This window comes from Halobacterium yunchengense (assembly GCF_037031165.1).
GTDB lineage: Archaea > Halobacteriota > Halobacteria > Halobacteriales > Halobacteriaceae > Halobacterium > Halobacterium yunchengense.
In genome coordinates this window covers 169,387-278,651 of sequence record NZ_JAYEZL010000004.1, presented here as the reverse complement: position 1 = coordinate 278,651, position 109,265 = coordinate 169,387, and the positions used below count along the sequence as shown (strand labels likewise).

General features: G+C 71.1%; 115 protein-coding genes and 1 tRNA gene (2 of these 116 only partly in view). 56 read left to right on the top strand and 60 right to left on the bottom strand.

Features of this window, described 5'->3' with window-relative positions:
• From U5911_RS13345 to U5911_RS13330, 4 genes are all read left to right on the top strand, one after another.
• Positions 1-521: the 3' portion of a glycosyltransferase family 2 protein gene (locus tag U5911_RS13345; protein ID WP_336037517.1), read on the top strand. It extends 361 nt beyond the left edge of the window; 521 of the gene's 882 nt are visible here — the last part of the coding sequence; the start codon falls outside the window, past its left edge; the stop codon is at positions 519-521.
• Positions 522-581: 60 nt separating this feature from the next.
• Positions 582-1,337: an FkbM family methyltransferase gene (locus U5911_RS13340; RefSeq protein WP_336037515.1), complete on the top strand. Its 756-nt coding sequence runs from the start codon at positions 582-584 to the stop codon at positions 1,335-1,337.
• Positions 1,338-1,552: 215 nt separating this feature from the next.
• On the top strand, positions 1,553-3,196 hold the full coding sequence (locus U5911_RS13335; protein WP_336037513.1) for an ArnT family glycosyltransferase: 1,644 nt from the start codon (positions 1,553-1,555) through the stop codon (positions 3,194-3,196).
• Positions 3,189-4,073 carry a glycosyltransferase family 2 protein gene (locus U5911_RS13330; protein ID WP_336037511.1) on the top strand — a complete coding sequence of 295 codons (885 nt, stop codon included), beginning with the start codon at positions 3,189-3,191 and terminating at the stop codon, positions 4,071-4,073. The genes U5911_RS13335 and U5911_RS13330 overlap by 8 nt, the downstream gene beginning before the upstream one ends.
• Here the strand turns inward: U5911_RS13330 and aglG are convergent.
• Positions 4,063-5,001: a glucosyl-dolichyl phosphate glucuronosyltransferase gene (aglG, locus tag U5911_RS13325; protein ID WP_336037509.1), complete on the bottom strand. Its 939-nt coding sequence runs from the start codon at positions 4,999-5,001 to the stop codon at positions 4,063-4,065. The genes U5911_RS13330 and aglG overlap by 11 nt on opposite strands.
• A 145-nt stretch (positions 5,002-5,146) precedes the next feature.
• On the opposite strand from aglG, the gene U5911_RS13320 reads away from it, so the two are divergent.
• From U5911_RS13320 to U5911_RS13310, 3 genes are read left to right on the top strand one after another with little or no spacing between them, the layout of a single operon-like run.
• On the top strand, positions 5,147-8,476 hold the full coding sequence (locus tag U5911_RS13320) for an oligosaccharyl transferase, archaeosortase A system-associated (protein WP_336037508.1): 3,330 nt from the start codon (positions 5,147-5,149) through the stop codon (positions 8,474-8,476).
• Positions 8,476-9,411, top strand: a complete 936-nt coding sequence (locus U5911_RS13315) for a DUF368 domain-containing protein (RefSeq protein WP_336037507.1) — start codon at positions 8,476-8,478, stop codon at positions 9,409-9,411. Before U5911_RS13320 ends, U5911_RS13315 begins: the two co-directional genes overlap by 1 nt.
• A 53-nt stretch (positions 9,412-9,464) precedes the next feature.
• Positions 9,465-9,821, top strand: a complete 357-nt coding sequence (locus U5911_RS13310) for a DUF8048 family protein (protein WP_336037505.1) — start codon at positions 9,465-9,467, stop codon at positions 9,819-9,821.
• A 36-nt stretch (positions 9,822-9,857) separates the two neighbouring features.
• Here U5911_RS13310 and cutA read toward each other — a convergent pair whose 3' ends face one another.
• From cutA to U5911_RS13270, 8 genes are all read right to left on the bottom strand, one after another.
• A complete protein-coding gene (gene cutA, locus U5911_RS13305) occupies positions 9,858-10,163 on the bottom strand; it encodes a divalent-cation tolerance protein CutA (protein WP_336037503.1) in 306 nt (101 codons plus the stop codon).
• 209 nt (positions 10,164-10,372) lie between these two features.
• Positions 10,373-10,732 carry a helix-turn-helix transcriptional regulator gene (locus U5911_RS13300; RefSeq protein WP_336037502.1) on the bottom strand — a complete coding sequence of 120 codons (360 nt, stop codon included), beginning with the start codon at positions 10,730-10,732 and terminating at the stop codon, positions 10,373-10,375.
• Between the two features lie 57 nt (positions 10,733-10,789).
• The gene (locus U5911_RS13295; RefSeq protein ID WP_336037499.1) at positions 10,790-11,479 is read right to left on the bottom strand and encodes an NRDE family protein; all 690 of its coding nucleotides are present in this window, start codon (positions 11,477-11,479) and stop codon (positions 10,790-10,792) included.
• A gap of 25 nt (positions 11,480-11,504) precedes the next feature.
• A complete protein-coding gene (menE, locus tag U5911_RS13290) occupies positions 11,505-12,977 on the bottom strand; it encodes an o-succinylbenzoate--CoA ligase (RefSeq protein ID WP_336037497.1) in 1,473 nt (490 codons plus the stop codon).
• Complete coding sequence (locus U5911_RS13285; RefSeq protein WP_336037496.1) at positions 12,970-13,986, bottom strand: mandelate racemase/muconate lactonizing enzyme family protein; 1,017 nt, start codon at positions 13,984-13,986, stop codon at positions 12,970-12,972. The genes menE and U5911_RS13285 overlap by 8 nt, the downstream gene beginning before the upstream one ends.
• The gene (locus U5911_RS13280) at positions 13,983-14,918 is read right to left on the bottom strand and encodes a 1,4-dihydroxy-2-naphthoate polyprenyltransferase (RefSeq protein ID WP_336037495.1); all 936 of its coding nucleotides are present in this window, start codon (positions 14,916-14,918) and stop codon (positions 13,983-13,985) included. The genes U5911_RS13285 and U5911_RS13280 overlap by 4 nt, the downstream gene beginning before the upstream one ends.
• Before the next feature lie 180 nt (positions 14,919-15,098).
• Positions 15,099-16,700, bottom strand: coding sequence for a BCCT family transporter (locus tag U5911_RS13275; protein WP_336037493.1), 1,602 nt, complete (start codon positions 16,698-16,700; stop codon positions 15,099-15,101).
• Positions 16,701-16,881: 181 nt separating this feature from the next.
• Entirely contained in the window at positions 16,882-17,796 is a 915-nt protein-coding gene (locus tag U5911_RS13270; RefSeq protein ID WP_336037492.1) for a 1,4-dihydroxy-2-naphthoyl-CoA synthase, read from the bottom strand.
• 117 nt (positions 17,797-17,913) lie between these two features.
• Between U5911_RS13270 and U5911_RS13265 the strand changes: the two genes are divergently transcribed.
• Positions 17,914-18,585: a DUF7978 family protein gene (locus U5911_RS13265; RefSeq protein WP_336037490.1), complete on the top strand. Its 672-nt coding sequence runs from the start codon at positions 17,914-17,916 to the stop codon at positions 18,583-18,585.
• Here U5911_RS13265 and menD read toward each other — a convergent pair.
• From menD to U5911_RS13250, 3 genes are all read right to left on the bottom strand, one after another.
• Positions 18,579-20,348: a 2-succinyl-5-enolpyruvyl-6-hydroxy-3-cyclohexene-1-carboxylic-acid synthase gene (menD, locus tag U5911_RS13260; protein ID WP_336037487.1), complete on the bottom strand. Its 1,770-nt coding sequence runs from the start codon at positions 20,346-20,348 to the stop codon at positions 18,579-18,581. The genes U5911_RS13265 and menD overlap by 7 nt on opposite strands.
• 46 nt (positions 20,349-20,394) lie before the next feature.
• Complete coding sequence (locus tag U5911_RS13255; RefSeq protein ID WP_336037485.1) at positions 20,395-21,720, bottom strand: isochorismate synthase; 1,326 nt, start codon at positions 21,718-21,720, stop codon at positions 20,395-20,397.
• Between the two features lie 93 nt (positions 21,721-21,813).
• Complete coding sequence (locus tag U5911_RS13250; protein WP_336037484.1) at positions 21,814-22,410, bottom strand: sulfite oxidase-like oxidoreductase; 597 nt, start codon at positions 22,408-22,410, stop codon at positions 21,814-21,816.
• 151 nt (positions 22,411-22,561) lie between these two features.
• Here U5911_RS13250 and U5911_RS13245 point away from each other — a divergent pair, with 151 nt between their 5' ends.
• The 3 genes from U5911_RS13245 (at position 22,562) to U5911_RS13235 (ending at position 25,677) form a co-directional block, all read left to right on the top strand.
• Positions 22,562-22,780, top strand: coding sequence for a DUF7120 family protein (locus U5911_RS13245; protein ID WP_336037482.1), 219 nt, complete (start codon positions 22,562-22,564; stop codon positions 22,778-22,780).
• A 347-nt stretch (positions 22,781-23,127) separates the two neighbouring features.
• On the top strand, positions 23,128-23,406 hold the full coding sequence (locus U5911_RS13240; protein WP_336037481.1) for a UPF0058 family protein: 279 nt from the start codon (positions 23,128-23,130) through the stop codon (positions 23,404-23,406).
• A 102-nt stretch (positions 23,407-23,508) separates the two neighbouring features.
• Positions 23,509-25,677 (top strand): DUF7527 domain-containing protein, encoded by a 2,169-nt coding sequence (locus U5911_RS13235; protein WP_336037479.1) that lies wholly within the window; start codon positions 23,509-23,511, stop codon positions 25,675-25,677.
• A gap of 185 nt (positions 25,678-25,862) precedes the next feature.
• On the opposite strand, the gene U5911_RS13230 is transcribed toward U5911_RS13235, so the two are convergent.
• Positions 25,863-26,165, bottom strand: coding sequence for a hypothetical protein (locus U5911_RS13230; protein WP_336037477.1), 303 nt, complete (start codon positions 26,163-26,165; stop codon positions 25,863-25,865).
• Between the two features lie 237 nt (positions 26,166-26,402).
• Here U5911_RS13230 and U5911_RS13225 point away from each other — a divergent pair, with 237 nt between their 5' ends.
• The 4 genes from U5911_RS13225 (at position 26,403) to U5911_RS13210 (ending at position 29,016) form a co-directional block, all read left to right on the top strand.
• Positions 26,403-27,728 carry an adenylosuccinate synthase gene (locus U5911_RS13225; RefSeq protein WP_336037476.1) on the top strand — a complete coding sequence of 442 codons (1,326 nt, stop codon included), beginning with the start codon at positions 26,403-26,405 and terminating at the stop codon, positions 27,726-27,728.
• 68 nt (positions 27,729-27,796) lie between these two features.
• Positions 27,797-27,991, top strand: coding sequence for a methytransferase partner Trm112 (locus U5911_RS13220; RefSeq protein WP_336037475.1), 195 nt, complete (start codon positions 27,797-27,799; stop codon positions 27,989-27,991).
• 57 nt (positions 27,992-28,048) lie between these two features.
• Positions 28,049-28,603: a DUF7524 family protein gene (locus U5911_RS13215; protein WP_336037474.1), complete on the top strand. Its 555-nt coding sequence runs from the start codon at positions 28,049-28,051 to the stop codon at positions 28,601-28,603.
• A gap of 38 nt (positions 28,604-28,641) precedes the next feature.
• The gene (locus U5911_RS13210) at positions 28,642-29,016 is read left to right on the top strand and encodes a CBS domain-containing protein (protein ID WP_336037473.1); all 375 of its coding nucleotides are present in this window, start codon (positions 28,642-28,644) and stop codon (positions 29,014-29,016) included.
• 38 nt (positions 29,017-29,054) lie between these two features.
• Here U5911_RS13210 and U5911_RS13205 read toward each other — a convergent pair whose 3' ends face one another.
• Positions 29,055-30,134 carry a DR2241 family protein gene (locus U5911_RS13205; protein WP_336037472.1) on the bottom strand — a complete coding sequence of 360 codons (1,080 nt, stop codon included), beginning with the start codon at positions 30,132-30,134 and terminating at the stop codon, positions 29,055-29,057.
• Positions 30,134-31,015, bottom strand: coding sequence for a CbiX/SirB N-terminal domain-containing protein (locus tag U5911_RS13200; RefSeq protein ID WP_336037470.1), 882 nt, complete (start codon positions 31,013-31,015; stop codon positions 30,134-30,136). The genes U5911_RS13205 and U5911_RS13200 overlap by 1 nt, the downstream gene beginning before the upstream one ends.
• Positions 31,016-31,127: 112 nt before the next feature.
• Between U5911_RS13200 and U5911_RS13195 the strand changes: the two genes are divergently transcribed.
• Entirely contained in the window at positions 31,128-32,291 is a 1,164-nt protein-coding gene (locus tag U5911_RS13195; protein ID WP_336037468.1) for a LolA family protein, read from the top strand.
• 7 nt (positions 32,292-32,298) lie between these two features.
• Here U5911_RS13195 and U5911_RS13190 read toward each other — a convergent pair whose 3' ends face one another.
• Positions 32,299-32,601, bottom strand: coding sequence for a DUF7521 family protein (locus U5911_RS13190; protein ID WP_336037467.1), 303 nt, complete (start codon positions 32,599-32,601; stop codon positions 32,299-32,301).
• Positions 32,601-32,945 (bottom strand): ArsR/SmtB family transcription factor, encoded by a 345-nt coding sequence (locus U5911_RS13185; RefSeq protein WP_336037465.1) that lies wholly within the window; start codon positions 32,943-32,945, stop codon positions 32,601-32,603. The genes U5911_RS13190 and U5911_RS13185 overlap by 1 nt, the downstream gene beginning before the upstream one ends.
• Before the next feature lie 88 nt (positions 32,946-33,033).
• On the opposite strand from U5911_RS13185, the gene U5911_RS13180 reads away from it, so the two are divergent.
• The 5 genes from U5911_RS13180 to U5911_RS13160 all read left to right on the top strand — a co-directional run bounded on the left by U5911_RS13180 (position 33,034) and on the right by U5911_RS13160 (position 37,964).
• Positions 33,034-33,510: a DUF7523 family protein gene (locus U5911_RS13180; RefSeq protein WP_336037463.1), complete on the top strand. Its 477-nt coding sequence runs from the start codon at positions 33,034-33,036 to the stop codon at positions 33,508-33,510.
• Positions 33,511-33,577: 67 nt separating this feature from the next.
• Positions 33,578-35,059, top strand: a complete 1,482-nt coding sequence (cysS, locus tag U5911_RS13175) for a cysteine--tRNA ligase (protein WP_336037461.1) — start codon at positions 33,578-33,580, stop codon at positions 35,057-35,059.
• A 169-nt stretch (positions 35,060-35,228) separates the two neighbouring features.
• Positions 35,229-35,858, top strand: coding sequence for a DUF6517 family protein (locus U5911_RS13170; protein ID WP_336037459.1), 630 nt, complete (start codon positions 35,229-35,231; stop codon positions 35,856-35,858).
• Between the two features lie 204 nt (positions 35,859-36,062).
• Positions 36,063-37,565: a YegP family protein gene (locus U5911_RS13165; RefSeq protein ID WP_336037458.1), complete on the top strand. Its 1,503-nt coding sequence runs from the start codon at positions 36,063-36,065 to the stop codon at positions 37,563-37,565.
• Between the two features lie 72 nt (positions 37,566-37,637).
• The gene (locus U5911_RS13160) at positions 37,638-37,964 is read left to right on the top strand and encodes a cupin domain-containing protein (protein ID WP_336037456.1); all 327 of its coding nucleotides are present in this window, start codon (positions 37,638-37,640) and stop codon (positions 37,962-37,964) included.
• On the opposite strand, the gene U5911_RS13155 is transcribed toward U5911_RS13160, so the two are convergent.
• From U5911_RS13155 to U5911_RS13140, 4 genes are all read right to left on the bottom strand, one after another.
• On the bottom strand, positions 37,961-39,193 hold the full coding sequence (locus U5911_RS13155; protein WP_336037454.1) for a tripartite tricarboxylate transporter permease: 1,233 nt from the start codon (positions 39,191-39,193) through the stop codon (positions 37,961-37,963). The genes U5911_RS13160 and U5911_RS13155 overlap by 4 nt on opposite strands.
• 307 nt (positions 39,194-39,500) lie before the next feature.
• Complete coding sequence (gene rpl12p, locus U5911_RS13150) at positions 39,501-39,836, bottom strand: 50S ribosomal protein P1 (protein ID WP_336037453.1); 336 nt, start codon at positions 39,834-39,836, stop codon at positions 39,501-39,503.
• A gap of 2 nt (positions 39,837-39,838) precedes the next feature.
• Positions 39,839-40,882: a 50S ribosomal protein L10 gene (locus U5911_RS13145; RefSeq protein WP_336037452.1), complete on the bottom strand. Its 1,044-nt coding sequence runs from the start codon at positions 40,880-40,882 to the stop codon at positions 39,839-39,841.
• Position 40,883: 1 nt separating this feature from the next.
• The gene (locus tag U5911_RS13140) at positions 40,884-41,522 is read right to left on the bottom strand and encodes a 50S ribosomal protein L1 (protein ID WP_336037451.1); all 639 of its coding nucleotides are present in this window, start codon (positions 41,520-41,522) and stop codon (positions 40,884-40,886) included.
• A gap of 243 nt (positions 41,523-41,765) precedes the next feature.
• Between U5911_RS13140 and U5911_RS13135 the strand changes: the two genes are divergently transcribed.
• Entirely contained in the window at positions 41,766-42,554 is a 789-nt protein-coding gene (locus U5911_RS13135; RefSeq protein WP_336037450.1) for a class I SAM-dependent methyltransferase, read from the top strand.
• A gap of 15 nt (positions 42,555-42,569) precedes the next feature.
• Here the strand turns inward: U5911_RS13135 and U5911_RS13130 are convergent, their stop codons facing one another.
• Positions 42,570-43,061: a 50S ribosomal protein L11 gene (locus U5911_RS13130; RefSeq protein WP_336037449.1), complete on the bottom strand. Its 492-nt coding sequence runs from the start codon at positions 43,059-43,061 to the stop codon at positions 42,570-42,572.
• A gap of 114 nt (positions 43,062-43,175) precedes the next feature.
• Positions 43,176-43,376, bottom strand: a complete 201-nt coding sequence (locus U5911_RS13125) for a VNG_1110C family protein (protein ID WP_336037448.1) — start codon at positions 43,374-43,376, stop codon at positions 43,176-43,178.
• 164 nt (positions 43,377-43,540) lie between these two features.
• Here U5911_RS13125 and U5911_RS13120 point away from each other — a divergent pair, with 164 nt between their 5' ends.
• From U5911_RS13120 to U5911_RS13105, 4 genes are all read left to right on the top strand, one after another.
• Entirely contained in the window at positions 43,541-44,653 is a 1,113-nt protein-coding gene (locus U5911_RS13120; protein ID WP_336037447.1) for an OBG GTPase family GTP-binding protein, read from the top strand.
• A gap of 2 nt (positions 44,654-44,655) precedes the next feature.
• Positions 44,656-45,114: a DUF8050 family protein gene (locus U5911_RS13115; protein ID WP_336037446.1), complete on the top strand. Its 459-nt coding sequence runs from the start codon at positions 44,656-44,658 to the stop codon at positions 45,112-45,114.
• Positions 45,115-45,195: 81 nt separating this feature from the next.
• Positions 45,196-45,978, top strand: a complete 783-nt coding sequence (locus tag U5911_RS13110) for a VOC family protein (RefSeq protein ID WP_336037444.1) — start codon at positions 45,196-45,198, stop codon at positions 45,976-45,978.
• A gap of 171 nt (positions 45,979-46,149) precedes the next feature.
• Complete coding sequence (locus U5911_RS13105; RefSeq protein WP_336037442.1) at positions 46,150-46,551, top strand: SAM-dependent methyltransferase; 402 nt, start codon at positions 46,150-46,152, stop codon at positions 46,549-46,551.
• 3 nt (positions 46,552-46,554) lie between these two features.
• On the opposite strand, the gene dph5 is transcribed toward U5911_RS13105, so the two are convergent.
• Positions 46,555-47,352, bottom strand: a complete 798-nt coding sequence (dph5, locus tag U5911_RS13100; RefSeq protein ID WP_336037441.1) for a diphthine synthase — start codon at positions 47,350-47,352, stop codon at positions 46,555-46,557.
• 117 nt (positions 47,353-47,469) lie between these two features.
• Here dph5 and U5911_RS13095 point away from each other — a divergent pair, with 117 nt between their 5' ends.
• Both U5911_RS13095 and U5911_RS13090 read left to right on the top strand, forming a co-directional pair.
• Positions 47,470-48,498, top strand: coding sequence for a class I SAM-dependent methyltransferase (locus U5911_RS13095; RefSeq protein WP_336037440.1), 1,029 nt, complete (start codon positions 47,470-47,472; stop codon positions 48,496-48,498).
• Positions 48,499-48,610: 112 nt separating this feature from the next.
• Positions 48,611-48,685, top strand: a tRNA-Thr gene (locus U5911_RS13090).
• A 169-nt stretch (positions 48,686-48,854) separates the two neighbouring features.
• Here U5911_RS13090 and U5911_RS13085 read toward each other — a convergent pair.
• The 3 genes from U5911_RS13085 to U5911_RS13075 all read right to left on the bottom strand — a co-directional run bounded on the left by U5911_RS13085 (position 48,855) and on the right by U5911_RS13075 (position 51,287).
• Positions 48,855-49,547, bottom strand: a complete 693-nt coding sequence (locus U5911_RS13085; protein WP_336037439.1) for a hypothetical protein — start codon at positions 49,545-49,547, stop codon at positions 48,855-48,857.
• A 24-nt stretch (positions 49,548-49,571) separates the two neighbouring features.
• Positions 49,572-50,576, bottom strand: a complete 1,005-nt coding sequence (locus U5911_RS13080) for a tyrosine-type recombinase/integrase (RefSeq protein ID WP_336037438.1) — start codon at positions 50,574-50,576, stop codon at positions 49,572-49,574.
• A gap of 150 nt (positions 50,577-50,726) precedes the next feature.
• Positions 50,727-51,287 (bottom strand): hypothetical protein, encoded by a 561-nt coding sequence (locus tag U5911_RS13075; protein ID WP_336037437.1) that lies wholly within the window; start codon positions 51,285-51,287, stop codon positions 50,727-50,729.
• 88 nt (positions 51,288-51,375) lie between these two features.
• Between U5911_RS13075 and U5911_RS13070 the strand changes: the two genes are divergently transcribed.
• On the top strand, positions 51,376-52,485 hold the full coding sequence (locus U5911_RS13070) for an NAD(P)/FAD-dependent oxidoreductase (RefSeq protein WP_336037436.1): 1,110 nt from the start codon (positions 51,376-51,378) through the stop codon (positions 52,483-52,485).
• A gap of 32 nt (positions 52,486-52,517) precedes the next feature.
• Here the strand turns inward: U5911_RS13070 and U5911_RS13065 are convergent, their stop codons facing one another.
• The 3 genes from U5911_RS13065 to U5911_RS13055 all read right to left on the bottom strand — a co-directional run bounded on the left by U5911_RS13065 (position 52,518) and on the right by U5911_RS13055 (position 56,129).
• Positions 52,518-53,954 (bottom strand): MATE family efflux transporter, encoded by a 1,437-nt coding sequence (locus U5911_RS13065; RefSeq protein WP_336037435.1) that lies wholly within the window; start codon positions 53,952-53,954, stop codon positions 52,518-52,520.
• 103 nt (positions 53,955-54,057) lie between these two features.
• Positions 54,058-54,831, bottom strand: a complete 774-nt coding sequence (locus tag U5911_RS13060) for an MOSC domain-containing protein (protein ID WP_336037434.1) — start codon at positions 54,829-54,831, stop codon at positions 54,058-54,060.
• A 62-nt stretch (positions 54,832-54,893) separates the two neighbouring features.
• On the bottom strand, positions 54,894-56,129 hold the full coding sequence (locus U5911_RS13055; RefSeq protein WP_336037433.1) for an MFS transporter: 1,236 nt from the start codon (positions 56,127-56,129) through the stop codon (positions 54,894-54,896).
• Between the two features lie 239 nt (positions 56,130-56,368).
• On the opposite strand from U5911_RS13055, the gene U5911_RS13050 reads away from it, so the two are divergent.
• Together U5911_RS13050 and U5911_RS13045 are read left to right on the top strand one after the other, a co-directional pair.
• Complete coding sequence (locus tag U5911_RS13050) at positions 56,369-57,778, top strand: short-chain fatty acid transporter (protein ID WP_336037432.1); 1,410 nt, start codon at positions 56,369-56,371, stop codon at positions 57,776-57,778.
• A 70-nt stretch (positions 57,779-57,848) separates the two neighbouring features.
• Positions 57,849-59,141: an amidase gene (locus U5911_RS13045; RefSeq protein WP_336037431.1), complete on the top strand. Its 1,293-nt coding sequence runs from the start codon at positions 57,849-57,851 to the stop codon at positions 59,139-59,141.
• A gap of 27 nt (positions 59,142-59,168) precedes the next feature.
• Here the strand turns inward: U5911_RS13045 and U5911_RS13040 are convergent, their stop codons facing one another.
• The 7 genes from U5911_RS13040 to btuC all read right to left on the bottom strand — a co-directional run bounded on the left by U5911_RS13040 (position 59,169) and on the right by btuC (position 67,922).
• Entirely contained in the window at positions 59,169-59,936 is a 768-nt protein-coding gene (locus U5911_RS13040) for an SDR family NAD(P)-dependent oxidoreductase (RefSeq protein ID WP_418771542.1), read from the bottom strand.
• A 22-nt stretch (positions 59,937-59,958) separates the two neighbouring features.
• Positions 59,959-61,233, bottom strand: a complete 1,275-nt coding sequence (gene hisD / locus U5911_RS13035) for a histidinol dehydrogenase (protein ID WP_336037429.1) — start codon at positions 61,231-61,233, stop codon at positions 59,959-59,961.
• A gap of 62 nt (positions 61,234-61,295) precedes the next feature.
• The gene (locus U5911_RS13030) at positions 61,296-62,789 is read right to left on the bottom strand and encodes an HTTM domain-containing protein (RefSeq protein ID WP_336037428.1); all 1,494 of its coding nucleotides are present in this window, start codon (positions 62,787-62,789) and stop codon (positions 61,296-61,298) included.
• Positions 62,790-62,871: 82 nt separating this feature from the next.
• On the bottom strand, positions 62,872-63,423 hold the full coding sequence (locus tag U5911_RS13025; RefSeq protein WP_336037427.1) for a thermonuclease family protein: 552 nt from the start codon (positions 63,421-63,423) through the stop codon (positions 62,872-62,874).
• 50 nt (positions 63,424-63,473) lie between these two features.
• Positions 63,474-65,513: a hypothetical protein gene (locus tag U5911_RS13020; protein WP_336037425.1), complete on the bottom strand. Its 2,040-nt coding sequence runs from the start codon at positions 65,511-65,513 to the stop codon at positions 63,474-63,476.
• Positions 65,514-65,610: 97 nt separating this feature from the next.
• Positions 65,611-66,822: a heme ABC transporter ATP-binding protein gene (locus U5911_RS13015; RefSeq protein WP_336037423.1), complete on the bottom strand. Its 1,212-nt coding sequence runs from the start codon at positions 66,820-66,822 to the stop codon at positions 65,611-65,613.
• Positions 66,819-67,922 carry a vitamin B12 ABC transporter permease BtuC gene (gene btuC, locus U5911_RS13010; protein ID WP_336037421.1) on the bottom strand — a complete coding sequence of 368 codons (1,104 nt, stop codon included), beginning with the start codon at positions 67,920-67,922 and terminating at the stop codon, positions 66,819-66,821. Before btuC ends, U5911_RS13015 begins: the two co-directional genes overlap by 4 nt.
• A gap of 63 nt (positions 67,923-67,985) precedes the next feature.
• On the opposite strand from btuC, the gene U5911_RS13005 reads away from it, so the two are divergent.
• The 4 genes from U5911_RS13005 (at position 67,986) to U5911_RS12990 (ending at position 70,899) form a co-directional block, all read left to right on the top strand.
• Positions 67,986-69,143, top strand: coding sequence for a PGF-CTERM-anchored ABC transporter substrate-binding protein (locus U5911_RS13005; RefSeq protein ID WP_336037420.1), 1,158 nt, complete (start codon positions 67,986-67,988; stop codon positions 69,141-69,143).
• A gap of 131 nt (positions 69,144-69,274) precedes the next feature.
• Positions 69,275-69,556 carry a signal recognition particle subunit SRP19 gene (gene srp19 / locus U5911_RS13000; protein WP_336037418.1) on the top strand — a complete coding sequence of 94 codons (282 nt, stop codon included), beginning with the start codon at positions 69,275-69,277 and terminating at the stop codon, positions 69,554-69,556.
• Positions 69,556-69,783 (top strand): H/ACA ribonucleoprotein complex subunit GAR1, encoded by a 228-nt coding sequence (locus U5911_RS12995; protein WP_336037416.1) that lies wholly within the window; start codon positions 69,556-69,558, stop codon positions 69,781-69,783. Before srp19 ends, U5911_RS12995 begins: the two co-directional genes overlap by 1 nt.
• A 57-nt stretch (positions 69,784-69,840) precedes the next feature.
• Positions 69,841-70,899: a presenilin family intramembrane aspartyl protease PSH gene (locus U5911_RS12990; protein WP_336037414.1), complete on the top strand. Its 1,059-nt coding sequence runs from the start codon at positions 69,841-69,843 to the stop codon at positions 70,897-70,899.
• A gap of 136 nt (positions 70,900-71,035) precedes the next feature.
• Here the strand turns inward: U5911_RS12990 and U5911_RS12985 are convergent, their stop codons facing one another.
• Together U5911_RS12985 and U5911_RS12980 are read right to left on the bottom strand one after the other, a co-directional pair.
• Complete coding sequence (locus U5911_RS12985) at positions 71,036-72,034, bottom strand: ornithine cyclodeaminase family protein (protein WP_336037412.1); 999 nt, start codon at positions 72,032-72,034, stop codon at positions 71,036-71,038.
• A 134-nt stretch (positions 72,035-72,168) separates the two neighbouring features.
• Positions 72,169-72,390: a DUF8015 family protein gene (locus U5911_RS12980; RefSeq protein ID WP_336037411.1), complete on the bottom strand. Its 222-nt coding sequence runs from the start codon at positions 72,388-72,390 to the stop codon at positions 72,169-72,171.
• A 140-nt stretch (positions 72,391-72,530) separates the two neighbouring features.
• On the opposite strand from U5911_RS12980, the gene U5911_RS12975 reads away from it, so the two are divergent.
• Positions 72,531-73,769, top strand: coding sequence for an MFS transporter (locus U5911_RS12975; protein ID WP_336037409.1), 1,239 nt, complete (start codon positions 72,531-72,533; stop codon positions 73,767-73,769).
• 7 nt (positions 73,770-73,776) lie between these two features.
• On the opposite strand, the gene U5911_RS12970 is transcribed toward U5911_RS12975, so the two are convergent.
• Both U5911_RS12970 and U5911_RS12965 read right to left on the bottom strand, forming a co-directional pair.
• Positions 73,777-74,175: a DUF3054 domain-containing protein gene (locus U5911_RS12970; protein WP_336037407.1), complete on the bottom strand. Its 399-nt coding sequence runs from the start codon at positions 74,173-74,175 to the stop codon at positions 73,777-73,779.
• Positions 74,176-74,220: 45 nt separating this feature from the next.
• The gene (locus tag U5911_RS12965; RefSeq protein ID WP_418771541.1) at positions 74,221-74,763 is read right to left on the bottom strand and encodes a class I SAM-dependent methyltransferase; all 543 of its coding nucleotides are present in this window, start codon (positions 74,761-74,763) and stop codon (positions 74,221-74,223) included.
• A gap of 110 nt (positions 74,764-74,873) precedes the next feature.
• On the opposite strand from U5911_RS12965, the gene U5911_RS12960 reads away from it, so the two are divergent.
• From U5911_RS12960 to fen, 4 genes are read left to right on the top strand one after another with little or no spacing between them, the layout of a single operon-like run.
• Complete coding sequence (locus U5911_RS12960; RefSeq protein ID WP_336037403.1) at positions 74,874-75,452, top strand: GNAT family N-acetyltransferase; 579 nt, start codon at positions 74,874-74,876, stop codon at positions 75,450-75,452.
• A 30-nt stretch (positions 75,453-75,482) separates the two neighbouring features.
• Entirely contained in the window at positions 75,483-75,680 is a 198-nt protein-coding gene (locus tag U5911_RS12955) for a hypothetical protein (RefSeq protein WP_336037402.1), read from the top strand.
• A gap of 7 nt (positions 75,681-75,687) precedes the next feature.
• Complete coding sequence (locus U5911_RS12950; RefSeq protein ID WP_336037401.1) at positions 75,688-75,897, top strand: hypothetical protein; 210 nt, start codon at positions 75,688-75,690, stop codon at positions 75,895-75,897.
• A gap of 38 nt (positions 75,898-75,935) precedes the next feature.
• A complete protein-coding gene (fen, locus tag U5911_RS12945; RefSeq protein WP_336037400.1) occupies positions 75,936-76,919 on the top strand; it encodes a flap endonuclease-1 in 984 nt (327 codons plus the stop codon).
• Positions 76,920-76,922: 3 nt separating this feature from the next.
• Here fen and U5911_RS12940 read toward each other — a convergent pair whose 3' ends face one another.
• Positions 76,923-77,897 carry a hypothetical protein gene (locus tag U5911_RS12940; RefSeq protein WP_336037398.1) on the bottom strand — a complete coding sequence of 325 codons (975 nt, stop codon included), beginning with the start codon at positions 77,895-77,897 and terminating at the stop codon, positions 76,923-76,925.
• 125 nt (positions 77,898-78,022) lie between these two features.
• Between U5911_RS12940 and U5911_RS12935 the strand changes: the two genes are divergently transcribed.
• Entirely contained in the window at positions 78,023-78,283 is a 261-nt protein-coding gene (locus tag U5911_RS12935) for a BolA family protein (protein ID WP_336037396.1), read from the top strand.
• Positions 78,284-78,356: 73 nt separating this feature from the next.
• Entirely contained in the window at positions 78,357-79,622 is a 1,266-nt protein-coding gene (locus U5911_RS12930; protein WP_336037395.1) for an AGE family epimerase/isomerase, read from the top strand.
• Positions 79,623-79,687: 65 nt separating this feature from the next.
• On the opposite strand, the gene U5911_RS12925 is transcribed toward U5911_RS12930, so the two are convergent.
• The 7 genes from U5911_RS12925 to U5911_RS12895 form a co-directional block, all read right to left on the bottom strand.
• Complete coding sequence (locus tag U5911_RS12925; RefSeq protein WP_336037394.1) at positions 79,688-80,092, bottom strand: hypothetical protein; 405 nt, start codon at positions 80,090-80,092, stop codon at positions 79,688-79,690.
• A 12-nt stretch (positions 80,093-80,104) separates the two neighbouring features.
• Positions 80,105-80,464, bottom strand: a complete 360-nt coding sequence (locus tag U5911_RS12920; RefSeq protein ID WP_336037392.1) for a hypothetical protein — start codon at positions 80,462-80,464, stop codon at positions 80,105-80,107.
• Between the two features lie 351 nt (positions 80,465-80,815).
• Positions 80,816-81,523 carry a DUF4013 domain-containing protein gene (locus tag U5911_RS12915; RefSeq protein ID WP_336037390.1) on the bottom strand — a complete coding sequence of 236 codons (708 nt, stop codon included), beginning with the start codon at positions 81,521-81,523 and terminating at the stop codon, positions 80,816-80,818.
• A gap of 115 nt (positions 81,524-81,638) precedes the next feature.
• A complete protein-coding gene (locus U5911_RS12910) occupies positions 81,639-82,778 on the bottom strand; it encodes an ABC transporter ATP-binding protein (protein ID WP_336037388.1) in 1,140 nt (379 codons plus the stop codon).
• A gap of 1 nt (position 82,779) precedes the next feature.
• Positions 82,780-83,652 (bottom strand): carbohydrate ABC transporter permease, encoded by an 873-nt coding sequence (locus U5911_RS12905; RefSeq protein WP_336037386.1) that lies wholly within the window; start codon positions 83,650-83,652, stop codon positions 82,780-82,782.
• A complete protein-coding gene (locus U5911_RS12900; RefSeq protein ID WP_336037384.1) occupies positions 83,652-84,668 on the bottom strand; it encodes a carbohydrate ABC transporter permease in 1,017 nt (338 codons plus the stop codon). The genes U5911_RS12905 and U5911_RS12900 overlap by 1 nt, the downstream gene beginning before the upstream one ends.
• Positions 84,669-84,815: 147 nt before the next feature.
• Positions 84,816-86,186 carry an ABC transporter substrate-binding protein gene (locus U5911_RS12895; RefSeq protein ID WP_336037382.1) on the bottom strand — a complete coding sequence of 457 codons (1,371 nt, stop codon included), beginning with the start codon at positions 86,184-86,186 and terminating at the stop codon, positions 84,816-84,818.
• 197 nt (positions 86,187-86,383) lie between these two features.
• On the opposite strand from U5911_RS12895, the gene U5911_RS12890 reads away from it, so the two are divergent.
• The 3 genes from U5911_RS12890 to U5911_RS12880 all read left to right on the top strand — a co-directional run bounded on the left by U5911_RS12890 (position 86,384) and on the right by U5911_RS12880 (position 89,861).
• Complete coding sequence (locus tag U5911_RS12890; protein ID WP_336037381.1) at positions 86,384-87,793, top strand: class II fumarate hydratase; 1,410 nt, start codon at positions 86,384-86,386, stop codon at positions 87,791-87,793.
• An 83-nt stretch (positions 87,794-87,876) separates the two neighbouring features.
• Positions 87,877-88,362 (top strand): PH domain-containing protein, encoded by a 486-nt coding sequence (locus tag U5911_RS12885; protein ID WP_336037379.1) that lies wholly within the window; start codon positions 87,877-87,879, stop codon positions 88,360-88,362.
• Complete coding sequence (locus U5911_RS12880) at positions 88,359-89,861, top strand: PH domain-containing protein (RefSeq protein ID WP_336037377.1); 1,503 nt, start codon at positions 88,359-88,361, stop codon at positions 89,859-89,861. Before U5911_RS12885 ends, U5911_RS12880 begins: the two co-directional genes overlap by 4 nt.
• A gap of 67 nt (positions 89,862-89,928) precedes the next feature.
• Here U5911_RS12880 and U5911_RS12875 read toward each other — a convergent pair whose 3' ends face one another.
• Both U5911_RS12875 and U5911_RS12870 read right to left on the bottom strand, forming a co-directional pair.
• Positions 89,929-90,888: a hypothetical protein gene (locus U5911_RS12875; RefSeq protein ID WP_336037376.1), complete on the bottom strand. Its 960-nt coding sequence runs from the start codon at positions 90,886-90,888 to the stop codon at positions 89,929-89,931.
• Positions 90,889-90,986: 98 nt separating this feature from the next.
• Complete coding sequence (locus U5911_RS12870) at positions 90,987-91,565, bottom strand: DUF7978 family protein (protein ID WP_336037374.1); 579 nt, start codon at positions 91,563-91,565, stop codon at positions 90,987-90,989.
• Between the two features lie 216 nt (positions 91,566-91,781).
• Between U5911_RS12870 and gatE the strand changes: the two genes are divergently transcribed.
• Positions 91,782-93,650 carry a Glu-tRNA(Gln) amidotransferase subunit GatE gene (gene gatE, locus U5911_RS12865; protein ID WP_336037372.1) on the top strand — a complete coding sequence of 623 codons (1,869 nt, stop codon included), beginning with the start codon at positions 91,782-91,784 and terminating at the stop codon, positions 93,648-93,650.
• Positions 93,651-93,683: 33 nt separating this feature from the next.
• Here the strand turns inward: gatE and U5911_RS12860 are convergent, their stop codons facing one another.
• The gene (locus tag U5911_RS12860) at positions 93,684-94,169 is read right to left on the bottom strand and encodes an Lrp/AsnC family transcriptional regulator (RefSeq protein ID WP_336037370.1); all 486 of its coding nucleotides are present in this window, start codon (positions 94,167-94,169) and stop codon (positions 93,684-93,686) included.
• A gap of 175 nt (positions 94,170-94,344) precedes the next feature.
• Between U5911_RS12860 and U5911_RS12855 the strand changes: the two genes are divergently transcribed.
• Both U5911_RS12855 and U5911_RS12850 read left to right on the top strand, forming a co-directional pair.
• The gene (locus U5911_RS12855; RefSeq protein WP_336037368.1) at positions 94,345-95,277 is read left to right on the top strand and encodes a DMT family transporter; all 933 of its coding nucleotides are present in this window, start codon (positions 94,345-94,347) and stop codon (positions 95,275-95,277) included.
• A gap of 44 nt (positions 95,278-95,321) precedes the next feature.
• The gene (locus tag U5911_RS12850) at positions 95,322-95,783 is read left to right on the top strand and encodes a MaoC family dehydratase (RefSeq protein ID WP_336037367.1); all 462 of its coding nucleotides are present in this window, start codon (positions 95,322-95,324) and stop codon (positions 95,781-95,783) included.
• 56 nt (positions 95,784-95,839) lie between these two features.
• Here the strand turns inward: U5911_RS12850 and U5911_RS12845 are convergent, their stop codons facing one another.
• The gene (locus U5911_RS12845) at positions 95,840-96,556 is read right to left on the bottom strand and encodes an RNA methyltransferase (RefSeq protein ID WP_336037365.1); all 717 of its coding nucleotides are present in this window, start codon (positions 96,554-96,556) and stop codon (positions 95,840-95,842) included.
• Positions 96,549-97,106 (bottom strand): DUF8114 family protein, encoded by a 558-nt coding sequence (locus tag U5911_RS12840; RefSeq protein ID WP_336037364.1) that lies wholly within the window; start codon positions 97,104-97,106, stop codon positions 96,549-96,551. The genes U5911_RS12845 and U5911_RS12840 overlap by 8 nt, the downstream gene beginning before the upstream one ends.
• Positions 97,107-97,213: 107 nt before the next feature.
• On the opposite strand from U5911_RS12840, the gene folP reads away from it, so the two are divergent.
• Together folP and U5911_RS12830 are read left to right on the top strand one after the other, a co-directional pair.
• Positions 97,214-98,353, top strand: a complete 1,140-nt coding sequence (folP, locus tag U5911_RS12835) for a dihydropteroate synthase (protein ID WP_336037362.1) — start codon at positions 97,214-97,216, stop codon at positions 98,351-98,353.
• Positions 98,354-98,483: 130 nt separating this feature from the next.
• Positions 98,484-99,176: a 6-hydroxymethylpterin diphosphokinase MptE-like protein gene (locus U5911_RS12830; RefSeq protein ID WP_336037361.1), complete on the top strand. Its 693-nt coding sequence runs from the start codon at positions 98,484-98,486 to the stop codon at positions 99,174-99,176.
• A 49-nt stretch (positions 99,177-99,225) separates the two neighbouring features.
• Here U5911_RS12830 and U5911_RS12825 read toward each other — a convergent pair whose 3' ends face one another.
• Together U5911_RS12825 and U5911_RS12820 are read right to left on the bottom strand one after the other, a co-directional pair.
• Positions 99,226-100,197 (bottom strand): quinone oxidoreductase family protein, encoded by a 972-nt coding sequence (locus tag U5911_RS12825; RefSeq protein ID WP_336037360.1) that lies wholly within the window; start codon positions 100,195-100,197, stop codon positions 99,226-99,228.
• Positions 100,198-100,290: 93 nt separating this feature from the next.
• The gene (locus U5911_RS12820; RefSeq protein WP_336037359.1) at positions 100,291-101,292 is read right to left on the bottom strand and encodes a TIGR04024 family LLM class F420-dependent oxidoreductase; all 1,002 of its coding nucleotides are present in this window, start codon (positions 101,290-101,292) and stop codon (positions 100,291-100,293) included.
• A 115-nt stretch (positions 101,293-101,407) separates the two neighbouring features.
• On the opposite strand from U5911_RS12820, the gene U5911_RS12815 reads away from it, so the two are divergent.
• From U5911_RS12815 to U5911_RS12805, 3 genes are all read left to right on the top strand, one after another.
• Positions 101,408-101,851: a PaaI family thioesterase gene (locus U5911_RS12815; protein ID WP_336037358.1), complete on the top strand. Its 444-nt coding sequence runs from the start codon at positions 101,408-101,410 to the stop codon at positions 101,849-101,851.
• 72 nt (positions 101,852-101,923) lie between these two features.
• A complete protein-coding gene (locus U5911_RS12810; protein WP_336037356.1) occupies positions 101,924-103,345 on the top strand; it encodes a cryptochrome/photolyase family protein in 1,422 nt (473 codons plus the stop codon).
• Positions 103,346-103,457: 112 nt separating this feature from the next.
• Positions 103,458-105,104, top strand: a complete 1,647-nt coding sequence (locus tag U5911_RS12805) for an alkaline phosphatase D family protein (RefSeq protein ID WP_336037355.1) — start codon at positions 103,458-103,460, stop codon at positions 105,102-105,104.
• Between the two features lie 21 nt (positions 105,105-105,125).
• Here the strand turns inward: U5911_RS12805 and U5911_RS12800 are convergent, their stop codons facing one another.
• Positions 105,126-106,301 (bottom strand): MFS transporter, encoded by a 1,176-nt coding sequence (locus U5911_RS12800; RefSeq protein ID WP_336037353.1) that lies wholly within the window; start codon positions 106,299-106,301, stop codon positions 105,126-105,128.
• Positions 106,302-106,438: 137 nt separating this feature from the next.
• Here U5911_RS12800 and sod point away from each other — a divergent pair, with 137 nt between their 5' ends.
• Positions 106,439-107,041: a superoxide dismutase gene (sod, locus tag U5911_RS12795; protein ID WP_336037351.1), complete on the top strand. Its 603-nt coding sequence runs from the start codon at positions 106,439-106,441 to the stop codon at positions 107,039-107,041.
• 28 nt (positions 107,042-107,069) lie between these two features.
• Here the strand turns inward: sod and U5911_RS12790 are convergent, their stop codons facing one another.
• Positions 107,070-107,513: a DUF7522 family protein gene (locus U5911_RS12790; RefSeq protein ID WP_336037349.1), complete on the bottom strand. Its 444-nt coding sequence runs from the start codon at positions 107,511-107,513 to the stop codon at positions 107,070-107,072.
• Between the two features lie 107 nt (positions 107,514-107,620).
• Here U5911_RS12790 and U5911_RS12785 point away from each other — a divergent pair, with 107 nt between their 5' ends.
• Positions 107,621-107,887: a DUF5827 family protein gene (locus U5911_RS12785; RefSeq protein ID WP_336037347.1), complete on the top strand. Its 267-nt coding sequence runs from the start codon at positions 107,621-107,623 to the stop codon at positions 107,885-107,887.
• A 28-nt stretch (positions 107,888-107,915) separates the two neighbouring features.
• On the opposite strand, the gene U5911_RS12780 is transcribed toward U5911_RS12785, so the two are convergent.
• The gene (locus tag U5911_RS12780) at positions 107,916-108,494 is read right to left on the bottom strand and encodes an MBL fold metallo-hydrolase (RefSeq protein WP_336037346.1); all 579 of its coding nucleotides are present in this window, start codon (positions 108,492-108,494) and stop codon (positions 107,916-107,918) included.
• Between the two features lie 90 nt (positions 108,495-108,584).
• The gene (locus U5911_RS12775; RefSeq protein ID WP_336037345.1) at positions 108,585-108,923 is read right to left on the bottom strand and encodes a cupin domain-containing protein; all 339 of its coding nucleotides are present in this window, start codon (positions 108,921-108,923) and stop codon (positions 108,585-108,587) included.
• 166 nt (positions 108,924-109,089) lie between these two features.
• Between U5911_RS12775 and thyX the strand changes: the two genes are divergently transcribed.
• On the top strand, positions 109,090-109,265 hold the start of the coding sequence (thyX, locus tag U5911_RS12770) for an FAD-dependent thymidylate synthase (RefSeq protein WP_336037344.1). The gene runs 568 nt beyond the window's last position; 176 of the gene's 744 nt are visible here — the first part of the coding sequence; the start codon lies at positions 109,090-109,092; its stop codon lies off the right edge, out of view.

The window sequence follows — 109,265 nt, the reverse complement described above, 5'->3', positions numbered from 1 at the left end:
GCTGCAACGTCGAAATGTATGTACCCGATGGAAAAGACACAATCTGGGCGCAATACGATGTTACGATGGGGCTTCCCGTCCAACACTATCTAAACGCGAAAAGGTTCGCCCCAACATGTGCTTTAGCGGTTCGTAGGAACGTAGTCGAACAAGTCGGTCTGTTCGACGAAACGCTTGTCTCTGGTGGTGACAAAGAATTTGGCAGACGAGTCCATAATCACAATTTCAAAATGGGGTATGTTCCGGATATTGTTGTAAAGCATCCTGCACGGACTTCACTCGATTCTCTCCTAAAGAAGGCTAGCCGAATTGGCCAAGGGCAAGCTCAACTTTGGAGCCGTCACGACCTTGCTACTCATCCACTCTCCCCGTTTCGACTACTCCCTCCTTCTCCTCAAAGAATTAGGAACCGGACAAACAGTAGCCAAGTTCCACTACCGGCCTACTTCCTAGCTTACTTCTTGAAGCTCGTCCAAACTGTACAGGCTGGAAAGCTCTATTTTCAGCAGATACGTAAATAACTGAACTCATTCTGGATGCGGAAAATTTAGAAGGTACTGAGCCATCCCTGTCAACGGAGAATGGTAGAATCAGCACTCGCCTCTATTTCGGAACATCTCGAATGGAGATATCTACGACTCCGATACCGCATTAATTCTGGCAAAATCAAGCGGTCGATTCGGGACGTAGAATCTTCATTTCAAGTGAATACGTTCCGTGAGTTTCTTCGTGTTGTTGACTATCAAAACGAAGATTTTGTAATAGAACGTCTATTAGATACGATAGATCCAGACGACATCTTCTGGGATATTGGCGCAAATATCGGCACCCACTCTTGCTATATTGGTCAGATATCCAATCAAACAATAGCAATTGAACCGTTTCCGGATAACGCTCAACAAGCCCGAAAAAATTGTAGAATGAACAATATCGATGCTACTATTTTGGAATACGCCTTGGGGGAGAGCAGCGGGCGATCCACTCTAACCGTCCCTGATACCGACGAGAGCGTTGTTGGTGTTGGTACGTTTTCTCTCCAGAACGACTCCCCAAACTCTGAATCAATTGACGTGGAGGTAATCGCTGGGGATAGGTTGATCCAGGAACAAGATCTTCCCCTACCAGATGTAATTAAGATTGATGTTGAAGGAGGGGAATTGGACGTACTTCGTGGGTTTCATCGCGGTCTCCAAAATGCAAGAGTAGTTCTTGTGGAGGTCCATCCACGTTACGTTGAACAAGAGAAAATAACGGATATATTGGAGTCCGAAGGGTTTTCTGTCAGCGTTCTTCGGCAGCGTAATGATGAGGTTCACGTTTTTGCTACAAGACACTAGTTCTGATCTCCGTTTCACTCTCGCCAAATCTGATATGTCTTGATCAATTTTTGGTAAAAAGAATCTGTAATACAACAAATCTTCTTTTTTGTCTTTAGATGAAACCCAGGAAGATCGCCTGGAATAAAGGGGTTGGACACAAGTATGTTCTCTCGTACTTAGCAGGGCACCCTTCAATAGATGCTTATACGTAGAAGGTTCTGTGAAGTGTTCATATGAACCGCGCTCAAACTAGGAAGGCAATATGGAAGCGATTGGAGCTGCTACTGTTTGCAGATTGGATTTTGATCGCTCTACTCTCCGCTATCAGTTTTTGGTACACGACATCTATTAGTGCGGGCGCTCTGTGGGGCGACGAAGTTCAATATGCGGTGGCTGGCACGTCGGTCCTCGCTGGGAACCCATTCGTGAATATTGTGCATATGTTCGCTCCGTTTGGGAAATATCTAATCGGACTTAGTCAGTTCATCTTCGGAGCGACATCATTTGGTGCTAGAGTCGGGATCGTTCTGACATCCCTCCTCACGCTCTGTGTAATATATTTCGTAGCGAGACAACTACAGGGACCGAAAACAGGGATACTAGCCGTAATTGCGCTTTCTTCCATCCCTCTATTCGCAACACACGCGACATCAGCGATGCTTGATCTCCCCCTTGCCGCCGGTGTAACCGTAATTTGTGGACTTACGCTACTGGAGACACAAGCGCCAGGAACGAAGTGGCGGGATATAATCGTGGGTATTTCAATTATTATAGCATCAGCCTCGAAAGCCTATGGGTTCATATATGTTCTCGGCCCGCTTCTGTCATACATTATTTTGAGAAAGGATAGTGGCAATCTGAAAGACTCGTTAATCAGAGTTGGAGGTTCCCTGGCTATCTCATTTATTATAGTTTATTTCCCACTGATGCTGGCAAGTCCGCCAGATTACTACAGCGGAGTTGATCTGCCGGCAAGTATCGCATTTATTTTCGACTTGCCAATCATTGGTGGAATAGCCTACGCGTTTGGCTCGTCGTTCTACTTCAATATTTTCGCAGGCCACGAGGGAAGTACTGCCCCCTCGATAGTTACGACGATCATGTGGATCGTCGATGGCGGGCCATTTGTTCTATTTGGAATGGTGGTCTCAGTAGGTACCTATCTTCTCCCTGAACGGTGGCGAATTGAACCGTGGTGGGTGCCTGCAGTCATGATTCTCCCGCCGTTGTTTATTTTCACTCTAATACTTCCAAAGGGGTTCGCTCGTTTCGCCCTTCCCATATTTCCGATTGCAGTTCTCGTCGTCAGCTTGGTCAGCAGTCGTATCATACAGGACCTGTCACTTGGCCGGGTCCCTCAGTTGGCGATCGCCGTAGTGATACTCATTACAGCAATATCTCCAGCTAGCGCATTCCTCTTCGCTGATCAGAATCTTTCTGCGGATTCGAAATACGATGAGGTGGCCGAATTTCTATCGTCGAAAGAGGGAGATACATCCGTGGTAGCGAGTGGTCGACACGAACTGATGTGGTATCTCGGAGATCGGCACACGGAGAAGTACTACCGGTATCTGAACGCATCAGCAGTACGAAATTACGAAACAGCAAACGGCAGGGTGAAATTGTCGGGCATATCGAAAAATATTGACCTACTCAATCGAGTCAAGGCGAGTGATATTGATTATGTTGTGTTAAGCGAGGAATCTGATTATTACGAAGTGGTCCAAAACTCCCCTAGAATGGAATTAGTGGAGACGTTCTCTGCGTATACAACCAACGAGAAGGGAACTCACCAAGTTTCAATCTGGAGAGTGGAGAACCAAAATAATAAAACATCTAACAAACGGGCGTGGGGTGTCGACTTCGGGTATGTTTGATGTAATAATCCCCGTGTACAACGACCCTGATGGAATCGAGACAACAGTTACAGATTTAATATATACTCTTGGTGGACTCGATGCAACAATCAATGTCGTCGACAATGGGTCTACTGATGAAACTCCAGATGTAATTCGAACACTGTCCGGAGATTTTGATAACATTCAGCCACTTGTCGAAGACGAAATTCAGGGCTCTTACGCCGCCCGTAACAAGGGAATCCGACACGCGGATGGCGACGTCTTGGCCTTCCTCGACGCGGACGAGACCGTCGACGACGACTGGCTTGAGACCGCCCTCCAAGCGATGAACGAACAGGACGCCGACTATCTCGGCTGCAACGTCAAGCTCACGCTCCCCGAGGACACGATCGTCGGGCGGTACAACGCCCGCACAGGGTTCCCCGTGGAGCAGTACCTCGAAACCGAACACTACGCACCCACGTGCGCGCTGCTCGTGCGCCGCGAAGTCTTCGAGGACGTCGGCCGCTTCGACGCCAGACTAATCTCGGGCGGTGACAGAGAGTTCGGCGAGCGCGTCTACGAGGCGGGCTACGACCAGGGGTACACCGCGGACGCGACAGTCTACCATCCGGCGCGCACGTCCTTCGAGTCGCTCGCGAAGAAGAACTTCCGCGTCGGACGCGGTTTCTGCCAGAAACAGCGCTACTATCCCGATCGGTACGGCGAGCCCGGAATACCACCGCGACCGAGTGGTCCGAGCGGCGACGAAGACAGCGAGGAACTGGATTCGGTGTTCACGCGACTCGCGTTCGCGCTCCTCTCGGTCGCGATGCTCGCGTGCCGCGGACTCGGCTACTACTACGAGTTCTTCTTCGGCGAGAAACGAGACGACATCCCGGCGCCTACGCGTTAGCCTTCTCGACGACGTTCGGCGTCACGATCGCGTACAGGTACCCTAGACCCACAGCGCCAGTGAACACGAAAATCGAGAGCAGTTGCTTCATCTCAGCAACCGAAGGCGACCGAACCAGACCCTTCACGCGCTTCGGGACGAAGTGCGTCAGGAGCTGCTTCAGGTACGCGCTCTTGTCGTCGGGCGCGTTCGGATACAGCAGGTCCATAACGCGCTTGGAGTACCCCTGCCAGAACGAACGCGAGACGAGCCACCGGAAGTCGCCGCGGTAGTCGAAGAGCTTGTGATGCACAACGGCGTCCTCCGTGAACACCATCCCCTTGCCGTACTCCTCTAACAGCCGAATCCCGGCCGGCGCCTCGTGCGCCTGGAGGTGCTTGTCTCCCTTCCGCCCGGTGTTCGGGTCGTAACCGCCGACCTCCAAGAACGCCTCTCGCTTGTACGAGATATTCGACCCGTACGTGTTCCGAACTTCCTCACCGTCCTCCGCGAATCCGGGCTCAACGCAGCCGACCAGCCAGTAGAACTCCTCGGGGAAGAAGTCGGGCTTCTTCGTCTGCCAATCGGGACGAACGTCTCCCCCCACCGCAATCGCGTCGGTCTCCTCGTACACCTCGACCAGCTTCTCGATCCAGTCCGGTTCCGCGGTCGCGTCGTCGTCGGTGAACGCGACGATCTCACCCGAGGCGATCTCCGCGCCCTTCGTGCGACTGTACGAGATGCCCCTGTTCTCGTCGTTGTTGTGCAGGACGACGCTCTCGTACTCCCCGAAGTCCTCGCGCACGCGCTCGAAGACCTCGTCGTTGCCGTCGACGACGAGCACGACCTCGAGGTCGTCGTAGTCCTGGGCGAGCACGCTCTCCACGCACTCGGAGAACGGCCCGTAGCGGTCCATCGAGTACGTGCAGACGACGACGGAGACCTTCATTGCCGGCGTTTGGCCGAAGCCGCGAATAAGAATTGTGCTTTGCGCGTCACGCTCGCGTCCACGCACGCGACCGGTCGCCCGCGAGGTTTCACGCGACTACGAGGTTTCACAAGGCTTATTCGCGCGCTGTCAGTCCCTACACGCAATGAGTGAGAAGCACGAGGAGTCGAGGACTCCCTCCGTCTCCGTCGATTCAGTCCTCGACGCGCTCGAGGACTGGTACCACGTCCCCGCGCTCGGCGCCGTCCTGGCGTTCATGTTCTGGGTTCGGGTGCAGTCGTGGGAGAACTTCACGAGAGACGGCAAGGTGTACTTCTCCGGGAACGACGCGTACTACCACTTCCGGCAGGTCTCGTACACCGTCGAGAACTGGCCGGCCACGATGCCGTTCGACCCCTGGACCGGCTTTCCTGAGGGCGTGCTCGCCGGCCAGTTCGGCACGCTGTTCGACCAGCTCGTCGCGACGGCCGCCCTCGTGGTCGGTCTCGGCTCCCCCTCCGAGAACACCGTCGCGATGACCCTCCTCTTCGCGCCCGCCGTCTTCGGCACGCTGCTGGCGATCCCCGTCTACTTCATCGGGAAGCGCCTCGGCGGCCGCCTCGGCGGCGTGTTCGCCGCGGTCGTCCTCGCGTTCCTCCCCGGGTACTTCCTCCAGCGCAGCGTCGTCGGCGCGGCCGACCACAACGGCGCCGAGCCGCTGTTCATGTCCCTCGCCGTGCTCGGCACGATGGTCGCGCTCGCGCTCGCTGAGCGCGAGAAGCCCGTCTACGAGCAGTTCGTGGACCGCGACACGGCCGGCCTCCGCGGCGTCGTCGGCTGGAGCGTGCTCGCCGGCGCGGCCACCGCGGTGTACATGTGGGTGTGGCCGCCGGGCGTCCTCCTCGTCGGCATCTTCGGCGCGTTCTACCTCGTGAAGCTCGTCAGCGACTACTACAGCGGGAACAGCCCCGAGCACGTCGCCGTCGTCGGCGCCATCAGCATGACCGTGACCGGCGTGTTGATGCTCGCGGTCGTCGAGGAGACCGGGTTCGGCGTCTCCGGGTTCTCGTACCTCCAGCCCTTCTTCTCGTTCGCGGTCGCGTTCGGCTGCGTGTTCCTCGCGGCGTTCGCGCGCGTCTGGGACGAACGCGAGTTCGGTGCGGCGGGCTACGTCGGCGCGACGTTCGTGATCCTCGCCGTCGGCATCGGCGCGGTCGGCCTCGTCCTCCCGGACCTCCTCTCGATGGTCCAGCACAACCTCCTGCGGTTCGTCGGGTTCAGTTCCGGCGCGGCGACGCGCACCATCGGCGAAGCGCAGCCGTTCCTCTCGCGGACGAGCCGGTACGGGCTCGGGATGGGCGGCGTCATCTTCCTCGAGTACGGGCTCGCGTTCTTCACCGCGCTGCTGGGCGCCGCGTGGATCCTGCTGCGCCCGCACCTCGCGAGCGGGAACCTGAAGCGGATGGCGGGCGCGGCGGTCGCGGTCGCCGTGGTCATGGTCGTGTTCGCGGCGCCCGGGCTCGGCGACTTCGTCGGCGGCGTCTTCGGCATCGACGGCCAGCTCGGGTCGCTGGGGATCGTCCTCGTGACGCTGACCGCGGTCACCGTCACGGGCGAGTACGAGGGCGAGGAGCTCCTCGTGGTCGTCTGGGGCGCGTTCGTCACGTCGGCGGCGTTCACGCAGGTGCGGTTCAACTACTACCTCGTGGTGCCCGTAGTCGTCCTGAACGCGTACTTCCTCGGCACGATCGTGGCCGCCGTCGACCTGGACCGGCCGGCGTCCCAGCTCGAGGACGTCGACTGGTACCAGGTCGGCACCGTGGTGATGGTCGCGCTGCTCGTGCTCGTGCCGGTCGCGGCGCCCGCGGTGGCTGGCGCGACGAACAACGACTCCGCGCGCGGCAGCGCGAGCCCCGTCTCGCTGGCGAACGACCAGAACCAGCGCGTGCCGCTCCAGGGCGTGACCACCATCGGCGCCTCGCAGGCGCCGGGCGCGGTCACCAGCTGGGACGACGCGATGTCGTGGTTCGACGAGAACGCGCCCGAGCAGGGCACCTACGGCGGCGCCGAGAACGCCGACGAGATGGAGTACTACGGGACGTACAGCCAGACCGACGACTTCGACTACCCCGAGGGCGCGTACGGCGTGATGTCCTGGTGGGACTACGGCCACTGGATGACCGTCCAGGGCGAGACCGTCCCGCACGCGAACCCGTTCCAGCAGCACGCGACCTCGGCGGCGAACTACCTGCTCGCGCAGAACGAGACCCAGGCTAACGACGTCCTCGCTGACAACGAGGAGGACGACGCGAAGATCCGGTACACGGCCGTCGACTGGAAGATGGTGATGCCGCCGCTGCCCTCGCTCGGGAGCGGCGACGCGAAGTTCTCGGCGCCCGTCACGTTCTACGACGGCCCCCGGGACTTCACGGCGACGGACTTCTACAAGCAGGCCATCACGGCGGACTTCGAGGACGGCCAGCCGACGAACGCGCGGTACTTCCAGCAGGCGCCGCTCGTCAAACAGCAGGCCTACTACGACTCGATGATGGTCCGGCTGTACCGCTACCACGGCAGCGCGAAGGCCCCCCAGCCGGTGGTCCTGGACTGGGAGCGCGACGTCGGTGAGAGCGCGATCGTCTTCGACTCCAACGACACGACGGTCCGGCAGTTCGACAACATGACCGCGGCCGAGGAGTTCGTCGAGGAGGACGGCACCGCCCAGATCGGCGGGTTCGGTGACTCGCCGTCCGAGTACGTGCCGGCCCTCGAGCACTACCGGATGGTGGGCGTCAGCGACGAGTCCGCCGCGCCGGCGAACCTCTGGCTGCAGCGCAACGAGCTGAACCCGCAGTACTACCCGACGTGGGTGAAGCTCTTCGAGCGCGTCGAGGGCGCGACCATCGAGGGCACCGGCCCGGCCAACGAGACCCTCGAAGTGACCGCGCAGTTCGAGATCACGGAGATGCGCAACGAGGAGGGCCGCGCGCCGACGTTCCCGTACACGCAGCGCGTCGAGACCGACGCGGACGGGAACTTCGAGCTGACGGTGCCGTACTCGACGACGGGCTACGACGAGTACGGCCCGGAGAACGGCCACACGAACGTCTCGGTGCGCGCCGACGGCCCGTACACGGTGACGACCGGGAACACGACGGCCGGCGACGACGTGACGACCGTGGAGTGGAACGCGACCACGCACGTCACCGAGGGCCAGGTCCTCGGCGAGAACGGCACGGCGTCGACCGTCGAGTTGGAGCGCCACGTCGTCGACGAGCCGGAGGGCGCGCAGAACGACACCGCGGACAACGCGTCCGCGATGGCGTCGCCGTCCACCGTCGAGTCCGTGGAGTCCACGGAGGGAGCGGCCGACGGTGACGCCGTCGGCTCCGGCATCGCGCCGCTGTCGGCGCAGTCGCCGTTCGGGCCGTCGGGCGCGGCGGCCGCGGTCGCGGCGGCCGCAGTGGGTGGCGCGCTCGCCCGCCGGCACACCTGATGACGACGCGCGACTACCTCGTCGTGTACGCGAAGGGCGCGGCGATGGGCGCCGCGGACGCCGTCCCGGGCGTCTCCGGCGGCACCATCGCGCTCATCGCGGGCATCTACGAGCGCCTCGTCGGCGCGCTCGCAGCGCTCGACCCCCAGGAGGCGGTCGCGTTGCTCGCGCTCGTGCCGCGGCTCGGGCGGTCGGACGCCCGCGAGGAGTTCTGGGTGTCGCTGGTCCGCATGGACGTGCCGTTCCTCGCCGTCCTCGGCGTGGGCGTGCTCTCGGCGGTCGTCACCGTCGCGAACGCCGTCCACGTCGCCATCGCGGACTACCCGGGCGTGACGTTCGCGTTCTTCTTCGGCCTGATCGCGGCGTCTGTCGTCGTGTTGCTCGGCGAGGTGACCCTCGACACGCCCGGCCGCGTCGGCGCGGCGGTCGCGGGGTTCGCGCTCGCGTTCGTGCTGAGCGGGCAGGCGCAGGCGGACGTCCTGCCGGGCGGGCTCCCCGTGCTGTTCGTCGTCGGCGCGGTCGCCATCTGCGCGATGGTGCTGCCGGGCGTCTCGGGGTCGCTCATCCTCATCACGCTCGGGAAGTACGAGACGATGACGTCCGCCGTGAGCGAGGCGACGGACGCCCTGCTCGGCGGCGACGGCGCGGCGGCCGTCGACCCGGTGTCGACGCTCGTCGTGTTCATGGTCGGCGCGCTCGCCGGCATCCTGACGTTCGCGCGCGTCGTCCAGTGGGCGCTCGAGCACTACCGCGCCGCGACGCTGACGTTCCTCGTCGCGCTGATGGCCGGCGCGCTCCGCGCGCCCGCCATCCAGATCGGGGCCGCGAACCCGACGTGGACCGCGGCGAGCGCGGCGGCCGTCGTCGCCGCCGGCGTCGTCGGCGGCGGTCTCGTCCTCCTGCTGGACGCCACCACCGACGACCTCGACTACTGACACGGCTCGCCGCGCGCGAGCGGTTTTTGGGGGTGTGCGCCCATTGGTCGCGTATGTCCGTTCCGTTCAGCGACGAGGCCGTCGCGGGCGTCGCCGGCGACTACGGCGTCCCCGAGCGCGACCTCCGGCGGGCCGCGGCGAAGGTGCAGTCGACGGTCGCCGACCAGCCCGGCCGGACCGTCGACGGCCTGATCTACGAGTGGCGGCAGGCGTTCGCCGACGACCCGCTCGTCGAGCGCCGGCCGACCGAGTGGGTGCTCTGCGTGCCCGAGCGCGTCTGGACGGACGTCAGGAGCCGCGCGAACGTCCGCGACGTCCTCGAGGCCGCGCTCCTGGAGCTTCACCGTCGCGGCGCGGGCGGTGGCGTCGACTGCGAGGACGGCGTCGTGCTCGTCGTCGGCCGGGTGTAAGGGTCCGGGACCCGACCGGACGGTGACCGCCGTGAGTCACTCGCCGACCGACTCGGCGACCCACTCGCCGAACGCGAGGGCGACCTCGGTCTCGTCGAAGCGCTCGACGCAGGGCACGTCGTGGGGGTGTTCGCGATGGACGAACGCGGCGAGGTCGCCGTAGGCGTCGTCGGTCGTCTTCGCGAGCAGGACGGCCTCGTCGTCGCGGACGACGTCGCCCTCCCAGCGGTAGACCGAGCGGCAGTCGAGGACGTTCACGCACGCGGCGAGGCGGCGGTCGACGAGTCGCTCGGCGAGGTCGGCGGCCGCGTCACGGGGCGCGGTGACGTAGGCGGTCGGCATGCGTGGACGGTCGCGCGGCGCGGAGAAAAGCGTTCAGGCGTCGGACCCGTCGGAGAGCGTTCGACCGTCGGACCCGTCGGAGAGCGTTCGACCGTCGGACCCGTCGGAGAGCGTTCGACCGTCGGACCCGTCGGAGAGCGTTCGACCGTCGGACCCGTCGGAGAGCGTTCAGGTCCCGGGCCCGCAGGAAGCGTTCGGGCGTCGGCCAATTACTCGTCCTCGTAGGCGAGGTTCATGATCCACTGGGAGAACGCGTCGCTCTGCGCGTCGACTTCCTCCTCGCCGACGAACGGGGAGAGCATGTCGCCGGCCATCAGCAGGGAGAAGTCGAGGTCGCGCTCGTCGATGACCGGCTCGATGAGGTACGTGGTGTTGCCCTCGTGGACGGTCTCCTCGCGCTGGACGAACCCCTTCTCCTCGAGCTTGGACGCGATGCGGCTGCCCTTCCGTGAGGAGACGTCGAGCTCCTTCCAGAACTCGCTCTGGTGGATGCCCCGCGTCTCCCGGACGAGCTCCAGGCCGCGGCGTTCGTCCTCGGAGAGGTCGTCCTCCGTGACTTCGGCGCTCATGTACGTGACAGTGAGTGCGACCGGTTTAAACTTGACCGTCTGCGCACCGGACCGCGGTCACAGGACCGCGTCCACGCGCTCGTAGGGCGTCTCGCAGGGCGGCCCGTCCGCGAACTCGTAGGTGACGGCGCCGTCGGCGGCGACGGTGACGAGCGACGACGACCGCGTCCCGTAGCCGTCGCCGTGCAGGCACGCGCCGACGTCGTGGTCGCGGAGCGCGCCGCGCGCCGCGTCCAGCCACGCCGCGGGCGAGTCGTGGCCGAGCAGGCGCGCGCGGACCGCGCGCGACTTCCCCGTGGCCCCGTCGAACCCCTCGTTGACGACGACGTGCGTCCCCGCCTCGAGGACGTGGGTGCGGAGGACGCCGTCCCACTCGAGGAGCACGCACTCGCCGTCGTCGGCGACGACGAGGTTGAAGCCCGCGTACGCGCGGTCGGCGACCTCGCGTTCCACCGACTCGACCGCCGCCTCGGCCGTCGCCGCGGCGAGCGCGTCGGTCACGAGGCGGCCGCGCGAGCGCTCGCCGACGACGTCGGCGTCCCGGTTCGTGACGCCGGCGAACACGCGGTGCTCGTTCACGCCGATCCACGTGCCGCCGGCGCGTTCGTCCCGCGGCATCAGCACCGCCGGGTCGTCGCCGCGGACCGACGGCGGCGAGGACGGGCGCCCGACCGACTCGTCGCGGTTCGCGGCGACCACGAGGGGCGCGGCCTCGAACGCTCGCCACGCGAATGCCAGCGTGCACACGCGTCGGGGTTGGCGCCGCCGCTACTTAGTTCTCGCCGGCGAGTTCGGCGCGCGCGGCCTCGCGGTCGACGGTGCCCGAGGCGGTCCGCGGCAGCGCCTCGGCGAACCGGAGCGTCCGCGGGCGCTTGTAGCCGGCGAGGCGGTCCTCGCAGTGCGCGCGCAACTCGGCCGCGGTCACTGGCGAGTCGCGCTCGCGGACGACGAGCGCGGCGACGCGCTCGCCCCACTCGTCGTCCGGCACGCCGACAACGGCGGCGTCGGCGACGCCGGGGTGCGACCGGAGGACGTCCGCGACCTCCGCCGGGTGGACGTTCTCGCCGCCCGTGATGATCCGGTCGGCCTGCCGGCCGCCGACGCGGAGGTAGCCGTCGGCGTCGACGCGGCCGCGGTCGCCCGTCCGGAGGCCGTACTCGCAGTACCGGTCGGGGGCCGAGGCACCCGAGACGTAGCCCGGCGCGACCGTCGGCCCGGAGACGACGATTTCGCCGGTCTCTCCGGGCCCGACAGGGTCGCCGTCGTCGCCGACGACCGTCACGTCCGTCCCCAGGAGGGGACGGCCGACGCTGTCCGGGCGGGCGGCGGCCTGGTCGGCTCGCAGCGTCGCGACCTGCGAGGTGGTCTCGGTCGTCCCGTACGTCGGACAGACCGGCACGCCGGCGTCGAGCGCGCGCTCGACGAGCTCGGGCGGCGTGGGCGCGCCGCCGACGAGCGCGAACCGCAGCGCGTCCGGCACCGCGCGGTCGGCGTCCAGCAGCCGTTGCAGCATCGTCGGCACAAGCGAGACGCCCGTGCAGTCGTAGTCCGCGAGCGCGTCGAGGACCGCGTCGGCGTCGAAGCCCCGGGTCAGCACGGCCGTCGTCCCGTAGAGCGCGCTCCGCAGCAGCACCGACAGCCCGCCCATGTGGTACGTCGAGAGCGGACAGAGCCAGCGGTCCCCGGGGAGCACGCCGAGGCGGAACGCGGACGCCACGGCGCTCGCCGCGAAGTTCCCGTACGTCAGCCGGACGGCCTTCGGGTCGCCGGTCGTCCCCGACGTGAACATCACGGCGCGCGTGTCCGTCCACGAGGGCTCGGCGCGCTCGAAGTCGAGGGGCTCGCGGTCGGCGAGGGCCACCGCGTCGCCCTCGGCGTCGACGCTCACCGCCGGCGCGCCGAACGCTGTCGCGGCCGCCTCGGTCTCGGCCTCGCAGACGCAGCAGACGGGCTCGACGGCCTCCACCTGCGCCTCGAGTTCCGGGACGGCGAGGCGCGCGTTCAGCGGCACGAGCACGGCGCCGAGGCGTGCGCACGCGAACGCGAGGCGCGCGAACGCCGGCCGGGTGTCCACGAGGACCGCGACGCGGTCGCCGGACGCGACGCCGAGCGCGGCGAGCCGACCGGCCGTCTCCTCGACGGCGTCGTCGAGGGCCGCGTAGGTCCACGACCGGTCGGTCGCCGCGTCCACGAGCGCGGTCGCGTCCGGGTCGCTTTCGGTCTGCAGGGCGAGTTCGTCACGCATCGGTGGTCCCTCCGGGGAGTCCGCCGCTCGCGACGTCGACGCCGTGGCCGGGGCCGTCGGGGACGCGAACGCGGCCGTCGGCGACCGGCGCCGGGTCGGCCGCGAGGTCGGTTTCGAGGAACCGGGCGGTCGCGAGCCCGCACGCGCCCACGTCGGGGACGCTCGCCGCGAGGTGGACGGCCGCGGTGCGCGCGACCGCCGCGTCCACGGTCGTCGTGACCACGGGCTCGACGCCGGCCTCGCGGGCGGCCAGCGCGGCGTCGCGCGCGCGGTCGACGCCCCCGAGGGCCATCGGCTTCAGCACCACGGCGTCCGCGGCCGTGAGCACGTCGGCGACGGGGTACTCCGTGAGGGACTCGTCGAGCGCGACGTCGACGCTGCCGCGGAGGTCGGCGTGACCCGCGAGGTCGTGGGCGGGCAGCGGCTGTTCGACGTACTCGACGCCGACGTGGCCGAGCGCGTAGCAGGCGTCGTGGGCCTGCTCGCGCGTCCACGCGCCGTTCGCGTCCGCGCGCACCGCGAGGTCCGTGGCGTCCCGGACGGCCTGCACGCGCTCGACGTCCGCCGACACCTCGCGCGCGCCGACCTTCAGCTTCACCGTCCCGAACCCCTCGTCCGCGGCGCGCTCGGCGGCCGCGACCGTCTCCTCGACGGACGCGTCGCCGACGGTGGCGTTGACCGGCACGGCGTCGGCCGGGTCGCCGTCCGCGAGCGCGTCGGCGAGCGACTCGTCGGCGTCCCGAGCGCTCGCGTCGAGTCCGGCGAGCGAGACGGCGTGGCGCGCCGCGGGCGCGTCCTCGCAGGCGTCGAGGGCGTCCGGCCAGTCGTCGGCGCGCTCGGCGTCCCCGAGCGCGCGCTCGCAGGCGCGCAGGGACTCCGTCCAGCCGGGCAGGGGCGTGGCTTCCCCGAGGCCGCCGTCCCGCTGGAAGAGGAACCCCTCGCGGCGGTCGACGGCGCCGCGCGCGGTGGCCAGCGGGTCGGCCAGCGGGAGCGCGAACGACCGGATCATAGCGCCAGCCCCAGGCCGAACAGCGCGGCGTACAGCGCCAGCAGCTGGCCGGTCCGCGACAGCGCCGGGTTCAGCGCGTCGCCGTCCGTCCGCCGGCACAGCGTCCGCGTCAGCGAGAGCGCGAGCGGCAGGGAGAGGTACGGCAGGAACACGAGCGGGTCGCCGGTCCGCGCGAAAAACCACGGCGGGACCGCGTACGCGAGCGCGAACAGCGCGGCGTACTGGAAACGCGAGAACGTGTACCCGAACCGGACCGCGAGCGTGCGCTTGCCCGTGGTGGCGTCCTCCTCGCGGTCCCGGACGTTGTTCACGACGAGGACGTTCGTCGCGACGGCCGCCACGGGGAGGCTCGCGGCGACCGACGCGACCGTGACGGTGCCCGCTGGCGGCCACACGGGGAACCCGGACGCGAGCACGGTGACCGCCTGCACGTAGTACGCGCCGGTGACGGCGACGACGCCGAAGAACACGAACACGAAGACGTCGCCGAGGCCGTGGTAGCCCAGGGGGTAGGGGCCGCCCGTGTACGCCAGGCCGGACGCCACGCTCACGAGGCCGACGACGAGGATGGGGACGCCGCCGACGGCGACGAGGTAGGTGCCGACGAGGACGGCGGCCGCGAACGTCACGTAGGTCGCGCGCTTGACCTCTGCCGGTTCGATGAGGCCGCCCGCCGTGACGCGCGTGAACCCCTCGCGGTCCTCGGTGTCCGCGCCCTGCACGGCGTCGTAGTAGTCGTTCGCGAAGTTCGTGCCCACCTGGATGAGCGCCGCGCCGACGAACGCCGCGAACGCGGGCAGCGGCGCGAACACGCCGTCTCGGACCGCGAGCCCGACCGCGACGAGGATGGGGGCGGCGGCGACCGGGAGCGTGTGCGGGCGCGCGGCGATGAGCCACGCCTCCCGCCGCGACACGTCAGCCGTCTCGGTCATCGCGTGGGTGTTCGGCCAGCGGTGCCATAGCGGTGGCGGTCCCGGCCCCGGGCGGTCGGCGTCCGGCCGGCCAACTCGACCCGGGTCGCCGCCCGGCCCGAGTCGCCGTCCTCCCAGGGTCGCCCCCGGTCCGTTCCGTGCCGCCGCCCGGCCCGAGTCGCCGCCCGGGTGCGTGCGCGCCTAGTCGTCGCTGGGCGCGCCGTCGGTGCTGCGGTCCTGCTCGGAGAGCAGCGACCCGGGTTCGACGTCCACGCGGTCGGCGCCGCTGGCGTAGTCCCGGGCCGCGCGGTAGCTGGCGTACACCACCGCCAGCAGGAAGACGGTGAACGGGAGCGCGAGCAGCGGCGACAGCGCCTCGATGGCGCGGAAGCTCGACAGCTCCAGGCTCATCATCCCGAACCCGGCGAGCAGCGCCCCCCACCACGCGCGGTTCCGCGCGTTCGGGTCCTCGTCGCCGAGCGTGATCGCCGAGATCATGAACACCGCCGAGTCCAGGGACGTGACGATGTAGCCGGCGATGACGAACACGAACAGCACGCCGAGCAGCGTCCCGTACGGCGTGGCGTTCAGCGCCGCGACGATGGCCGCCGGAATGCCGTCGGCCGAGAGCGCGTCGCCGACCGGGCCGACGTAGCCGGGCGCGAGCACCCACCCGCCGATGAGGAGGTGCTGGACCCACGTCAGGAGCGCCGGCGCGACGACGAGCACGGCGAACATCTCGCGGACCGTCCGGCCCTTCGAGACGCGCGCGACGAAGCTCCCGACGAAGATGCTCCAGGCCGCCCACCACGCCCACCAGAACCCCGTCCAGTTCGCCGCCCAGTTGCCGCCGGCGGTGGGGTCGGTGTACAGCATCAGGCGCGTGAGGTTGCCGAGCCAGACGCCGGTCGCGTCGAGGCCGAGCTCGAACATGAACAGCGTCGGGCCGACGACGACCAGCACGCCCATCGCGACGGCGATGAACACCATCGTGGCGCGCGCGGCGTTCCGGATGCCCTTCCGGAGGCCGAGCCAGACGTCCGTGAGGAAGACCGCGCCGATGAGCCCGAAGATGCCGTACGTGAGCGCGCGCGCCTCCAGCCCGAAGACGCCGCCGAGCAGCGCCGCCATCGTCTGCGCGCTGAACCCGAGCGTGGTCGCGATGCCGCCGATGCTCGCGACGATGGCCGCGAGGTCGACCGTCCAGTGGAACCCCGGGTAGGAGTCCTCGTCGACGACGCCGTGCAGCATCGCTGAGATCTTGTACTCGCCGACGCCCTGCGTGTAGACGACGACGCCGAACGCCAGCGCCACCGGGAGGTACCACATCGCCAGCCCCGGGAACACCTCGTGGACGAACATGAACGCCAGCGCCATCGACTTCAGGGACGCGCCCTCGACGGGGTAGGGCTCCGGCGGCGGGTTCTGGTAGATGGAGACGGGTTCGCCGACACCCCAGATGAGGATGGACGCCCCGAACCCGACGGTGAACACCATCGAGAGCCACGAGAACGTGTCGAACTCGGGTTCGGCGTCCGGGCCGCCGATGCGCAGGCGGCCGTACCGCGAGAACGTGACGCCGAGCACGAGGATCAGCAGGACGAACCCGAGGAGGATGAACCACCAGCCGAAGTACCGCAGCACCCAGTCGAACGCGCCGTTGAGCGCGCTGCTGAGCAGCGACGGCCGCAGGAAGCCGACCGCCGCGAGCGCCGCCATCGCGGCCATCGTCACGAAGAACAGCGCGCGCTCCGGCCACGTCGCGTCCTCGAGGCCGAGGACGTACCAGGGGCCCCGTGTCATGTCGGCCACTCGAACGCCGAGACGACAGTTCCGTTCTCGCCACCAGCGCGACGCCGAGCGCCGCCGCTCGGCTGTCGCTCGACCGGCGCGTACATGCTGCCTGTGGCCAGCGGGGGGTCACTGAAAAACCCGTTGTCTCGGGACGCCCGGAACGGGCCCACGTTGCCGGTTCCGCGGCGCCTCAGTAGTACCAGGGGTACTCGGAGAAGTCCGGGTCCCGGTCCTCCACGAACGCCTCGCGGCCCTCCCGCGCTTCGTCGGTCATGTAGCCGAGGCGCGTGGCCTCCCCGGCGAACACCTGCTGGTCGACGAGGCCGTCGTCGGCCATGTTGAACGCGTACTTCAGCATCCGCATGGCCGTCGGGGACTTCGAGGCCATCTCGTCGGCCCACTCCAGCGCGACGTCTTCGAGGTCCTCGTGGGGGACGGCCTCGTTGACCATCCCCATGTCGGCGGCCTCCTCGGCGGAGTAGGTCTTCCCGCGGAAGAACACCTCGCGGGCCTTCTTCTGGCCGACCTGCTTGGCGAGGTACGCCGACCCGAACCCGGCGTCGAAGGAGGCGACGTCGGGGTCGGTCTGGAGGAACTTCGCGTGCTCGCTGCTGGCGAGCGTGATGTCGCAGACGACGTGGAGGCTGTGCCCGCCCCCGACCGCCCACCCCGGGACGACCGCGACGACGGGCTTGGGCATGAACCGGATGGCGCGCTGGACCTCGAGGATGTGGAGGCGTCCCGCCTCCGCCTCGCGGACCGAGTCGTCCTCGTCGCCGCCGGCCTCGTCGTCGCCGCGGTACTCGTAGCCGGAGTCGCCGCGCACGGTCTGGTCGCCGCCCGAGCAGAACGCCCAGCCGCCGTCCTTCGGGCTCGGGCCGTTGCCCGTCAGGAGCACGCAGCCGACGTCCGTCTGGCGTTTCGCGTGCTCGAGGGCGTCGTACAGTTCGTCGACGGTGCCCGGGCGGAACGCGTTCCGCACCTCGGGGCGGTCGAACGCGATCCGGACGGCGTCGACGTCGACGCCGCGGTGGTAGGTGACGTCGTCGTAGTCGCGGTCCGCGACCGGCTCCCAGCGGTCCGCGTCGAAGAGCTCCGAGACCATACCGGGCGTCCGTCGCCGGCCGGCAAAAGGATTTACACCGGCGCTCGCGGCGGGGCCGTCGCCGTCGGCGGGACGGCGACCCCGCACGCTTATGCCCGCCGCCGGGAACCGACGCGTATGAGCCTCCCCGAGTCGCTGTGGGCGGACGCGCGCGCCACCGCGGAGGGCGCTGCGGTCGGCGCCGGCGCGTTCGCCGCCGGGCTCGCGGCGACGTTCCTCCTCCAGCGCGACGCGCTCGGGGACTCCCAGCGCGTCGCGGACGGCGTCTCGACGGCCGTCGGCCCGGCGCTCGCGGACGCGCTCGGGGACGTCGCGGACTGGCTGGAGCCGGACGTCCTCGAGGTGGTAGCGTGGTTCTACTACGCCGCCCACGGCGTCACCCTGGACGTGACGGCCGGGGCGCTCGGGCGGTCCGCGCACTGGACCGCCGACCTGCGGCAGACGCCGCTGTGGGACGGCCAGCTCGCGCTCGTTCCCCCGCTGGCGTTGCTCGCCGCTGGCGGCTTCCTCGCGTGGCGCCACCGCGACCGCGAGCCGGGCGCGGCCACCAGCGGTGTCCGCGTCGCGCTGGGGTACGCGGCCGCAGCGGCAGTCGTCGCGACCGCCGCGACGTACACGCGGGACGCCGGGTTCGCCACTGTGACGCTCCGGCCGCCACTGGTGGCGGCCGTCGCGTACTGCGCCGCGTACGCGCTCGCGTTCGGCGCGCTCGGCGCGTTCCTCGCGAGCGGCCTCGGCGACGGCGGCGGCGGCGAGTCGGCGACGGGCCCGGGCCGGCCGCGTCAGTAGTCCGCGGCGAGCTCGTCCCCGACGACGCGCTCGAGGCGCTCGCGCTCGCGGTGGCTGGCCTCGGCGTCGGTCCGCACCTCGAGGACCTGCGTCCCGTCGCTCGCGACGGACTCGCGGTAGGCCTCGCGGAAGCCCTCGAGGGTCTCGGTGCTGGCGAACTCGAGGTCGTAGGTGTCGCCGGTCGGCGCGAAGTCGAGGCCGTGGGGCGTCCTGAACTGGCCGGTGAACGGCGGGTCGAAGTCCTCGATGGGGAGCATGTGGAAGATGCCGCCGCCGTCGTTGTTCACGAGGACGACCGTCGCGTCCACGCCGCAGCGCTCGAGCGCGAGCAGGCCGTTGGAGTCGTGGTAGTACGCGAGGTCGCCCGTGACCAGGACGAGCGGGTCGTCGGTCGCGCTCCCGGCGCCGAGGGCCGCGGACGTGACGCCGTCGATGCCGGACGCGCCGCGGTTCCCGAGCACGGTGAGGTCGGCGGCGCGCGGCCGCCCGAACCGGTCGAGGTCCCGCACGGGCATGCTGTTCGAGACGAACACCGTCGCCGGGTCGGGGGCGTCCGCGGCGGCCGCGGCGACCACGTCGCCCTCGAGCAGCTCGTCGGCGTCGAAGCCCTCGACCGTCGCCCAGTACGCGGCCTCGAGGTCGAGGACCCGTTCGCGCCACGCCGCGTCGGCCCCGGCGTCGACGCGCGCAGCGAGCGCTCGCGCCGCCTCGGAGGGGTCGGCGACGACCAGGTCCGACGCCGCGAACGTCGCCTCCCGCCAGCCGCCGGCCGGGTCGACGACGAACTGCCGCGCGTCCGCGTCACGGAGGTAGTGCCGGAGCGCCTTCGACGTCGGCGACGCGCCGAACCGCAGCACGACCTCGGGGGCCGGGGCGTCCGCGAGCGCGTCCGCGGCGAGCAGGCCGTCGTAGCCGCCGACGACGGGCGCGTCGGCGACGTGGTCGCCGTACCGGACGCCCGAGAGCGGGTCCGCGAACAGCGGGAACCCGGTGGCGTCGGCGAGCGCCGCGGCCGCCTCCGCGGTCAGGCCGGACGCGTCGTCGGGGCCGGCGACGACCAGGCCGCACTCGGCGGTCTCGACGGCGTCGGCGAGCACCGCCAGCGTCGCGTCGTCGGGTCCGGCGGGGCTGTGGTGGACGTCGACGAACGGGCCGTCGCGCCCTCGCGCGGCGAGCGCGTGGTCGGCCGCGAAGCCCTCGGGGACGTCGCCCGGCACCTCGACGGGTTCGAGGGGCTTCCGGAACGGGAAATTCAGGTGGACCGGCCCCGGGTTCGCGCCCGTCGCCTCGCCGACCGCCCGGCAGACGGCGGTCCGCAGCGACCGGAGTCTCCGGTCGTCGGCCGCCGGTTCCGGGAGGTCGCGGTAGTGGCGGACCGCGCCGCCGTAGAGCTTCTCCTGGTCGACGGTCTGGTTCGCGCCCGAGTCCCGGAGCTCGGGCGGCCGGTCGGCGGTCAGGACGAGCAGCGGCACGCGCGCCCGGTCGGCCTCCATCACCGCCGGGTGGAAGTTCGCCGTCGCCGTGCCGGACGTCGAGACGACCGGCGTCGGCTCCCCCGTGCGCTTGCCGCGGCCGAGCGCGAAGTACGCGGCCGACCGCTCGTCGAGGTGCGAGCACACGCGGACGTCGTCGTGTTCGGCGAGCGCGACGGTGAGCGGGGTCGACCGGCTGCCCGGACAGACGCAGACGGCGTCCACCCCGGACTCCGCGAGTTCGTCGACGGCCGCGCGCGCCCACAGCGCGTTCCGGTTCGGCGCGGTCACGCGTCCCCCTCCGGCCGGCTCCCCGTGCGCGTCCTCCGGTGTGTCGTCATTCGAGTTCGTCCAGAATCGGGCGGTACTTCAACTGTACCTCCTCGTACTCCTCGGCGGGGTCGCTGTCCGCGACGATGCCGTTGCCCGCGAACATCGTGACCGTGCGGTCCGCGGCGAGCGCCGACCGCAGCCCCACCGCGAACGTCCCGTCGCCGTCCGCGTCGAACCAGCCCACGGGCGCGGCGTACCAGCCGCGGTCGAACGACTCCGTCTCGCGGATGACGTCCAGGGCCGCCGCCGGCGGCAGGCCGCCCACGGCGGGCGTCGGGTGCAGCGCCTCCGCGACGTCCAGGACGTGCGCGCCGTCCTCGACCGTCGCGGTGATGGGCGTGTTCAGGTGCTGGATGTTCGACAGCTTCCGGACCGACCGGTCGCCGACCGCGACGTCGCCGAACGCGGCCAGCCTGTCGGCGACGGCGTCGGTGACGAGCTGTTGCTCGCGGCGGAGCTTCCCGCTGTCGCGCAGCCGCTGGGCGAGCTCCGCGTCCGCCTCGGGGGTGTCGCCGCGGCCCACCGACCCGGCGAGCGCGGTCGTCTCCACCGCGTCGCCGTCCAGCGTCACCAGCAGTTCGGGCGTGGCGCCGAGGAACGCCGCCTCGCCGGTCGGCTCCACGAGGAACCGGAAACACGACGGGTAGGACTGCCGCAGGCGTTCGAGGAGGTCCCTGGGGTTCACGTCGCCCGCGAGGTCCGCGCGCAGCGCCGTCGCGAGCACGACCTTCCGGAGTTCGCCGGCGTCGATGCGGGCGAGCGCGCGCTCGACCTGCTCGCACCACGCCGCCTCGCCGGTCGTCGGCGTGGTCGACTCGACGCCCGGCCGCGGGCCGCTGGGCTGCATCGCCGGCAGCGCCTCCACCGTCTCCCGCGCCTCGGCGAGCGCGTCCGCCACGTCGCCGCCGTCGACGTCCTCGCCGGCCCGGGTCACCGTCAGCCACGTCTCGTCGCCCGCGCTCGACAGCTGGTACTCGGGGAGCACGAACTGCGCCGCTGGGAACCCCGTCCACGTGCCCGCCGGCTCGTGGTCGTCGTGGAACGCGAACCCGCCGAGCAGCCGCGGCCGCGCGACCGCCGGGCCGTCGTGGTCGGCGTCCGCGAACAGCGCCGTCGCCCACTCGCGGACGTCCGCGAAGCGGTCGGCGCCCGACGCCGTCACCGACGCCGCCGCGCCGCTCCCCGACAGCTCGAGGCCGTCGGGGTCCGCCCAGTGGATGCGGGGCGGGTCCCCCTCGGCGAGGAACGCCCGATAGGAGACGTCGGCCACCCGGCAGCTCCTGCTCACGACCGTCCCGTGGACGGCCGTCTCGCCGGACAGAGAACTCATTGGTCGACGTTCAGGACCCTCCGACTAATAGCCTGTTCCTTCTGGCGCGACCGACCGGGACCTCCCCCGGCGGTCGCGGTGGCGGCCACTCGCCTAGCTGTACCGGTCTTCGGCCCACGGGTCGGCGGTGTTCGAGTAGCCGCGCTTCTCCCAGTAGCCGCGCTCGGGCTCGGTGAGGAACTCCACGCCGTCGACCCACTTCGCGCCCTTGTACGCGTACCGGTGGGGGGTGACGACGCGCAGCGGGCCGCCGTGCTCGCGCGGCAGGTCGTCGCCGTCGTACTGCCAGGTGAACAGCACCTCCTCGCGCATGCAGTCCTCGAGGGGGAGGTTCGTCGTGTAGCCGTCCAGCGCGTGGAACATGACGTGGACGGCGTCGTCGCGGACGCCCGCCAGGTCCGCGAGGCGGGGGAACGGGACGCCCGCGAACTCGCAGTCGAGTTTCGACCAGCCGGTGACGCAGTGGAAGTCCTGGCGCTGGGTCACCGACTCGAGGGACGTGAACTCCTCGAAGGACAGCGACAGCTCGTCCTCGACGGCGCCCGTGACGGTGAACTCCCAGTCCTCGCGGTCCCAGGCCGGCGTGCCGCCCTTCGACAGCACGGGGAACTTCGACGTCTCCCGCTGGCCCGGCGGCAGCCGGTCGTCGCCGAACTCCTCGTAGAGGTCCGTGACGTCCTCGACGCTCATGGCCGTCGGTTGGGGGCGGACACTGGTATTCCTACCGACTCGACGCGGCGTCCGCGTTCGGCCCGCTGGACGCTCGCTCTCGGGCGAATCCCGGCGGGTCGGTCCCCCCGACAGGCTTAACAACGGTGGCGGCGAAGCCCCGCCCAGAGCGATGCCCCAGGTGGAAGTCAACATCCCGGACCAGATCGAGATGCAGATCGCACAGCTCGTCGAGCAGGGCGAGTTCGTCAGCCAGGAGGAGGCCATCGAACAGCTGCTGTCGGCGGGCATCCGCGCCTACAAGACCAGCGGCCCGAGCGACGCGGAGGAGGGCGCCGGCCTCGAGAGCGAGGGCGGCATGATGGGCCACGAGGACGAGTACGTCTTCTAGACCGTTCTCGCCACGCGCCCGCCCCGTCCCGGCCCGGATGCCCGAGTCAGGTCGCCCCGATGCCCGAGTCAGGTCGCCCCGTACCCCCAGCACGTCCGACCGCGCACCCACGAACCGCACGCGAACGAACGGTTCCGACCCGCACCGCGACTGACCGCCGCCGACCCGCACGCGACCGTTCACCGCCCCACCGTCAGTTCTCGACTGCCGCCGGCTCTCGGTCGCTCCCGCCAGTTCTCGACTGCCGCAGGGGGTGTCGCCCGTCCCGGACAGCCGCGGCGCCGGACTGCGTGTCACCGCGTCGCAGACAACGCTTAAACGGTCGAATTCCCTACCGTGGCCCAACGATGCACAAGGACGAGCTCCTCGACCTCCACGAACAGATGGTCCAGATCAAAGACCAGTTCCTCGAGTTCGACGGCGTCGACGACGACGCCTTCGCGGCCTACGAGGAACTCGACGTCGACCCCTCGCACGTCCACAAGTCCAAGAGCGAGCACAAGCACGCGGTGTTCCTGCTCGGGAACGCGCTCGCGGCGGCGATGAGCGAGGACGAGTTCTCCAGCGCCGGCCGGCTGAGCAAGCGCATGCAGGAGCTCGCCGACGACGCCTCGAACAAGCTGTAGGCCCGGCCCGGTCCGAGTTCTGTCGACGCTCCGAGATTGCCGTTCTGAGGGGTCTCGTCCGCCCCGGAAAGCCTTATACGGGGCCCCTGCCTTCGACTGCGTATGCAGGCACACACGGTCGAGCGGGTGGAGTCCTGGGACTCCCGGCCGTTCTCGGGTGGGTTCCGCGAACTCCACGAGCTCGCGGACCGCGAGTTCTCCGGGACGGTCGTCGCCGACGGCACGTGGCTGTTCATGTTGAACGGCCGCGTCATCGGGGTGTTCGAGGGTGACGTGGAGGACTTCGAGGACGCCTCCGGGACGGTGTACGAGGCGCCGGACCCGAGCCTCGCGCTCCTGTTCGCGATGCAGGAGCGCGGCGGGGAGACGCAGGCGAAGTACTACACGAACGACACGCCGCTGTCGGCGGCCGACGAGACGCTCGCCGACGCGAACTTCACGGGGTACGTCGAGCTCTCCGAGAACGTGCTCTCCGGGGACTACTACGTCGTCTACTACGGCGGTCGCTCGATGAGCGCGGCGTTCGTCGGCGCGAGCGAGGAACTGGTGACCGGCGAGGAGGCCTTCGAGCGCGCGGACGACGAGGTCGGCGTCTACGAGGTGCGGAAGACGCCCGTGAACGTCACGAGCATCCCGGAGGTCGACGACGGCTCGCCGGCCGACGACGCGGCGGGCGGAGCGGCGGCCGGCGGCGCCGCGGCTCCGGACCGGGGTTCGACCGACGACGCGTCTCCCGGCGCCGGCGCGAGCGAGGCGAGCGCCGGGGACTCGGCGCCGGAGGACGCGGCGGCGGGCGAGCCCTCGACCGACAGGGAGCGGGCGTCCGAGGCGTCACGGCCCGGAGAACGGACCGCGAGCAGCTCCGGCCCGGGCGGGCAGTCCTCGAGCGCGGACGCCGGCCGAGAGGCGGAGGGCGCAGACGCGGACGCGACAGCGACGGACGCGACAGCGGCGGACGCGGCGCGGCCCGACCGGGCCGAGTCGGACGGCGACGCGGCGGCGGCCGGGGGTGCCGGCGCCGCCGGCGGTGCCGCCGCGGAGGGCGGCGAGGGCGACGGCGACCCGGCGCCGAAGACGGGGGAAGCGCGGACGGGGAACACCGACCGCGTGTTCGACGAGGAAGAGCAGTGGCGGAACGCGACGTCCGTGCCGACGCTCGACCCCGAGCAGAGCGAGACGGACGGCGGCGCCGAGGCCGCGAACGCCGGCGGGCAGTCGCGCTCGACGCCGTCGAAGAAGCGGTCGCGCTCGAAGCGGTCGCCCGGGCAGTCCGCGCCGGACCGCGCGACGTCCGCCGAGCGGTCGCGGCAGTCGTCGGGGGCCAGCGGGAAGCCCCAGTCGACGGTCGAGAAGCTCAAGCGCGCGGTCAAGCAGCGCGACGCGAAACTCGAGGAGGCCGCCGGCCGCATCGAGGACCTGGAGGGCGAACGCGACGACCTCCGCGAGCGGGCGGAGACGCTGCGCGAGGAGCGCGACGAGCTGCAGGCGAGAGTCGAGGAGCTCGAGGCCGACCTGGCGGCGGCCGAGACCGCCGACGAGCGGCCGTCGGCCGGCGAGGACCTGTCGCCGGCCGCGGCGCTGTCCGGCACGAACCTCTTCGTGCGCTACGACTCGAAGGGGAAGCCGACGCTGGACGGCCTGGACGGGAACACGGACCCGTCGGCGGTCAACGACAACCTCCGCATCGACCACCACACGCAGTTCGACGCCGCCGAGGCCACGGTCGACGGCGAGGACTACGAGGCGTTCCTGCGGTCGTCGGCGCCGTACCGGTTCGTGTCGTGGGCGGTCCGCGAACTCCCCTACGAGGTGCGGGACGCCGGCCACGCGAACGGGCTCGCGGACCTCTACGACGCGATTCCCGAGGTCGACCGCGCGGAGCTCGACGGCACCGTCGAGGTCGAGACCGAGGACGGCTCCGTGACCGAGTCCTTCGACGTGGTGCTCCGCGACCGCATGGGCAACCCGCTGGTCGTCGCGGAGCTGAACGCCGAGCGCGACCCCGTGACGGGCGTCGAGATGGACGACCTCGTGGACGCCGCGACGGCGGTCCGCGAGGGCGCCGACGACCTCAGTGCCGCGGTGTACGTGACGGCGTCGTTCTTCGAGCCGGCGGCCCTCGAGACGGCCGCCGAGGAGACGGCCAGCGGCGGCTTCCTCAGCCGCTCGGACAAGCTCAGTTACGTGAGCACCGGCCGGAAGGCCGGCTACCACCTCTGCCTCGTCGAGGACCGCAACGACGCGTTCAACCTGACGGTCCCCGAACTGTAGGCGCGGCTCACTGTCTCCGAACTGTACGTCCACCTGCCGGTCCCCGGACGGCCGGCGGATTCGGCGTTCGCTGCGAGGAGGCGGGGAGTTCGGCCCGCGGCCGGAGGTTCGCTCGGAGAGAGCGACGCCGGGAGAGAACAGTCGCGACTAGCGGCCGGCGGCGCTGACGGAGGGCGCGCGCGGCGTCACTCCGCTTCCGCGGCGGCGTCGATCTTCATCGACTCCATCTTGTCGACGAGGTCGTCGACCTTCTCGTCGAGCTCGTCGACGAACTCGCTGGTGCGCTCGGTGGTGATGGCGCCCTGGGAGGACGGTTCGATGAGGTTCTCCTCTTCGAGAACGCGGAGGGAGTAGCGGACCTTGTGGTGGGGGTAGCCGGTCTCGTTGGACATCTTCACGATGCCGATGGGTTCGTTCTCGATGACCATGCGGAGAACCTGCAGATGGCGCTCCAGCATATCGACTTCCTTCTCAAGCCGGTCTATCATGGCACTTGTTAACTTGTCTTGGCGGGGTTTTAAAGGTTGTCGTAGACGGCGGTGAAAAGACGGACACTGCGGAGTTGGGAGTGCCAACAGTTAACGATTCCGCTCGGTCTCAGCGCCCGCCGGTACCGCTCGTTCGTCCAATAGACGGCGCTGGAGACCGTTCGAGTATCCACTCCCGTGCACATCTCGGGCGCCGAGACCGTAACGAGTATGTCCCCACTCCCGGAACCAACGACCATGACCGTCACCATCGTCGGGGCCCAGCTCGGCGACGAAGGCAAGGGCGGCGTCGTCGACCTCTTCGGCGACGACGCCGACGTCGTCGCCCGCTACCAGGGCGGCGACAACGCCGGCCACACCGTCGTCGTCGGCGGCGACGAGTACAAGCTCTCGCTGGTCCCCTCCGGGGCCGTCCGCGGGAAGACCGGCGTCCTCGGGAACGGCTGCGTCGTCAACCCGGAGACGCTGTTCGAGGAGATCGACGCCCTCCGCGACCGCGGCCTCGACCCGGACGTCCGGGTCGCCGAGCGCGCGCACGTCATCCTCCCCTACCACCGCGTGCTCGACGGCATCGAGGAGGAGGCCAAATCCGACTCCGACCTCGACGCGGGCACGACGGGCCGCGGCATCGGTCCGACGTACGAGGACAAGGCGGGCCGGCGCGGCGTCCGCGTCGGCGACCTCCTCGACCCCGACGTGCTCCGCGACCGCCTCGAGTACGTCGTCCCGCAGAAGCGCGCGCTCTACGAGGACGTCTACGGCGGGGACGCCGGCGAGGCGTTCGACGTCGACGCGCTCTTCGAGCAGTACCGCGAGTACGGCGACCGCATCGAGGAGGAGGGGATGGCCGTCGACGCCGGCGACTACCTCGCCGACCGAATCGACGGCGGCGACGACGTGATGCTCGAGGGCGCGCAGGGCACCAGCCTCGACATCGACCACGGCGTCTACCCCTACGTGACGTCCTCGAACCCGACGGCCGGCTACGCGGCAACGGGCTCCGGGCTCGGCCCGACCACCATCGGTCGGGGCGAGGTCGTCGGCGTCGTGAAGGCGTACCTCTCGCGGGTCGGGACCGGCCCGCTGCCCACGGAGCTCACCGGCGACGACGAGGAGCTCGCGGACTACATCCGCGAGGAGGGCGGCGAGTACGGCACCGTCACCGGCCGCCCGCGCCGCGTCGGCTGGCTGGACGTCCCGATGCTCCGGCACGCCGCGCGCGCGAACGGCTTCACCGGCGTCGCGCTCAACCACCTCGACGTGCTCGCCGGCCTCGAGGAGGTCCGCGTCGGCCACGCGTACGAACTCGACGGCGAGACCGTCGAGACGATGCCGCCGACCACGGAACGGTGGGGCGACTGCGAGCCCGTCCTCGAGACGTTCGACGGCTGGCCGGAGTTCGACCCCGAGGCCGTCGCCGACGAGGGCTACGACGCGCTCCCCGAGGCCGCCCGCGAGTACGTCGAGTACGTCGAGGGCGAACTCGGCGTCGACGTCGTCGCCGTCGGCGTCGGCCCCGGCCGCGAGGAGACCGTGGTCCGCCGCAACCCCTTCGACCAGTAACGCCGCCGCGTGTCGCGGCGACGCACGGAACCCGTACGCTTTTGCTCCGTCGCGTGCACGCAGCGAGTATGAAAGAGGACCTCCTGGACATCGTCTGCTGTCCGCTGGACAAAGCCGACCTGGAACTCGACGTCGACGAGCGCGAGGACGGCGAGATCGTCTCGGGGACGCTGACGTGCACGGAGTGCGGCGAGACCTACCCCATCGAGGACGGCATCCCGAACCTCCTGCCGCCTGACATGCGGGAGGAGGCCCCCGCCTGACGCGTCGGGTCGAGCGCGCCACGAACCTTTTTCTACTCGCGGGATAATCCACCGAGCGTGCCCGAACGGCTGGTCGTCCACCTCAACCGCGAGCACCCGCGCGACGTCGAACCGGAAGCGGCAGTGCTGGAGACCGACCGGTCGTTCGTCCTCGAGTTCGTCAACCACGGCGGCCCAATCCACGTCCACCTCCAGCTGGACGACGGGCTCGCGACGGTCGCGACGCCCGCGGCGAACCAGGTCTACGTCGAGGCCGACCAGCGCCGCGGCGTCGAAGTGTCGATCCCGCCCGACCACCCACCGGCGAAGGGGTACGTGGAGCTCTCGACGGGGTACGGCGCGGAGAAGGCGCGCGTGAACGTCGCGGTCACCGACGAGCGGAAGGACGGCGGCCCGGACGTCGCCGTCGACGAGTCCCTCGCGGAGAAGGCCGACGTCGAGGACGACCAGTCGCCGCGGCTGACCGACGTCGCGCGGCCGGTCGTCGCGGCGGCCGGCCTGGTGGCGGTCGCCGTCGTCGTCGCGCTCGCGGTCTCGGACTCGCTGGCGGTCCTCGTCGGCGGCGCGGCGTTTCTCGCCTGCCTCGCGGTCGCGGCGTACCTCCTCGCGTAGCGGCGAACATTCAAGTCGCCGGCCTCCATTGTCACCGTATGACACACAGCGACCGCCCCACCGTCGGCGACGTGATGTCCACGCCGCTGGAGACCATCGCACCGGAGGAGACCGTCACCGAGGCCGCGCGCCGGATGCGCGACGGGGACGTCAGCGCGCTCGTCGTCACCACGACCTCGCGGTCGATCGTCAGCAGCACCGACGTCATCGACGCCGTCGCCGAGGGACGGGACACCTCCTCGCTCGCCGTGCGGGACGTGATGACCGAGAACGTCGAGACCGCGTCGCCGGACCTCTACATGGAGGAGGCCGCCGCGATGATGACCACGTACGGTATCAAGCACCTGCCCGTCGTCGACGACGACTACGTCGGCATGGTCTCCTCGACGGACGTCACGGCCCACCTCTCGTAGGCTCCGGCCCCAGTCGGGACAGCCGCGAACGCCGCGCGCTACTCGTGGTCCTCGGGGTACGTCGGCGTCCCCGAGAGGCCGTGCTCGTCCATCCGCTTCGCGCGCAGGAACCGGGCGCGGTAGCGGTTCGCGCCCTCGTAGACGTCGGCCTCCCGGATCTCGTCGGTGCGGCCGTCGGCCACCGCGTCGACGATGTCCTCGAGTTGCTCTTTCTCCGCGGGCGTCAGCTCGAAGGTGTACTCGCGGCTCTCCTCGCGCTCCAGGGTGGTGAACTTCCGGGCCGCCGCGACGAACAGCGAGCACGGCTCGCGACACGGGAACTCGCCGTCCCCGCGCGGCACCTCCAGCGGTTCGTCCTCGCTGGCGTCCCACTCGCGGCGCTTCAGGCACTGGGAGTCCACGCAGCAGGCCTCCGCCGCCCACTCCAGGGCGTCGCCGTCCAGGTTCTCGACGACGTCGTAGATGCCCGTCTGGCGCTCCGCGACCTCGTCCCAGTGGTCGACGTCGAGGTCGCCCTCGCGCTCGCGGTGCCAGTTCGCGACCGTCGCCGGGTAGACGTACTCGACGGTCTGCACGAGGTCGCGGCCGTCGAGGTCGACGAACGCCCAGCCGTGAGGCAGCGAGGGCGCGGTCGACAGCGGCCGGTAGCGGCCGTCGTCGTCGTGTTTCACGAGGTGGCGTGCCTCCAGGGGGTCGGTGTACGCGTCTACCGCCTCGCCGACGTCGTCCTCGTGGCGGACCTCGTAGCGCCGCTCGCCGCCCGGCCCCAGGACGACGGTCACGGCGAGTTCGCCCCACGACCGCCGGTGGCCGCCCCGCAGCGCCTCGTAGCGCTCCGCGACGCCTCGGTCGTCGGCGCCCTCCAGCCAGCGCAGGAACGCGCGCCGCGGCGTCCCGTGGCCCTCGACGACGCGCTCCCAGTAGTACCAGTTCGTCGCGTGCGGGCTGTCCGCGCGCTCGCGCAGCTCGGCCTCCGTGACGACGGCCTCGCCCTCCGGCGTCTCCCAGCGGAACGCCTCGCGGTACGGCTCCACGACGAGGCCGTCGAAGTCGATGCCCCCCGGGGCGGCCTCGACGAGCGCGTCCGCGACGTCGTCGGCTGTCGCTGCCGCCGACATCAGTCCCCCGCGCTCGCCGCGTCCGCGCCGCCGGTCTCCTCGCGGACGGCCTCGATGGCGGCCGCGACGTCGGCGCCCGCGTCCGCCGCGCGCTCGAGGACGACGTCAGCGACCAGCGGCTCCGTCCCCACGGCGCCCGAGTACCAGATGCGGTGGCCGTCCACCTCGCTGGGCACGTCGTAGCCCGTCCGGTAGTCGTCCGTGAGGCCCACGTCCTCGGGGATGTCCTCCTGCGTGTGGAAGCCGTCAGCGACGAACAGCGGCACGAGGACGACGTCCTCGGCCTCGAAGAAGTCGGTGACGTCGTCGACCTCGGGGTCCTCGTCCATGAACACCGCCTGCACCTCGTCGAAGCGGCCCGACTCCCGGATGCGGTCGGCGTGGTAGTGGATGGCCTTCGCGGAGTTCTCGTTGCGCTCCGTGCCGTGCCCGACCACGGCGAGGCCGAACCCGTCCCCCACGTCCGGGTCGCCGGTGACCGACTTCGCGCGCTGGACGATGACGTCGCTCATCGAGTCGTGGGTGCCGACGGGACCGCAGTAGTGGACGGTCTTCTCGACGTCCGACGCGCGCACCGTCACGTGGTCGGCGTCGGTGCCGTCGGAGTCCCAGTCGGCGGGGTCGAAGTCGTCCAGCCGGAGTTCGCGCGGGATCACCTGCTCGGTGAAGTAGCCCTCGGAGATGAACAGCGGCACCACGAACACCTCCTCGGACTCCAGGGTGCGAAGCACCTCGCGGAACGACGGTTCCTCCTTCCAGAAGGCCTCCCGCACCTCGTCGAACGCGCCGGACGCCCGGATGGTGTCGGCGTGCGTGAACGCCGGGTCCGAGGAACCCGGGTTGAGGTGCGAGCCGTGGCCGACGATGACCAGCGCTTGCATGCGCTCACGTTGGGGCGAACCGTCCTTAGTGACTTCGCTCCCGGCGGCCCGCGAGCCCACGTACCGGCGACATTCGCCCGTTTTATCTGCCAGCGCGCCCACGTCTCCCAGCATGGACCGCCGCGCCCTCCTCCCCGTCGCGCTCGCCGCCCTCCTCGCAGCGAGCGGCTGCATCGGCATCGGCGTCCTCGGCGACGACGCGCGCCAGCGCCCGCCCGACGTCGACGTCGCCGAGCGATACGAGTCCCTGGAGACCCTGAACGCGACCCAGGTGGCCAACGTCTCCTTCGGCGACCGCACCAACCGGACGGAGGTCCGCGTGCGCGTCGACTTCACGACCGAGCCGGCCACGCGGCTCCAGCGCGTGCTCGCGCCCGAGCGGCGCGCCGGCGACCGCTTCGCGGTGAACGCGTCCGGGGCGTCCCGCTACGACGCCAGCGAGAACACCGTGACGCGGTTCGAGACCGCGACCGCCGCGGCGGTCCGGTCCCGCGGCGAGTACTTCGCGAGCGTCGTCGACGCCGCGCGGGACGACGGCACCGCGCCAGCGGCCGGCGTCTCGCCGCTGCCGGTGGTCCCGCAGACCGCGCAGGCGCCGGGCCTCCCCGCCGACGTCGAGGGGTTCGACGTCGAGTACCTCGGCACCCGGACGGTCGCCGGCCGGACCGCCCACGGGTTCGAGCTGACCGCGGTCTCGGACGCCGCGCTCGCCGTCGACCGGACGCTCTGGCTGGACGCCGAGTACTACTACCCCCTGGAGACGTCCCAGACCTTCGAGTACGACGGCGAGACCGTCGAGTCGACCGCGCGGCTGACCGACGTGACCTTCGACGCCGAGCTCTCCGGGGACGCCCTCGACCTCGACGCGCCCCCCGACGCGACCGTGGAGACCCTCGACGTCGGCGTCGAGACGTTCGAGTCTGTCGAGGCGGTCAGTGAGGCCGCGCCGCTGTCGGTCCCCGAGCCGGACGTCCCGGACGGCTACGCGTTCGAGCGCGCGCAGCTGTACACCGGGAACGCCACGCAGGTGTCCCTGCAGTACGCGACCGACGACGGCGACCGGCTGACCGTGACGAAGATGGCGTACGTCTCGAACGGGACCGGCGGCCTCGACGGGGAGACCGTCAGCGTGAACGGCCGCGACGCCCGCTACCTCACGACCGGCCAGAACAGCCTCCTCTCGTGGGCCTGCGAGGACGTCCAGTTCTCCGTGGTCGCGACCGACCTCGACCGGGCGGCGCTGGTCGCCGTCGGCGAGTCCGTCGACTGCCGGTAGCGCCCGGCTACGACGGCCGGCGGTACAGCGAGTACGCGATACACGCCAGGCCGGCCAGCTGCAGCAGCCGGACCGTCAGCGTGAACGGGTCGCGCAGCGCCGGGTCGAGGACGCCGTACCGCAGCAGCGCGGACCCGACGAACGCGGCGGTGTACGTCACCGCCGTCAGGAGGACGAGGCCGACGGAGAGGTACCGCATCGCGGCGCTCTGGTGCCGCCGGAACCCGCGGTAGGCGTGGTAGCCGATGAACAGGCCGACGGCGGTCGACGCGAACGAGACGGCGACGATGGTGATGTACAGCGCGTTCATTACAGTCCCTCCCACATGCGAGTGAACCGGTCGGCGACGTCCTCGGACTGGACCTCGACCTCCGTCCCGAACTCGCCGTCCTCGAGTTCGAGCGTGAACCGCCGGAACGTCGCGCGGTAGACGCGGTGGTGGTTGCCGTCCGCCCGGACGTTGATGGACTCCTCGAGGAGTCCGTGGTCGGTCAGGTCGTCGATCCGCCGGTAGACGGTCGCCGTCGACGCCTCGCAGGCCTCGCTCAGTTCACTGGCGGACATGGGTTCCGTGCTCGCCGCTGCGAGGATGGCGCGCGCGTGCTCGTCGTCGAGCAACGAGAGCACTGCCGTCGGGTCGCTGTCCTCGCTCACGCCCTCGTGTTCCCCCCGCGGGGATTTAAACTGGGGGCGTCCGTCGCAGCCGTTGAGATTTATGTCGGGGACCGGCGTACGGCCGCGCATGAGTCAGGCGTCGGCGACGCGGTCGGCGGTCGACGGGCACCCGTTCCTGCGGCGGGCGCTCCGCGCGGGCGTCGTGAACCACGCGGCGGCCGCGCGGTTCATCGACGTGGACGGCGACGAGGACGCGGTCGCGGCCGCGCTCCGGCGGTACGGCGAGGACCTCGCGCCGCTCGGGGCCGCGGACCGGGACGCGAGCGTGTCGATGCAGTCAGGGCTCGGTCCGAGCGACGACGGCGTGCTCGTCGTCGCCGGTCGGGGGTACGCGCCCGGCGAGGGACGGCTCACCGCGCTGCTCGCGACCGGTGACGTGGACGCGCGGGCCCTCGCTGTCGTGCTCGACCGCCTGCACGTCGCGGGCGTCGACCCGGACGCCGCGGGCGTCGCCGGCGACACGCTCGCCGTGGTCGTCGACCGGCGCGACGGCGCGGACGCGCTCCGCGTCGTCGAGGACGCCCTCGACGGCGTCCCGGACTGACCGGGCGGCCGCGACAGGCGCTGTCGATTCCGGAGAGTTAAACCCCTGGCGAGCGCTCGTACCGGCTATGTCGCTGTACGTGTCGAACACCCTCTCCGGCGAGCGGGAGCCGTTCGAGCCCACCGACCCCGAGAACGTCCTCGTGTACACGTGCGGGCTCACGGTCTCCGACGACTCCCACCTCGGGCACGCTCGCCTCTGGGTGCAGTCGGACGTGATGGTGCGGTGGCTCGATCACCTCGGCTACGGCGTCCGCCACGTCCAGAACTTCACGGACGTCAACGAGAAGATCGTCGCCCGCGTCGGCGAGGACGACCTCGGCGACACCGAGCAGGCGGTCGCGCGCCACTACGTCGAGTCCGTCATCGAGGACATGCGCGCGCTGAACCTCGACCGCGCGGAGGTCTACCCGCGTGTCTCCGAGCACGTCCCCGAGATCGTCGACCTCGTGGAGACGCTCGTCGAGAAGGGCTACGCCTACGAGGCGAACGGCTCGGTCTACTTCGACGTCACCACCTTCGAGGACTACGGGAAGCTCTCCGGCCAGCGCGTCGAGGAGATCGAGGCCCAGGGCCCCGAGGACGAGCAGCGCGAGAAGCGCCACCCGGCGGACTTCGCGCTCTGGAAGGCGGGCGCGGTCGACCCCGAGGACGCCAACGAGCACCGCAGCGAGGACCTGCCGCCGCTGACCGAGCCGGCCGGCCAGACGTGGGACTCGCCGTGGGGCGAGGGGCGGCCGGGCTGGCACGTGGAGTGCTCGGCGATGAGCATGACGCACCTCGACGACCACATCGACGTCCACGTCGGCGGCCAGGACCTCGTGTTCCCCCACCACGAGAACGAGATCGCCCAGAGCGAGGCCGCCGCCGGGGAGCCGTTCGCGAAGTACTGGCTGCACGTCCGCCTGCTGGAGACCGCCGGCGAGAAGATGTCCTCGAGTCTCGGGAACTACTTCACGACGAAGAACGCCGTCGCGGAGTTCGGGCCGAACGTCGTGCGGATGTTCCTGGTGTCGACGTCGTACACGCAGCGCCAGACGTACTCCGAGGCGACCGTCGGGGAGGCCGAGGAGCGCTGGGAGCGCCTGGAGCGCGCCTACGACCGCGCCGTCGACGCCGCCGACAGCGTCGACGCGTACGCGAAGGTCGTCGACGGGGAGCTCCGGGACGCCGTCGCGGCCGCCCGGACGGACTTCGCCGACGCGATGAACGACGACTTCAACGCCCGGGGCGCGGTGAGCGCGCTCCTCGAGCTCGCGTCCGCGGTCCACCGGCACGTCGACGCCGTCGACGAGTACGACTACCGCGGCCTCGTCGACGCCGTGGAGACCTTCGAGGACCTCGGCGGCGGCGTCCTCGGCTTCCAGTTCGAGACGGTCGACGGCGGCGACGCGGCGCTCGCGGACGACCTCGTCGAGTTGGTGCTGGCGGTCAGGGAGGAAGAGCGGGCGGCGGGGAACTACGAGCGCGCGGACGCCCTCCGCGACCGCCTCGAGGCCCTCGGCGTCACCGTCGAGGACACCGACGAGGGCGCGACGTTCCGGCGCTGACGCCACCCCCGAGGAGTCTGTCGCGCCGCCCCGTGAGAGTCTTTCCTACCGCCCCGACAGCGCCTGTCGTACCGCCCCGACAGCGCCTGTCGTACCGCCCCGACAGCGCCTGTCTGCTCGCCGTCACGACTGCCACCAGGCTTATTCCCGTCCCCGGATACCACCGCCTATGAACCGACAGGCGACAGTGGCGGTCGCGTTCGCGGCGCTTGTCGCGTCCGCCGGGTGTCTCGGCGTGCTGACCGGCGAGGACCTCTCGTTCTCGGCGTCCGAGGCGACGGTCGGCGACGACGCGCTCGCCGAGACGGACTACGAGGAGGTCGGCGTCGAGTCCTCGGAGGTGACCCGGGAGTTCTCGGCCGCGGGCCAGTCCCGGAACGTCACGGTGACCAACCAGCTGGCGATGTACGAGCGGACCATCAGCGTCGCCGGCCTCGCGGAGCAGCGCGCGGCCGTGTTCTCGGCGTTCGCCAGCCCGCAGGTGTCCGTGCTCGGACAGACGTTCAACCCAATCGACGACTACTCGAACAAGGAGCTCGCGGAGCTCGCCCAGGAGCAATACGACGGCCTCTCCATCGGTAGCGAGGTCGACACGCGGACGGTCACGGTGCTCAACGAGTCAGCGGACGTCTCGAAGTTCGAGGGCACCGCGACGCTGAACGGGCAGGACGTCGACGTCTACGTGCACGTCACGAAGGTGAAACACGACGGCGACTTCGTGGTGGCCGTCGCCATCCACCCCCGGCAGCTAGAGGAGCAGGACCGCGTCGACGCGCTCCTGGAAGGCGTCGAACACTGACGACGGGAGTCCGGGCCGCGTCTATCCCTGGTTCTCTGCACCCGACCCGGGGTTCCTGTCGATTCTACTCCTGCCGGTCGGTTCCGATTCCTGCCGGTCGATTCTGTCTCCTCCCCGTCGATTCCGTCTGCTCGCCTTCGACCCGGTTCCTGGCCGTCGACGCACCTAGATAGTTTATGAAGCTGGTCCGTGTTAACGCTACACATGTCAGTGTCAGACGACGGCGGACTGGTCGGCATCTACGAGCGGCACATCGGGACACCCCAGACCGCCGACGAGGCGTACGGCTACCTGCTGTTCGCGGTCGGCCTCGTCCTCGGCATCGTCGGCCTCGTCCTCTTCCTCACGAGCGAGTCGGCGACCGGCCCGCGGGAACTCAGCATCGTCGTCGGCGCGGCCGGGTTCGCGCTGCTCGTCGCCGGCCCCGTCGTCCGACTGCCGCTCCAGCGCGTCGCCACCACGGCCGTCGCCCTCGGCCTCCTGCTGTGTGCCGCCGCCATCGTCTGGTTCACGACCGTCTTCCCACAGCAGTGGTACACCGAGACCGGCCACCAGGGCGTCGTCAGCCTCTACGCGCTCGGCGCCGCCATCATCGGCGCGGGCGGCGTGCTCGTCCCGCTCGTGACGTCCACGCGCTCCAGCCGGGAGGCCGAGGCGGCCCTGGCGCACGGCGAACAGACCGAAGCAGACCTCCAGCGCGAGCGCGAAGCCAGGGAGGCCGCCGAAGCGGCACGCGAGGACCTCGCCGCGGAACTCGACGCCGTCCGCACCAGCCAGGCGCAGTTCGAACTCTACCAGGACCGGGCGGGCGAGTACCGCTGGCGGCTCCGCCACCGCAACGGGAACGTCGTCGCGGACAGCGGCCAGGGGTACACCGCCCGGCACAACGCACAGAAGGGGATGCAGAGCGTCCGGCGGAACGCGCTGGGCGCCGGCACGCTCCACGTCCAGCCCGACGAAGTCGTCGAGGACGACGCCGAACTCGACGACCTGCCGCTGCTGGCCGAGACGGCCGAGGACAGCCAGGCGACCTTCGAGGTGTTCGAGGACGCCGCCGGCGAGTACCGCTGGCGGCTCGTCCACGACAACGGGAACGTCGTCGCGGACAGCGGCGAGGGCTACAGCTCCCGGCACAACGCCGAGCGCGCCATCGACGGCGTGAAGGCCAACGCCGGCCCGGGCGAGTACCTCCGCTTCGACCCCGCGTCCTTCGAGATCTACCGCGACGTCGCCGGCGAGTGGCGCTGGCGGCTCGTCCACCAGAACGGCAACGTCCTCGCCGACGGCGGCCAGGGGTACACGCGACGGCGCGACGCCAGGCGCGCCGTCGACGCCGTCAGGGACCGCGTGCCGGACGCCGACTTCAACGTCTACGAGGACGCCGCCGGCGAGTACCGCTGGCGGCTGCAGGCGTCGAACGCGAACGTCCTCGCCGACTCCGGCGAGGGGTACAGCTCCCGGAGCGAGGCGGCGGACGCCGTCGAGCGCGTCCGCGAGTACGCGCCCGACGCGGACGCCCTGGACGTCGGGTTCGCGGCGTTCGAGGTCTACGAGGACGCCGCCGGCGAGTGGCGGTGGCGGCTCCGCCACCGCAACGGGAACGTCGTCGCGGACTCCGGCCAGGGCTACGCCGAGCGCAACAAGGTCCACGACGCCATCGAGAGCGTGAAGCGCAACGCCGCCGGCGCCGAGGTCACCGCCGAGTAGCCGCGACCGCGCCCCGGGTGGCCGAACGTGTTCGGCCGGTCGCTCAGGGGTCGGCGGCACCGACGTCCCACCATGGCACCCGACTCCGACCGGTCCCCTGCCGTCGAAGTGACTGCCGTCGACGCGCTCGACGAGACGCCCCACGCCGAGGTCTTCGACGTCCGCGACCCGCGGACCGTCCGGCTGTCCCTGGCGGCCGGCGACAGCGTCCCCCGGCACCAGCACCCCGACTCGATGGTCGTGCTGTACGTCCTCGACGGCGAACTCGAACTGACCCTCGGGGACGACCAGTACGACCTCGCGGCCGGCGACGCCGTGCGCTTCGACGGCGCACAGGACGTCTCGCCGCACGCCGTCGCGGACGCGCGAGCGCTCGTCGTGTTCGCGCCGAAGCCCTAGAGCGCGATCGGGACGAGCAACACCCCCATGAGGTGGACGCGGCGCGCGCCGAACCGCGGCGGCACGAGACCGATCGCCGTCGCGACCCCCAGCAGGACCACGCCGGCCCAGCCCGCGAACACCCACGAGAGCACCGCCAGCAGGACGCAGACGCCGAGCGTGAGCCGGCGGTGGTCGACGCGCCGGATCGCGCGGAAGTACCGGTCGCCGAGCACGACGACGAGGACGGCGCCCGCGCAGGCCGCGAGCGCGACGGCCGCCAGCAACAGCGGGAGCGTCCGCGGGAGCTCCGCGCGCTCGAACGCCACCAGCACGCCCGTCCGTGGCTCCCCGAGCGCGAACAGCGCGAACAGCGCGAACACGGTGTTCGCCGTGTTGACGCCAGAGAGCGCCGCGACGAACGCCCGGTCGCCGTCCGTCCGCGTCGCCTCGACGGCGAACACCGCGGCGATGGCGCCCGAGACGCCCGGCACGTAGGCGACGGCCGCCCCGGCGAGACTCCCCGCGACCCCCGGGCCGGCGACGGCGCGCGGCGCGTCAGCGACCACGGGGTCGTCCTGCTCGGGGACGCCGCTGCCGCGGTACGCGGCCAGCAGGATCGGCGCGCCGAACAGGCCGGCGAACAGCGGCGCGAGCACGTCGCCGGTCGGCGCGAGGCTCTCCGGGCGCATCGGGAGCGCGACGACGCCGAGCAGGCCGCTCGCGGCGAACGAGAGGGCGCCGCCGACGCGTGCGCGCCACGACGCCTCGCCCGCGAGCAGGGCGGCGACGAGCAGCGCGACGACGACCGAGAGGTGCTCGTAGACCACTGGCGCGAGCGCCGTCGCGGCGCGCGTCACCGGCACGCCCAGCACGAACGCGACGGCGACCGCGACGCCGCTCCCCAGCGCCGACACGCGGAGCGCCTCCCGGCCGCGGCCGCCCATCACGAGCCGGTGCCCGGGGAGCGCACTCACCGCCATCGCCGGGTCCGGCACGCCCAGCGCCAGCGTCGGGATCACGTCCAGGAACGAGTGGGTCACGCCCGCCGCGAGCAGCGCCGCGCCGACGAGGTGTGGCGGTCCCGGCACGAGGGGCGCGGCGGCCGCGAGCAACAGCGCGAGGTTGTTCACGTGCAGGCCCGGCACCAGCCCGGAGCACGTGCCGAGCGCGACGCCGAACGTGATCGCCGCCAGCGCGGCCGCTGTCGCGGTCGGCGAGACCAGCACGCGCACGCCGGCGACGTCCATCGACGCGAGTTGGTCCCTGCTCCGCACTTCAACCTACGCACCACGCACCGGTCGTCCTCGCGCTCGCGGACGCCCTCGCTACGCGGTCGCACTCACAACGCGGACGCACTCGCTGCTGCTGGCGGCCGTCGCGCTCGCGGACGCCCTCGCTACGCGGTCGCACTCACAACGCGGACGCACTCGCTGCTGCTGGCGGCCGTCGCGCTCGCGGCCTGCGCGGTCGCACTCACAACGCGGACGCCGCACTCGCGCCGCTGTTGGTCGGCCTGTTCGGCGCGCGAAAGAAAACGGGTGTCGTGGAACCGGTTCAGCCGAAGAGGTCGCCGAGACCTTCGCCGCTGGCCTCTTCCTGTTCGTCCTCTTCTTCCTCGGCCTCCTCCTCGGCGGCCTCCTCTTCTTCGGCTTCCGCTTCGTCCTCTTCGGCCTCGCCGGCCGCGGCGCCGCCAGCGGCGGGCGCGGCGGGCGCGGCGGCGGCCTCCTCGACGGCCTCCTCGATGTCGACGTCCTCGAGGGCCGCGACGAGCGCCTTGACGCGGGACTCCTCGACGTCGACGCCGGCGGCCTCGAGGACGCCGGTGATGTTGTCTTCGTTGATCTCTTCGCCGGATTCGTTCAGGATGAGTGCTGCGTAAACGTACTCCATGGTTAACCGAACATCTCCCCGAGGCCCTCCGCGCCGGCGTCCCCGTCGTCGTCGTCGGAGTCGTCGGCGTCGTCGGCCTCGGCTTCAGTGTCTTGGTCGTCGCTCGATTCCTCCTCGGCGTCCTCGGACTCCGCGGCGGGGGCGGCGGGCGCCTCCACGTCCTGGAGTTCCTCGGGCAGCGCCTCCTCGTCGTCGATCTGCGCGGCGAGCGCGCGCACCTGCGCGTCCGCCTTGCTGACGAGGTCCCCGGCGAGGTCCGGGCTCTCGATGGCGGCCTGCAGGCCGAGGCTCTTCGCCTCGCCGGTGGCCTTCCGGACGAGCAGCGGCGCGGTCTGCGCGGTCGGGTACCCCGCGTTCACGGAGAGGTTCCGTGCGGCCGCCGCGGCGGACTGGACGTCCGCGCGGTACTCGTCGACGTCCAGCGCGAGCTCGTCGGGCGTGAACAGCACGCCCTCGGAGAACACGGCGCGCAGGTCGAGGCCGACCTCCTTCGGCTCGATGCCGAGTTCGGTGAGGACGTTCGCGACGTCGTCGGAGACCACGTCGCCCTCCTCGGCCACGACGGAGTCCTCCAGCACCTGGATGGACCCCTCCTGGATGCGCGCGTTCGCGCCGATCTGCTGGAGCTCGCCGACGAACGGCCCGGGGTCGATGCCGGTGTCGCCCTCGGGGACGACGATGTCGTTCGGGGCGACCTCGCCGGCGTTGATGGGCGCGGGCGTCTTCGACTCCTCGAGCTGCTGGAACAGCCCGAAGGGGTTGTCGTTCGTCGCGACGAGCCCGACCTCGCCCGAGATGTACTCGGTGAGGTCCTCGAGGCCGTCGTCGACGTCCTCGAGCGCGCGCACGAGCAGCGTGTTGCGGCTCATGCGGAGCACGGCGCTCCCGTGGAGGCCGCGGCGCATGTCCTGGAGCTGGCGGCTCGGGATGCCCGTGACGTTCACGACCCCGACGCTGTCGTACGTCTCCAGGAGGTCGACGAGCTCGTCGACCTCCTCGCGTTTCCACTGGGGAATCGTCTCGGTCGTGCGTTCCTCGGCGGACATCTCAGGCCACCTCCACGGCGGGCCCCATCGTCGTCTTCACGTAGACGGCGTCGATGTTGTGGGGCCCCTTCTCGAGGTCCGCGTGCAGGCGACGCAGGATTACGTCGATGTTCGACGCGATGTCCTCGGCGGACATGTCCTCCGCGCCGACGCGCGTGTGGAACGTGCGCCGGTCGCGGCTGCGGAGCTGCACGGTGTTTTTCATTCGGTTGACTGTATCGACGACGTCGTCGTCGGGCTGGAGCGGCGTCGGCATCTTGCCGCGCGGACCGAGAACCTGGCCGAGTGCACCCGCGATGTCCTGCATCATGGATGCCTCCGCCACGAAGAAGTCCGTCTCGTCTGCGAGGTCCTTCGCGGCGTCGGTGTCGTCGGCGAGGTCTGCGAGGTCGTCCTCGTCGAGGACCTCGTCGGCGACGTCTGCGGCTCTGACTGCGGTTTCGCCTTCGGCGAACACCACAATCCTCGTCTCCTGTCCGGTGCCCGACGGCAGTACGACGCCCTCGTCGACTCGGTTCGACGGGTCGTTGAGGTCGAGGTCGCGCAGGTTGATCGCGAGGTCCACCGTCTCGCGGAAGTTCCGCTCGGGGGCCTCCTCGAGTGCGCGCGCCACGGCCTCCTCTATGTCGTTGTCTGCCATCTTTCACCTCCGTAGTGCGTGACCCTGTGAAGGTCGGATCTCCTACGGGTCAGTGAAACAGGCTAGGCCTGTCTCGGTTCGAGAGAGGTGCATGGCGTCCTTAAAACCGTCGAAGCGCCCCGGGAGGACCGCGTGAACCGTCCGCACGCGCGGTCGCGGGGACCGGCGCTCGCCCCGCTCGGTCGGCAAAACTCCGCCCGAGCGGAGCAGTAATCCCCTCCCGGCGCGACAGTCCGCCAACCGATGACTGGCCCCACACCGGGTGACGAGCCGAACGACTGGGACGCCGACGCCTACGACGGCAGCCACTCGTTCGTCTTCGAGTACGGCGAGGGCGTCGTCGACCTCCTCGACCCCGGGCCGGGCGAGCGCGTCCTCGACGTCGGCTGCGGCACCGGCCACCTCACCGCCGCCATCGCCGACAGCGGCGCGAGCGTCCTCGGCGTCGACCGCGCGCCCGCCATGCTCGCGGACGCGCGAGCGACCTACCCCGACCTCGCGTTCGTCCGCGGCGACGCCCGCGCGCTCCCCGTATCCGGCCACTTCGACGCCGCGTTCTCGAACGCCGCGCTCCACTGGGTTCCCGCCGCCGACCACGACCGCGTCCTCGCGTCGGTCGCGGCCGCGCTCCGCCCCGGCGGCCGGTTCGTCGCGGAGCTCGGCGGCGCCGGCAACGTCGCGACGATCGTCGACGCCGTCGAGCGCGAACTCGACGCGCGCGGCTACCAGGCGGACGACCCCTGGTACTTCCCGACGGTCGGCGAGTACGCCGGCCGCCTCGAGGGCCACGGCTTCGAAGTCCGGGACGCCCACCACTTCGACCGCCCCACCGAACTCGACGGCGGCGACGACGGCCTCGCGGAGTGGCTGGGGATGTTCGGCGACAGCCTCCTCGCCGACGTCCCCGACGCCGAACTCGACGACGTGGTCGCCGCCGTCGAGGGCCGCCTCCGCGACGACCTCCACGACGACGGCGCGTGGACCGCCGACTACCGGCGGCTCCGCTTCCGGGCAGTCAGAACGGACGATTGAGAGGAGTCGAACTGCTTACGCCGCGGCTTCTTCGGCGCCGAGGACCTCGTCGTACTCGCCGTCCTCGACGCGCTGCTTGAACGTCCGCGCGTCCTCGCCCTCGATGGTGACGCCCATCGAGGCGCACGTGCCGGCGACCTCCTTCGCGGCGTTCCGCGTGTCGTAGGACAGCAGGTCCGGCTTCTTCTGCTCGGCGATGGTCTTCAGCTGCTCGATGGAGAGGTCCGCGACGAACTCCTCGTTGGGCTCGCCGGACCCCGTCTCGAAGTCGGCCTCGTCCTTGATGAGGGCGGCCGTCGGCGGCACGCCGACCTCGATGCTGAACGAGCCGTCCTCCTCGTACTCGACGGTGACCGGGACCTCCGTCCCGTCGAAGGCGGCGGTCTGCTCGTTGATCTCCTGTACGACTGCCTGCACGTCGACGGGCGTCGGCCCGAGCTCGGGGCCGAGCGGCGGCCCTGGGTCGGCCTGACCGCCCGGTACGAGCACTTCGATCGTCTCAGCCATACTCCCACGAACCGTCGCCGCGGCTTTAACCCTTTCTTTCTGCGGGGAGGCCGGAACGGCGCGCGGCGGGCCGCTCGCGGCCCGCTACCGGGAGGGCGGCGCGCCGGGGACCGCTCAGGGGACGCTGATCCCCTGCTCGACGAGGTAGTCGCTGAGCTCCTTGATGACGACGGGGCTGCCGATGATGCGGACGACGCCGTCGCGCTCCAGGACGCTCACCGTGAACTCCGCTTCGATGTCGTCGCGCAGCCCCTCCAGCGTGGCCGCCGGAAGCACGATCTGCGTGCTGTCGCGGAGGTTGGAGGGGTCGGGCATCACCCCCCACTCTCTTGAGCCGTCCTATGAACGTGTCGAAAATCATCGCAGACGACCGCTGGGAAGAACTCCCCGACGGCGGCCGTCGCGGTCGAGCGCCGACCCGTCGGGCGGCGTTCGCGGAAGGGAAGCGCTTTTCGGCGGCAGCGGCCTACCCGGCACCAATGGGTCTGGAGGAGGAAATCGAACAGCTCGAAGAAGAAATCGCGAACACGCCGTACAACAAGTCGACGGAGGCCCACATCGGCCGGCTGAAGGCGAAGCTCGCCGAGAAGAAAGAGCAACTCGAGAAACAGCAGTCGGGCAGCGGCGGCGGTGGCGGCTACGCCGTCGAACAGCACGGCGACGCGACGGTCGCGCTCGTCGGGTTCCCCTCCGTGGGGAAGTCCTCGCTCATCAACGCGATGACGAACGCCGACAGCGAGGTCGGCGCCTACGAGTTCACGACCCTGGACGTCAACCCCGGAATGCTGGAGTACCGCGGCGCGGACATCCAGCTGCTGGACGTCCCCGGACTCATCGAGGGCGCGGCGGGCGGGCGCGGCGGCGGGAAGGAGATTCTCTCGGTCATCCGCGCCGCCGACCTCGTCGTCTTCATGCTGTCGGCGTTCGAGATCGAGCAGTACGAGCGCCTCTACGACGAGCTCTACGACGTGAACATCCGCGTCGACGAGGAACCCCCCTCCGTGACCGTCCGCAAGAAGGGCAAGGACGGCATCGACGTGAACACCTCCGGCGACCTCGACCTCGACGAGGAGACCGTCAAGGACGTGCTCCGCCAGCACGGGTTCGTGAACGCGACCGTCACCATCCGCGGGAACCCCGACATCGACCGGCTCGTGGACGGCGTGATGGACAACCGCGTCTACATGCCGTCGCTGGTCGCCGTGAACAAGGTCGACCTCATCGAGCCGTCGTACGTGGACACGATGAAGGCCGACCTCCGCGAGCAGGGCGTCGACCCCGAGGAGGCAATCTTCATCTCCGCTGAGGAACAGAAGGGCCTCGACGCCCTCAAGGAGCGGATGTGGGAGGCACTCGGTCTCATCCGCGTCTACATGGACAAGCCCGGCCGGGGCGTCGACTACGAGGAGCCGCTGGTGGTCCGCGAGGGAGACACCGTCGACGACGCGCTGTCGAAGCTCGGCGGCACCCTCGACGAGCGCTTCCGGTTCGCGCGCGTCACGGGGCCGTCCGCGAAACACGACGAACAGCAGGTCGGCCGCGACCACGTGCTCGCCGACGAGGACGTCCTCCGCGTGGTCGCGCGGCGGTAGCCGTGTCGGGCCCGCGCGGACAGCCCGGCGCCGTCCGGCCGGCGACGCGGCGCCGCCTCCTCCTCGCAGCGCTCGCCGGCGTCCTGCCCTGGGTGGTCGTCACCTTCGACGGCGGCTGGTACGCCGTCCTCTCGGCGGGGTTCGCGCACCCCGACCCGGGGTCGTTCACGTCGCTGCTCGCGTACCTCGACCGCGTCCAGACCGTCCCCGGCAGGCTGGCGGCGTGGCCGACAGCGACCGTCCTCTACGCGCTCGCGCTCGCCGCCGCCGCGCTCGACCACGTGGTCGGCGTCGACTCGCGCGTGCCGGCCGGACTACTCTTCCTCACGGGCGTCGACGTCGCCGTGCTGGCGTTCTCGCTGTCCGGCCAGCGCGGCATCCTCGCGGTGCCGGTGGGCGTCCTCTGGCTCTGGAGCGCCGTCTGGCTGGGGTACCGCGACGCGCTGCCGTTCGGCGGCTGAGGCCCCGACGTCGACGCGGTGGCGGCAGCGTCGGCTTCCGCGTCCGGTACGCTTTTCGACGCCGCAGTCCAGCACTCGGACATGAGCGACTTCGTGCTCGACCACGTGATGCTGCGCGTCGGCGACCTCGAGGCGTCCCTGGACTGGTACCAGTCCCACCTCGAGTACGTCGAACACGGCCGCTGGGAGGCCGAGGACTTCACCATCGTCTACCTCGGCCCCGAGGACGTCCACGAGGAGGGCGCGCTCCTCGAGCTCACGCACAACCACGACACCGACGACTACGAGCTCGGCGACGCGTGGGGCCACATCGCCGTGCGGACGGACGACGTCGACGACGCCTACGAGGAACTGATGGCCGAGGGCGTCGAGGACTACCGCGACCCGGACTCCTGCGGCGGGTCGTACGCGTTCGTGACGGACCCGGACGGCCACGAGGTCGAGATCGTCGAGCGCGACCACGGCGAGGAGTGGAGCCTCGACCACACGATGGTGCGCGTCGAGGACGCCGACCGGCACCTCGGGTTCTGGACGCGGAAGTTCGAGTACGAGCACACCGGCCGCTGGGAGTCGGACACGTTCGCGAACTACTTCGTGAAACCCGAGGGCGCCAGCGACGAGGCGATGGCCGTCGAACTCACGTACAACTACGACGGCCGCACGTACGACGTGGGCGACGCGTGGGGCCACCTCGCGGTGCGCACCGACGACCTCGTGGGCGACTGGGAGACCCTCCTCGAGCGCGAGGCCGACGACTACCGCGACCCCGAGTCCTGCGACTACGACTACGCGTTCACGAGAGACCCCGACGGCCACGAGATCGAGGTCCTGAACCCCGCGGAGTCGCCCGTCGATCGGACGTAGTCTCCGCTCGGCCGGACGCAGTCTCCGCTCGGCCGGACGCAGTCCCCGTTCGGCCGGACGCAGTCCCCGTTCGGCCGGACGCAGTCCCCGTTCGGCCGGACGTACTCGCCAGTTGCTCGGCGGTTGCCGGTCCACCGCCTCGCTTTTCTCGCTGGTCGCAGTAGGGAGCGCATGGACTGCGAGCCGATCGGCCACGTCGAGACGCCGTTCGCGACCACGGACGCGGCGCCCCGCCAGGGGTTCCGCGGCGACCAGAGCGGCACCGTCCGGGTCGACGAGCAGTACCGCCGCGGCCTCACCGGGTTCGAGGTCGGTGACACCGTCCTCGTGATGTGGTGGGCGGACCGCGCGGACCGCTCCGTGCTGCGCGTCCGCGGCGGCGACCGCGGCGTGTTCACCACGCGGTCGCCGGCGCGCCCGAACCCCGTCTGTCTCACCGCCTGCGAGGTCCTCGCAGTCGACGAGGCCGCCGGCACGCTCGACGTCGACGGCGTGTACATGGCGGACGGGAGCCCCGTGCTGGACCTGAAGCGCACGCTGGACGCCGCCGAGGGCGCGCCGCCCGGGGAGTGACGGTCAGACGCGGTGCGCGTCGAGAGCGTCGGCGGGCGCGTCCGCGAGCCCGGCGAGCGCGTCCGCCTCGACGTGGTGGAGGTCGCCCGGGAGCACGAGCAGGTGCAGGGGGTCGCCGAAGTCCGCGTCGGCGAGCGCCGAGAGGCGGGCCGCGCGCACGGTGGCGTCCGGCGCGCCGGCGCGCGCGACGACCACGCCGAGCGCGTCGGCGTCCCAGTGCTCGGCGAGCAGGCCGGCGGCGTGGCTCGCGGTCATGTACGCGTCGCCGTCGGCGCGCGGGTGGTCGACCTTGATGTCGAGGTAGGCGAGCGTGTGGAGGCCGCGCTCGCGGTTCGCTTCGACCGTCTCGACGACCGAACTCGGGACGCCGTCGGCGCCGTGCGCCCACTCGAAGGGCAGCGTGGTGGCTTTTCCGAACCGGTAGTTCTGGAGGCCGGTCAGGCTGGACGCCGCGGACTCCGCGGTCGGCGCGTGGATCACGCGCGTGTCGACGCCGCGCTCCGCGGCGCGCAACCGGAGGTCGACGTGCGTCGTCGAGATCATCGTGTCGCCGGCCGTGAGGAAGACGGCGTCCCCGTCCTCGGCGGCCGCCAGAATCGGCTCGGGGTTCCCCTCGACGCCCGCGCGGTCCAGGACCTCGATCTCCGTGCCGTGGTAGGCCTCGAGGTCGGCGACGTCCGCGCCGACCAGCCGGCTCGTGTAGAACTCCGCGAACGCGCGGTCGGCGTCGGCGACGGCGTCGGCGCCCTCGACGGTGACCGAGCGCTCGTCGTAGAGCCCGAGTCCGACGAACGTGAGCATACGTCCGGTAGCGGGCCGGACGCCGTAGGGGTTTCGAGTCGCCCGCCGCCGGACCGCGCGCGGCCGGCGCCGCCGGGAAGCGAAACCGGGAAGGGCGCGCCGGCCGGAGGAGAGACGATGCCAGTGCCGTGCGTCCGCGTGCCGGTCGAGGACGGCGAGGCCACCAGACAGCGCCTCGCCGACGCGGACCTCCTCGTCGACGAGTACGCCATCACGCACGAGGACGGACAGCTGTACATCCCCGTCGCGGACCCAGACGCCGTCCCCGGCGACCTCGCGGTCGTCGACTTCGACGCGCCGGCCCGCGAGACGCCGACGACGCCGGCGGACCTGCTGGGGTTCGAGCCGACGTACGAGCGCCTCGGCGACGTCGTCATCCTGGACGAGGACGACCCCGAGCGCGCCCGCGAGATCGCGGACGCGGTGATGCGGTCGGACGTCCGCGCGAAGACCGTCGTGAACCGCGCGTCGAAGATCAAGGGGACCGAGCGCGTCCGCGACTGGGACGTCGTGGCGGGCGACGGCACGGAGACCGTCCACACGGAGTACGGCTGCGAGTTCGAACTCGACCTCGCCGCGGTGTACTTCTCGCCGCGGCTCGCGACCGAGCGCCACCGCGTCGTCGAACAGGTCGCCCGGGGCGAGCGCGCGTTCGACATGTTCGCGGGCGTCGGCCCGTACGCCGTCCCGATGGCGAAGGCGGGCGCCGAGGTCGTCGCGACGGACATCAACGAGACCGCGGTCGAGTACCTGCGGCGGAACGCCGAGCGGAACGACGTCGCGGACCGCGTCACCGCCGTCGCCGGCGACGTACGGGACGTCGTCTCGGGGGCCGCCGGCGGGGCGCAGAGCGACGGCGGGCGCGAGCGCGGCGGCTACGAGGACTGGGCGGACCGCGTCGTGATGAACCTCCCCCACACGGCCGACGAGTTCCTCGACACCGCCGTCGCGCTCGCCGGGGACGACTGCGTCCTCCACTACTACGACATCCAGCACGAGGACGACCGCTTCGGGCCGGGCGAGCGCGCCGTCCGGGACGCCGCCGGCCGCGACTACGACGTGACCGTCGAGACCAGGCGGACCGTCCGCTCGTACGCGCCCCACGAGTACAACGTCGTCCTCGACGTCCGCCTCGAGCGGCGGTAATTCGACACCCTTATTTTCGCCTTCCGGCTACAGACAGGTGCGACCCGACGAGCACACCGCGCCGGTGTCCCGTCGCGGGCGGCGGGGCTCGGCAGACGAGCGCGACGAGTCTGCCGGTGTAGCTCAGACTGGCTAGAGCGATTCCTTCGTAAGGAATAGGCCGAGGGTTCAAATCCCTCCACCGGCTTCCCTTTGCGGAAGAGACGTAATGGACAGATAGCGGCGCTCTTACTTAACTCCTCAGCCGTCTGGAGCAGAGAATTGAACCCGGAACTCGGCAGGATTCGTGGGTTCATCCGGGAGTAAATGATTGCTGCGAGCGCGGTGGCCCGGCGCGTTCCCGAGGGTTTCCATAATTATTCGGCTCGCCACTTGCCATCATCCTCGTGGAATACCCCTGCAATAGACCCCAGTAGTATCAACCCCAAGTTGTACCCGAGTTGACTTTTTGACGCGAACGCAGAAGCGACCGCAATGCCAATTTCTCCACCCTCGTTCAACGGGCCACGATTCCAAGCCCGTAGAACCGCGAGCCTCCTGAGCGGTTCGTGGCGATGGTCTTCACTCCTAAAGGCAAGTACCTCCACGAAGATTAGCCGAGCAGTGACCAAGATAGAGAAGAAGATTGTAACGAGGGTCAGTACTACACCGAGATAATCCATCCCAAGGTGACTACCAACCAGAAGGGCAGACAAGCCACCGAGTATAGAGAATGTGAACTCGCCTTCTCGAAGGCTATCATCAGCATTCTCCCTTGCTTGGTCAATTTCTCGGAGAAGGCCCCAACGTTCCCAATCCTCGTCTTCTTCCAGTCTACTCTCGACGATATGGAGAACGTCGTCACGGAAGTCTCTCATCACCTCGGGTTGGAAAACGCTAAACGCGAATTTTCGAAGGACCAGTTCAGGTCGGAGAGACGTTCCGAGAACGACCGGAAGTCGAGCAATCCGTTGGAGGACGGCGAGAACAATCAATATTGGCAGGAGGATGAGAAGGGCGAAGAGAACGACGAAGATGAATTGAAGAATCGACCCTACCCTTCGCAACATACCGCGGAGGTGTGAGTCCAGATACTAAATATCCCTGAGATGGTCTTGTCGCCTCTTTGCTTTCTCGTCGTGCGAGCCTTTGTCGTAGTGCTTGTCAAGCACACGGCCTGTCATATTCACCCGCTCGCCAGTCACGTCCTTTGGCTGGCCTGCGTTCCGAGCCGCGGTGACGTACCCTCGCCGGAGCGCGTGGGGGCTAACTGACCCGGGGCATTGTGACGCCCCATTCCAAGTGGCCGCCTCGCACGTCTCCGGGTCTTCATCGAACGGACAGTCATTCGTGTAGTGGCACGGTCGGGTGGCCGTGTAGACCAAGCGCTGAATCGTCGTTCGTGCGCGCCGACCGTGTTCCGTGGCAATCAGGGGTTCTCTGCCATATTCGTCCCTCACGTCAGGCCGCTGGTTCTCGATGTAATCCACGATGATTTCGCCTGTTTCTCGGGAGACGAGTACGTCGCGCTCGCCCTTCTCCTTCTTCTTCAGCGGCGTTCCCGTGGAGGGACGGTGGCGTATCTCCAGCGCTGGTCGGGCTTCATCGAAGTCGTCCACATCCAGCGCTCGAAGTCCACTCAGACGCATCCCTGTCTTCCACAGGATGAGGAAGATGACGTGGCGGTCGCTCGCGTACTCGAACTTCCCGAGGTGGTCGAGAATGGCATTCGCTTCCTCACGGGTCAGCACGTCGTCACAGATTTCGTCTTCTACGTTCGTCGCCGGGATACGCACTAACTCCGCGAGGCCTCTCGGAACTGCTTGAATCGTCTCGCAGAACTCGATGAAGCCTCTGACCGTGACCATATCGTTACGAGCGGTGATGGTTGCGACGTTTGTCAGGCGCTTCTCGCGGAATTGCTGGAGATGGTCCGAATCGAGGTCGCGCAGGTCGTCGATTCCCTCCTCGTGTAGCCACTCGCAGAATTGCGTGAGGGTCGTGTCGTAGTTGTAGAGCGTCTTCCGAGTGACGCTGTGTTTCTTGTCCTTGAGATAGCGATTCTTGGCGTCGGCAGGCGGGGTGGGTTTGAGGTTCATTGCGCACGCCACTTCCAGCCTCTCCCGTCGATTCAGCCGGCGTCGATACCACCCGTTGCTGCCCGCGAGCGCAGCGAGCGGGGGCCGAGGCGTTCAAATCCCTCCACCGGCTCTTCCTCGCGGTTCTCCGCCTCCGAATGTCCCGCGTCCTCAGCCCGACTCGGCGGCGGGCTCGCTGGAGACGTACTCGATGGTCCAGACCTTCCACGCGCCGTCCTCGGTGCGGAGTTCGACGTTGCTGGTGACGTCCTCCGGCTCCGAATCCGGGGCGTCACGGCGGTAGACCTCCTCGACGACCGCGCGGTCGTCGCCCCCCTCGACGACCTCGTTGCCGACGTGGGCCACCTCGACGCCGTCGTCTGGACCGAAGTCCTCCCAGTACTGGTCGTCGGACCAGTAGGAGGCGTCGCGGGCCGGGCTCTCGGCGTGGAACGTCGCGCGGTAGGCGGCGGCGTCGCCGTCCTCCCAGGCCTGCCAGTTCCGCTTCGACACCGCGGCCGGGCTCGACTGGCCGTCCTCGCGGAGGAAGACGTACCAGCCGCCGGCGCCCGCGGCAGCGAGCCCGCCGACGGCGAGGAGCTTCCGTCGCCCGATGCCGTCACTGCCGGCCGCGCCCGCCGTCTCGAGGTCGACGTTCGGTACCTGCTCGTCGTCGTGGCGGCCGTCGTCCGCGTCGCCGGACGGCGTCTGCCACCTGTCTCCGTCCCCCATACAACTCGGGTCGTTTCACTCGGCTACTATGAATCTACTGCCGGCGGCAGGGTCAGTGCTTATCCCGGTGGGCGTGGGAGTTCTCCGCATGCACGTAGTGGTGGTCGGCGGCGGCGTCGTCGGGACGACGCTGGCGGCGGCGCTGGTCGACGGCTCGGACGACGCGTCCGTGACGCTCTGCGAGCGCGACGAACTCGGCTGCGGGACGACGAGCGCGTCCGCCGCCGTGTTCACGACCCAGCAGCCCCGCCCGAGCGAGTACGACGAGGCGCTCCGGGAGCGCGCCTGGGCGACCTACGAGCCCCTCGTCGAGAGCGGCGCGCTGTCCTACGAGCGCGTCGGTCACCTGACCGTCGCGGAGAGCGACGAGTACGCAGAGACGCTGCGGGAGGCGGTCGGCCCGCTGCGGTCGTTCGGCTACGACGCCGAGTGGGTGCCGGGCGAGCGACTCGGCGAGTTCGACCTGGACGGCGCCGACTACCGCGGCGCGCTCTACACGCCCGAGGAGGGGTACTTCGACGTGGACGAACTCGTCGCGGCGTTCGCCGACCGGGCGCGCGAGGGCGGCGCGGACGTCCGCACCGGCGAGGCAGTGACCGACGTGCTCGTCGAGGACGGCGCCGTCGCCGGCGTCGAGACAGACCGTGAGACGCTGCGGGCGGACGCTGTCGTGAACGCCGCGGGGCCGTGGGCGCTGGCCGTCGACGGGCTGGCGGGCGCGTCGGTGCCGCTGCGGCACACGGTCGGCCCGATTCTCGTCGTGGCGGGCGACGACCACGCCGTCCCGTTCTCCATCTTCGAGTCCAGACACTACGTCCGCCCGGTCGGCGGCGACGCCGCGTACGTCGGGAAGTACCTCACCGACTGGGCGGACGGCGAGGTCCTCGACCCCGACGACCCGGTGGACGCCCTCGAGGCGTTCCGCGGCGAGGCCGACGCGTTCCTCGACCGCTCGGTGCCGCCGCTGGCGGACGGCCGCGTCGTCGACGAGTGGGTGGGGCTGCGCACGGTGACGCCGGACGGCCACCCCGTCGTCGGCGAGTCCGCGGTCACGGGGTTCTACGAGGCGGTCGGGATGTCCGGGCTCGGCGTCACGCTCGCGCCCGCCGTCGCCGACCTGCTCGCCGCGGAGATCCGCGGCGAGGCGACGGCCGCCGACGAGCGCCTGCTGGAGCCACTGTCGCCGGAGCGGTTCTGACCGCCGACGGTCCGGGCCGGGAGCGCCCGTCGTCAGTCGTCGAGCGCGGCGTCCGGCCGGTAGCTGCGGCTGATGGCGCGCCACTTCCCGGTCGCGAACCGGTAGTAGTTGATGGCGGCGGGGATCACCGTCTCGGCGAAAAACGACAGGTAGATGCCGAGGACGCCGAGGCCCGTGGTGGCGCCGAGGTAGACCAGGGGGATGGCGAGCCCGAACATGCCGACGATGCGGCTGTAGAACGGCCAGCGCGTGTCGCCGGTGGCGTCGAGCGCGCCCGCGACGGCGCTCGTGACGCCCTGGGGGACGATGGCCGCGGCGGCGGCGTACACCATGCCGACGGCGATGGGGACGCTGGGGTCGCTCGGGTCGTCGACGAACAGCCCGACGATCTCGGGGGCGAACGCGACGACGGCGAGCGCGGCGACGGCGTACGACGCCACCGAGAACCGCGCGATCTCGCGGCCGTAGGAGGCCGCGGTGTCCTCGTCGTTCTTCCCGAGCTCCTGGCCGACGAGGCTGGACGCGGCGAGCCCGAAGCCCCAGCCGGGCGCGTTCATGATGCCCCAGATGCGGCGCGTGACGATGTACGCCGCCACCGTCGGCGAGCCGAACAGGCCGACGAACGCCAGCAGCGGGAACCGCGCGACGGTCCACACGGAGTTCCGGCCGACGACCGGCAGGCCGATGGAGACGACGTCGCGGCAGGTGTCGGACTGCCAGTACCGGCCGGTCAGCGAGATGGAGACGGGGAACGCGCCGACGAGCGGGAGGCGGCCGCGCGTCAGTCCGACCGCGAACGCGGCGACGACGACGACGTTGCTGACGACGGTGCCGAGCGCGGCGCCGACGACGCCCAAGCCGAGCACGAAGATGAACACGGCGTTCAGGGCGACGTTGAGGACGGCGCCGCCCGCGCGCAGCACCATCGCGGTCCAGGCGTCGTCGGCGCCGATGAGCGCGCGAGAGCCGATGAGGTTCAGGCCGGCGACTGGCACGCCGACGGCGAGCACGCGCAGGTAGTCGGCGCCGTACCGGACCGCCTGCGGGTCGTCGGTGAGCACGCCGATGAGCGCGGCGGGCGCGAGGTAGAAGAGGGCGGCGACGGGGAGGGTCGCGGCGACGGTGAGCGCGGCGCTCGACCGGATGGCCTGGCCGAGCTGGTCGTACGCGCCGGCGCCGAACCGCTGGGAGACGAGCGCGATGGTGCCCGCCGCGAGGCCGCCGCCGAGGCTGAACGCGGCGCCCCAGTAGGGGCCGGCGAACCCGACGCCGGCGATGGCGGCGTTCCCGAGGGCGACGCCCACCATGGCGACGTCGGCGGCGCTCTTGGACATGCGCGCGACGCCGGTGACGATGCGCGGCCACGACAGCTCCGTGGCGCGCCGCGCGCGGTCCTCGGCGATCAGCCCGACCCGGGAGAGGGCGAGGCCGATTCCGAGGAGGAGGGCGCTGAACGGGTTCGGTACCACAGTACGTCCTGCTCGGGCGGGCTCCGTGAAAGGGGCACGGAATCCGGTCGGCCCGTGGGGGTTCTACCCGCGAGGCGAGTCGCGCGCGCCGGCCTGCCTCCGGTCAGTCGTCGACGACGGCCACGTCGTCGCCCACGGAGAGCGTCTCGCCCCGGTCGGTCTCCGGGACGGTCGCGATGAGCATCAGCGCGTAGTAGTGGTCGAAGGCGTCGCTGTCGGCCCACTCGGGGAACGTCTCCTCGCGGCGCCGGAGGAACGTCTCGCGGAACCGCGGCGTGGGGTCGCCGGTGTCGGGGTCGCGCTCGGGGACGACGCAGCGCCCACACGGCTTCACGCCCTCGACGCGGACGCCGCCGGCGTCGAAGGCGGGCGCGCCGCCGCCGACGAAGCGGTCCTCCCAGAACGCGGGGACGCCGGCGACTTCGACGTTCGCGCGGAGCCGCCGGCGGACGTTCTCCGCGGTGAGGCCGTCGAACCACGACGCCACCTCGCGGCAGGTCGCGGTGCTGACGACGGACGGCCCGTGGTCGCGGCGGTCGACGTACCCGAGGTCGTCGTCGCGCTCCAGCGCGAGGTCGAGGTCGAAGAACTCCGAGAACCACGCTTCGGCGCCGCCGGGGTCGTCCGCGAGGTCGAAGCGCGCCGTCTCGCCGGCCGGCGGCTCCACCGTGAACGTCCGGGTCTCGGGGTCGTAGTCGGTGTCGAGGGCGTGGACGCGGGCCGTGCGCTTGCCGTTGACGACGTCGCCGTCGGCGTCGAAGAGCGCGAACGCGCGGTCGTCGGCGAGCGTCCCGCCCGGCCGGACCTGGGCGCGCTCGACGTCGACGCCGTCGAGGCCCTTCACGGGGTAGACGCGCAGCCGGTCGATTCGCGGCATCGGCCGGAGGGAGGCGCGCCAGCGGCTTCAGTGTTCGTTCTCGCGGGCGCTCGGCGGGGCGGTCACTCGCTGCGGGTCCGGTCCGCCGCGAACACCGCGAGCGCGCCCGCGACGGCGACCGCGCCTGTCGCGGCGAACACGGGGTCGTACGAGCCGAACGACTCGTAGCCGACGCCGGCGAGGTAGGGGGCGACGAGGCCGCTGACGGCGAACGATGTCGAGACGAGGCCGAAGACGGCGTTGATGTTCGCGCGGCCGAACAGGTGGGCGGTCAGCGGCGCGAGCAGCGCGCCGTTGCCGCCGTACGCGAGCCCGAACGCCGCCGCGAACGTCCAGAGCCCGAGCGCGGAGTCGACGGCGGCGAGCGCGGCGGTGAAGGCGCCCATCGCCGCCGAACAGGCCACGAACACGCGAACCCGGCCGAGCCGGTCGCCGAAGAAGCCGATGGCGACGCGACCGGCGGCGCTGGCGGCGCCGAGCACGCTCAGCGCCGTCGCGCCGGCAGTCCGGGACAGCCCGACGTCAGTCCCGTAGACGACGAGGTTCACGAGGACGACGTACAGCGACCCGAAGACGGCAATCCACCCGAGGAACGTCAGCGCGAACGCGGGCGTCCGGGCGACGCCGGCGACCGCGTCGAAGAGCGCGCGGAGCGTCCGTGCGTCGTCCGTGTCGACGCCGTCCGGGAACTCGCCCGCGGGTGGCGCGCCCGACCCGGGGTCCTCGCGCACGAGGGCGGTCGCGGCGCCGAGGGCGACGGCGACGCCGACCGCGAGCCAGACGAGGGCGTCCCGCCAGCCGACGCGGGCGACGAGCGCGGCGGCGGCCGGCGACACGACGAGCATGCCGACGCCGAGGCCGGCGGAGGCGAGGCCGCTGGCGAGGCCGACGCGGCGGTCGAACCACCGCGCGGGCGTCGCGTACGCGACCACGAAGACGACGCTCAGGCCGGCGCCCGTGACGACGCCGTACGTGAGGACGAACGCCGGCAGGGAGGTCGTCCGGCTGGTGGCGAGCAGGCCCGCACAGAGCACGAGTGCTGCCGCGGCGAGCGCGCGCCGGGGCCCGTACCGGTCGACGAGCGCGCCGACGCCGACGGCGCCGACGTACAGCGCGACGGTCTGGACGCCGAACGCCGTGGACGTGGTCGACCGCGGCGCGCCGAACGCCTCGAGCACGGGGTCGAAGAAGACGCCGAAGGAGTACGACAGTCCGAAGACGACGAACGAGCCGAGAAAGCAGCCCGCGACCACCAGCCAGCCGGCGTACACGTCGTCGAACCGTCCTCCCGTGGCCATCGGCGCCGGCTACGAGACCCGCCCACATAGAACTCGGGCTAGCGGGACGCCCGTGCCACCCACTACGTTCCGCCCGGCAGACATGTAGGAGGGCACACATTACGCGAACGCCGACGCCGTCGAACCAGCGGTTCCGTGGCGTCGTCCGGACGCTCCGGTGGTGCGGCGTCAGTATTGCGGCCTGGTACGTCCCCGACTTCATCCAAACATTTATGATATACTACGCCAGGGTACGCCCCATGGCAACATCCCGCAGTCGAGTACAGAGAGTCGGACAGCGGATGGCCAACTGGTCGGAGAAGTGGATCCCGAACCCGTTCCTGTTCGCGGTGCTTTTGACCATCATCGCGTACATCGCGGCGAACCTCGCGACGCCGGACGGCCCCGTCGAGAACGTCCGGAACTGGTACGGCGGCTTCTGGACGCTGCTGACGTTCGCGATGCAGATGGTCCTCATCCTCGTGACGGGCTACGCCGTCGCCGACTCGGACTTCGTCAGCGACTACCTCGACCGGCTGGCGTCGTGGCCGGACGACAACAAGCAGGCGGCGGCCGCGACGGGCGTCGTCGGCATGATGGGCGGGTACTTCCACTGGGGGGTCGGCCTCATCGTCGGCGCCATCTTCGCCATCTTCGTCGCGCGCGCCGGCCACAAGCGCGGCAAGACGTTCCACTACCCCCTGCTGTGTGCGGCCGGCTACACCAGCCAGGTCATCTGGCACGTCGGGCCGTCCTCGAGCGCCGGCCTGCTGTCCGCGACCGACGACCACCCCTTCGTCGACGTCATCGGCGTCGTCCCGCTCTCGGAGTCCGTGTTCACGATGTACGCGTTCGGGCTGGCCGTGCTCGTGCTCGTCACGGTCACCATCACCCTGTACTTCCTCGCGCCCAAAGAAGAGCACGCCGACGGCATCGAGGAGTACGCGCCCAGCCTCCTCGAGACCGACGACGTGGACGCGCTCTCCGAGCCGACCGACCCCGAACCCCAGACCGACGGCGGCACCGAGGCGGCCATGCCCGCCGACCGCGTCAACGACAGCCGCATCATCGCGTACCTCATCGGCCTCGGGATGGTCGTCTACATCGTCGACTACCTCGCGCAGGTCGGCACTATCGGCGAGGCCCTCGACCTGAACCTCTTCAACTTCATCTTCATCGCGCTCGGACTGTTCCTGCACGGGACGCCGCGGGCGTACATGGAGGCGATCCGGGACGCGACCGAGGGCGCCGCCGGCATCATCCTGCAGTTCCCGTTCTACGCCGGCATCCTCGGCATCATCAGCGGCTCCGGGCTCTCGGACCTGATCGCGGAGGGCCTGCTCGAGATCGCGACCCCGGCGACGTTCCCGGTCATCGCGTGGCTGCTCGGCGGGTTCATGAACCTCTTCGTCCCGAGCGGCGGCGGCGAGTGGGGCATCATCGGCGGCATCATCGGCGGCACCGCCGTCGAACTCGGCGTCTCGCCCGGGAAGGCCATCATCGCGTACGGCACCGGCGACATGTGGACGAACATGTTCCAGCCGTTCTGGGCGATTCCGCTGCTCGGCCTGACGAAGGTGCGGGCCCGGGACATCCTCGGGTACACGATGATCATCATGATCGTGCTCACGCCCGTGTTCGCCGTCGGCCTGTACTTCCTGCCGTACTGAACACCCCTCTCCCGGGCGGCGGGTTCGCCGACCCGTGGACTCAAACGCGCGCCCACCCTCACGACACACGATGACGACCCACGAGAACCGGCTGGCGGACGCCGTCCGCGAGCTACGGGACGGCGACGCGACGCCGAGCGAGTACGTCGAGCGGTGCCTCGACCGGTTCGACGCCGTCGAGGACGACGTCGCGGCGTTCGTCCCCGAGGACGGGCGGCGCGAGCGCGTCCGGGCGACCGCCGCGTCGCTCGGAACCGGGGACGACCCCGACGACAGGCCACCGCTGTACGGCGTCCCGGTCGGCGTGAAGGACATCTACCACGTCGACGGGTTCGAGACGCGCGCGGGGTCGACGGTGCCCCCGGAGGCGCTCGCCGGCCCGCAGGCGGACGTGGTCACGGCGCTTTTGGACGCCGGCGCGTTCGTCTTCGGGAAGACCGTCACCGCCGAGTTCGCGTACTTCGAACCCGGCCCGACGCGGAACCCCCACGACCTCGCGCACACGCCCGGCGGGTCGTCGTCGGGGAGCGCCGCGGCCGTCGCGGCGGGCGTGACGCCGCTCGCGCTCGGCACGCAGACGATGGGGTCGATCGTGCGGCCCGCCGCGTTCTGCGGCGTCGTCGGCGTGAAGCCGACGTACGACCGCGTCCCGTTCGGCGGCATCGTGCAGCTGTCGCCGTCCGCGGACCACGCCGGCTACTTCACGCAGGACGTCGCCGGCGCCCGGCTCGCCGCGCCCGTGGTCTACGAGGACTGGTCGGCGGACGCCCCCGACGGGGACCCCGTGCTCGGCGTGCCCGACGACGCGTACGTCTCGCAGGCCGACGAGGAGGCCGTCGCGCACTTCCGGCGCCGCGTCGCCGCGCTCCGGGACGCCGGCTACGAGGTCCGGGAGACCGACGTCCTCGCTGACGCGGCGACGGTCGACGACCGCCACGGGCGGCTGGTCGCCGCGGAGGCCGCACTCGAACACGGCGAGCTGTCCGCCGAGTACGGCGACCACTACGCGGCCAGCACCCGGGAGCTCCTGGCGGACGGCCGCGCGGTCGAAGTCGGCGACCTCGTGGACGCGCGGAACGGCCGCTGGGCGCTCCGCGACCGCCTCGAGGACGCCAGGGCGGAACACGGCGTCGACGCCTGGGTCGCCCCGTCGGCGCCGGGCCCGGCACCGGCCGGCATCGACTCGACCGGCGACCCCGTCATGGACGTGCCGTGGACGCACGCCTGCGTCCCCGCGGTCAACCTCCCGGCCGGCGAGGTCGACGGCCTGCCGGTCGGCGTGCAGGTGGTCGGCGGGTACGGGGACGACGAACGGCTGCTCGCGTGGTGCGAGGACCTCGCGGCCGTCCTCGCCGCGGACTGAATCCCCGTCCCGGGCGTCCGGTCGGCGTCAGTACCAGACGCTGCCGGCGCTGACGTTGACGTCCTCCGCCGTCACGTGGTCGGCCTTCTCGCTGGCGAGGTACGCGACCATGTCGGCGACGTCCCCGGCCTCGACGAGGTCGCCGAGCGCGGCGTTCTCGGTGAACAGGCGGCGCCTGGCCTCCTCGTAGGAGACGTCGAGTTCCGCGGCCTGCGCCTCGATGACCGCCTCGATGCGCGGCCCCTTCGTCGCGCCGGGACAGACCGCGTTCACGGTGACGTCGTCGTCGCCGAACTCGAACGCCAGCGTGCGCGTCAGCCCGATGACGGCCATCTTCGAGGCCGCGTACGGCGTGCGCTTCGCGAGCGGGCGCTTCCCGCTGATCGAGGAGACGTTCACGACGCGGCCGGCGTCGCTGTCCCGGAGGTGCCCGGCGGCGTGTTTCACGGTCCGGAACATGCCCGTGACGTTGACGTCCATCGTGTGCTCCCACTCCTCGACGGTCACCTCCTCGACGGGAGCGGTCGGGCCCGCGATGCCGGCGTTGTTCACGAGGACGTCGAGCCCGCCGAACGCCTCGACGGTGGCCTCGACGGACGACGCCACGGACGACTCGTCGGTGACGTCCGTCTCGACGGCGAGCGCCCCGTCGCCGATCGCCGCGGCGGTGTCGTGGATGCCGTCGCCGCGCGCCGCGACGGCGACGTTCGCCCCCTCGTCGGCGAGCGTGAGCGCGATCTCCCGGCCGATCCCCTGACTGCCGCCCGTGACGAACGCGGTCCGGTCGGCCAGCATCGGTCCCCCGCGGTCGCGGCGGTCAGTCATCGCGCAGTCGCGCCTCCGCGGAGAGCTGGTGGGCGTGGGTGCCCTCGAGTTCGCAGATGCGGGCGGCCCACTGTGCGACGTCGGCCGCTCCCTCCGCGGTCGCCTCCTGGTGGGTGAGCGTCTTCAGGTACGTCCCCACCCAGATGCCGCCGCTGTACCGCGAGACCTCGAGCGTCGGGAGGCAGTGGTTGGTGCCGACGGCCTTGTCGCCGAACACGACCGGCGAGTGCTCGCCGATGAACAGCGACCCGTAGTTCCGGAGGTCCTCGACGAGCTCCCGCGGGGACTCGACCATCAACTGGAGGTGCTCCATCGCGTACTCGTTCGCGGCGTCGACGGCCGCCGCGCGGTCCTCGACGACGAGCACTTCGCCGTTCTCCGTCCAGCACTCGCGGGCGACGTCCTCGGTTCGCAGGCCCGGCAGCTGGTCGTGGAGGGCCTCCGTCACCGCGCGGGCGTGGTCCTCGTCGAGGTCCACGAGGACGGGCCGCGAGTTCGGGTCGTGTTCGGCCTGCGCGAGCAGGTCCGTCGCGACGAGGCCGGGGTCGACCGACTCGTCGGCGACGATCAGGACCTCCGTCGGACCGGCGAGGAAGTCGATGCCGACGTGGCCGTACACCTGCCGCTTGGCCTCGGTGGTGAACACGTTCCCGGGGCCCGCGATCTGGTCGACGCCCGGGATGGTCTCGGTGCCGTACGCCATCGCGGCGACGGCCTGCGAGCCGCCGGCGACGTAGATCTCGTCGGCACCCGCGCTGTCCATCGCGTACAGCTGCGCGGACTGGATGGACCCGTCGGGCTGGGGCGGCGCGCACGCGACGACCCGGTCGACGCCAGCGATCCGCGCGGGCACGATGGACATCGCCGGCGCGGCGACCAGCGGGTGCCGGCCGCCCGGGACGTAGACGCCCGCGCACTCGACGGGGACGATCCGCTGACCGAGGACGACGCCGTCCTGGAACTCCCGCTCGAAGGACTGGATGTGCTCGCGTTGCTCCTCGTGGAACCGGCGGACGTTCCGGATGGTGTGGTCGATCGCCTCGCGTTCGTCCGCCGAGAGGTCCTCGCGGGCGGAAGCGATCTCCGCGTCGGACACCCGGAGGTCCTCGCGGTCGACGTCGTCCCACCGCCGCGTGAACTTCCGGACGGCGTCGTCGCCGTCCGCGCGGACGTCCGAGATGACGTCCCGGACCGCGTCCGTGACGTCCTGTGGGACCTCCAGCGACGCCCCGGCCGCCTCCTTGAGGTACGTGCCATCAATTGGCATGACCGTACAGTGCCGCTCGCAGCGCTAAAAGCCTGTGTTCGAGGCGATTCGGCGCGCCGCGGTCAGCCGCCCGAGCAGTTCCGGGCCGCGAGGCGGACGCGCTCCGTCTCCCCCTCGCCGTCGAGGACGACGGCCTCCTCGACGACGTACACCTCGACGGAGCGGAGGCCCTCGGGCGCGCCGGGCCGCGTGCAGAGGTACTCGGCGAACCCCGCCGCGAGCGCCGGGTCGCCGCCGCGGAGGTTCGCGACGTACTTCCGCCACGACGACGAGGGGTAGCTCGCGGCGACGTCGGGCGGTTCCGCCCACCGCACGGGTCCGCCGTGGAACGCGTCGACGCGCTCGCCGGGCGCGAGGCGGCCGGGCGCGACCACCCAGTAGTCCGTGTCCGCCGGCGTCGGCGCGAACATGTCCCAGCGCGGCTCCGGCGACTCGTCGACCGGCGCGGCGGCCGGCACGCCCACGAGGCCGACCGTCGCGGCGTTCCACGCCACGAGGCCGACCAGCAGGACGCCGAGCAGCGGCGGCAGGACGCGGCGCTTCCAGCGGACGAGCGCCCGAGGCGGGCGAGGGAGCGCGAGAAGCGGGAGCGCCCCGTCGACGCGGCGCGCCCAGCGTTCGACTGGCAGCCTCCGGACGCCCGGCGTCCGGCGCCACCCGGGCAGGCGGTCCCAGACCGCCGGCGGGAGGAACGGAACGAGCGCGGCGACCGAGACCAGCGGGAAGACGCCGAGCTGCATCGTCGCCAGCATGCCCGCGTGGGCCGCGGCGAACGCGGCGGCGAACGCCGCGCGCAGCCACCCGGTCAGCGCGACCAGCAGCACGGAGCCGACGAGCATCGCGAGCCAGACGCGGTCGAGCGCGGACAGCAGCGCCGGGTACTCCGCGAGGGCGTCCCCGAGCAGCACGGTGAACATGTCGAGGTGGAGCACGCGCTCGGTGGCGTCGCCGGCCAGCCAGCGGTCGCCCCGGAGTTTCAGGACGGCGTTGGTCGCGTACACGACGACGACCTGCACCAGCAGGCCGGCGGTCGCGACGCTCGCGACGCGGCCGTCGCTGGCGTCCGGCGTTCGGTCGGCAAGCGCGTCGACGGACCACCGCCGCCCGAGCGGGACGAACACGCCCCAGAGGAACAGCATCCGCAGCAGCGTGTCGCCGCTGTTCAGCACGAGCGGGTTCCGGTAGTGCAGCGACGTCACCAGCACGCCCGTCGCGAGCGTCGCGAGCGTCGTGCGGTAGCCGGCGAGCATCGCGAGCGCGGCGACCGCGGTCGCGCCGAACAGCAGCGCCTGCGCCCACGCCGCGCCGGAGAGCGCGTGCAGCGAGAACTGCGCGAGGACGCCGTACTGCTCGGCGAGCAGCGAGCGCGGCAGCACGCCCGCGTCGGTGTAGAACGCGGTCAGGTGCCGCGCCCGCAGCGCGAGGTCGACGACGACGAGCGCGGCGAGCGCTGCCCGGAGGACGGCGAGCGCGCGCTCGTCGACGCCGAACCGCGCCGCCAGGGCCGCCCGCAGGCGCCCCGGGGCGTCGCCGGCGTCGCTGCCGTTCGACGTCACGTCTCGGAATCCCCGTGCGCGCGGAATAAGCCTTCCGCGGCCCGCCGTTCGGCGGCCCACCGCCGGGCACCGGATTGGGCGGTCAGGCCGCGCACGACCAGAGCCCGGTCCCGTGCTCGCGGGCCCGCCGCTCGAGGGCGGCGTAGTCGTCGCGGGCCCCGAACTCGGTGTCGTAGAGGCGCGCGTACCCGGACTCGACGAGCGCGCGGTTGAACGACTCGTCGTCGACGTAGACGTACGCGAGCAGGCGGTCGTAGCCGCCGCGGCGGTCGCTCTCCGGGTCGAGCGCGACGGTGACCGTCTCGCCCGCGAGGCGGTCGCGCGCGTACTCGCCGGCGCGCTCGCCCCACGACCGCAGGCACGACCGGCCGGCCTCGGTGTCCGGGACGCCCTCGAACTCGGCGGGCGAGTTGTCGGCGTACACCTCGGGCGTGTCCACGCCGAGCAGGCGGACGGTGTCCTCCGTGCCGTCCGCGAACCGGACGTCGACGGTGTCGCCGTCCACGACGTCGACCACGGTCGCGGTCCGGTTCTCGGCGGGCGAGGACCCCGGCGAACCGGGCAGCGAGCCGAGACAGCCGGCGGCGACGAGCAGTGCGACGGCGGCGAGGGCGGCGCGTGCGCGGGTCGTCACGGCGCGGGGTTGGGCGGGACGGCTGATAAACTCGCGGCTCCCGGGGTCGTTCAGCCGCGGCCGGCGAGCGCGGCCGCCGCGAGCACGGCGACGGCGGCGACGGCAGCGCCGAAGCCGGGAATCTCCGTGTCGGTGCCGCCGTCTCCGCCGGAGGCGACGCCGACGCGCACCGCGACGGACTCGCCGCCGGCCGCGACCTGCCGGCTGCCGCCGGCGTCCATCCGCACCGACAGGGACCGCGTGGTCGACGCGCCGGGCGCGAGCGCCGCCTCGACCGACGCGACCGTCTCGCCGTCGACCGTCACGTCGACGGGGCCGGCCGCGTACGCGTCCGTGGGGTTCGACAGCGCGAGCGTCACGGTCACGTTCTCCCCGGTGCGCGGGTTCTCGGTCGAGACGGACAGCGAGTCGACCGCGACCGACGCCGGTTCGCGGACGGTGACGTCGGTGGTGCTCCGGCCGACGGCTATCTCGTAGGTCCCCGGCTCCTCGAGGGCGTTCCCGACCGAGAGGCCCTCCGACTCGCCTGGCGCCAGGTCGCCGCTCGCCGACGCCAGCGAGCGGCCGTCCAGCGAGACGCCGGCGCTGTACTCGCCGGTCCGCCCGCCCTCGTTGGTCACGGACGACGCGACGGTCAGCGTCTCCCCGACGTACAGCGTCGGCGGCGACGAGAACGTCTCGTTCCGGAACGGGCCCTCGACGACGAACTCCGTGTGCTCGTAGGTCATGCGCGGCGGCGCCGTCCCGAACGCCTCGGCGTGCTCGCCGCGGGACCACATCGACGGCACGCGGTCCGTCTCCGTGTACCGCCGCCCGTAGTCCGCGACCGCCGGACCTGCGGCGTCGTCGACCGCCGCGAGCACGTCGGCGTTCGTCACGCGGTCGTCCCGCTCGTTCAGGCGGTAGAAGACGTCCGCCATCGTCGCCGAACTGTTCGTGGCGAGCCTGACCCGGCGGTCGACGGCGCCCCACACGAGGCTCCCCTTCACGTAGTTCGCGCCGCCCGCCCACGTCGAGGGGGACGCGAGCACGGCGCTCCGCCACGGCTCGCGCTCGCCGTACGAGAGGTACGTCTCGAACGCCTCGAAGTCGACGTAGCCGGTGCGCAGCGCCAGCAGCGCCGAGTAGTACTCCGCCGCCGCCTCGGTCACCCAGCGGCCGCTGGACGCCGTGTCGAACGCCTGCCGCGTGTGGACGTACTCGTGGAACCAGACGTTGCCCGGTTCGTCCAGCGGCGAGTCCGCGAGCACCCACGCGTCGGTGCCGCCGTACTCCACGCCCCGGACGCCCCAGTCGGCGCCCGCCGGCGCCGCCACGAACCACACCTCGTCGTCGCGCGCGCCGACGTCGAACCGGCCCGCCGCCGCGGCGAGCGCGTCCAGGATCTCCCCGGGCGGCGCCGCGAGGTCCGCGCTGTCGGGCACCGCGAGCGTGAACTCCTGGCCGTTCGCCGTCCGCGTGTACGTCTCGCCCGGTCCGAGGTACGCGATCTCGCCGCCCGTCGACCCCTCGCCGCCGACGCTGACCTCCTGTTCGAGCGTCGGCTTCGACCCCCGGTAGGACCACCCGGTCTGGAGGCCCGGCACGCGCACGACCGCCCACGGGCCGGTGTCGACGAACGCGTACTGGCCGTCCTGGGCGACGCTCGGTGACCGGGCGCCGGTCGCGCTCTGGTTCGCCGGCAGCGAGAACGACAGCACGGCGGGGTCCGTCTCGCCGTCCCACTCGTAGGCGCCGTCCGTGGCGGTGAACGCCGCGCTCTCCACCTCGCGGGCGTCCCCGGGGACGTTCACCTCGAGCCGCGAGACCCCGTCGGGGACCTGGTAGGTCACCTCGACGTCGACCTCGCCGGGCCGGTCGGGCGTGAGGAACAGGCGGACGTGCTTCTCGATGGTGGGGCCGTCCCGCGCGCCGGTCGCCCGCTGGGCCGCCCGAGCGCGGTCGGTCGTCGATTCGACGGCGCTCCCGGTCGCCGACGCCGACGCGTCGGCCTCGTCGGCGACGGCCGTCGGCGCGGGGCCGGCGAGCGCGCCGCCCGCGACCGGCACGGCGACCAGCAGCACGACCACGGCGGCGACCACGCGACGCATGGCTACCCCTGTGCGTGCGACACACATAGGCGGCCCGGCCTCGGCGCGACGCACCGCCGTCCGTTCGGCCGGCCCGTACCGTGGCCGCGAGCGCGTCTCACGACCGCTCGCCGCCGTCCGCGACGGCGAACGGCGTCTCGGCGTCCGCGTCGTCGAGCGCGGCGAGCGCGTCCACGACGCCGTCCCCGGCGACCTGCCAGGCGTCCACGTCCGCGTCGTCGCCGACGACCACGGCTCGCGGCGCCGCCCGCCGGAGTTCGGGGTTCGCGCCGACGTCGACGGCCGGAGCGGGGACGACGACGGCGTCCGCGCGCTCGACGTGCTCGCGTGCGCGAGCGACCGAGTCCGCGTCCGGCGCGGACAGCGGCCGCGTCGTCACCGCGTCGAACCCGAACCGGCGCGCGGTCTCGTGGTCGAGGGCGCCCTCGCCGACGGGGCCGAGCGTGACCGCCGCGCCGGCGTCCGCGAGCGCGCGCAGCACCGGCGTCGCCGCGTCGCCGCCGCCGAGGACGTGCACGCGGCGGTCCAGTTCGCCGTCCGCCTCCGGGAGGGGCGTGACCGTCGGTTCGCCGGTCGCCGGGTCGGTGCCGACGGCGACGCGCGCGTCGAAGGCCTCCCTCACGGCGCCGGGCGTCAGCACGGAGGCCGCGAGCCCCGAGTCGAGCACGCGGCCGTCCGCGACGAGCACGAGCTCGTCGCAGTACCGCGCCGCGAGGTCGAGGTCGTGGATGGCGGCGACGACCGCGCGGTCGGCGTCGTCGGCGAGCCCGCGGACCAGTTCCAGGGTCCGCACCTGGTGGTTGACGTCGAGGCTCGCGGTCGGCTCGTCGAGCAACAGGACGGGCGCCTGCTGGGCGAGCGCGCGCGCCAGTAGCACGCGCTGCTTCTCGCCGCCGGACAGCGACGTGAACGCGCGGTCCGCGAACGCCGCGACCTCCGCGCGCTCCATCGCGCGCTCGACGGCGTCCGGCTCCGGGTCGGCGCCGAACCGCGGCACGTGGGCGTGCCGGCCCATCTCGACGACTTCGGCGACGGTGAAGTCGAACCCGAGGGCCGACTCCTGGGGGACGCTCGCGATGCGGCGGCTCGTCGCCCGCGAGGAGAGGTCCTGGACCGCCTCGTCGTCGACGAGCACGGTCCCGGCGTCGGGGTCGACGACGCCGTTCATCGCGCGCAGCAGCGTCGACTTCCCGGCGCCGTTCGGCCCGACGACGCCGACGAGGCGGCCGTCGCCGACGCTCGCGCTCACCGCGTCGAGGATCTGCTGGCCGCCGAGTTCCACGTCGACGTCGCGGACGTCCAGGGTCACAGCGCGTGCACCTCCCGGTTGCGCAGCAGGTAGAGGAAGAACGGCGCGCCGACGAACGCCGTCACGATGCCGACGGGCAGTTCGGCGGCGCCGGCGCGCGCGACGGTGTCCGCGGCGACGAGGAACGCGCCGCCCGCGAACGCGGACGTCGGCAGGAGGACGCGGTGGTCGGGGCCGACGAGCAGCCGCATCACGTGCGGGACGACGAGGCCGACGAACCCGATGACGCCCGCGACGGAGACGGCGGCGGCCGTGACGAGACTGGAGACGGCGAGCAGGACGCGTTTCGTGCGCTCGACCTCGACGCCGAGCGCGTGGGCGTCCTCCTCGCCGGCGAGCAGGACGTTCAGGTCGCGGGCGTACGCGAGCAGGACGACGCTCCCGACGACGACGACCGGGAGCGCGACCTCGACGTCGTGCCAGCCGGCGGCGTGGAGGTTCCCCATCAGCCAGTACATCGCCTCGCGGATGCTGCGGCCGGAGTGGACGACGAGGTAGGAGGTGACGGCGCCGAGGAACGTCTGGACGGCGACGCCCGCGAGCAGGAGGGTGGCGACGGGCGTCCGGCCGTCCTGGGACGCGAGCAGGTAGACGGCGAACGCGGCGACGAGCGCGCCGAGGAACGCCGACAGCTGGACGCCGGTCGGCAGCAGCAGGGGAAAGGCGATGGCGGAGACGGCGCCGACGGCGGCGCCCGATGAGACGCCGATGATGGAGGGGTCGGCCATCGGGTTCCGGAAGAACCCCTGCATGACGGCGCCGGAGATGGCGAGCGCGGCGCCGACGACGGCGCCGAGCGCGATGCGCGGCAGGCGGATCTCGCCGACGATGTACTGGGCCTGCCCGGACACCGCGAAGTCCAGCGGCGACGCGTAGACGACGTCGAAGCGCGGCCACGGCACCTCGCCGACGCCCGGCAGCGCGGCCGGCGAGGCGTAGACGGTGACGGCGGAGGGGAGCGCGAGCGCGTCCAGCGCGGCGAGCGCGACGCTGACGGCGTCGATGTCGACGGGGCCGACCGTGGCGCTGACGAGCATCACGCCGACGAGCGCGGCGAGCGTGCCGGCCGTCCAGGCGCTGGCGCGAGTGGCGGTGCGCATCCGTGCTGTTCAACTCTAATTTCTTTAGGCAAATATTTATTGCGCTAGCACCGTCTCCCCCACATGCGACGGATTACAACCGCAGTTGGTGTAGTTCTACTACTGTTGTCCGCCGTCGCGCCCGCGGCCGGGTTCGCGGGCGCGATGGGCACGGCGGGCGCAGCGGACGCCGCCTCGGCCCAGGAACTCGACTGCGAGTTCCCGGTCACCGCCACCGACGCCAGCGGCCACGAGGTCACCGTCGACAGCGAACCAGAGCGCGTCGTCACCCTCAACCCCAGCGCAGCCCAGACGATGTGGGAGATCGGCGCCCGCGAGAAGGTCGTCGGCGTCTCCCAGTTCGCCGGCTTCCTCGAGGGCTCGGACTCCCGGGAGGTCGTCACCTCCGGGAACCCCTCGACGGTGAACACCGAGCAGGTCATCAGCCTCGACCCCGACCTCGTGCTCGCGCCGAACACCATCGACAACGAGACGGCCACGCAGCTCCGGAACGCCGGCGTCACCGTCTACCGGTTCGATCGGGCGGCGTCCATCGAGGACATCTACGAGAAGACCCGCGTCGTCGGCGGGCTCAGCGGCGCCTGCGAGGGCGCCGACGCCACCGTCTCCGAGATGCGCGACCGCGTCGAGACCGTCGAAGCCGCCGTCGAGGGCCAGGACCGGCCGAGCGTCTACTTCGCCATGGGCGGCGGCTACACCGCCGGCCCCGACACCTTCGTCGGGCAGGTCGTCGAGCGCGCCGGCGGCGACAACATCGCCGCCGACGCCGACACCAGCAACCCCTACCCACAGCTCTCGGCGGAGTTCGTCGTCGAGCAGGACCCCGAGTACGTCGTCGTCCCGGTCCAGCCGGAGCGGATGGGCAACGATAGCGAGTCGTACGTCCCCGAGGACTCGGCCGTCCGGAACACCACCGCCTGGGAGGAGGGCAACGTGGTCGTCGTCGACACCAACCACATCAGCCAGCCAGCGCCACGCGTCGTCGAACCGATGACCCAGCTGGCGCAGGCGTTCCACCCGGACGCGTACGCGGACGCCAACGCCACCACGACCACCCCCGGAACGACCGACGCGGCGACCACGACGGCGACCACCGACGCCGGGACGACCGCCGCACCGACGACCGCAGACGCCGGTGACAGCGGCACCACCGTGCCCGGCTTCGGCGTCGGCGCCGCCGTCGTCGCCGTGCTCGGCGCCGTCCTGTTCGCTCGCCGATAACCGCGTCGAGGCGCTGTCAACCGCCTCCGAGTAACCGCGCCGGGCCGCCGCCAGTCGCCTCCGAATAATGGCGCCGGGCCGCCGCCAGTCGCCTCCGATACCGTTTAACCGCGCGACCCGCTACGACGCGTATGGTCGAGAACGTCATCTGGCCCGCGTACTTCGACGCCTCCCTGTCGCGTCGCGAGGGCCGCCGCGTCCCCGAGTCGCTCGCCGTCGACGACCCGACGCTCGACGAGGTCGCGACCGCCGTCCAGCAGGTCGGCTACGACGCCGTCGTCGAGCGCGACGTCTCGTACCCGCGGCGCCACTGGGAGCCATCGGGGCGCGTCCTCGTCAAGGACGCCGACGAAGCCGGCAAGTCCGACCTCCTCCAGGCAGTCGCCGCCTACGTGGCGGCGCTGCGCGAGTGATGCAGCGCGCCGGCAGCGTCGTCCGCACCGTCCAGAACGTCGCCGTCGTGCGCTGCGACGACGACGCACACCCCGACATCGGCGAGGGCGTCGTCGACCAGAACCTCGACGACGTCGGGCGCGTCGTCGACGTCTTCGGGCCCGTCGAGCGCCCGTACCTCTCCGTGACGCCTTCCAGCGGCGTCCACCTCCCGGCGCTCGTCGGCGAGACGCTGTACGTCCGGTAGCGCCCGCCCGGGCCGCGAGTCGCAAAGCCAAAGCACGGCCGGCGCGACGGACCGGCCATGAACGACTCGCTGCGCGCCGGCGCCGTCCTCGGCGGCGTCCTCGCGCTGTTTCTCGTCGTCCAGTTCGGCGCGCTCGCGCTCCTCGAGCCGTTCGAGACAGCGGGCCTCCAGTCCACCGAGGACCCCCAGAACCCCCTAAACAGCGTCCTCTACGTCGCCGTCCTCCTCGTCGCGACGGCCGGCATCCTGCTGGTCATCAAGTACGACCAGCAGTGGATCCTGCGCGCGTTCGTGCTGTTCACCAGCGGCTTCATCGCCTCCTACGTGTTCGCCGTGGTGTTCCCGCCGGTGCTCGTGTCGGGCGTGAACCTCGCGGCGTACGCGCCCGCCGCCGCCCTGGTCGCCGCGCTGTACTTCCACCCCGAGTGGTACGTCGTCGACGCGGCCGGCGCGATTCTCGGGATGGGCGCCGCCGCGCTGTTCGGCATCAGCTTCGGCGTGCTGCCCGCGCTCGTGCTGCTGACGGTGCTCGCCGTCTACGACGCCATCAGCGTCTACGGCACCGAGCACATGCTCACGCTCGCGTCGGGCGTGATGGAGCTGCGGCTCCCCATCGTCCTGGTCGTGCCGGCGACCGCCGGCTACTCGTTCCTGGAGGACACCCGGGCGGTCGGCGAGGAGTCCGCGAACGACGGCGCGGTCGGCGAAACGGACGACGGCACGCTGGCCGAAGCGGACGACGGCGCGGTCGGCGAAACGGACGACGAGACGCACGCGAGCGGCGACGGCGAGTCGGAGACGGCAGCGGCGCCGGCGCCGTCGGACCGCGAGGCGTACTTCATCGGCCTGGGCGACGCGGTGATGCCGACGATCCTCGTCGCGAGCGCGTCGTTCTTCCTCGACACCCCCGAGGTGTTCGGCGTCGAACTCGCCGCGCTCACGGCCATCGCCGGGACGCTCGTCGGCCTGCTGGTGCTGATGCGGCTGGTGTTCCGCGGGCGCCCCCACGCCGGGCTCCCGCTGTTGAACGGCGGCGCCATCGCCGGCTACCTGGTCGGCGCGCTGGCCGCGGGCGTGCCGCTCGTCGAGGCGCTCGGCGTCGCGCCGTACGTGTAGGGCTCGCGGGCGGCGGCAGCACCGGACCGCGACGCGCGCCGCCGCACTGTCGCTGGACGCGCCGCGCCACTCACCGGGTCACGGTCCCGGTTGGTCGCGGCTCCGCACTTGAACCCTCGGTCGGTGAGTGGGCGCGCTACTCGCCCGTGAGCGCCTCGCTGGCCGGCGCGAACTCGATCTCCGTGCCCAGTCCCCGCTCGGCCGCGCGCTCGTAGAGCATGTGCGCGGCGGCGGCCGTCTCGATGCCGGTGCCGCCGCTGTCGAAGACCGTGACGTCGTCGGGCGACTGGCGGCCCGGCGCCGCCCCGGCGACGACCTCGCCGAGTTCGGCGTGGACGTGGTCCTCGGTGACGGCGCCCTGCTCGAGCGCGTACAGGAAGGAACCGGCGTCCTGGGTGACGCGCTCGCGGAGGTCCGGGACGTAGACGGCGCGCTCGATGGTCTCGACGTCGAGCTCGCGCTTCTCGGGGTGGTACTGGCCCATCGCCGTGACGTGCGCGCCGTCCTCGAGGTCGCCGCCGTCGAAGACCGGTTCGCTGGCGGTAGTCGCGGTGACGACGACGTCGGCGCCGGAGACGGCGTCCGCGCTCGACGGGACGGCGTCGACGGCCGCGTCGAGGCGGCCGTCGAGGTCGTCGGCGAAGGCCTCGCGGTGTTCGGCGGTCGGCGAGTAGACGCGGACGTCTTCGAAGTCGCGGACGGTCGCCGTGGCGCGGACCTGGCCCCGTGCCTGCGCGCCGCTGCCGACGACGGCGAGCGTGCTGGCGTCCTCGCGGGCGAGCGCGTCGACGGCGACGGCGCCAGCGGCGCCGGTCTTGAAGGGGTTCATGCGCGCGCCGTCGAGCACCGCGAGCGGTTCGCCGGTGTCGGCGTCGAACAGCGGCGTCACGAACCACGCGTCGGCGTCCGCGAAGCCCGCGCTGTACATGTAGCCGCCCATCGCGCCCGTCTCGGGGAGGACGGCGGCGTACGCGGTGAACATGCCCGGCGGGTCGTCGTTCAGCAGTTTCGTACGCGGCTTCGCTGGCGCGCCCTCGCCGCGCTGGCGGTACCCCTCCCTGACCGCGTCGACGTAGTCGGCGGGTTCGGCGAGGCCCACGACGTCGCTGTCGGCGACGAACAGCGTCTCTGGCATGCCCCGGGGTTCGCGCGACGGCGTGAAAAAGCCTCAGTCGTCGGTCGGCGTCGCCGTCGGTCCGCCGACTCGAACCCGGCGGTCAGTCCGCTGATCCGAGCCTGACAGTCAGTCCGCTGATCCGAGCCTGACAGTCAGTCCGCCGACTCGAACCCGGCGTCGTGGCGGGGCTGCGTGGACTGGCGGCTGCCGGACGGGTCGTTCACGAAGAGGCCGTGCGCGGTGAGAGCGGTGGCGACGAGCCCACCGGGCGTGAGGGCCGCCGTGAGGTCGACGCCGGCGGCGTACAGACCGCCGCTGAGACCGAACAGCGCGACCGGGAGCACCGCGAGAAGGACGTCGTAGTACCCAGTCATAGTTCATCTAGTATGTAGGAAGCAACCACTATAATAGTTCGGGGTGCGTTCGTCGTACGTCCCCTGTAAGTTATGGCTCGCAGCGGCTGCCCGAGTGGACACGCCTTTAGGGGTCAGCGTCGACTGTCCACGTAGCAGCCGTGAACCGCAACGACCGCGCCATCGTCGGACTCGTCGCGCTCGCCCACGCGATGGTGCACACCTACGAGCTCTCCATCCCCATCCTCATCCCCCTCTGGCTGGCCGAGTTCCCCGTCGAAAAGGGCACCGTCGGCGCCGTCGTCGCCGCCGGCTACGCGCTGTTCGGCCTCGGCGCCCTCCCCGGCGGCGTGCTCTCCGACAGCGTCGGCTCGCGACGGCTCATCGCCGCGTGCCTGTTCGGCATGGCCGGGTCGTTCCTCCTGCTGGCCGTCGCCCCGTCGCTGCCCGTCGTCGCCCTCGCGCTCGTCCTCTGGGGGATCGCCGCGAGCGTCTACCACCCCTCCGGCCTGTCGCTCATCTCCACCGGCGTCGAGCAGCGCGGCGAGGCGTTCGCCTACCACGGCATGGCCGGCAACGTCGGCACCGCGGCCGGCCCGCTCGCGGTCGCCGTCCTCCTGCTGTTCGCGGACTGGCGCGCCGTCGCCGCGGTGCTCGCCGTCCCCGCCGTCGTCGCGGGCGTCGTGGCCGTCCGCGTGCGCTTCGACGAGCGCGCCGCCGTCACCGCCACCGACGGCGGCGAGTCGACGGCCGGCGGCGACTCCAGGGCCGACGTCGGCGTCACCTCGCTCTGGGAGTTCCTCGCGGAGTCGAAGCTCCTGCTCGTCGGCCCGTTCGCCGCCGTCTTCGTCCTCGTGATGCTGTCCGGCCTCTACTACCGCGGCGTGCTGACGTTCCTCCCGGACCTCCTGTCCGCGCTCCCGTCGTTCGCGCCCGTCGAGTTCGCCGGCCGCACGCTCGAACCGTACCGGTACGTCTACGCGGGCATCCTCACGGTCGGCGTGCTCGGCCAGTACGTCGGCGGGAAGCTCACCGAACGCGTCCCCACGGAGCGAGCCATCGCGGCCACGTTCGGCGCGCTCGCCGCGCTCGCCGCGGTCTTCCTCCCCGCCGCGGACGCCGGCCTCGTCCCGCTGCTGGTCGTCGGCGCGCTCCTCGGGTTCACGCTGTTCGTCATCCAGCCGCTGTACCAGGCGACCGTCGCGCTGTACACGCCCGCCGGCACGCGCGGGCTCTCCTACGGGTACACGTACCTCGGCGTGTTCGGCGTCGGCGCCGGCGGCGCGGCGCTCGCGGGCGGCATCCTCCAGTACTTCTCGGCGCCCGCGCTGTTCGCGGTGCTCGCCGGTCTCGCCGTCGCCGGCCTCCTCACCGCGGTCGCGCTCGCGGTCCGCGCGTGACTGGCGCCTACGAGCGGACGTCGACGACCACGAGCGTCGCGAACCTGGCGGCGACGAGGAAGGCGCTGCCGACGGCCAGCATCACGAGGAAGAAGACGGGGTCGGCGTTCCCCGGGAAGTAGTCGGTGCCGCGCAACAGCTGCCCGAGAAAGTCCGCGCCCAGCCAGGACGCCACCGCGTACCCCATCGCCGCGCGCGTCGACTCCAGGACGCGCTCGTCGTAGGCGCCGCCGAACGGCGCCACGACGAACCAGCCGACGAGGAACGGCAACAGGACGCCCGCGTACCGGTTCGCCGTCAGCGACCCGTGCTCGATGGTGCCGACGAGGACGAGCAGGAACACCGCCGCCAGGTCGCCGGGCAGGAACCGGACGACCGCTCGCGGGTCGGCGTCGTACAGCTTCATGGCTGCGCGTTCGGCGCGGGGGGTAATGGTGGTCCCGGTTCGCGGTCACGGCACGCCCGGCGCGACGCCGGCGACGGTGTAGCCGAACCCGCGGTCGACCACGCGCGCGTCCAGGCCCGCCGCGCGGAACCGGTCTGCGAGGTCGTCCGGCGCGTCGAACGCCGACCGGAAGCGGACGGCGCGCTCGGCGGCGACGAGCAGGCGGCCGCGCAGCGTCGTCGGGTCGAAGTCGCGGACGACGAGCACGCCGCCCGGCCGGAGCACGCGCGCGGCGTCGCGGACGGCGGCGTCGCGGTCCGGGAAGTGGTGGAGGGCGTCCACGACGACCACGGCGTCGACGCTGCCGTCCGCGAACGGCAGCCGGCCGGCGTCCCCCCGGACGACCGGCAGGCCGCGGTCGCGCGCTCCGGCGAGCATCTCCCCGCTCGCGTCGACCACCGTGACGTCCTTCCCGTCGGTCTCCGCGGTGTCCCTGGCGAGCGCGCGGGCAGCGCGGCCCGTTCCGCCGCCGACGTCGAGTACGCGTTCGACGCGTCCGTCCGCGGCGGCGAGGCCGCGCGCGAGGTGGCCGCGGTCCGCGGGCGGCATCGCGAGGTCGTAGACCGGCGCGAACCGGTCGAAGTACCTGACGTCGTGCACGCCGCCACCCACGCGGCGGAGGCACGCAACTCTTTGCACTCGCCGCCCTACCGCAGCGCGTGCAGTACGCGGTCCTCGGCGGCCCCGGCGACGGTCCGACGCTCCGCCTCGACTGGCGGGCGTTCAGCTACGCCGGGAAGTTCGTGACGACGAACACGGGGAAGGCCGTCGCCTACGAGGGGCCGCCCCTCGACGAGCGCGACGGCTGGCCGCCGGCCGCCCGCGACAGCGACGACCCCGTCGAGGACGTCGTCGCTGCCGTCTCGTTCAACGACGACCGCACCGACCCGGAGACGGCGTGGCTGCGGTACGTCACCGTCCGCGAGGACCGCCGCGGCGAGGGCGTCGGCGCCTCGCTCTGCGCGTTCGCCGCCGACCGCCTCCTCCGCGACCGCGAGCGCGTTCGCATCGCCGTGAACAACCCGTTCGCGTACGAGGCCCTCCACAAGGCCGGCTTCGGGTTCACCGGCGAGGAGACCGGCATCGCGGAACTCGTCCTCGAGCGGCCCTGCGAGGACCGCGCGGCCGCCTACGGGGACGGCCTCGACCGGTACCGCGAGCGCGACCGCTCGGCCGCCGAGGCCGCGTTCCTCGAGCGCAAGCGCGGCGCGTCGCCGCCGCCGCGCGTCGACGAGTGACTTTTCACGGAGGGCCGCGAACCCCCGCCCGTGTCTCCCGTCTCGCTGGCCGCGCCCGCGGCCGGAGCGCTCTGCATCGCCGTCGGCGCGCTCGGCGTGTTCGCGCCGACGAGAACCGCGGCAGCCTGCCGGACGGTCTTCCCGGCCGTGGGCGGCGACGACCAGCAGTGGCGCGCGGCCGGCCTCGTCGCCGCCGGCGTCGGCCTCCTGCTGCTCTCGCTCGCGTGACCCACCCATGACACCGCTCGCCACACTCCTCGCGGCGCTCGCCGCGCTCCACCTGGCGGCCGGCGTCCCGGCGCTGCTCGCGCCCGGCGTCGTCCGGTCGCGGCTCCCCGCGCGGTACGCCGACGCAGTCGGCGACCGCCGCGCCTGGCGGGGGTTCGGCGCCGGCGTCGTCTCCGTCGGCGTCTCGCTGGCCGTCGTCGCGGCCGGCGTCGCGTAGCTGAACGGTTAAACCGGGGGAGCGCCTACGCGGACCCAATGGGGAACGCGGACCTGCGACAGCTCGCGGTCATCGAGACGACGCCGTTCGAGGAGCTGGACGGCGACGTGGTGGCCGTCGACGCGCACAACTGGCTGTACAAGTACCTCACGACGACCGTCCAGTGGACCCGCGAGGACGTGTACACGACGCCCGACGGCACCGAGGTCGCGAACCTCGTCGGCATCGTCCAGGGGCTCCCGAAGTTCCTCGAGCACGACCTCACGCCCGTGTTCGTCTGGGACGGCGGCGTCACCGACCTCAAGGACGAGGAGATCGAGCAGCGCCGCGAGCAGCGCCAGCGCTACGAGGAGCAACTGGAGGCGGCCCGCGAGGCCGGCGAGGCCATCGAGGCGGCGCGCCTGGAGGCGCGCACGCAGCGGCTCACGGCGTCCATCCACGAGACCAGCCGCGAACTCCTCGACCTGCTGGGCGTGCCGCAGGTGGAGGCGCCGGCGGAGGGCGAAGCGCAGGCCGCGTACATGGCGCGCGTCGACGACGACGTGGACTTCGCGGGCAGCGACGACTACGACTGCCTGCTGCTCGGCGCGCCCGTGACCCTCCGCCAGCTCACGAGCAAGGGCGACCCCGAGCGCATGGACTTCGAGGCCACCCTCGAGAAGCACGACCTCACGTGGGACCAGCTCGTCGACGTCGGCATCCTCTGTGGCACGGACTTCAACGAGGGACTGTCCGGCTTCGGCCCGAAGACGGCCCTGGCGGCGATCCACGAGCACGGCGACCTCTGGGGCGTCCTGGAGGCGGAGGGCGAGCACGTCGAGTTCGCGGACCGCATCCGCGAGCTCTTCCTGGACCCCGAGGTCGCCGACGACTACGACGTCGACTACGAGGTCTCGCCGGACGTCGACGCCGCCCGCGAGTACGTCGTCGACGAGTGGCACGTCGACGCCGACGAGGTCGCGCGCGGCTTCGACCGCATCGAGGAGGCGGTCACGCAGACCGGCCTCGACCGCTGGACGTAGCCGTCAGGCCAGCGCCAGCGCGCCGAACGCGACGGCGGCCGCGAGCACGAACGCGAGCCCGCCGAGCTGTTCGAGGAGCACGCGCCAGGGCTTCAGTTCGACGTCGCCGCGCGTCCCGATGAGGTCGAAGAACAGGTCGATGCGTTCGAGGACGCGCGGCGCGACGAGCGCCGGCAGTCCGAGGAGGAGGAACACGAACCCGGGAGCCAGGGCGCCGCCCCCGAGGTAGACCGGGTGGACTGCCTGGACGAGCAGGAGGACCGCGGCGAACGCGACGGCCGCGTCGACGCCGACGCCGGCCCGGTCGAACGCCGAGTGCAGGCCCCTGCGCCACGCGTACGCCGACCAGGCCACGGTCACGAGGACGACCGCCGCGTAGAGAGTCGACTCTGGCGTCATCGCGTCGACGGCGAGCCGTCGGGCGCCGTCGAGGGACGCCGGCGAGAGCGCCCGGTCGGCGAGCGACTGCTCGACGGCGAACGCGCGCGCCGCGTACCGGAGCGCGGCGGGCGCGAACCCGACGCCGGTCACCGCGAGCACCCTGGTGTAGGAGACGCGCTCGCCGAGGGCGTCCGGGCTGCGGCCGCCCATCGCGACCGCGAACGCGCCGGCGACCGCCAGCCAGGTGGCGGCCGTCGAGAGGAACGCCACCGGCACCAGCCCGTTCGCCGCCTCGCGGGCCGGCTCCGCGTGCGACCGGGTGACGGTCTCGGGTTCAGTCTCGCAGGCGTCCCGGTACTCCTCGTAGAACTCGTCGTCGGCCTGGTCGCAGAGCCACTCGTCGGGCCGGTCGGGGTTGTCGACCTCGGTGGTGCCGACCGTCGCGGACGCGACGGCGGCCGCCGCCTGAGAGGCCAGCGCCGCGTTCAGCACGCACAGCGCGATCACGACGGCCGCACCGGCCCACAGCGGGACGTCCTCGAGGGCGTCCGTGGGGGCGGCGACCAGTTCGGCGACGCGTCGGGGGGACCAGCGCATGCGCGAGGCCTCGTCCCCCGCGGAGAAAATGCCACCGGTGAGTTCCGCCGCGGCGCTGCCGCGGCCTCGGTGGTCCGACCGCGGCGTCCAGCGGGCTTATCTCCGCGGCGGTCCCAGTACCCCGCATGGATCTCGAGTTCGAGGAGATCGAGGCGATCATCGAGGCCGAAATCGAGGACGCCGACGCGAGCGTCTCCCGGATGCGCGGGGAGCACGACGACGACCACCTCGCGGCGACCGTGGTCTCGCCGGCGTTCGAGGGGCTGCGGCTCGTCCAGCAGCACCAGCTGGTGTACGACGCCCTCGACGACCACATGACGACGGACATCCACGCGCTCGAGCTGTCGACGTACACGCCCGAGGAGTACGAGCAGCGGCAGTCCTGAGGCCGCCGCAGAGACGCCGCGTGCGCGGATGCGACAGGGCTTAGTGGCGGGTCTGCGAACGACTCACTCGGATATGAGTACGGATTCTGCCGACCTCGCCGCGGAGTACGTGCCGCGGCTCCGCGCGAACCTCGACGACGTGCTGGACTTCTGGCTGCCGCGGTGCCTCGACGACGAGCACGGCGGCTACCGCCTGAGCTACGACCGGCAGGGGGAGTTCGCGGGGAACACCGACAAGATGGTCGTCACGCAGGCGCGGATGACCTGGCTGTTCGCGCGGCTCACGCGCTCGGCGGCCGTCGACGGCGACTACACCGAGGAAGCGCGGCTCGGCTACGAGTTCCTCCGCGACGAGCTGCGCGACGACGAGCACGGCGGCTACTACTGGGAAGTCAGCCGAGACGGGGACGTGCTGAAGCCGCGCAAGCACCTCTACGGCCAGTCGTTCGTCCTCTACGCGCTCTCGGAGTACCACCGCGCGACCGGCGACGAGGAGGCCCGCGACCTCGCGGTCGAGCTCTTCGAGACGGTCGACGACGCGGCGAAAGACCACGAGCACGGCGGCTACGACGAGTACTTCGAGCCGGACTGGACGCAGGTCACGGAGGGGACGACGTACCTCGCGAACATCGAGCCGGACTGGTCGCCGAAGGAGTCCGGCGACGCCGTCCTGGACCCGACGCTGAAGCTGATGAACACCCACCTCCACCTGCTGGAGGCGGTCACCGCCTTCTACCGCGCGACCGGCCACGAGACCGGCCGCGAGCGCCTCCACGAGCTCCTCGACGTCTGCACGAACACGGTCGTCCGGAAGCAGCTGACCGCGTGCACGGACAAGTACGACCCCGACTGGACGCCGCGGCTCGACGACGAGGACTTCCGCGTGGTCTCGTACGGCCACGACCTCGAGAACGTCTGGCTGACCATGGAGGCCGCCGACGCCCTCGGCGTGTCGACGAGCCTCTTCGAGGACCTCTACGAGCGGCTGTTCGACTTCTCGCTGGCACACGGCTACGACGACGAGCGCGGGGGCTTCTACTTCTTCGGCCCGCTCGACGGCGACGCCACGAACCGCGTGAAGGCGTGGTGGGTGCAGGCCGAGTGCGCGACCGCGGCGCTGCGGATGTACGAGCAGACTGGCGAGGACCGCTACCGCGAGGTCTTCGAGCGGACCTACGAGTTCGTCGAGGAACACGTCGTCGACGACGAGGTCGGCGAGTGGCACTCCGGAGTCACCGACGACCTGGAGCCGGTCGGCCGCAAGGGCGCGATGTACAAGGGCGCCTACCACAACGGCCGCGCGCTCCTGGAGTGCATCGAGGCCCTCGAGTCCCGGTGAGCGTCGAGGCCCTCGAGTCCCGGTGAGCGTCGAGGCCCTCGAGTCCCGGTGAGCGCGCCGACCGCCTACTGGACGGGCTTCGAGGAGTCGTTGCAGACCGGACAGTGGTCGTCGTCGACCGTAAGCGTCGTCCCGCAGGACGAGCAGATCCAGTAGTCCGACCTCGTCCCGCGCGTCGGCCGCGAGCCGGCCGACCCGTCCTCGAACGTGCTCAGGTGGTACTCGCCGTCGAGGAACTCCATGCCGGTCGTCGAGAGCGCGACGAGGTTGTCGTTGCGCACGAGGAGGCCGCGCCGGTGGAGCTTCGCGCACCGCTGGTCGAACTCGTGGCGGGGCACGTCCAGGACCGGCGCGAGGTTCGAGAGGACGGTGTGGAGCTCCGACTTCGTGAGCGGGCCCGCCTCGTCGAGGACCTCGAGGATGCGTTCGTCAGTCTGGGTCAGCCATTCGGCGTGGATGCGGACTGGCATGGGTCTTGACGGTCACTCCCTGTCACCGGTGGCGGCGATCGGTCGGTCGTCGGTCACGGGCAGGTCGGCGACGCCGAGCGCGGAGAGGTGCTCGTCGCAGACGCGCAGCGTGTCCGCGCCGACCTCGTAGTCGACGTACGAGACGGTGCGGCCGTCCTCGCGGTAGGTGGACGGGAGGTACTTCGGGAGCGCCCAGAGGCCGTCGCGCGTGCAGTACGCACACGACTGGTCGTCGGACCCGAGCTGGTCGGCGAGTTCGCCGAGCTTCCGGAGCTCGCAGCGGACGCAGAGGCCGCCGAGTTCCCGGTCGGCCGTCGTGTCCACGACGGCCCTGTTGTAGCCGCTCTGACGGCCGCAGACGACACATTCCATGAGTTTCTCCCCCGTTAGGCTAGGATTAACTACATTCTCGCCCGGCCGTAAAAGTGTTTCTAGGAGGGGAGTACCGCGGACTAATACGGCTATAATCGGGTTTACAGTTCGCGTGGAGACCGGATGCGGGCGGTGCCGTTTTGCTCCAGTCGAAAACAGGTCGCCGCCGAGACACCGGCCGTGTTGCGGGCGACGAGAGTGGGACCCGGAACCGCTGTGCGGGCCACGACTGGCGTCAGACGCGCGTGCGCCGCGTTTCACCTGGAGACGGCGTCACACACCGGCCCGAAGCCAGGTTCGGTGGCGCCTAACCGCCAGCGCCGGGCTCGACGCGACGATTCACGGCGCGGTTCAGTCCCGCGCGGCCGCCTCGCGAGACTCGCTGGCCGCCCTCGCCAGGCCGGGGAGCGCCCGCCGGACGCCGCGGCTCCAGAAGCCCACGGCGACGAGTTCCGCGTAGAACGCGAGGAAGAACCCGACCGCGTACGCCGTCGTGGCCCGCGCGAGGACGAGGAGGACGCCGCCGGCGACCAGCCCGAGGACGACGTCGTAGAAGTACGCACCGTCGCCGGCGGCGCGCGCGAGCACCCGCCCGTCGAACGCCGCGCGCAGGCGTCCCGTCGCCGCGAAGTTCGCGAGCGCCGCCGGCAGCAGGTACGTGAACGCCACCGCGAGCAGCAGCGACGCGGTCGACCCCGCCACGAACCCGAGCGACGTGCCGAAGGAGACGTCGCCCGGCGACAGCGGCGCCTGCGTGAGCCCCGCGACGGTGACGACCAGCACGACGGCGGCGGGAGCGAGGAACGCGACGACGACCGCGCTCGCGCCGACGCCGAGCCGGACGACCGCCCGGAGGTCCCGGAACGGCGGGAGCGCCTCGAACATGGCCCGTTCGTCGCGTGCGCTCGTGTCCCGCAACACCGCGACGAGGTAGCCGAGCGCGACCACGAGCGGCGCGACGGGCACGTAGACGGCGAGCAGGTGGAGGCCGCCGCCGACGAGCAGCGTGTCGAGGCGGCGCTCGCCGCGGAACGGGTACCGGAGTGGCGCCGGGACCATCACTGTCCGAGCGAACTTGCTCCCCGGACAAGGACGTTCCGGGACGCGTCGGCGGTGATGCGGGACTGGTAGAAGGCGGTCCGGAGCGCGGCAGCGAAGCGATGGGCGGCGACCGCTACAGGACGAGTTCGACGCCCTCGGCGTCCTCCAGCGACCGGTTCAGGAGCGCGTCGCCGGTCTTCGCGTCGAAGACGTGGACGGCCTCCGGGGGGAACCGGACCGTCACGTCGTCGCCAGCGGTTGCCTGCCGCAGGCCGTCGATGGTCGCCGTGAACGTCTCGTCCTCGCCGGCGCCCTCGAAGCGCATGTGGACGTAGTTCTCGTCGCCTTTCGGCTCCACGACGTCGACGGTGACGTCGTAGGTGTGGTCGTCGGCGGTGGTACCGACCTCGACGTCCTCCGGCCGGATGCCGAAGACGACGCGGTCGGCGTCGCCGATGGCCTCCCGGTGCCGGTCCGTGAGCTCGAACGCGAAGTGGTCGGCGACGAGCCGGTCGCCGTCCACGCGCGCCTCGAAGGTGTTCATCGACGGCTCGCCGATGAAGCCCGCGACGAAGAGGTTCGCCGGCTCGTGGTAGCACTCCAGGGGCGTGCCGACCTGCTGGAGTTCGCCGTCGTCGAGGATGGCGATGCGGTCGCCCATCGTCATCGCCTCCGTCTGGTCGTGCGTGACGTAGATGGTCGTCACGCCGAGGTCCTCCTGGAGGCGCTGGAGCTCCGTGCGCATCTGCGCGCGCAGCTTCGCGTCGAGGTTCGCGAGCGGTTCGTCCATCAGGAACGCCTGCGGGTCGCGGACGATGGCCCGCCCGAGCGCGACGCGTTGCTGCTGGCCGCCGGACAGCTCGCCGGGCTTCCGGTCGAGGAGGTCCGCGATGCCCATCATCTCGGCGGCCTCGGTCACCCGCTTTTCGACCTCGTCGTCGGGCATGTCCGTGGACTCCTCCAGCCCGAAGGACATGTTCTCCCGGACGGTCATGTGCGGGTACAGCGCGTACGACTGGAACACCATCGCGGTGTTCCGGTCCTGGGGGCGCTTGTCGTTGATGACCTCGCCGCCGAGGCGGATCTCGCCGTCGGTGACGGTCTCGAGGCCGGCGATCGTTCGCAGCGTGGTCGACTTCCCGCAGCCCGACGGTCCGACGAGCACGAGGAACTCGCCGTCCTCGATGTCGATGGACACGTCGTCTACGGCGACGATCTCGTCGCCTCCGTCGTCGAACGTCTTCGTGATGTGGTCGAGTTGTAGTTCAGCCATGTCAGGCACCTCCACCGGCGACCCCTTCGGCGAACTGCTCGCCGAAGAGCACGTACACGAGTAGCGTGGGGAGCGCGGTGATGAACGCTCCCGCCATCTGCAGGTTGTACTGGCTCACCATCGACCCCTTCAGCGACGTCAGCGACATGGTCACGACGTCGTTGGCGGGGTTCTGGACGAGCACGAGCGCGAACAGCAGGTCGTTCCAGATGTTCGTGAACTGGTAGATGAGCGCGACGGCGAACATCGGGATCGACAGCGGCAACACGATGCGCGCGTAGATCTTCGCGATGCTCGCGCCGTCGAGCCGCGCCGCCTCCAGCATCGAGTCGTCCAGGGCCTTGTAGTGCGCGCGGAACAGCAGCGTCGTGATCGGGACGCCGTAAGCGGTGTGGGTCACCGCCAGCGCCACAAGCCCCTCGTTGTTCGCGACCGGCTCCAGCCACGAGAACAGGCTTGCGACGTCGACGATGGCCCAGAACCGCGACAGCGGCACGAGCACTGACTGGTAGGGGATGAAGATGCCCGCGATGAGCAACACCAGCACGAACGCCTGCCCGCGCCAGTTCGTGTTCGTCAGCCCGTAGGCCACGAGGCTGCCCAGGGTCGCGGACAGCACGGTCGCGGGAATCGTGAACAGCAGGCTGTTCACCAGCCCGGACTCGAGGCGTTCGAACGCCTGCCCCCACGCGTCGAGGGTGAACGTCGACGGCCCGGGCGGCACGAGCGGCGACGTCTCGAAGAACCCGGTCTGGGTCTTGAACGCCGTCATGACGGCGCTCTCCAGCGGCGAGAGGTAGAACGCCACCAGCAGGCCGAGGGTGGTGTACAGCGCGACGCGGTTCCACGCCAGTCGAGTGTCGGTCGCGGACATCAGAGGTCACCTCGCTTGAACTGCACGTAGAGGTACGGCGCGATGACGCCGAGCGCGAGCAGGAACAGCACCATCGCGATGGCGGAGCCGTACGCCCAGTTGGTCGTGCCGAACGACTCCCGGTACATCATCATCGCCAGGATGTCCGCCGACGGGCCGGGGCGCGTCCCGAACATCACGAACAGGAAGTCGAAGGCCTTCAGCGCGAACACCATCAGCACGACGGCGGCGCTCGTCGTCGACGCGCGCAACTGCGGGACGATGATGCGCCAGTACATCTTCAGCAGGCCGGCGCCGTCGACCTTCGCGGCCTCGTACTGGGCGTCCGGGATCGCGCGCAGGCCAGCGAGGTAGACGACCATCGCGTACCCGCTGAACTGCCAGATGAGCGCGAACATCACCGCGAACAGCTTCAGCTGCGGGTCGCTGATCCACTGCTGGGTGAACGACCCGAGGCCGACGAAGCGGAGGCTCTCGTTGATCAGCCCCGACGTGGGGTTGTACATCCACGCCCAGAAGATGGCCGTCACGACGAACGAGAGGCTCATCGGGAGCAGGTAGATGGTGCGGAACGTGTTCTCCAGGCGGATGTTCCGGTCGACGAGGATCGCCAGCAGCAGCCCGACGACGAGCGCGGACACCGTGAACACGACCAGGAGGACGAGCGTGTTCCGCAGCGCCCAGTACTCCTGGGTGTGCGGGCCGGACAGGAGGCCGCCCTGCCAGACGCTGTTGAAGAACCGCCCGTAGAGGTCGAAGTCGAGGTTCGAGTACTCCGGCTGCCGGAGTCCGCTCCAGTCGGTCAGCGAGATGAGGAAGTTCCAGCCGATGGCGCCGTAGACGAACAGCCCCACGAGGAGCGTCGCCGGCAGCCAGAACGGCAGCGACTGCACGAACTCGCTGTCCAGCAGGCGGCGCGCGCGGCCCGGGCGGTCGGCCGTCGCGCCGGCCGACTCGGTCGCCGTGCCGCCGTCGGTCCGAACCGCCGCGTCGTCCGCGCCGCCGTCGGTGCGCATCCGTGTGGAGTCACTCGCACCGCGTGCAGTTCCGGCTTTCGGTCCGGCGTCTCCCTCGGAGCCCGTGCGCGGCTGGTCGGTCCCCGCGCGGTCCCGCTCGCGGCCGCTGAGCGCCCGCAGAATACGTGAACGCATCTGGTGGGGTGCTCAGAACGCGTTCGTGAGCTCGTTGTACGTGCTGTCCACGTTCCAGCTGCCGTTGAACGAGGAGAACGCGCCCTCGACGTTGCTCTTGACCTCGGGCGTGACGCCGGTGCCGTGCGCGATGGACGGCGGCTGCGCGTCGGAGTTCTCGAAGTCCTCGCGCTGGGCGGTGAGGAACGGCCCGAACTCGTCGTCCGGGACGTCCGTCCGCGGCGGGATGGAGCCCTTGATGGGGTTGAACCGCTCCTGGCCGTCCACGGAGCCGCAGTAGCGCAGCCACTTCTCGGTGGCGTCCGGCGAGGGGTTCGACGTCGGCATCACGAACGAGTCGGTGACGACGTGGTAGACGCCGCCGGTGCCCGGGAACGGGACGTGCTCCCAGTCCGTGCCGAACTCGAAGTCCTCGGCGGCCTTGTACTGGCCGGCCGCCCAGTCGCCCTGGTGGAGGAACGCCGCGTCGCCCTGGATGACGCCGCTGTTCGCCTCGTCCCAGGCGACCGAGCCCGCGTCCTCGTTGAAGTACTCGCTGTAGTCGGCGACGAGCTGGAGGGCCTCCTTGACCGCGTCCTCGTTGGCCGCGACGTTCCCGTCGAGGACGTCCTGGTAGACGTCCACGCCGGCGACGCCGATGAGGACGCTCTCCCAGAGCTGCACGCTCGACCACGGCGCCTGCGTCTGGTGGGCCATGGGGGTGGCGTCCGTCTCGCTGGCGATGGTCTCCATGGCGTCGAGGAGCGCGGACGGCGAGTCCAGGGAGCCGGGGTCGACGCCGGCGTCCTCCAGGACGGAGACGTTGTAGAAGAGGTTGTTGAGGCGGTGGATGTTCAGCGGGACGGCGACGTAGTCGCCGGCCGGCTGGGACATCTGCTTGACGCCCTCGAGGTAGGCGTCGCGCATCTCCTCGCCCCACACGCTGTCGCCGATGTCCACGAGGACCTCGGACTCGGTGTAGGTGTTCAGGGCCTTCCCGGGCCAGATCTGGAACGTGCTCGGCGGGTCCTCGTTCAGGATGCGGCTCTGGATCTCGGTGTCGAGCGCGCTCCCGGCGCCGCCGGGAGCGGGGTTGTTGTTGACCGTGACGTCCGGGTACTCCTCCTCGAAGCCCTCGACGAGCGCCTGGAGGGCGTCCTCCTCGCCGCCGGCGGTCCACCAGTGGACGATCTCGAGTTCGCCGCCGCTGCCGCCGCCGTTGTCGTCGCCGGACTGGGTCGTGCCGTCGCCGCCGTCGTCGGGCGAGGTCGTCTCGCCGTCGTCGTCGCCGTCGCCGCCGCCGCCGAGGCACCCGGCGATGGCGAGCGTGGCGGCCCCGGCGCCGCCTGCCTTCACGTACTGCCGACGCGTCAGACTGTCGCTTTCGGTGTTGTCGTTTGTCATGGTAACGGCCGTGTGCGAAACCTACCCAGAGGATTCAGTCCGGCGCACTTAATTGTTACTCATATTTAATCCAGAACCGAGTAAAGGTATTTGTGCCGAGTTCACGTAGTGCACGAACACAGTCGCCCCGGCTGACCGGTCTCGGCGCGGCGGACGATTCGGTGGGTTTTACGCGCCGGCGCCGCGTCAGCCCGCACATGGGAGACGACTACCGAACCGAGCAGGACAGCCTCGGCGAGATCCAGGTGCCGGCGGACGCCTACTGGGGCGCCCAGACCCAGCGCGCCGTCGAGAACTTCCCCATCAGCGACGAGACGTTCGGCCGCCGGTTCGTGCGCGCGCTCGGTATCGTGAAGAAGGCCGCCGCGCAGGCGAACAGCGACCTCGGCCTGCTCGACGACGAGACGGCCGACGCCATCGTCGCGGCCGCCGACGAGGTCATCGCCGGCGACCACGACGACCAGTTCCCCGTCGACGTCTTCCAGACCGGGTCCGGCACGTCGTCGAACATGAACGCCAACGAGGTCATCGCGAACCGCGCCGCCGAGATCCTCGGCGAGGACGTCGGCGAACGCGCCGTCCACCCCAACGACCACGTCAACTACGGGCAGTCCAGCAACGACGTGATTCCGACGGCGATGCACGTCGCGGCCCTCGAAGCCCTCGTGAAGGACGTCGAGCCCGCCCTCGAGACGCTCGCCGACGCGCTCGACGAGAAGGCCACGGACTTCGACGGCGTCGTGAAGACCGGGCGCACCCACCTCCAGGACGCCACGCCGGTGCGCCTCGGCCAGGAGTTCGGCGGCTACCGCACGCAGGTCGAGAAGGGCCTCGAGCGCGTCCGCGACGTCGAGGGCCGCCTCGCGGAGCTCGCGCTCGGCGGCACCGCCGTCGGCACCGGCCTCAACACCCACCCCGAGTTCCCGGAGAAGGCGGCCGCGTACATCAGCGAGGAGACCGGCGTCTCGTTCCGCGAGGCCGACGACCACTTCGAGGCGCAGGCCGCCCACGACGCCGTGAACGAGGCCCACGGGGCGCTCCGCACGGTCGCCGGCTCGCTGAACAAGATCGCCAACGACCTCCGCCTGCTCGCCTCCGGGCCGCGCAACGGCCTCGGCGAACTCGAGCAGCCCGAGAACCAGCCCGGCTCCTCGATCATGCCCGGGAAGATCAACCCCGTCGTCGCGGAGGCCGTCAACCAGGTCCACAAGCAGGTCGTCGGCAACGACGCCGCCGTCAACGCGGGCGCCGTCGAGGGGCAACTCGACCTCAACCTCTACAAGCCCGTGCTCGCGCACAACTTCCTGCAGTCCGCCGAACTCGTCGCGAACGGCAGCGTCGCGTTCGCGGAGAAGTTCGTCGCGAAGCTCGAGGCCAACGAGGCCCACTGCGAGCGGCAGGTCGAGCGCTCGATGGCGCTCGCGACCGCGCTCAACCCCGCCATCGGCTACGACCGGGCCAGCGAGGTCGCGAAGACCGCGCTGAAAGCGGACAAGACCGTCAAGGAAGTCGTCGTCGAGAAGGGCTACCTCACCGCCGAGGAGGCCGAGGACGTCCTCGACCCCGAGAAGATGACCCACCGCGGCATCCTCTCCGGCGACGACTGACCCCGCCGACGGGCCACGGCCCCGGATTCGCGCGCCGCGACCACCCGCCCACCTTCTTGTACCCGGGTCCTGAACCGCGAGGCATGGAACGACTCGACTCCCGCGTGCGGTACATCTGGCTCCTCCGCGTGCTCGTGGGGGCGCTCGTGTTCGGCGTCGTCGCCGCCGTGGGCGCGCGCGTCGTCGACCGCGTCGCCGTCCCGCCCGTCGTCGCCGGCCTCGGCGTGTTCGCCGTCCTGTTCGCGGTCGGCGCCGTCCACGCGCTCCTGCGGTACCGCGCGTGGCGCTTCGAAGTGCGCGAGGACACCCTCTACATCGAGCGCGGCGTCCTCGTGAACGTCCGGACCGTCGTCCCCTACGTGCGCGTCCAGCACGTCGACGCGCGTCGCGGCCCGCTCGAGCGCGCGCTCGGCCTCAGCACCGTCGTCGTGTTCACCGCGGGGTCCCGCGGCGCCGACGTCTCCATCCCGGGGCTCGTCGCGTCGCGCGCCGACGACGTCCAGGAGACGCTGCGCCGCCTCGCCATCGAGAGCGAGCCAGCGTCCGGCGGCGCCGGGGATGCGGTGTGAGACTCCACCCGCTGTCCATCCCCGTCCGCGTCGTCTCCCGCGGCGTCGGCCTCGCGTGGGCGTTCCTCATCGGCGGCGTCGCCGTCGGCGGCCGCGACCCCCTGCTGGTCTCGGGCGCCGTGGTGCTGGCGGCGCTCGTGCTCGTCGCGGTCGCCGGCTACGAGGTGGCCTACTACCGGCGCTTCGAGTACGAGCTCACCGACGACAGCCTCGACATCCGCTCGGGCGTGTTCTCGCGGCGCGAGCGCGAGATCCCGCTGCGCCGCGTCCAGAACGTCGACGTGACGCGGTCGTTCGTCGCGCGCCTGCTCGGCATCGCCGAGGTCGACGTCGAGACGGCGGGCGGCGGCGGCACGGAGGCGAACCTCCGGTTCGTCGGCCGCGGCGAGGCCGACCGCCTCCAGGACGCCATCCGCGAGCGCCGCGCCGCGCTCCAGCGCGCCGACAGCGGCGCGGACGACGCGACGACCGAGGGTGACGCCGCGCGGACCGAAGCCGACGCCGCGGCGGCGGAGCGGGTCGGCGGCGAGACGCTGTTCGAGCTCTCGGACCGCGACCTCCTGCTGTACGGCGCGCTCTCGTTCGACCCGCGGCTGGCGTCGGGCGTCCTCGCGCTCGCGCCGTTCGTCGCGCCGTTCGTCGGCCGGCGCGTGGAGCTCAGCGGCCTCGGGCTCGCCGTCGTGGTCGCGTTCGCCGTCGTCGGCGTGCTGGCGCTGTGGCTGGCGTCCGCGGCCGCGCGCGTCGTCCAGTTCTACGGGTTCCGGCTGCGCCGCGTCGGCGACGACCTGCGGTACGAGCGCGGCCTCCTGCAGCGCCGCGACGGCACCATCCCGCTGTCGAAGCTCCAGACGGTCGCCGTCGAGGAGAACGTCCTGATGCGGCGCTACGGGTTCGCGTCGCTCGCGGTGGAGACGGCGGGGTACGCGCCCGGCAGCCAGCCGAGCGGCGGCTCTGAGGCGGCGGTGCCGCTTGCGGCCCGCGAGGACGTGCTCGCGCTCGCACGCACGCTCGAGGACTTCCACGACTTCGAGCTGTCGCGGCCGCCCGAGCGCGCCCGCAAGCGGTACGTCCGCCGGTACGCGCTCGTCGGCCTCGCGGTGGTGGCCGGCGGCCTGGCCGTCGACCAGTTCCTCGTCGACGTCCCCTGGTTCGCCGTCGTGCCGCTGCTCGCGCTCGCGTGGCCCGGCGCGCGCTACGCGCACGCGAACCGCGGCTACGACCTCGGCCCCGACCACGTCGTCGCGCAGGCCGGGTTCTGGACGCGCCGGACGCGCGTCGTCCCGTACCGGCGCGTGCAGACGCTCATCGACCGCCGCACCGTCTTCCAGCGGCGCTGGGACCTCGCGACCGTGGTCTTCGACACCGCCGGGTCGCGGTCCATCTCGGCGGGGGACGCCGCCGCCATCGACAGGGACGGCGAGGAGGCCGCGGCCCTCGTCGGTGACGTCCAGGAGCGCGTGCTCGCGTCCGTCTACGACGCCGGAGAGAACGAGCCGTGACCTGCCGCGGCGCCGGCAAAAACCAGCCGTGGCCTGCCGCGAAGCCGGCGAGACCGAGTCCCGGCGGTTAGGCCATCTGTTCGAGGCCCTCGCGCTCGACGTAGACGTCCATGTCGTCGGCGAGGTCCTCGAGTTCGCCGCGGAGGGCGTCCTGCTGTTCGCTGAGCTCGTTCTGGACGTCCTCGGGGAGCTGTTCGAGGAGTTCGTCGGTGTACTTCAGGCGGACCTCGAAGGACTCGTTGAGCGCGCGCTGGATGGCGTCGACGTCCGACCGGTCGGCGCGGACGTCGCGGTTCGACCACGACGACAGGTGCGCGAAGAAGCCCTCGTCGACGTCGAGGCGCTGTTCCTCGACGACGATCTTGTTGTGCCAGCGCTTGACCTGCCGGACGAGCTCCTTGCGGAACGTCCACGGCAGTTCCTCGAAGTCGCCGGTGTAGACGTTCACGAACGTGTCGCCGGCGTAGATGACGCTCATGTTCGCGAAGATGTCCGTGCGTCGTTCGTCCTGCTCCTCGATGGTGCGTTCGCTGACCTCGCCGGTCATCAGCACGCGGATGGCGTCCTTCCGGACCACCGGGAAGCCCGCGACGTCGGTCCGGAAGTAGTAGTAGCCGCCCGCCAGCAGTGCGATGATGCCGACCGCGGCGACCGGAATCTCGTCGGCGAGGCCGCCGACGACGGCCACCAGGAGGCCGAGGACGATGCCGAGCGCGCCGTGCGGGCCGTACGGCCGGTACTCGAGGGCGCCGTTGCCGATGAACTCCCAGTCGGACTCGGCGACGAGGCGGCCGTCGACGCGGCCCGTCTTCTGGCCGACCTGCTCGCTTTTGATCTCGAGGTCTCGGTCCTGGACGCCGCTCGTCTCGTACTTGAAGTCGTTGGCGGTCTGGATCTCCTCGAGACTGCGCTTCAGTCGTCGGTAGAACTCTCGCGGATTGATGCCCCTGTAGTCGCCCTCCACGAAGCGCGTGGCCTTGCGGAGGTCCTGCCGGCTGTAGGCCGGCACGTCGCCCTTCCCACTCATACGTCGGTACCGTCTCATAATGCCAATAAAAAGCTAGGGGAATGCTCAAAACTCGACAACGTTCCGGCAGTCGACCGCCGTTCGGATGATTAGATTTCTTATGCCCCCTGGAGGAAGCCGCCGAGGCCGCCGAAGACGACCGGGTAGCCGACGCCCATGTACAGCATCGAGTCCACCATCGGCGGGCCGTACGTGACGCCGGCCGTGGTCTGCGCGAAGTACGACACGCCGACGAACGTCAGGACGGCGTAGCCGATGGCGACGCTGGCGCCCGCGACGGCGCCCTCGACGGCCGTCAGCGTCCGCGGCACGCGCATCGCCACGACGTACCCGGCGACGAACAGCAGCACCGCCGGAATCGCGTTGAACGTCAGGGTGTCCTGGATGAGGAACTGCTCGAACAGCGGCCACGACTCCGACTGGCCGCCGCCCGAGACCTCCATCGTGACCGTGTGCGCGCTGTAGAACACCCACGCGAAGAAGTCCAGGAGGAACTGCGCGTCCTCCTGGGGGAACTCGAGCGCGCCGTCGGGCGCGCGGTCGACGAACAGCGCGGCGACGCCGACGAACCCGACGGCCCACGCGATGAGGCCGTAGACGCTCCCCCCGATGAGGCGGACGCTGCCAAGGAGACTGGTGTTGTGCTGCTGGTCGACGGACCCGACATCTGCTGACATGTGTCTCCGAGTGATAATTCGCGTACCAAAATACTGCCGGATGTGGTAACAGACTCGATACGAACGGAGTCGTCTCCGATTACTAAGGGTCGGTTCGGCCGGATTCCGGTTCGGGTTCGGCCGGACGACGGCCTCCTGCCGACGCCCCGACCACGGACTGACCGTCCGCCGACGGACTGGACGGTTTTTTACTGCTCGACCGCACACCACCACGTAATGAGCGAGTTCGACTACGAGGACCTGGGCCTCGTCGCCGGGCTGGAGATCCACCAGCAACTCGACACGGCGACGAAGCTCTTCTGCGAGTGCCCGACCACGCTCCGGGACCCCGAGGACGCACAGCGGACGTTCACGCGGTACCTCCACCCGACGCGCTCGGAGCTCGGCGAGATCGACGAGGCCGCCCTCGAGGAGAGCCGGGTCGAACGCGAGTTCGAGTACCTCGCGTACGACTCGACGTGTCTCGTCGAGGAGGACGACGAGCCGCCCCACCGCCTCGACGAGGAGGCCCTGGCCGCGACCCTCGAGATCGCGCAGCTGCTGGACATGGACGTCGTCGACCGCGCGCACGTGATGCGGAAAGTCGTCATCGACGGGTCGAACACGTCCGGGTTCCAGCGGTCGACGCTGCTGGCCCACGACGGCGAGATCGAGACCAGCGAGGGGGCAGTCGGCGTCGAGGACATCATGCTCGAGGAGGAGTCCGCCCAGCGCGTCGAAGAGCGCGAGGGCGGCGTCCGGTACTCCCTGGACCGCCTCGGCATCCCGCTCGTGGAGATCGGGACCGAGCCGGACATCTCGACGCCCGAGCAGGCCCGCGAGGCCGCCGAGCAGATCGGCATGCTGCTGCGGTCGACGGGGAAGGTCAAGCGCGGCCTCGGCACCATCCGCCAGGACGTGAACGTCTCCATCGCGGACGGCGCGCGCGTCGAGATGAAGGGCGTGCAGAGCCTCGACGACGTCGACGACCTGGTGCGCGAGGAGGTCCGCCGGCAGGTCGAACTCGTCGACGTGGCCGCGGACCTCCAGTCCCGGGACGCCAGCGTCGGCGAGACGCGGGACGTCACGGACGTGTTCGCTGAGACCGACTCGGGCGTCGTCCGCGGCGCCCTCGACGCCGGCGGCGTCGTGCAGGCGGTCCCCCTCTACGGCTTCGACGGCCTCGTGGGTCGCGAGCTCCAGGACGACCGCCGGCTCGGCACGGAGTTCAGCGACCACGCGAAGCGCCACGGCGCGGGCGGCATCTTCCACACGGACGAACTGCCGGCGTACGGGGTCACCGGCGAGGAGGTCGCGGCGCTGCGCGAGGCGGTCGGCGCGGGCGAGGAGGACGCGGTCGCCATCGTCGCCGACGACCCGGACGTGGCCGGCGGCGCCATCGAGGCGGTCGCGGAGCGCGCGGAGACCGCCATCGAGGGCGTGCCCGAGGAGACCCGGGGCGCGAACGACGACGGGACGAGCCGCTACCTGCGGCCGCTCCCGGGCGCGGCGCGGATGTACCCGGAGACGGACGTGCCGCCGGTCGAGCCCGACCCCTCGGAGGTGGAGACGCCGGAGCTGCTGACGGAGAAGGTCGAGCGCTACCGGGCGGAGTACGGGCTGGACGCGGGGCTCGCCGAGCAGGTGGCGTTCGGGCGGCGGTGGCCGCTGTTCGAGGAGCAGGTCGAGGCGGGCGTGGACGCGACCCTGGCCGCACAGACCCTGGAGTCGACGACGACCGAGCTGCGCCGGGACGACGTGCCGGTCGAGGAACTGACCGACGACCACTTCCGCGGCGTGCTCGGGCTGGCAGCCGAGGGCGACCTCGCCCAGGAGGGCGTCCCGGAGCTCCTGGCGGCGCTCGCGGAGCGGCCGGAGCGCGAGGCGGCCGGCCTCGCGGAGGAACTCGGCCTCGGGTCCGCCGGCGAGGACGAGGTCCGGGAGGCGGTCGTCGAGGTGGTCGAGCGGAACAGCGACCAGGTCGAGGCCGAGGGGATGGGCGCGTTCTCCGCGCTGATGGGCGAGTGCATGGGCGCGCTCCGCGGGAAGGCGGACGGCGACCTGGTCAGCGAGGTGCTGCGCGAGGAGATCAACCGCCGCGCCTGACCGGCGGAGCGACCGCTTCCCGGCGGCGCCGCGTCACTCGTCGGCGAGTTCCTCGAGGAGCGTCTCCAGGCTGTAGCTCTGGAGCGGCCGCGGCGTGTCCTTCTGGCGCGCGACGACGAACGTGGAGTTCGTGCGGTCGACCTCGGGGATGGCTTCGAAGTCGGAGATGAGCCGCTCGACGTCGTCGGAGTGCGGGAGTCGAGCGACGACCATGAAGTCCGTCTCCCCCATCGTGAAGAACGTCTGGGTGACGCCTTCGATGTCGCTGATCTTCCGGCCGACGTCCTCGTAGCTGCCCTCGTAGGTCGTGAGCACCTCGAGGACGACGGTGACGCCGAGGCCGAGTTCGTCGAGGTCGAGGTCGTAGAGGTCGTTCTCGACGACGCCCTCGTCGCGGAGGTTGTTCAGCCGGTAGTGGATCGTCGACACGGGGATGTCCGTCTCCTCGTGGAGCGTCTCCGGGCTGCCGGTGCCGAGGTCCGAGATGGCCTTCAGCAGCCGCACGTCGCGTTCGTCCATCGGTTCCCGAATCGGGAGGCGCGACGTTAAGCCTGTGGCTCCGCCGCGTGTCGAGCACCACTCTCCCCCCAGTTGTCCGGGAACCCAATGAAGAACCATTAGATAATACTTCTACCCCACTTCCAAGGGATTCTTTGAAGAAAACTCTAATATACCTCCGGCGATTCGTGTCTACATGAACTTCGGACGTTCCCGGTTCGGCGTCCCTCCCGCCGCGGCGATGTTCCTCGCGCTCGCGGCCATCTGGGGGACGTCGTTCCCGGCCATCGAAGTCGGACTGCACAGCGTGCCCGCGCTCTCGTTCGCGGCACTCAGGTACACCGCCGCCGGCGCCATCGTGCTCGCGTACGCCGCCACCCGGACCGACCGGTGGCGGCCGCGGGGCACCGAGGAGTGGCTCGCCGCCGGCGTCGCCGGCCTGCTCGTCATCGCCGTCTACCACGGCCTCCTCTACCTCGGCGAGCTCCGCGTCTCCGGCGCCGTCGCCGCCATCGTCGTCAGCCTCACGCCGGTCACGACCGCGGCGCTCGCCGCGGTCCTGCTCGACTCCGACGTCGACCTCGTCGAGGGAGTCGGGCTGCTCGCCGGGCTCGCCGGCGTCGTCGTGGTCGCCGCACCCGGCAGCGGCGGCACCGACGTCCTCGGCGTCGCGCTGGTGCTCGGCGGCGTCGTCGCGTTCTCGCTCGGCGCGGTGCTCGCGCGGCCGCTGTCCACCGGCCTCCCGCTGGCGACCCTGCAGGCGTGGGCGATGCTGCTCGGGTCCGGCGTCCTCTGGGTCGGCGCGGGCGCTCGCGGCGAGTCCCTCGCCGGCGTCGAGTGGACGCTCCCCGCGCTCGCCAGCCTCGCGTACCTCACGATCGTCGCCGGCGTCCTCGGGTTCCTGCTGTACTTCGAACTGCTCGAGCGCGTCGGCGCCACGGAACTCCACCTCGTCGGCTACCTCGAACCCGTCGTCGCCGCGCTGATGGGGTGGGCGCTGCTCGGGCAGGTCGTCGACTCGCAGGCGCTGGCGGGCTTCGCCGCCATCTTCGTCGGGTTCGCGCTGTTCGAGCGCGACCTCGTCTTCGACGTCGCCGCGGACACCGCGCGCGCCGTCCGGACGCAGTAGCCGCCACCCGAACGGCTTTCGCGTCGCCGCCGCTACTGTCCGCCGTGACCGTCTACTTCGAGGACCTCGACGAGGGCGACGTCATGGAGTTCGGCACGTACGAGGTCACGGCGGCGGAGATCGTGGAGTTCGCCGAGCGCTACGACCCCCAGTGGTTCCACACGGACCCCGAGCGCGCCCGCCAGCAGTCCCACTTCGGGGCGCTCGCCGCGTCCGGCTGGCACACGTGCGCGATGGCGATGCGGCTGGTCGTCGACGGCCACTACCGGGACGCCGCCGGCCTCGGCGCGGCGGGCATCGAGCACCTCCGCTGGCCGAACCCCACGGTCCCGGGCGACGAACTCTCCGTTCGCGTGGCGGTCCTGGAGACCCGGCGGTCGGAGAGCGACCCCAGCCGGGGGCTCGTCACGCTCGACCAGACCGTCTCGAACCAGGACGACGAGGTCAAAGCGGAGATGCGGCCGACCGTCCTCTACCAGTGCCGGAGCGCGCCCGAGGACGCCTGAGTCGGGAGAATAGCCGCGATAGGTGGCTCGACTCACGCCAGTCGGTGCGTCCGCGCCTACTCCATCTTGTTCTCGGCGCGCCGCATCAGCCCGAGGATCGTGTTCACCTCCCGGCCCGTGGGGTGGGCGCGGCCGGCCAGCCGCCGCAGCATCCGCATCACCTTCTCGCGTTTCTCCTCGGGGTAGTCGACCGCCGCGAGGAACCCCTCGGCGTGCTCGTAGAGGCGCTCGACGGCCTCCTCGTCCGCGCGGTGGCGCTCGACGTCCGGCAGCTGGGTCTCGTCCATCGCGAGCCCGCGGAGCTCGTACAGCGCGACGGTCGCCGCCTGCCCGAGGTTCATCACGGGGTACTCGTGGTTCGCTGGAATCGACGCCACCTCGTCGATCCGCGCGAGTTCGTCGTTGGTCAGGCCGACGCGCTCGCGACCGAACACGAGCGCGGTGTCCGCCTCGACGTCCGCGAGGCTCTCGGAGAGCTCCGCGGGCGTCCGGAACGGGAACCGGACGTGCTTCGTCGCGTCCTCGTTCGTGATGGCGGTGAACCCCACCGTGTGGTACTCCGCGACCAGGTCCTCGAAGGAGAGCTCGCGCGCGCTCGGCAGGACGTCCTCGCGGGCGTGCCCCGCGAACCCGTAGGCCTCCGAGTCCCGGCCGAGGTACGGGGGGTCCACGAGCAGGAGGTCCTCGAAGCCGAAGTTCTTCATCGCGCGAGCGATGGTGCCGACGTTCCCCGAGGTCGCCGCGTCCACCACCGCGACGGCGGGCTCACTCATCGCCGGTCGGGTACTCCGCGTCCAGTTCGAGGTCGCCGTCGTCGGCGCCCTCGACAGGCTCCAGCAGGTCGACGCGCGCCCGCTCGTCGTCCGGCAGTTCGAGGTTCAGGATCTCCGGGTCGGGGACGTCCGGGTCCGGCGTCTCCCCGGGGTCCGTCGAGACGTGCTCGGGGCCGTCGTACCAGTCTGGCGCCCGGTTCCCGTCCGCGAACCACTCGCGGAACGCCGTCTGGAACCGCTCGGTGCCGCGGTGCTGTTCGCCGCCCGCCTCCAGGAACCAGAAGTAGAAGTCCCGCTCGTGGGCGTCGCAGAGCAGCACCTCGGCCATCGGCTCGCCGTAGACGGCCGCCGGCATGCTGTGGGCGTCGTAGTCGTCGCCGTACTCGAGGTAGCAGGCGTCGCAGGGCCGGTCCATGAGCGCGCGAAGGCGCTGGAGGCGCGCGCTCGTGTCCTCGCGCATCTCGTCGAGCGGCCGGAAGTCGCCGTCCTCGTCGAACACCTCGTCCTCGTCGAACCGCCACCCCCTGAACCCGATGCTCACCTTGCTCATCGGCGTCGGCTACGCGGCCGACCCACAAAAGTCGCGTGAACCGCGCGGCGCCGGCGGCGGGCCCCGGAACCGATTCGACTATGGGCGGCCGGGCCCGCCCTCGACCCATGAAGACGGTCGACGCCGCCGGCCTCCCCATCGGGGACGACCACCCGCCCCGGATCATGGGCGTGCTGAACGTCTCGGAGGAATCGCCGTACGACCCGAGCGTGTTCGACGACCCAGGGGACGCCGCGGCGTACGTCGAGGACGAACTCCTCGGGCAGGGCGCGGACATCGTCGACGTCGGCCTGGAGTCCGCGAACAAGCGCTTCGAGGTGCTGTCCGCCGAGCAGGAGCTCGACCGCCTCGAGACAGCCGTCGAGACCGTCGAGCGCGTCGACGGCGACGCGGTGTTCTCCATCGAGACGCGGTACAGCGAGGTCGCCGACGAGGCGCTCTCCCGGGGCTTCGAGATGGTGAACGACGTCTGCGGGTTCGCGGACCCCGAGATGCCGGCGGTCTGCGAGGCCCACGACGCCGCCGTCGTGAAGATGGCGAGCCCGCCGGACCTCGAGCGGCCGGGCGCCGTCGAGGACGTCGACGACATCTACGACGCGCTCGCGCAGAACGGCTTCACTGACAAGACCGTCGTCGACCCCGCGTTCGGCGGGTGGAGCGAGGGCAAGACCCTCGCCGACGACCGGGAGACCTTCGACCGCCTCCGGGAGTTCCGGGGGTACGGGCACCCGGTCCTGGTGTCCATCAACCGGAAGAACTTCCTGAAGGACGTCGCGGGCCGCTCCACGGAGGAGGCGCTGCCGGTGTCGCTGGCGGCGACCTCGATGGCCGTCGAGCGCGGCGCGCACGTCGTGCGGACCCACGACGTCGCCGAGACCCGCGACGCCGCGCTGGTCGGCTACGAGTTCCGCCGCGACCGCGTCCGCGAGGGCGGCGTCGAGGAACTTGACGTGACGACCGTCCGCGAGGCCCAGCGGCACGTCGACCGCGTCCGAGAGAGCGGGGACGGCGAGTCCGGCCTCGGCGACGCCGCGGCGGGCCACGCGACGGCCCGCGCCTACGAGGTGACCGGGCTCTCCGGGGCGGACCGCGAGGCGCTGCTCGGGGCGGGCGTGGCGGTGGTCGGCCGGGACCCGGCGTTCGTGGCCGGGGACGCGGAGACGCTGCGGACGGCCGCGAGAGCGCTCGGCGACCGCGACGGCGTCCTCGGGACGCTCGTCGACACGTGGTCGAAACGTGGCCGGTAACGGGAAAACTTATACCGACCCGGCCTCAAGCCGTCGATGGAAGCCGGACCCCCGTCGGGTAGGGGTACTTTGCGGGGCGTCCCGGCTCGAACCACGGATTCCTATTTATTCGCGCCGCGTAGCGACGCCCATGGAGTTCGACGAGTGGGAGCCGGTGTACGAGGCGGTGCTGGCGGACTTCGGCTACCCGAGAGCGGACGACGAGGCCGCCAGGGACGTCCTCGCGGAGTACGCGACGCCGTTCGACGCCGCGCGACTGGACTGCACCGGCGACCGGGTGGCGGTCGCGGGCGGCGCGGCGTCGCTGGCCGACGAGACCGCGGTCGCCGCCGACGCCGACCGCGTGTTCGCCGCGTCGACGGCCGCGGACGTGCTCGCGGACGCCGGCGTGGGCGTCGACGTGATGGTGACCGACCTCGACAAGAACCCGGCGACTGCGCGCCGGCTCACCGAGTCGGGGACGCCGGTCGCCGCGCACGCCCACGGCGACAACGTCGACGCGGTCCGCGAGCACGTGCCGACGTTCGACGCCGAGCACGTGCTCGCGACGACGCAGGCCGCGCCCGTCGACGCGGTGTCCAACTTCGGCGGGTTCACCGACGGCGACCGCGCGGCGTTCCTCGCCGACCACCTCGGCGCCGCCGAACTGGTGTTCCCGGGCTGGGACGTCGACGACTCGACGGTCGGCGGCGAGAAGGCGAGGAAGCTCCGGTGGGCCGAGCGCCTGCTGTACTGGCTGGAGCGGCGGCGCGGCGACCGCTTCGGCGTGCTCGACGGCCGACGGGACGGGCTGGCGCTGCCGGACGGCGCGACCGTCGACTGACTACACCGCCCCGTCCGCTGACGCTACCACGACCGCCGACTGACCGCGGTCAGGGTTCGAGGACGACCTTCCCCGTCGTCTCGCGGTTCTCCAGCGCGCGGTGGGCGGCCGCGGCGTCGGCGAGGTCGAACGTCTGCCCGACGACGACCTCGAGGTCGCCCTCGGCGAGCAGCGCGGAGAGTTCGGGGACGGCCGCGTAGACGCGCTCGGGGTCGCGGCGCATCGCCTCCCCCAGGTGGAAGCCCTCCACGGACTTGTTCCCGAACAGCAGCGTCGCGGTGTCGACGGTGCCGGGTTCGCCGGACGCGGCGCCGTACGCGACGACGCGCCCGAAGTGCGAGAGGGCGTCGACGCTCTTCCGGAAGGTGTCGCCGCCCACGCCGTCCAGCACCAGGTCGACGCCGTCGCCGTCGGTCAGGCCGTCGACCACCTCGGCGAAGTCGTCCTCGGTGTAGTCGATGGGGTGGTCGCAGCCGAGGCGCTCGGCGAGGTCGAGTTTCTCGGTCGTGCTCGCCGTCCCGAACACCTCAGCGCCCGCGAGGGCGGCGAGCTGGACGGCCGCGGTGCCGACGCCGCCGGCGGCGGCGTGCACGAGCACGCGCTCGTCCGCCTCGAGGCCGCCCCACTCGTGGAGGCAGTGGTGGGCGGTCAGGAACTGCACGGGGAAGCCGGCCGCCTCCCGGAAGGACGTCCCCTCCGGGACGTCGAACAGCGCGAACGCGGGCGCGGTGACGTACTCCGCGTACGCGCCGCCGTCCAGCATCGCGACGACGCGGTCGCCCACCTCGGCGTCCGCGCCCTCGCCGACGGCGTCGACGACGCCCGCGGCCTCCATCCCCGGGACGTACGGCGGCTCGGGGCCGCCGTGGTAGTGGCCGCGGCGCTGCATCACGTCCGCGAAGTTCACGCCCACCGCCGCCACGTCGATGCGGACCTCGCCCGGTCCCGGCTCCGGGCGGTCGCGCTCGACGCGCTCGAGGACGTCGTCGCTCCCGAACTCGGTGACTTCGATCGCGTGCATGGACGCGTCCACGCGCGCCAGCGGCAAAAAGCAGGGTCAAACCACGGACAACGTACCGCGCGTTTCCGGTCGCTGCCGGGCGGCGTGCTCCGCTTACGCGGGCGCGACCGCTTCGAGCGTCCGGTCGATGACGTCGGGGTCCGCCGCGCGCGGGAACGACACGGCGACGGCGTCGAGGCCGTCCAGCGCCTCGAACTCGCGGACGCGCTCGCGGACTGTCTCGGGCGTGCCGGCCGCGCCGAGCGCGTCCAGCAGGTCGTCGTCGACGGCGCCGACGGCGCGCCGCCGCTCGCCGTCCTGCCAGAGCGAGTAGATGGTCTCGGCGGCGTCCTCGTGGCCCTGGCGGGCGAGCGCGTCCCGGTAGAACGTCCCCATGCCGCCGACGTAGAACGCGAGGTGCTGTCGGGCGAGGTCGCGCGCGCGCTCGCCGTCCGGGAGCGCACAGCACGGCAGCACGAACGTCGTCCGCACGTCTCCGACGTCCCGGTCGCCGAGGTCGGCGCCCCGTCGGAGGTCCGCGAGTCGGTCGCGGAAGCCGTCCTCGGTGAACATGAGCGCGTGCCAGCCGTCCGCGAACCGGCCCGCCAGTTCGACGGCCTTCGGCCCCATCCCGGTCACGTCGATCTCCGGCGCCGGCTCGGGTGGGTCCTGTCGCAGGCGGAAGCCCCGGGCCTGGACGACGTCGCCGTCGTAGTCCACCTGCTCGCCGGACAGCACCTTCCGGACGACGTCGACGTACTCGCGGGTGCGGCGGAGGGGGTTGCCGAACTCCTGGCCGTGCCAGCCCTCGACGACCGCGGGGCCGCTGGGCCCGAGGCCGAGGCGGAAGCGGCCCCCGGAGTGCTCCTGGAGCGTCGCGGCGGTCTGGCCGACGAGCGCGGCGCTCCGGGAGTACGTGTTCACGATGCTCGTCCCGACGCCGATGTCGTCGGTGCGGTCGGCGAGCGCGGCGAGCGCGGTGACGGCGTCCCGGCCCCACGTCTCGGGGTACCAGGCGCGCTCGTAGCCGAGTTCCTCCGCGCGGACGCCGATGCCGACGACGTCGTCGAGGGAGTCCTGTGCGGCGACCGGCAGGTGGACGGTGCGGGCAGTCACGGCACGGTGTTCCGCGCGTCCCGGCATAAATCCCTGTCAACTCCTGGCAACCGGCGTCGGGTTGGCGGCCCGAGCCCTCGGAGGGCTGAAGTGCGCGCGCCGCCCACGGGGAGGCATGACGGACTTCGACGCCGAGGACGCCGCGGCGTTCATCCAGTCGTACGTCGACGACCACGGCTTCCTCTCCTTCCTGGACCTCTCCGTCGAGCACGTCGACGACGGCGAGATGACGCTGCGCGTCCCCTACGACGAGAAGCTCGCGAACCACGGCGCCGGCCGCGGGAACGTCCACGGCGGCATCGCCGCGACGCTCATCGACACCGCGGGCGGGCTCTCGGTACGCACGGCGCTCGAGGACCCGGTCGGCGCGGGCGTCGCCACCATCGACCTGAACGTCTCGTACCTCCGGCCGGCACGCGGCGACCTGGTCGCCGAGGCGGACGTGGTTCGCGTCGGCTCCACCGTCGGCGTCGCCGAGGTGACCGTCGAGTCCACCGACGACGACGGCGACACCGTCGAGGTCGCCGTCGGCCGCGGCTCCTTCCGCGTGTTCCAGTGACCGGCCGTCGACAGGCCGGTCGCTCGTCTCCGCGCCGGTAGTTTTTCGCGGCCGGCGACCCTCGTCGCCGGCATGCAGCTGTTCTGGCACCGCCGCGACCTCCGCACGACCGACAACCGCGGCCTCGCGGCCGCCGCCGAGGAGGGACCCGTCGTCGCCGTGTTCTGCTTCGACGACGCCGTCCTCGAGCACGCGGGACCGCCGCGCGTGGCGTTCCTGCTCGACGCGCTCGCGTCCCTCCGGGAGCGCTACCGCGACCTCGGGGGCGACCTCGTGGTCCGCCGCGGCGACCCGTCTGCGGTGCTGCCGCGGGTCGCCGGCGAGTGCGGCGCGGACCGCGTCGTCTGGAACCACGACTACTCGGGGCTCGCCCGCGAGCGCGACGAGGCCGTCCGCGCCGCGCTCGACGACGCCGGCGTCGCTCACGAGCAGTTCCACGACGCCGTCCTCCACGAGCCGGGCGCGATCCGCACGAACGCCGGCGACCCCTACTCCGTGTACACGTACTTCTGGCGGAAGTGGCGCGACCGCGAGAAGGACGACCCCGCGCCCGAGCCCACGACTGGCGACCTCGCGGCGCGCGGCGAGGTCCTCGGCGCGGACGCGACCGGCGAGCTCCCCGGCCTCGGCGCGCTCGGGTTCGACCAGCCGGAGGCGGACGTCCCGGCCGCGAGCACGGCGGCGGCGCGCGAGCTGCTCGCGGACTTCTGCGAGGCGGACATCTACGAGTACGGGGACGCCCGCGACTACCCCGCCGCGGACGCCACCTCGCGGCTCTCCCCGCACCTGAAGTTCGGCACCGTCGGCGTCCGCGAGGTGTACGAGCGCACCGAGGACGCGGCGGCCGGCGCGGACGGCGAGGCCGAACGCGAGTCCGTCGCGGCGTTCCGGGGCCAGCTCGCGTGGCGGGAGTTCTACGCGCAGGTGCTGTACTTCAACCCCGAGGTGGTGACCGAGAACTACCGGGACTACGAGCGCGACGTCGAGTGGCGCGACGACCCCGAGGAGCTCGCGGCCTGGAAGCGCGGCGAGACCGGCTTCCCCGTCGTCGACGCCGGGATGCGCCAGCTCCGCGAGGAGGCGTACGTCCACAACCGCGTGCGGATGGTCGTCGCCTCCTTCCTCACGAAGGACCTGCTCGCGGACTGGCGCGCGGGCTACGAGTGGTACCGCGAGAAGCTCGTCGACCACGACACCGCCAACGACAGCGGCGGCTGGCAGTGGGCGGCCTCCACGGGCACGGACGCCCAGCCGTACTTCCGCGTGTTCAACCCGACGACGCAGGGCGAGCGCTACGACCCGGACGCCGAGTACGTCCGCGAGTACGTCCCCGAACTGCGCGGCGTGCCCGCGGCGAAAATCCACGACTGGCCGGACCTGGACGCCGCCGAGCGCGACCGGCTCGCGCCCGACTACCCCGACCCCATCGTCGACCACGCCGAGCGGCGCGAGCGGGCCATCGCGACGTTCGAAGCGGCCCGTGGCGACGACTGACGGCCGGACGGGCCCGCCGTTTCGACCGCGTACGGCGAGCCTACTCGACGTAGGGCGACCGTACGCTGCGTACAGCGCGCATTACAATCGTCCGCTGGTCGCATCCGGGCGCATGGCCATCGACCGCCGCGGCCTCCTGGAATCGCTCGGCCTCGCCGCCGGCGCGGCGCTCGTCCCCGGCGCGGTGGCGGCGACCCCGACCGACCGCAGCGCGAGCGCGACGGACGCGCCCGACCGCGACGCGTTCCCGCAGGGCGTCGCGAGCGGCGACCCGACGCCCTCCGGCGCGGTCGCCTGGACGCGCGTCAGTCCGGCCGCCCACGCCGACGGCGAGCCGGTGTCGCTGGCGGTGGCCCGCGACGAGGACTTCCAGTTCCCGGTCGGCTTCTATGACGCCGGCGAGACGAGCGCGGACCGCGACTACACCGTGAAGGTCGACCTGGACGGCCGCCTCGGCAGCGACCGCACGTACTGGTACCGCTTCGAGCACGACGGGCGGACGTCGCCCGCCGGCCGCCTGCGCACGCTCCCCGAGGCGGACGCGTCACCCGAGAGCGTCTCCTTCGCGGTCTGTACGTGCCAGGACTACCGGAACGGCTACTACGGCGCGTACCGCCACGTCGCCCGCGACGACGTCGACTACCTCCTCCACCTCGGCGACTTCATCTACGAGCACGGCGGCGCCTCGACGTACGACGGCCGCGGGATCGACCTGCCGAGCGGCGAGGCCGTGGCGAGCAGCCTCGCCGACTTCCGGCACCTCCACCGGACGTACCGCGGCGACCGCGCGCTCCAGGCGGCCTTCGCCGCGCACACCGCCATCCAGACGTGGGACGACCACGAGGTCGTCAACGACCGCTTCTACAGCTACCGCGATGACCGGCCGTACGCCGGCGACGACGCCCACCCGCGCAACGACGACGCCGCGTTCATGCGCGAGCTGTTCGCGGCCGGCGTCCGCGCGTGGTGGGAGTACACGCCGGCGCGCGTCCGCTACGACCCCGACGCCGACCTCCTGGACTCCCTCGGGCTCTACCGGTCGTTCCGGTTCGGCGACCTGCTCGACCTCGTGGTGACCGACGAGCGGCTGTTCCGGTCCGCGCCGCCGGCCAGCGAGCTCCCGACGCCGCTCGCGACGTCGCTGGCCGACCAGCCGCGGGGGCCCGGCGGGGAGCCGACGATGCTCGGCGAGCGCCAGCGGTCGTGGTTCGCCGACGAGGTGGGGTCGTCGACGGCCACGTGGACGGCGTGGGCGAACGAGGTCGTCCACATGGACGTCGACGTCGACGTCCGCGACGCGACGGCGTACAGCGCGGACTCCTGGGCGGGCTACGAGGCCGAACGCGAGTCCGTGGCCCGCGACCTCGCGGCCGCCGACAACGCCGTCGCGCTCACGGGCGACCTCCACTCGTACGCCGCTGGCCACCTCCAGCCGACGTACGACGACCCGGCCGACCCCGTCGGCGTGGAGTTCGTCGCACCCGCCGTGTCGAGTGCGAACCTCCGGGAGGTCCTGGACCTCCCGAGCGGCGACCTCGCGGCCGGACTCGTACAGCGGGCGGCCCGCCAGGAGAACCCCCACCTGTCGTTTTTCGACAGCCACCACTGGGGGTACGCGACCGTGGAGTTCACGCCCGAGCACGCGACCTACACCGCCTACGACGTGGACAAGTCGGTCCCGGCGTCGGACGCCGACCGGCGGACGCTCGCGCGGTACCGGACGCCGGTCGACGGCGCTGCCCTCCGCCGCCTGGACTGACGTCGGCGCGGCGGCGGTCGGTCAGGCGCGCGCGATCTGCGTCCACACGACGACCGCGGCGACCGCCGAGAGCGCGGCGACGAGCGTCCACGCGGCGTCGTACCCGGCAGTGTCGGCGACGAGGCCGAAGGCGGGCGGCGCGACGAGGCCGCCGACGTTCAGCGACGTCTGGCCGCCGGCGGTCGCGGCGCCCACCTCGTCGTCGGCGACCACGGCGGTCATGGTCGCGTAGTAGACGCCCGGGAACCCGAGGATGAACAGGCCGAGCAGCGCGAACGCGGTCGCCGCCGCCCAGGGCGCGTCGGCGGCGACGACGACGAGGAAGCAGGCGGCGGCGAGCACGGACTGGGCGGTCAACACCAGCGCGGGCCCCCGGACGGGCGGGCCGGCGAGGCGGTCCGAGAGCTCGCCGCCGACGAGGCGGCCGAGGCTGCCGGACACCTGGACGGCCGCGAGCACGGCGCCCGCGAACCCGGCGGCGACCTCGACGGACTCGGTCATGTGGAGGACGACGTAGCCCGTCGTCGTGAACACCGCCGCGCCGAGGAAGAACCCGGCGGCGACCAGCCCGCGGTACGCGGCGTCGTCGAGCAGGCCCGTGACGTCCGGCACGGAGAGCGTCCCGGAGCCGGTCGTGCCGTCGTAGCCGACGGCGAACGCCGCGGCGACGGCGACGGCGAGACCGGCGACGACCAGGAAGCCGGCGCGCCACCCGAACCGGGTGGCCGCGATGCCGGTGACGAGCACGGCGCTGACGCCGGAGCCGGCCGTGACGCCGACCTGCTTGACGTTCATCGCGAGGTTGCGCCGGCCCTCCGGGGAGACGGCGACGATGGCGCGGTTCGTCGCCGGCATCGCGGTGGCGTACGCGAGCCCGACGACCACCAGCGCCGCGAGCAGCAGGGGGAACGAGGGCGCCCACCAGACGCCGACGGCGCCGACGGCGACGCCGAGGAGTCCGAGCACCATCACGGGGCCCTCGCCGTAGCCGTCGACGGCGGCGCCGGTGCCGAACAGGAGGACGGTGTACCCGAGCATGACGGCCGTGATGGCGACGCCGGTGAGCGCGCGCGACACCCCGAACGTGTCGCGGACGAACGCGGTGGACGCGAAGATGGCGTAGAACGCGAGGCTGGCGGTGAGCTGCCAGCCGGTCACGAGACCGACGCCGCGCCACGAGCTCCTGGGGGACCCCACACCTCCCGGGGTGACGCCCCGGCCACCCAAACGGTGCGCAGACGGCGGCTCTTGCCGGTTCGTCCGTGGTAGGGGGTAGCACGGACGCCACCAAGATTTAACACGAAGTGCCGTGATATACCACTCGGTGAGACGCCATGAGTAACTACGAACTGCCGGCGCTTCCCTACGACTACGACGCACTCGAACCGCACGTCAGCGAGCAGGTGCTGACCTGGCACCACGACACCCACCACCAGGGCTACGTCGACGGCTGGAACGCCGCCGAAGACACCCTCGAACAGAACCGCCAGAACGGCGACTTCTCCTCGTCCGCCGGCGCCATCCGCAACGTCACCCACAACGGCTGTGGACACATCCTCCACACCATCTTCTGGAACAACATGAGCGCGGACGGCGGCGGCGAACCGTCGGGCGCGCTCGCCGACCGCATCGAGGCGGACTTCGGCTCCTACGACGCCTGGGAGGGCGAGTTCCGCGCCGCCGCCTCCGCCGCCGGCGGCTGGGCGCTCCTCGTCTACGACACCCACTCCGAACAGCTCCGGAACGTCGTCGTCGACAAACACGACCAGGGCGCCCTCTGGGGCTCCCACCCCATCCTCGCCCTCGACGTCTGGGAGCACTCCTACTACTACGACTACGGCCCCGACCGCGGCGACTTCGTCGACAACTTCTTCGACGTCGTCGACTGGGACGACGTCGCGGACCGCTACGAGGACGTCGTCGCGACGTTCGAGTAACGCCGTACACCCACCGGATTTTTTCGCGTCAGTCGTCGGGAGCGAACGCTGCGACGCCGTACTCGTCGCCGAGCGCGCGGATGGTCGCCGTGAGCGCGCCGAAGTCGTAGTTCGTGCCGTCGGAGTCCACGCCGACGAGCACGCCGACCTGCGTGCCGTCCGCCGAGAGGAACGTCCGGAACAGCTCCCAGGTGTCGAATCCGCGGTGCGTGTACTGGAACTCCGAGTAGTGCAGCAGGTCGTAGGTCTGTCTGGTGACGAACCCGTAGCGTTCGTTGTCGAGGTGTTTCTCGACGTCGACGTCGTCGATCTTCTCGGCGACGTCCGCGCGGAGGAACAGCGGCTGCTGGGCGCGCTGGTCGAGGACCCAGACGTCGCGGAGGTTCTCGCCGAGGTCGTCCCGGAGGGCGTCGACGAGGGCTGCCTTCCCGCCTTCGAGGGCCGACTGGGGCTCCGTGTCGAATGCTGTCATGCGACGGCTTGACGGTGGATGAGCGGAACAGTCGGATAAGCGTTCCGCCACGACGGCGGGACGGCGGCGACCGGGGGGTTTTTCGGCGCACCGGACGGACTCTGGGTATGCCAGTGCCGAAAGCGGAGTTCGACGCGCTCCACCCCTGCGACTTCTACACGCCCGCGGAGCTGTTCGAGGACGACCAGCTGTACACCGTCTACGAGATCGCGCGCCTCCTCCAGGGGCTCGACCCGGACGCGGAACTCGACCGGGAGACGGAGAACGTCCTGCTGGACTGGGCGATTCCGTGGGTGATGCGGCACAGCGACGACCTCGTCGTCGCCGAGCCCCGCGACGACGACGAACCGGGGTACTACGGCGTGAAGGAGTAGGTTCTCGACCGGGACCGCGGCCGCGGTGTCACCCGAATCGTGCGGCGCGGGCGGCGAGCTGGAGGTTCTCGCGGACGTCGGTGGTGACGCTGGGGCCGTGGCCGGGGTGTATCACCTCGAGGTGGTCGTCGACGGCGTCGGCGACGCGATCGATGCTCTCGACGAGGGTCGCGCGGTCGCCGCCCGCGAGGTCGGTGCGGCCGAAGCTCCCGTTCGCGAACACGAGGTCCGCGGAGAACAGCACGCCCGCGTCACGGGAGTAGAGGCAGACGTGGTCGGGGTGGTGGCCGGGCGTGTGCAGCACCTCGTAGTCGTCGTCGCCGAGGGTGACGGTGTCGCCGTCCGCGAGTTCGTGGTCGGACTCGCCGTCGCCGGCGTCGAACGCCCAGACGTCGACGTCGAAGGCGTCCGTGACGGCGTCGAGGTTGCCGACGTGGTCGGGGTGGGGGTGGGTGACGACGACGGCGTCGAGGTCGGCGTCGCGGTCGCGGAGCGCGGCGACCGCGTCGAAGTTCGCGCCGGCGTCGACGAGGACGGTCCGGTCGCCGTCGACGAGGAACGCGTTGCTCGTGAACGACTGCACGCCCGCCGCGAGGTTCTCGACCATACGCCCGGTACGCGGGCGGCGACTTAGGCGTTGGCGAGTCGGCGACGAGTGGGGCGTCCGTCGCTCGGAGCGGTGCTCGCGGTCGGACGGTCAGATCGGGGCGCCGGCGAGGACGAGTTCGGAGTAGTGGTCGCGGTTCGTTATCTGGCGGGTCTCGGTGGCGTCCACGCGGAGGGCCTCGCCTTCGTCGAGCGAGACGGTCTCCGTGCCGAGTACGACGTCGACGCCGCCCTCGACGACGTAGTAGACCTCCTCCTGGCCGCCGTCGGCGTGGTCGTGCTCCATGCCGACCGCGTCGGGCTCCATCTGGTAGACCGTGAACCCGAGTTCGTCGGTGTCGAGGTCGCCTTTGAGCTGGAACATGCGAGCGTCGGCGTCGTCCGGTAGCAGCGAGTCCGCGTCGGCGATGGATGCCTTCTGGTGGGCCATGGTGTGGACTCCGGTATCGCGTCACTTGGGCGTAGTGGCCGCGCCGAGCAGGCCGCGCGAGGGGAGCGACAGCGCTCGCGGGGAGCGGTGGCGGTGACTCGGGGCACCGAGGCTGGCGGGGGCGTTCGGAGCGTTTTTGTCGCCGGCGCGAGCATGCACGTCCAGTATGCGAGTCCGCCTCCTGGAAGCCACCGAGAACCCCGAGGAGCTCATCTGCCTTGGCGCGCGCAACGACTACATGAGTGACTGGGTCGCCGACCAGTCCTTCGAGGACGCCATGGCGGGCGTGGAGGGCGAGGACGTGGAGGCCCAGAAGGCGAACTTCCTCGCGAGGCTGCTGAA

Bases quoted from the DNA above. Each gene is read 5' to 3' on its own strand.
- U5911_RS13340 (WP_336037515.1), top strand. From the start codon at position 582: ATGGTAGAATCAGCACTCGCCTCTATTTCGGAACATCTCGAATGGAGA.
- U5911_RS13335 (WP_336037513.1), top strand. From the start codon at position 1,553: ATGAACCGCGCTCAAACTAGGAAGGCAATATGGAAGCGATTGGAGCTG.
- U5911_RS13330 (WP_336037511.1), top strand. From the start codon at position 3,189: ATGTTTGATGTAATAATCCCCGTGTACAACGACCCTGATGGAATCGAG.
- aglG (WP_336037509.1), bottom strand. From the start codon at position 5,001: ATGAAGGTCTCCGTCGTCGTCTGCACGTACTCGATGGACCGCTACGGG.
- U5911_RS13320 (WP_336037508.1), top strand. From the start codon at position 5,147: ATGAGTGAGAAGCACGAGGAGTCGAGGACTCCCTCCGTCTCCGTCGAT.
- U5911_RS13315 (WP_336037507.1), top strand. From the start codon at position 8,476: ATGACGACGCGCGACTACCTCGTCGTGTACGCGAAGGGCGCGGCGATG.
- U5911_RS13310 (WP_336037505.1), top strand. From the start codon at position 9,465: ATGTCCGTTCCGTTCAGCGACGAGGCCGTCGCGGGCGTCGCCGGCGAC.
- cutA (WP_336037503.1), bottom strand. From the start codon at position 10,163: ATGCCGACCGCCTACGTCACCGCGCCCCGTGACGCGGCCGCCGACCTC.
- U5911_RS13300 (WP_336037502.1), bottom strand. From the start codon at position 10,732: ATGAGCGCCGAAGTCACGGAGGACGACCTCTCCGAGGACGAACGCCGC.
- menE (WP_336037497.1), bottom strand. From the start codon at position 12,977: ATGCGTGACGAACTCGCCCTGCAGACCGAAAGCGACCCGGACGCGACC.
- U5911_RS13285 (WP_336037496.1), bottom strand. From the start codon at position 13,986: ATGATCCGGTCGTTCGCGCTCCCGCTGGCCGACCCGCTGGCCACCGCG.
- U5911_RS13280 (WP_336037495.1), bottom strand. From the start codon at position 14,918: ATGACCGAGACGGCTGACGTGTCGCGGCGGGAGGCGTGGCTCATCGCC.
- U5911_RS13275 (WP_336037493.1), bottom strand. From the start codon at position 16,700: ATGACACGGGGCCCCTGGTACGTCCTCGGCCTCGAGGACGCGACGTGG.
- U5911_RS13270 (WP_336037492.1), bottom strand. From the start codon at position 17,796: ATGGTCTCGGAGCTCTTCGACGCGGACCGCTGGGAGCCGGTCGCGGAC.
- U5911_RS13265 (WP_336037490.1), top strand. From the start codon at position 17,914: ATGAGCCTCCCCGAGTCGCTGTGGGCGGACGCGCGCGCCACCGCGGAG.
- U5911_RS13255 (WP_336037485.1), bottom strand. From the start codon at position 21,720: ATGAGTTCTCTGTCCGGCGAGACGGCCGTCCACGGGACGGTCGTGAGC.
- U5911_RS13250 (WP_336037484.1), bottom strand. From the start codon at position 22,410: ATGAGCGTCGAGGACGTCACGGACCTCTACGAGGAGTTCGGCGACGAC.
- U5911_RS13245 (WP_336037482.1), top strand. From the start codon at position 22,562: ATGCCCCAGGTGGAAGTCAACATCCCGGACCAGATCGAGATGCAGATC.
- U5911_RS13240 (WP_336037481.1), top strand. From the start codon at position 23,128: ATGCACAAGGACGAGCTCCTCGACCTCCACGAACAGATGGTCCAGATC.
- U5911_RS13235 (WP_336037479.1), top strand. From the start codon at position 23,509: ATGCAGGCACACACGGTCGAGCGGGTGGAGTCCTGGGACTCCCGGCCG.
- U5911_RS13230 (WP_336037477.1), bottom strand. From the start codon at position 26,165: ATGATAGACCGGCTTGAGAAGGAAGTCGATATGCTGGAGCGCCATCTG.
- U5911_RS13225 (WP_336037476.1), top strand. From the start codon at position 26,403: ATGACCGTCACCATCGTCGGGGCCCAGCTCGGCGACGAAGGCAAGGGC.
- U5911_RS13220 (WP_336037475.1), top strand. From the start codon at position 27,797: ATGAAAGAGGACCTCCTGGACATCGTCTGCTGTCCGCTGGACAAAGCC.
- U5911_RS13210 (WP_336037473.1), top strand. From the start codon at position 28,642: ATGACACACAGCGACCGCCCCACCGTCGGCGACGTGATGTCCACGCCG.
- U5911_RS13205 (WP_336037472.1), bottom strand. From the start codon at position 30,134: ATGTCGGCGGCAGCGACAGCCGACGACGTCGCGGACGCGCTCGTCGAG.
- U5911_RS13200 (WP_336037470.1), bottom strand. From the start codon at position 31,015: ATGCAAGCGCTGGTCATCGTCGGCCACGGCTCGCACCTCAACCCGGGT.
- U5911_RS13195 (WP_336037468.1), top strand. From the start codon at position 31,128: ATGGACCGCCGCGCCCTCCTCCCCGTCGCGCTCGCCGCCCTCCTCGCA.
- U5911_RS13190 (WP_336037467.1), bottom strand. From the start codon at position 32,601: ATGAACGCGCTGTACATCACCATCGTCGCCGTCTCGTTCGCGTCGACC.
- U5911_RS13180 (WP_336037463.1), top strand. From the start codon at position 33,034: ATGAGTCAGGCGTCGGCGACGCGGTCGGCGGTCGACGGGCACCCGTTC.
- cysS (WP_336037461.1), top strand. From the start codon at position 33,578: ATGTCGCTGTACGTGTCGAACACCCTCTCCGGCGAGCGGGAGCCGTTC.
- U5911_RS13170 (WP_336037459.1), top strand. From the start codon at position 35,229: ATGAACCGACAGGCGACAGTGGCGGTCGCGTTCGCGGCGCTTGTCGCG.
- U5911_RS13165 (WP_336037458.1), top strand. From the start codon at position 36,063: ATGTCAGTGTCAGACGACGGCGGACTGGTCGGCATCTACGAGCGGCAC.
- U5911_RS13160 (WP_336037456.1), top strand. From the start codon at position 37,638: ATGGCACCCGACTCCGACCGGTCCCCTGCCGTCGAAGTGACTGCCGTC.
- U5911_RS13155 (WP_336037454.1), bottom strand. From the start codon at position 39,193: ATGGACGTCGCCGGCGTGCGCGTGCTGGTCTCGCCGACCGCGACAGCG.
- rpl12p (WP_336037453.1), bottom strand. From the start codon at position 39,836: ATGGAGTACGTTTACGCAGCACTCATCCTGAACGAATCCGGCGAAGAG.
- U5911_RS13145 (WP_336037452.1), bottom strand. From the start codon at position 40,882: ATGTCCGCCGAGGAACGCACGACCGAGACGATTCCCCAGTGGAAACGC.
- U5911_RS13140 (WP_336037451.1), bottom strand. From the start codon at position 41,522: ATGGCAGACAACGACATAGAGGAGGCCGTGGCGCGCGCACTCGAGGAG.
- U5911_RS13135 (WP_336037450.1), top strand. From the start codon at position 41,766: ATGACTGGCCCCACACCGGGTGACGAGCCGAACGACTGGGACGCCGAC.
- U5911_RS13130 (WP_336037449.1), bottom strand. From the start codon at position 43,061: ATGGCTGAGACGATCGAAGTGCTCGTACCGGGCGGTCAGGCCGACCCA.
- U5911_RS13125 (WP_336037448.1), bottom strand. From the start codon at position 43,376: ATGCCCGACCCCTCCAACCTCCGCGACAGCACGCAGATCGTGCTTCCG.
- U5911_RS13120 (WP_336037447.1), top strand. From the start codon at position 43,541: ATGGGTCTGGAGGAGGAAATCGAACAGCTCGAAGAAGAAATCGCGAAC.
- U5911_RS13110 (WP_336037444.1), top strand. From the start codon at position 45,196: ATGAGCGACTTCGTGCTCGACCACGTGATGCTGCGCGTCGGCGACCTC.
- U5911_RS13105 (WP_336037442.1), top strand. From the start codon at position 46,150: ATGGACTGCGAGCCGATCGGCCACGTCGAGACGCCGTTCGCGACCACG.
- dph5 (WP_336037441.1), bottom strand. From the start codon at position 47,352: ATGCTCACGTTCGTCGGACTCGGGCTCTACGACGAGCGCTCGGTCACC.
- U5911_RS13095 (WP_336037440.1), top strand. From the start codon at position 47,470: ATGCCAGTGCCGTGCGTCCGCGTGCCGGTCGAGGACGGCGAGGCCACC.
- U5911_RS13085 (WP_336037439.1), bottom strand. From the start codon at position 49,547: ATGTTGCGAAGGGTAGGGTCGATTCTTCAATTCATCTTCGTCGTTCTC.
- U5911_RS13080 (WP_336037438.1), bottom strand. From the start codon at position 50,576: ATGAACCTCAAACCCACCCCGCCTGCCGACGCCAAGAATCGCTATCTC.
- U5911_RS13075 (WP_336037437.1), bottom strand. From the start codon at position 51,287: ATGGGGGACGGAGACAGGTGGCAGACGCCGTCCGGCGACGCGGACGAC.
- U5911_RS13070 (WP_336037436.1), top strand. From the start codon at position 51,376: ATGCACGTAGTGGTGGTCGGCGGCGGCGTCGTCGGGACGACGCTGGCG.
- U5911_RS13060 (WP_336037434.1), bottom strand. From the start codon at position 54,831: ATGCCGCGAATCGACCGGCTGCGCGTCTACCCCGTGAAGGGCCTCGAC.
- U5911_RS13055 (WP_336037433.1), bottom strand. From the start codon at position 56,129: ATGGCCACGGGAGGACGGTTCGACGACGTGTACGCCGGCTGGCTGGTG.
- U5911_RS13050 (WP_336037432.1), top strand. From the start codon at position 56,369: ATGGCAACATCCCGCAGTCGAGTACAGAGAGTCGGACAGCGGATGGCC.
- U5911_RS13045 (WP_336037431.1), top strand. From the start codon at position 57,849: ATGACGACCCACGAGAACCGGCTGGCGGACGCCGTCCGCGAGCTACGG.
- U5911_RS13040 (WP_418771542.1), bottom strand. From the start codon at position 59,936: ATGCTGGCCGACCGGACCGCGTTCGTCACGGGCGGCAGTCAGGGGATC.
- hisD (WP_336037429.1), bottom strand. From the start codon at position 61,233: ATGCCAATTGATGGCACGTACCTCAAGGAGGCGGCCGGGGCGTCGCTG.
- U5911_RS13020 (WP_336037425.1), bottom strand. From the start codon at position 65,513: ATGCGTCGCGTGGTCGCCGCCGTGGTCGTGCTGCTGGTCGCCGTGCCG.
- btuC (WP_336037421.1), bottom strand. From the start codon at position 67,922: ATGCGCACCGCCACTCGCGCCAGCGCCTGGACGGCCGGCACGCTCGCC.
- U5911_RS13005 (WP_336037420.1), top strand. From the start codon at position 67,986: ATGCGACGGATTACAACCGCAGTTGGTGTAGTTCTACTACTGTTGTCC.
- srp19 (WP_336037418.1), top strand. From the start codon at position 69,275: ATGGTCGAGAACGTCATCTGGCCCGCGTACTTCGACGCCTCCCTGTCG.
- U5911_RS12995 (WP_336037416.1), top strand. From the start codon at position 69,556: ATGCAGCGCGCCGGCAGCGTCGTCCGCACCGTCCAGAACGTCGCCGTC.
- U5911_RS12990 (WP_336037414.1), top strand. From the start codon at position 69,841: ATGAACGACTCGCTGCGCGCCGGCGCCGTCCTCGGCGGCGTCCTCGCG.
- U5911_RS12985 (WP_336037412.1), bottom strand. From the start codon at position 72,034: ATGCCAGAGACGCTGTTCGTCGCCGACAGCGACGTCGTGGGCCTCGCC.
- U5911_RS12980 (WP_336037411.1), bottom strand. From the start codon at position 72,390: ATGACTGGGTACTACGACGTCCTTCTCGCGGTGCTCCCGGTCGCGCTG.
- U5911_RS12970 (WP_336037407.1), bottom strand. From the start codon at position 74,175: ATGAAGCTGTACGACGCCGACCCGCGAGCGGTCGTCCGGTTCCTGCCC.
- U5911_RS12965 (WP_418771541.1), bottom strand. From the start codon at position 74,763: ATGCCGCCCGCGGACCGCGGCCACCTCGCGCGCGGCCTCGCCGCCGCG.
- U5911_RS12950 (WP_336037401.1), top strand. From the start codon at position 75,688: ATGACACCGCTCGCCACACTCCTCGCGGCGCTCGCCGCGCTCCACCTG.
- fen (WP_336037400.1), top strand. From the start codon at position 75,936: ATGGGGAACGCGGACCTGCGACAGCTCGCGGTCATCGAGACGACGCCG.
- U5911_RS12940 (WP_336037398.1), bottom strand. From the start codon at position 77,897: ATGCGCTGGTCCCCCCGACGCGTCGCCGAACTGGTCGCCGCCCCCACG.
- U5911_RS12935 (WP_336037396.1), top strand. From the start codon at position 78,023: ATGGATCTCGAGTTCGAGGAGATCGAGGCGATCATCGAGGCCGAAATC.
- U5911_RS12930 (WP_336037395.1), top strand. From the start codon at position 78,357: ATGAGTACGGATTCTGCCGACCTCGCCGCGGAGTACGTGCCGCGGCTC.
- U5911_RS12925 (WP_336037394.1), bottom strand. From the start codon at position 80,092: ATGCCAGTCCGCATCCACGCCGAATGGCTGACCCAGACTGACGAACGC.
- U5911_RS12920 (WP_336037392.1), bottom strand. From the start codon at position 80,464: ATGGAATGTGTCGTCTGCGGCCGTCAGAGCGGCTACAACAGGGCCGTC.
- U5911_RS12915 (WP_336037390.1), bottom strand. From the start codon at position 81,523: ATGGTCCCGGCGCCACTCCGGTACCCGTTCCGCGGCGAGCGCCGCCTC.
- U5911_RS12910 (WP_336037388.1), bottom strand. From the start codon at position 82,778: ATGGCTGAACTACAACTCGACCACATCACGAAGACGTTCGACGACGGA.
- U5911_RS12905 (WP_336037386.1), bottom strand. From the start codon at position 83,652: ATGTCCGCGACCGACACTCGACTGGCGTGGAACCGCGTCGCGCTGTAC.
- U5911_RS12900 (WP_336037384.1), bottom strand. From the start codon at position 84,668: ATGCGCACCGACGGCGGCGCGGACGACGCGGCGGTTCGGACCGACGGC.
- U5911_RS12895 (WP_336037382.1), bottom strand. From the start codon at position 86,186: ATGACAAACGACAACACCGAAAGCGACAGTCTGACGCGTCGGCAGTAC.
- U5911_RS12890 (WP_336037381.1), top strand. From the start codon at position 86,384: ATGGGAGACGACTACCGAACCGAGCAGGACAGCCTCGGCGAGATCCAG.
- U5911_RS12885 (WP_336037379.1), top strand. From the start codon at position 87,877: ATGGAACGACTCGACTCCCGCGTGCGGTACATCTGGCTCCTCCGCGTG.
- U5911_RS12875 (WP_336037376.1), bottom strand. From the start codon at position 90,888: ATGAGTGGGAAGGGCGACGTGCCGGCCTACAGCCGGCAGGACCTCCGC.
- U5911_RS12870 (WP_336037374.1), bottom strand. From the start codon at position 91,565: ATGTCAGCAGATGTCGGGTCCGTCGACCAGCAGCACAACACCAGTCTC.
- gatE (WP_336037372.1), top strand. From the start codon at position 91,782: ATGAGCGAGTTCGACTACGAGGACCTGGGCCTCGTCGCCGGGCTGGAG.
- U5911_RS12860 (WP_336037370.1), bottom strand. From the start codon at position 94,169: ATGGACGAACGCGACGTGCGGCTGCTGAAGGCCATCTCGGACCTCGGC.
- U5911_RS12855 (WP_336037368.1), top strand. From the start codon at position 94,345: ATGAACTTCGGACGTTCCCGGTTCGGCGTCCCTCCCGCCGCGGCGATG.
- U5911_RS12845 (WP_336037365.1), bottom strand. From the start codon at position 96,556: ATGAGTGAGCCCGCCGTCGCGGTGGTGGACGCGGCGACCTCGGGGAAC.
- U5911_RS12840 (WP_336037364.1), bottom strand. From the start codon at position 97,106: ATGAGCAAGGTGAGCATCGGGTTCAGGGGGTGGCGGTTCGACGAGGAC.
- folP (WP_336037362.1), top strand. From the start codon at position 97,214: ATGAAGACGGTCGACGCCGCCGGCCTCCCCATCGGGGACGACCACCCG.
- U5911_RS12830 (WP_336037361.1), top strand. From the start codon at position 98,484: ATGGAGTTCGACGAGTGGGAGCCGGTGTACGAGGCGGTGCTGGCGGAC.
- U5911_RS12825 (WP_336037360.1), bottom strand. From the start codon at position 100,197: ATGCACGCGATCGAAGTCACCGAGTTCGGGAGCGACGACGTCCTCGAG.
- U5911_RS12815 (WP_336037358.1), top strand. From the start codon at position 101,408: ATGACGGACTTCGACGCCGAGGACGCCGCGGCGTTCATCCAGTCGTAC.
- U5911_RS12810 (WP_336037356.1), top strand. From the start codon at position 101,924: ATGCAGCTGTTCTGGCACCGCCGCGACCTCCGCACGACCGACAACCGC.
- U5911_RS12805 (WP_336037355.1), top strand. From the start codon at position 103,458: ATGGCCATCGACCGCCGCGGCCTCCTGGAATCGCTCGGCCTCGCCGCC.
- sod (WP_336037351.1), top strand. From the start codon at position 106,439: ATGAGTAACTACGAACTGCCGGCGCTTCCCTACGACTACGACGCACTC.
- U5911_RS12790 (WP_336037349.1), bottom strand. From the start codon at position 107,513: ATGACAGCATTCGACACGGAGCCCCAGTCGGCCCTCGAAGGCGGGAAG.
- U5911_RS12785 (WP_336037347.1), top strand. From the start codon at position 107,621: ATGCCAGTGCCGAAAGCGGAGTTCGACGCGCTCCACCCCTGCGACTTC.
- U5911_RS12780 (WP_336037346.1), bottom strand. From the start codon at position 108,494: ATGGTCGAGAACCTCGCGGCGGGCGTGCAGTCGTTCACGAGCAACGCG.
- U5911_RS12775 (WP_336037345.1), bottom strand. From the start codon at position 108,923: ATGGCCCACCAGAAGGCATCCATCGCCGACGCGGACTCGCTGCTACCG.